The organism is Enterococcus sp. DIV0703 (genome assembly GCF_051711065.1).
In the GTDB taxonomy this organism is placed as follows: domain Bacteria; phylum Bacillota; class Bacilli; order Lactobacillales; family Enterococcaceae; genus Enterococcus_B; species Enterococcus_B hirae.
Genome location: NZ_JBIOLX010000001.1, coordinates 2,028,258 through 2,143,600, shown reverse-complemented (window position 1 = coordinate 2,143,600; position 115,343 = coordinate 2,028,258). Strand labels below are relative to the sequence as shown.

Genomic DNA, 115,343 nt, shown 5'->3' with positions numbered 1-115,343 from the left:
AATTATCTTGCTATGTTAGTAATAGGGGCGGTATTTGGTCTTGCTATATTATCAGGGGTCACTCTAGCTACAATAGTTAGTGTACTAGCTACAGCATTTGGGTACATCTTAGAAGTGATGAGTATTTAAGAAATAAGATGAAAATCTTTACAATAGTAACTTGATGTTATTACTGTAAAGATTTTCTTTAATAGCTGTAAAAGATGCCGTTATTAATTGGACTTAATAAACAAAAAAGAAAAAATTATTATAGATTAATGTTTACATAGTTAATATTTGTTATAATTATTTTTTATAAGAATATTGAGGTGAACAAATGGCATTCATTAAATTAATTTTTTCTATTTTTTCTCTGGCTATGTTAATTACTATGATTGTTAGTTTTATTATGATAATGAAATTTACTATAGTACAGCATAGATTGAACTTTAGGAAAAAACAATATATAAAGAAGAGTTTTCCAAAACTCACAAAGAAAGATCTCAAATATCGTCAAATAAAAATATTTAACTACCAACAGCTATACCTTAATAGTGGTTTGAAACATAACCTTCAAATGACTGCTCTAATCGGTTCATTTATAGGGATGATAGCGATGTTTATAATTGCATTTTTTACAAAAGATGTAAATCTATCGTTTGTGTTATTGTCTCTTACTTTCTGTTTAATTTCTATTTTTATATTGACACAACCTAGTTTGAAAGAACGGAATAGTTTTTGGAATGATTATTTAGAAGAACATCCAGATAATCCATTGAACGTTTGTTCATTCCCTTTAGACTTAGATGAAAAAGCGTATGAGAATGAAAGAAAATTAGGTGTTTATAGTCTTATTTTTGCTGTCTCTCTTTTTGTTGTTTCTTTTATAGGAAATTAGGAATTACTTGTTTTTATTAAGTTTAAAAGCTTCTGTTTTTTTATGAGGGTAGAAGTTTTTTATTTTTATCCTTTATATATAATCTATATTAGGTATAGAAGGAGTAAGTTATGCTAAATATATAGTATTAATTACATATTCATTGGGGGAAATACTGTTGGAAAATATTAAAACAAAAAAGGTGTTTATATCGTATAGTTGGTCAAATGAAGAACACAAGGAAAAGGTAATACGATTAGCTGAAGAGTTAGTGAATCTAGGTATAGACGTAATATTAGATGAATGGGATTTAAAGCCTGGACAAGATAAATATGAATTTATGGAACAAATAGTTACTGATTCTTCTTTGGACAAAGTGCTAATTATAACAGATAGAGTTTATGCTGAAAAAGCAAATAAAAGACAAGGGGGTGTAGGTGCGGAAACTCAAATTATTACCCCCTCTTTATACGAAGATTTAGGGGAAATAAATTTATACCGATTATTTTTGAGAAAGATGAGAATACTGGGAAAGCTTTTTTACCTACTTATGTTAAGTCACGTATATATATTGATTTATCTAGTGATCAAGTATATCAGCAAGGACTCGAACAGCTTGTTAGAGATATATATGAAAAACCTTTACGTACAAAACCAAAATTAGGTAAGGCACCTTCTTATATTGTTGAAGATAGAATCAACACTTTTAAGATTGAAAGAAAAGCTGATGATGTAGAGTATGCGCTAAGTAAAGGTACAAAAAGAGTTGTTTTTGCACTTAAAGATTATTTTGATATTTTTATTGAAGAACTAGATAAGCTTGAAGTAAAAGAAAATTCTGGTGAATCTTATGATGCTGCTGCTTTACGAATGGTAGATGAGTCACTTCCATTTCGTCAATCATTCGTAAAAGTATTGAATGTTTTTGTACAGGAAGAGAGTGTTGACTCGGAATTTATTAGTGAATTTTTTGAAGACTTTTACAATAAAATTATGCAAATGGAAACACAAGATATGTTGGCTCCAGAAGCAGCAAAATTCTTATTGACAGAATTGTTCATATATACAACGTCAGTATTTATTAAGTTTAAAAGATGGGATAATTTATCAAGTATATTAAACCATATATTTTATAGTAAATCTGAGCGCAATAATTTTTATTTTGTTGCTTTGAGGATACCACCTCGGATTATATTGGGTGGAGAAATTCAAAGAGGCAGTGGCAGAGTTTCAATAATAGCTGAAAAAATGGAGAAAAGAACTACTGAAAAAGAATTTAATTCGATGATTGAGGCTGATATGTTTTTATATTATGTGAGTAAGATAAATCCACTTATAGATACGTATACCTGGTTTCCGATATTGTATATTTTTCTAGACAGATTAAACGGAAACATAAAAGTACTTACTCTGCTAAAAAATAAATCGAATTTAAGAAGTTTATTGCCAATATTTGGCGTATCCCAAGTAGACTTAACAATGAAAATATCCAGTATAAATGCTAGTCCAGGTTATCCAAGAGCTTTTAAGCAAATTCCGGCATTCCAAAGTTTTATAAAATCAGATGAAATTGGAGTTCAACCTTAAAATAATAATTGAAATTAAAAATTTCCTAGATCTGAGGAACTAAAGTGGTAATAGTTTATAGTATTGATTGTTTATAATATGTTATATGCTAACATAAAAGTAGAAGATAAATTATTCTTCAAAAACATCGTTTCTTCCAAAAAAATAATACACAAATCAGGAAAAGCAGATCTCTCACTAGTAGGATCTGCTTTTTTATTTGCTAAATATGTTATTGTCTTCAGATCAATAATTTGAGTATATCTAAATAGTTTTGAATACTTATGTGTCATTTTTCTAGATAAATGACATAAATATTCAGCGCTAAGTGACAAAAGAAACTAATTTTCCATGATTGATTTTTAAATATCTCAATCTATCTTCAAAATTAGTTGCTTTTGTGGCTATTGTTGTCTATGAATATGACAAATAATTAGAAAAAACTATGGCAATTAAACATAAAAATGACAGAACACGAAATGAATTGATTTTCTAAAAAATAAAGTATCCAGAAATGGAGGGATTTCTGGACACTTTTGTTGTAATCGAATATGAAGTGTATCCTATTCTTTTTGTGTCTATAAACACTCAAACAAAGTTCATTAAATGTTTAGATGTGCTGCAAGTTTTTTAATTGCTTTATTTTTAGTCGCTTGGCTAAGGTTAACCATCGGTGTCCTTTTTTTGTTAACAGCCAACTGATGAATGTATGTCATCTAATACAATAGAAGAATAGAGTTATAACAGGTATTTAAATATGTGTTTCTTCTGAAAAATAAAATACTCCAAGCAAGAGAGAAATTCTCAATTGCTTAGAGTATTCGCAAGCCCTTATTTTGATGAACTTTTCCAATTCTCATATTGTTCTTTTAATTTCTTGATATACCAAGGGATTCGTTCAGGATTGTTGCTCAGAAAAGTCAAAGCATTTTCTTCAGATTCAACAATTTTTTTATCAATCACATAGGCAAATTTTTGTATGTCCATTTCTAACTTATCAATATCACTTATGAAAAATAGTTGACCGTTAGTTTTGGCGGTCTTATTTAATGAACTCCATTTTATTTGTTTATTTTCATATGAACTATCATTAGACTGATTGTTTTCAAAACGAAATTTTATTTTTTTATTCATAAGCTTCCTCACCCTTTATATTCATCCTAATTTTTTGGTTTCAAGAAATATTTCATTAAGATAGATTGGTTAGACTCATCTTTTTAAGGTATTTTAATCCTTTTTGGTAGTTGGAATTTTCTTTATTTGATAACATATTCATTTTTGCTCAATTTTTTTAAAAAGGTTTTAATTTTTGAATTTAGATAGTATCGGTATATTTCCGCTATAATTTTCGGATAGCGATAGGTGCATGCTATTTCTACCAAATGAGTATAGATATCATAGAGTACAAGCCTAATCTTATCTTCTTGACTAAACGTAAAATGATCATTTATCACTTTACTGTAACCTGAGATGAAATTTGGATCTTTTTCTAATCTATCTAACATGAATGAAGGGAATGTGGCTAATGGATCTCCGAAAAAGAATCGTTCAAAATCAATGATACCAGAGATAGTCAACTTTTCTTTTTTGGGCGCTAAATATATATTTCCAGTCCACATATCATAATTAACAAGCTTAGGTGTTTGAATTTCATCCAGCAGTTCTTTTCTTTGTTCTATAGCAGATAAGATTTCAGTATACGGAATTTTGTACCCGTGCTTTCGAGCATCCTCTAACAAATCGCTAACCATAGCTGTGAATGCTTCACTCCAAGATGTGTAACGATAATGACGTTCTTCTTTGATATAGCCAAACCATTTGCCTTCAATCCCATGTAATTTAGCATTGATTTTCCCGAGTTTTTTCATCAATTCAGGTCTTGATTTATTTAAAAGCAAGTAATTAGAAAAATAGTTGGACCAAGTTTTTCCTTTAACACACTCTAATAGAATGTAATTATAAGGAATCACTTTTCTTGAAAAATCATATGCATACATTTTGGGTACAGGGACATGATGATCTTGGAGCAACTGATAAACATAAACTTCTGTGTAAAGTCCGCCTTTTTCTAACAAAGGTAAACCAGCACTTTCGTCAGGTGCAGTCTTTAATACTACTCCGTTGCGTAATTCTTGGGTGCCTTTTATTAGGTAGACTGTATTCAGCGTTCCTTCCTTAAATTGCTTGATACTCGTAACTTCAGAATATTTAAATTGTTTGTATATAACCGTTTTGATTTGTTCATTTGTTAGCGCATTTTTTGTTGAAATCTTCATACCTTCCTCCATACGTTACTTGCAATAATTTAGTTTCTTCATTCGTCGAAAGAGCATTGATACCAAGCACTTAGATTAGGCTGCAAATTGGCTATTATATAAATCAGCATAGAACCCATTTTGAAGAATCAATTCTTCGTGATTCCCTTGTTCAATAATCGTTCCTTTGTCCATGACCAGAATATGATCAGCATCTTGAATCGTTGAAAGGCGATGAGCGATGATAAAACTAGTACGGTTTTTCATCAGGGCATCCATTGCTTTTTGAATTTCAGCTTCCGTACGTGTATCTACGCTAGACGTTGCTTCATCTAAAATTAGAATTGCTGGATCTGCAAGAATAGCTCTAGCTATAGTTAGTAATTGCTTTTGTCCAACAGAAATATTTGATGTTTCATCATCCAAGATAGTTTGATAACCATCAGGAAGGGTACGTATAAAATGATCGATTCGTGCAGCTTTAGCGGCTTTGATAATCTCAGTTTCTGGAGCATCTCTTTTTCCATAAGCAATATTTTCAGCAATAGTACCCGAGGATAGCCAAGTATCTTGGAGAACCATCCCAATGATCGAACGCAATTCTTGACGAGTCATTTCCGTTATATTGACATTATCGATAGAAATCTTACCTCCATTTAATTCATAAAACCTCATGATTAAGTTAACTAATGTTGTTTTGCCAGCGCCTGTAGGACCAACGATGGCTACTTTACTTCCCGCTTTAACATCAATATTAATGTTATCCATCAACATCATGTCTTCTTTGTAGCCGAAACGAACATTTTCAAAACGCATTTGTCCTTTGACTTTAGGTAAGCTAATGCGTTTGTTCGTTTCAGGAATTTCTTCTATTTCATCTTCTATTTGATAGATCCGCTCAGCAGCGGCAATAGCTCCTTGAAGTGAATTAGAGATATAGGCAAATGTAGACACTGATTCAGATACTTTTTCAATATATTGTAAAAACGCTTGAATATACCCAATTGAAATACTTCCATTTAAAACAAGAATTGCCCCGCCAATTGCGATTACAACATAGCCTAAATGGTTCATAAATTGGATGATTGGATTGATGACGTAAGTAATGAACTTTGCTTTTTTTTCTTTCTGACACAGATCTTCATTTAAAGACGCAGTATTCTGAATCATTTCATCTTGGATATTAAATGCCTTAATAATTATATTTCCTGTGAATGCTTCTTCGATCTGAGCATTCATGTTTCCCAAAGCTTTCTGGTTCTCAGCATGAGCAACCTGTGTTTTTTTCGTGAACATTGAAGCAATTACCAGACTCAAGAACACAGTGCCTAGTACAATCAAAGACAGCAAAGGACTAATCATAAACATGATGAACAAGGCACCAATCATTGCTACAAATGAAGAAAGCAGTTGAGAAATTCCATCTTGTAAGGTTGTCGAAACTTTTTCAAGGTCGCTAGTGATACGACTGGATATATCTCCTTTTTTATGTGTATCATAAAATCGAAGTGGCACTCTATTCAGTTTTTCACTAATTCGTTTTCTCATTGAAAGCGTGACATTTTCTGCAACACTTGCCAAGACATATTGTTGCAGATAACTAAACAAAGCTCTGGCGGAAAAAATACCAACTAGCAATAGCAGCAACGTATTCATTGAGTGTATGCCTATTGTAAATGCGTTACTTGTTTGTACAGGTAATTGAACTTCTTGGGCAATAAGATTGATAGCCTGAGCTAATAACAAAGGATAAATTATACTCAGTAACGAACTAATCCCTACACCTATAAGAGTTAATAGTAGTTTCCATTTTTGTCCCATGAGATCAGTGTACAGACGAGAAGTTGTTTTTTTCACACTCTTTATTTTTGATGGATTTCCATTTACGGTCGTGTTACTCATGCGATATCCTCCTTGCTAAACTGAGAATCAACGATTTGTTTATAAGGTAAGCAAGTCTCTAATAAAGTCTGATGGGTGCCAATACCTGCTACTTTACCTTCGTCCAAAACAATGATTTGGTCGGCATCGATAATTGTATTGATTCTCTGAGCTACAATAATCATAGCGGCTTCTCTTGTTTCCTTTTTCAAGAGTGACCGAAGTTTCGCATCCGTCTTATAATCTAGGGCTGAAAAGCTATCATCAAATACATATAACTCAGGCTTTTTAATTAATGCACGTGCAATGGCTAGTCTTTGTTTTTGTCCACCAGAAAAATTATTTCCTCCTTGTGCTACTGATGTTTCAAATCTATCATTTAAGCTGTTAATGTAATCATTGACCTGAGCAATTTTACAAGCATGAGTGATTTCCTCATCTGTTGCATCTTTCTTACCATGTTTAAGATTATCTAAAATCGTGCCACTGAATAAAAAAGCTTTTTGAGGCACATAGCCAATTTCCTCTCGGAGGGCTGCACTAGATAAATTTTTGATATTTTTCCCTTTATAGGAAATAGTTCCTGTATAAGAGTGATAAAACCCCATAAGTAAACTTGCGATTGTTGATTTTCCAGAACCTGTACTTCCAACGATAGCTGTAGTTTGACCTTTCTTTACACTAAAACTAATGTCTTCCAACACTGGTTCTTCAGCATTTGCATAACGGAAAGACACTTTATCAAATTTGATTACTTCCGTTACTTCAGCAGTGTCATTGATAGAAGTCTCTGAGGAATCATCTTCCTCAGCATTTAAAACAGCTAGTATCCTATCAGCACTTATTTTTGCTTTCGGAAGGCTAGTGATTCCTGCAAGTCCCATGATCAATGACATAAGAATGATAGAAGAGTATCCGATGACGGCGATGATATCTCCTAATTGCATTGATCCATTGGTTACCCTGATATTTCCTAGATAGACAATCAACAATGTAGAAAAATTCATGATAAGCGTAATGATCGGCATGAGGATGGCAAATAGTTTATTTATACTAACTGCTGTTTTATTGTAGTCAAAAAAGGATTTATCCATACGGCTCTTTTCATAGTCCATACGATTAAAGGCACGAATGACTCTGACACCAGTAATTTTTTCCCTAATATTCTTATTCATCTTGTCAAAAAGCGTTTGCTGTTTTGCTAGAAGAGGAATCGCTTTTTTGCTAATTAAAAAAGCTAAGAAAAGAATGACCACCATGATTCCCATGATGCTGATTGCTAAACCAGTATCTTTTGAAAAAGTGAGAACTAATCCAGCAATTGCCATGAAAGGAGCGGGTAAGAGCATTTCAACTGATGAAGAAAAAGCTTCTTGGATTTTTGTTACATCGCTGGTATTTCTACTGATCATTGAAGCTGGTCCGAAATCATTGAATTTATCTATTGATAGATTTTGTGCTTTTTGAAATAACGCATTTCGAAGGTCACGGCCTAGATAGGCAGAAATTTTTGAAGAAAGATAAGTACCAAAGATGGAAAAACTCATGATAGTAAGTGCTACCAAAATCATCAGTGTACCAATTTTCCAGATATAATCTAAATCCCCTTGAAGAATACCATTATCCACAATATCTGCAGTGAGGGTAGGGATATATAATGTTCCAAATCCTTGTATGAAAACACATAAGATCATTACTATAGTTTCTTTATAATATGACTTTAAGAAGGAAAATAATTTTTTCATGATTCATTTCTCCTTTTTAAGTAATCTTCTAAAGAGAAAAAGAGTTCATTGGAAAATCTCTCAAAATCATCAATAAAAGTTGGTGCAATTTTCATAGTTTCTTGAAGGGCTTTATTTTCAATCTCATATACCGGTTTTAATACTTCTTGGGCATAGAGGAGACCTTTTTCAGTTAAACAGATTTGTAATTCACGTTTTTTCCCAGGAATATTTTTAAGAGTAATGTATCCATCTGATTCACATTCTTTGATCAGCGTATTGATTGTTGTTTTGGGAAATGACCAATCCTCGCAGATTTGTTTCTGTGAATGGAATTCTCCATCGTCTAAAACATATAAGAGCCAAAATAAATTTTCTTTGACACCAGATAATTTTGAAATTTTCCAATAAACACCATCAAGTGTAGAAGTTATTTTTCCAATTCGTTGATTCGTGTGTTTTTCAGCCATTTATGAACCTCTCCTTTATAATCCTAATTCGTACTTATGATAATAATACGAATTCGTACTAATGTCAATGATAGAATTTAGTCTTTTGATAGGGTTCTTTGTTTTTATTATTAGAGAATAATAGTTGGTCGAAAAAAATAAGAAGTGACTAGTATAACGACTGGATTCATAAGAATGGAGGACACATTTCTAGTAGGGGAAATTTGAATGCTAAAACAACTGAATTAGGACTTAGTAGATGTGAGGAATGGAATAGGATATTTATTGAGGACACATTTGATTGTTTTTCTTTACTGGAGGGATCAAATGAGGGAAATGAAGGGGGAAAAATGAAAAGATGTTGGTGAACTTCACCAACATCAAAACGTATAAAGCCATTCTATATAGAGCATTCCTTAACTGAAAAACTGTTTTATTTCTAGTGATACTTTGGAGTGACAGCTTTCAATATTTAGTCAGTTGGCAAACATAGTAATCAAATGTACTTTTCTTTTCAAAGCCCATGTTTACATATAAATCATATGCAATTTGATTGGTTGCATCGACTTCTAAATAAATTTCTTTTTCTTCTTTGATTAATAATTCTTGGATCAAACGGTTCAAGCAAAGTTTACCTAACCCTTGACCACGAAAAACCGGTGCTACGACTAAGCCGTAGATACCATAGGAAGATAGATCCTCTTCGATTCGGGCACAAGCAATCAGTTGATTTTCTTTATGAAAAACAACTGTTTTCTCTAAATCTTCAGATGACAATGGAGGAACCGTTGCCCCAATTTCTCCTAATTGGAGTTGGGCAATTAAGGAAGATTCCTTTAGAGTAGCTTTTTGTGGTCGATAAGGAGAATCTAGCTGTTTAAATTTGTTTGGCTGAAGAATCAACCGATACTCAGTAAACTGTTTGTTCAATTCTTTTTTCGACTCAATGTAATTTTTCAAAAAAAGGTCATGTGGATCAGTGATGTAAAGAATCGTTGTTCGGCCGATGGTTTGAGCAAATCCCATCATTTCGTCAAGTAGTTGTTGTAAACAAGCCAAATTTTCATGCACGATCATTGTCACTTCTAGTTCGCTCTCATCATAAAAACTTAAAAAAGCATAGGCAATAAGTGTCTCTTCTTTAAAACAAAGGACATGGCGGATCTGGTCGTTCGTTTGTTCAGCAAAATCAGGAGCTAGTTTAAACTGGCAGTGACGCTGCTGTTCGATCTGTTCTTTCAATTCACGGATCGTTTGCTTGGTATCAGGTTGTAGCTGTCTTGTGATAAATACTTTCATTTATTTTCCCCAATCAAAAGATTTTTCTCATCTTATCTTATTTTTTTAACCAACACAATAAGAAAGTGAATCGCGGTAGTTGGTCGTTCCTTCATTTGGTCATGGAGCCAGAAAGCGAGTCATTGTATTCAACGAGAGTGTCATACAAATGCAATGCTCATAAAAATATAGTTTATAAGGAAAAGTGACATATAAATAAAATTTATGGTAGGTATTAGTTTTGACTATATTCTTTTCTCACGCCTATACTTCCCTTGTTACTAAAACCTAGGAGGAATTAGCTATGTTGACAGGATTAAACTTATTAAATAATCCATTTTTAAATAAAGGAACAGCTTTTACGAAAGAAGAACGTGCGAAATATGGGATTACAGGTATGTTGCCAAGCACAGTCCAAACGTTAGAGGAACAATCGATTCAAGCATACGGACAATATTTGAGTAAACAAAGTGATCTTGAAAAACGGATCTTTTTAATGAATTTATTCAATACAAATCGGACACTCTTCTATAAATTAATGGGACAACATTTAGTTGAGTTTATGCCAGTTGTTTATGATCCAGTCGTTGCGGATTCAATCGAACAATACAATGAAATTTTCTTAAAACCGCAAGATGCTGCGTTTCTTTCAATTGATGAACCAGAAAATATCAAAGCAAGTTTACAAAATGCTGCGGACGGTCGAGACATTCGCTTGATTGTGGTGACTGATGCAGAAGGAATCTTAGGTATGGGTGACTGGGGAGTCAATGGTGTAGATATTGCGATCGGTAAATTGATGGTTTATACAGCAGCTGCTGGAATCAACCCTGCCCAAGTATTACCTGTATCGATTGATGCAGGAACAAATAATGAAGAATTACTAAATAATCCATTGTATTTAGGAAATCGCCATCGTCGTGTGACAGGACAAAAATATTATGAATTTATCGATCAATTCGTTGATGCAGCAACGGATCTTTTCCCAGAACTATTACTACATTGGGAAGATTTTGGACGAGGAAATGCTGCAACGATCTTAGAAAAATATGAAGATAAAATCACTACTTTCAATGATGATATCCAAGGAACAGGGATTGTTGTTCTTGCTGGTGTACTAGGTGGACTGAATATTTCTGGAGAATCATTGAAAGACCAAACTATTTTGACTTTTGGAGCCGGTACTGCGGGCGTAGGTATTGCCAATATTCTATTAGACGAAATGATTCGTCAAGGTGTATCAGAAGAAGAAGCTCGAAAACACTTTTATCAAGTAGACAAACAAGGGTTATTATTTGAAGATACAGAAGGTTTGACTCCAGGACAAATTCCTTTTGCTCGAAAACGATCTGAATTTACTAATTCTGCTGAACTAACAACTTTAGAAGCGGTCGTAAAAGAAATTCATCCAACAATCATGATTGGGACATCGACTCAACCAGGTGCGTTTACGGAAGAAATCGTTAAGGAAATGGCAAGCCATACACCACGTCCAATCATCATGCCATTGTCTAATCCAACGAAATTAGCGGAAGCGAAAGCCAAAGATTTAATTGAATGGACTGATGGGAAAGCATTAGTAGGAACTGGGATTCCGGCAGCAGACGTGGAATACCAAGGAGTAACTTATCAAATCGGACAAGCAAACAATGCGTTGATGTATCCAGGGTTAGGACTTGGTTTGATTGCTTCAACGGCTACACGTGTGAATGCTGAGATCATTTCTCAAGCAAGTCGTGCATTAGGTGGAATCGTTGATGTTACAAAACCAGGCGCAGCAATTTTACCTCCAGTTGCGAAGATCACTGAATTTTCTCAAACAATTGCAGAAACAGTAGCGAAATCTGTTGTTTCTCAAAAATTGAATCGTGAAGAAATCACTGATATCAAAGCAGCAGTGGAATCTGCTAAATGGGTACCAGAATACCAAGAGTTAGACAAATAAGCTTGACCAAATTTTTAAAACAAAGTGAATGAAGGATTAGTTGAGCACAATCATACACAGAGTACGTTAATCGGTGAAAGGAAAGCAGCTGATTAGATGCAACGAGGTGAAAAATGGGAATCACCTGATGAAGAAGCTATAAAAATCAGATATTGAACTATTTTTCAACGTACCTCAGCCTTTCACCGTGCTTTTTTATTCAGAAAGGATCTGTATGAATGACACAAAGAGAAGAATCAACTACAAAAGTTGAAGAAAAAACAAAAGAAGGATTTTGGACAACTAAGATTACTGGAGTAAGTCTTCCTATCTATTTTATTATGGTATTAGTCCTGATCGTTGCAATGGCACTTGGGAAATTACCAACGAATATGATTGGTCCGATCGCTGTTCTAGTGATATTCGGGAATTTATTTCATTTTATTGGTACAAAAATCCCAATCGTTAGAAGTTATCTAGGTGGAGGTTCCGTATTTGCGATCTTTGCCTCAGCTGCAATTGCGACTTTTGGTATATTACCAGAATACGTGGTGAAAGCTACTGAAAATTTTGTAAGTAACATGGGTTTCTTAGATTTTTATATCGCAGCTTTAATCACTGGGAGTATTTTAGGGATGAACCGTAATTTACTAATGAAAGCATCGGTACGTTTCATTCCAGTAGCACTTATTTCAATGATTGTCTCGTTTTTTGCTGTTGGTCTAGTTGGAATGTTAATTGGTAATGGGTTTGGACGTTCCGTACTGTATATCTCTTTACCAGCAATGGCTGGAGGAGTTGGAGCTGGCGCAGTTCCATTATCTACGATTTATGCGAACGTCTTAGGAACGAATGCTTCCTCTATTATTTCTCAATTACTCCCAGCTACAGCAATGACTAATGTCTTAGCCATCATTGGAGCAGCTTTGGTTGCTCGTGCAGGAAAATCAATGCCTAAATTGAATGGTGAAGGCAAACTTATGGCAAAAGGCGATCTTGGTGACGGTAAACCACGGAATGTGAAACCATCGATCCCCCAATTAGGTGTAGGTCTAATGGTGTCATTGACATTCTTTATTTTAGGACAAATCGGCAACTACTTTGTGCCAAAAATCCATGCGTATGCATTCATGATTATCATTGTCGTGATTTGTAAAATTACAAATCTCTTACCTGATTATTATGAGGATGCAGCAATTATGTTCAATAATCTGATCGTTAAGAATTTAACAGCAGCTGTCCTTGCAGGAATAGGGATTGCGCTATTGAATCTAAATGTCTTAGCTTCAGCGTTAACTTGGCAATTCGTTGTTTTATGTTTGACAAGTGTTGTAGCAATCTCGCTCACTTCAGGATTCGTGGGACGTTTGTTCGGTTTGTACCCAGTTGAATCAACCATTACAGCTGGATTGTGTAACAACTCAATGGGTGGTACAGGGAACGTAGCAGTATTATCTGCGGCTAATCGAATGGAACTAATTGCTTTTGCGCAAATGGGAAATCGTTTAGGCGGTGCAATCGTCTTGATCATTTCAGGATTTTTGATGCAACTATTTTCTTAAGGAACGAAGACAATAATTTTTTCCTTACTTTAATCGATAAGAAAAACATAGATCTGGAACAACGTTTGTTCCAAATCTATGTTTTTTTGTTTACATTCTTCTAATTGAGCAGGAACTACCCATGATGAAAGTCACGAGTGTACTCGGCTAATTCATCAAACCAAAAGCATGAATCGTAAAAGAAACCAGATCAACAAAAAAATTGGGTTTATCTGACAAAAATCTTCAAGTACTTGCGTATCTCTATTATGAAAAGACAATGACGAACGTGTTGGTCAAATAGATAGAAAACAGGAAGAGGATTTATGAAAAAACAAAAAATGTTGTATCGTTTAATGAAAATTTTAGGGATAGCAGTAATCATAATCGGAGGGATTGTGTACATGAAACAAAAGCAGCTTAATGAAGAAATGGTCAATATGATTAAGAGTGACCGAGTAGCGCAACTGATCGAATCTGAGTTAAAACGGTTAGATCCCAAAGCATTAGCAGCTGAAGGAATCGTCCATTCGTATGAAATTGATTACGAAAGTATTGAACCTAATCGTTTAGGAGGAATCAACGTTGAATTGATCATTAATCAAGATAAAGAGTTAACATTAGGATTGGTAGTCAATGAGCGCAGGAACCAATTAGTGAATGATGGATTAGTTCTCTCAGAAAAACTAGATAGGCTGATTGAGAGAGCGGATCAGTCATGAGGATGACTGATGAAGAGAGAATAAGAATGATAAGCCAAAGCTATATGAATCTCGAAGTGAACAAAAAAATTTCAGTGAATCGTCAAACATATGGTTATGTATCAAAGATAATAGATAACAAAAAAAGTGGAGAAAAAAGTTTTATCATTACCGACGGAAATCCAAAAGTGCAAAAGCCAAAAGAAGTGAAACAGATAACTATCCTTTATCAAGGCTCGATAGGGATCAATAAAATACTGGTAAATCCTGGAGATGTATGGCGAGATTGGGGAGTAAATAATCTTCCTACGGCTGTCCAAGTGATCAATGCAGGAGGAGCAACTGCGATGCCGCAACTAAAGTCTGCTGCCCATACATTACAAGAAACCATGCAAATGTATCCCAATGCCAAAGTTTCAGTATACGGCCATTCTTTAGGTTCAATGAACGGCCAATATGCTATTTCAGATTTGCCGACTGCTTTTCATGATCGGCTAGAGGGAGTATATCTCTACCAAGGCCCCAACATTTACAGTATTTTAAATCCCAGACAACAAGCAGCGGCAGATAAACTAACGAATGAAAGGAAGATTTTCAATTTTATTGATACAAGAGATTTAGTACCGATCGGGTATTCACTGACAAAAAAACAAGTGGGCACAGTAATTGAAGTAACATCTAAAAAAGTGAAGTTGGGCAAACAGCATATGTTGGGCGGCTATTTATTTGATCAAGATGGGAATCTAGTGACACAGTCTAAAGGGATTATCCAATTAGCAAAACATCAGACAAGCAAAGAGTTGGATCGGCTCGCTGAGATTCATCATCATTTTCGTCACAGCGGTAAAGGAATTTCTTCTTCACAAGAGATTTTTTTAGATGCGATGCAAGCGAAAACGATTACCTTGGGATACAAACAAGCGATTCAATCTGAGATAGACACAGTGGTCAAGTGGCTAAACAAGGAGATTGAACAGGCTAATCTTCTTTGGAGCCAGACGAAACGGGATACGAACCGCTGGGGTGAACATTTGAATGATACCGAAAAAATGGCTATTCTGGCAGAAAACCAGGTGACAGAGTACACACTAGTCCGTCAGCCAGTGGCTACCTATGAACAACAACTAACCCTATTGCAAAAGGTCCAACATGAATTAGATGCGCTGCTGAAACAGATAGTTACCACCATTGAAGAACAGGTGATGACAGATAAAACATTGTCCCAATATCTTTCATAAAATGGAGGGGTTATGGATGAAAAAAGGTGAAGCACAGTCTCAACCTATGGAAAAACAGTTATATTCAGAAAAAAAACAATTAGAAAATCAACTCGACCAACTAAAGAACGAGAAAAGTAAATTTGATCATTACTTAAATCACTTAGCAAACCAGTTCCATGATTTTTCATTTTTTGATGTTTCCCCCCACAGAAAACAGTTCTATCGTCTGTTAAATGATAGCAAAGAAGAGGCGGAAGGGATTTTTCGCAGAGATAAAAGAATAATCGAATGTCGCATTAAATGTCCATTAGTAGAGAAGTATTCCACTTTAGAGAAAGAATTTAACAACTAATAAAAACGAAATGGGAGAAAAACATGTTTGAAGAATTACAAAAAACATTGGAAAAACAACTCATTCGGCTTATTGTTGCAACACCAAGTCATGCCACATCACAAAATAGAAAAAAGTTGACCAAACAAACACTTCAACAGAAGAAACAAACGTTGAAACAGCTGACTACAAGTTATGCAAGTCATTTAAGTCACGTTTCTAAAGGAACATGGGTCAAGACAGCTATCCAAGTGATCGAAAGAACGGCGAATCAATTCGAATGGCTTACTTAAGGAAGTAAAAAAGTTGAGCATGAAGTTGTGCTAAACTTTTTTACTACGAGTAAATGATCGATTCAATGATGAACCGCAATAACAAGAGAAGACGTTCTAAACCAAGGGAGTGATGGATCTTCTCTTGTTTGCCAGTGATTGAATGATTTTTTTAGTATACCTAAAAATAGAAACTAAAAAATCATAAATAAGCATCGATTTCTTCTTTAATGATCCGTAATCCTTTCTTTAAAATCTCCAAATGATTGGATGATAAGGCGATTCGGATAAAAGGATCAGCTTGTTGTTGACTAGTGAAGCGATTCGAGTGATAAATTCTTATCCCTTTGTTCAAAAAATGTTGTTCTACATCTAAGGGAGAAATATCGGCTCGGATCGGAATATTTCGATAATAAGGATAAGGATTCGAAGGGCGGGGTAAATCAAAATACGCATCAAAGCAGTCATTTGCTTCGGCTGTTCGCTTTAATTTTGTTGTTAAAATTTTCTGGACTGTTTCTGGTGAGTGCAAGATTTGAGTGATGATTTCTGCATCTAAACCAGATGTTTTGACGTTTATATTAAAGATTGCACGTTCAATTCGTTCTCTTAAACGTTCTGGGAATACAAGATAGGCTACACGAAGACCTGAACAAATGAATTTGGTCATTCCTGACAAGTAAATAGTTTGATCAGGTAGCAGCTGTTGAAACGGTGGCAAAACTTGTTGTTGAAAATGGGTCGTTAAAAAAGAATGAATATCGTCTTCAATAACTAATAACTTTTCTTTGGAAATAATAGCTTTCAATTCATTACGCCGTTGGAGAGACAGTTGAAAACCAATGGGGTTATTACAAGAAGGCATCAGATAAATCCCTTTTATTTTCTTTTTATGACACTCTTGTAGCAATAATTCAGGTTTCATTCCTTCTTGGTCAAAATCGATCGGAACTACTTCTAAGTGATACAAATGCGCTAACTCAATAAAATTGGAATAGGTATATCGATCAATAGCGATTCGATCTCCAGGAGAAAAAAAGGCGGCAAGTGTCACAGCAAGACCATTTTGAACACCAGAAACGATTGCGGTATGATGAATCGTTGTTTGGACCCCTTGAGTTTGTAACCACTCGACTGCTGTCTTTAATTGAAAATTGGTTCCCATAGGGTCACGGTAATTCAATAAACCAACGATATTGGGGTTGAGACTGACTGAATGGATAAAAGGCAGGACAAGATGGTTGCAGTCTTCAAAAGAACTAACTAATCCAAAATCAATCACATGCTCAGCTACTTGATTGGTTGAAATCGTGATTGAAGTAAAAGCATTAGGGGAAACGAACGTACCACTTCCAATATTGGTGTATAAGAGACCTTTCTCAATACCATATTTATAGGCCTGACCGACAGTTGTAAAATTGATATCTAAATAGTCGGCTAATTCTCTCTGAGAAGGAAGTTGGGTATTTTTTTGTAACTTACTTGTAAGAATATCTTCTTCTAACTGTTGGATCAGAGATTTATAGATGGGGCGGGTTAATTTTGTTTTATCAGGTCGCCAAGTGATCGGATAATCTTCATAAGAATTTATGGGCATTTTATTCACCTCTAAAATTGTATTCCATACAATTATACTATTGAATGTATATAATTCAATGATAATATATGGATGTGAAGGGGAGATTTTTATGAGAAAAATCGATTTTGAAGAAGCAGTATCACGATTAGATTTTCAAGAGGCAATTGAAGTAATGCGTCAGTGTTTTAGCGATTATGGCGAAGGAAAAATTAGTCAAAATACACGTATGGTAGAGATTTTGCCAGATGGTAAAAACAAAAATGTTTTTGCGATGATGCCTGCTTATCTTGGTAAAGATCGTTGTTTTGGTGCAAAAATCATTACTGCATTTCCTGATAATCATTTACAAGGACTATCTTCACATTTGGGGGAAATTCTATTATTTGATTCTAAAAACGGTGTACCTGTAGCGCTAATCAACGCGAATGCAGTCACTTGGATTCGTACCGCTGCAGTTTCCGCTTTAGCCACTGATATATTGGCGAAAAAAGAAGCGGCATCATTAGCTTTAATCGGGGCTGGACAACAAGCAAGCTCGCATTTGAATGCGATCTGTGCTATACGTTCAATCAATAAAGTATCTGTCTATGACTTGAGTAAAGAAAGAAGTCAACAATTTATTGAGGAAATGCAAACAGCATACCCGGAAATTGAATTTTCAAGTGGAGAAACACTCGCAGAAACAGTGGAACAAGCTGAGATCATTTGTACGCTAACACCTAGTAAAGAGGCGTTTTTGAAAAAAGAATGGCTAACTCCTGGTACGCATATCAATGCTATTGGTACGTTTACACCAGATACACGTGAAATTACTAGTGAGTTGATGAAAAGCAGTGCCATCTATGTCGATGATTATGAAGCTGCAATGAAAGAAAGTGGGGATCTACTGATTCCGATTGCTGAAGGAGAATTATCAGAATCAGCGATCTCAGGCTCGTTAAGTGAATTGGTTTCAGGAAAAAGATTATTAAAAGACCAAGAAGAAACAATCACGATTTTTGATGCCGTTGGCTTAGCGATTGAAGATCTATGTTGTGCAGAATATATTTATCAAAAAGTTAAGGAGTCTGAATAAAATGAAGTTAAGTTATTATGTTGTTGATGCATTCACACAAGAAGTGTTTAAAGGGAATCCAGCAGCAGTCTACGTTTTAGAGAAGTGGTTACCAGATACAGTGATGCAAAAAATTGCTATTGAGAATAACTTATCTGAAACAGCATTTACTGTCAAAAAGGAGGAACACTATGAGTTACGTTGGTTTACTCCGGATCGTGAAATCGACTTATGTGGACATGCTACTTTAGCAACAGCGTTTGTTTTGTTCAATTATTATGGGGTAGAGGAAGAAATAATCAAATTTACTAGTCAAAGTGGCGAACTTCTTGTGACAAAACAACAAGAAACTTACTATATGGATTTTCCAAGTATCATGCCTAAAAAAGTAGCAATTTTACCTGAATACGAAAAAGCGATCGGTGCAAAAATCAAAGCTGCTTATTTAGCGCGAGATTTATTTTTGGAACTGACAGATGAAGAAACCGTAAAACAGTTGCAACCAAACTTTTCAGCTATTAAAAATTTTGATTTGGGCGTTGGCGTGATCGTAACCGCACGTGGTCAGAAGGAAGATTTTGTTTCTCGTACATTTTTCCCGAAATTAACGATCAATGAAGATCCCGTTTGCGGTTCTGCTCATTCCAATCTTATTCCTTATTGGGCAAATAAATTAAGTAAGAAAAAAATGATTGCCCATCAGCTTTCACCAAGAGGTGGCTACCTTGATTGTGAGTTACGAGGGGAGCGGATCATGATTGGTGGAGAAGCAGTGCTATTCGCTCAAGGAGAAGCTTATATTCCAGAAAAATAAGCATCGCAAATGAAGCAGGAGTTCCCTCTGACAATCTATACCTTTTTCTTCTAGGGCGTTTTCCAGAGGATAGAAGTAAGCCTGTTTTTAGAGATACTAGAAGAGGCTGAGGCAGGTTTTGGCTTAGTCTCTTCTTTTCAACCATAATATTGAAGCTTTCCTAGAAAATCTCTCTATTATTTTACTACTACTTTACTGCTAGAGTTCAAACAGATTATTTGCCTGTATCATTTTTGAGAGGTACGATAATAATGCAAACGCTATCATAAAATTCATGGTTCTTAATTCGAGAGAAAGAAGGCTTTATTATGGAAAAAGTTTATCAAGCTGGTACACATGAAGGGATGATTGATTTCATCAATATGGAAGATCTGGAATTAGCAGCTACTCAAGTAATCCCTAGTGGTGGATATGGCTATATCAGTAGTGGTGCAGGGGATTTGTTTACTTATCGAGAAAATCAAAAAGCCTTTAATCATCAATTGGTTATCCCTCATGTTTTGAAAGATGTGGAATTACCTGATACAACGACCTATTTTTCTGATGAAACATTAGCCGCACCAATCATTATGGCACCAGTAGCAGCGCATGGATTAGCCCATGAACAAGCTGAAAAAGCTTCGGCTAAAGGAGTATCAGAATTTGGAACGATCTATACAGCTAGTTCTTACGCTTCTTGTACCTTGGAAGAAATTAGAGCAGCTGGTGGTCCTGAAGCTCCTCAGTGGTTTCAGTTTTATATGAGTAAGGACGATGGGATCAACTTGGATATCTTGGAAATGGCAAAAAGAAACGGAGCAAAGGCGGTTGTTTTAACAGCTGATGCAACAGTTGGCGGAAATCGTGAAACAGATCGGCGAAATGGTTTTACTTTTCCGTTGCCTATGCCAATCGTTCAAGCTTACCAATCGGGAGTCGGTCAAACGATGGATGCAGTCTATAAATCGTCTAAACAAAAATTAAGTCCAAAAGATATCGAATTTATTACGACCCATTCAGAGTTGCCAGTTTATGTCAAAGGGGTGCAATCAGAAGATGATGTGTATCGTTCTCTTGATGCTGGTGCACAAGGGATTTGGGTCTCCAATCATGGTGGTAGACAGTTAGATGGGGGTCCAGCTTCTTTTGATTCATTACGCTATGTAGCTGAAGCTGTGGATAAACGTGTACCGATCGTATTTGATAGCGGTGTTAGACGAGGGCAACATGTCTTTAAAGCGATTGCTTCAGGAGCTGATTTAGTTGCCATTGGTAGACCAGCCATTTATGGACTCTCTTTAGGTGGAAGTACAGGAATCAAACAAGTATTTGATTTTTTCAAAACAGAACTTGAAATGGTCATGCAATTAGCTGGAACTCAAACTGTTGAAGACATCAAAAACGCAAAATTGAGAGAAAATCGTTTCATGTGTTAAGACAAAAAATCGGTTTATCAATAGGGATTAAGTAGCAAAACAGCAGGAACAGATAGTGATTTTGGATAGCATTTTTGAACGACTGTGCTTGTTTTAGGAAAGAATATTTCAACAAGATATTAACCAGTTTTATAGCGATAATCAAACGGTAAGGCAAACTTATTTAGCCTTACCGTTTTTTTGTGAGCAGATTATTCCTCTAAAAATTTATCAAGTGATAAACTTGTATTATTGTTTGATAAACTTTTAAAGGAGGAGTTAGATGTTTTTAGCATTAAATGAAATCATACATTCAAAATTACGCTATGCGTTGGTTGCTGGGGTGATGTTTTTAATTGCATATTTGGTCTTTTTTTTAACCGGTTTAGCGTATGGACTGGCACAAGATAACCGAACGGCTGTCGATAAGTGGGAGGCAGACTATATTGTACTGTCAAAAGATGCCAATACGAACCTAGGGATGTCAATGATCACGAAAAAGACAGCGCAAGAAGTAAAAGGGGATAAGGTGGCTTACTTAGCACAAACACCAGGGGTCGTAACCAGTAAAGACAACGATGAGGCAGGAAAAATCAATGTGAGTTTTTTTGGTATTGATCCAGATCAATTTATCATGCCTAATATTGTTGAAGGTAAGGCCTTTGTTGGGAACGATGAAGCAGTGGGTGATATTAGCTTAAAAGAAGAGTATGGTCTAGGAATTGGCGATACAGTTAAACTTTCTGGTAGTGACAAAACCTTTCGATTAACTGGATTTACCGAAAATGCGAAGTTCAATGTATCGCCAGTTTTATATACAACACTTGATGCTTACCAAGAAATTCGTTTTGAAAAAACAGATACAAGTGAGAATGCTCGAATCAACGCGGTGGTTGTTAGAGGGCAGATAGATGATTTACCAAATGATCTTGAAAAAATCAGCATTTCTAAATTTATCAATGAATTACCTGGCTATAGTGCGCAAGTACTCACTTTTGGTTTTATGATCGGCTTTTTGATCGTGATTGCAGCGATTGTAATCGGAATTTTCATTTATGTGTTGACCATGCAAAAAATCAATATTTTTGGTGTTTTGAAGGCGCAAGGAATGACAGGAGGGTTCATCGCTCGCTCAGTAGTGGCCCAAACCTTCTTACTCTCATTCTTTGGGATCGGTCTTGGCTTGTTGGGAACAGTGGGGACCTCGTTCCTTTTACCAGATACCGTACCTTTTCAAAGTAATTGGCTATTTTTCGGGGTTATTAGTGTCTTGATGTTAGTGGTAGCGATTTTAGGTGCGCTGTTTTCGGTACGAGCAATTGTAAAAATCGATCCGTTGAAGGCAATTGGTTAGGAGATGAAAAAAATGAAAGCAATCGAATTTAAAGATGTCGAAAAGAATTTCAAAGATGGTGATCAAATCGTCCACGCACTGAAAAAAACCAATGTCAGTGTAGATAAAGGCGAATTTGTTGCGATCATCGGTCCTTCTGGTTCAGGAAAAAGTACTTTCTTGACCATTGCAGGTGGCTTACAAACGCCTAGTAAAGGGTCTGTTTTGATCAATGGGCAAGAATTTAGTGCTCAACCTGAGAATCAGCGGGTAAAATTACGTTTTAAGGAAATCGGATTTATTTTACAAGCGTCTAATTTGGTTCCATTTTTATCGGTCAAAAAGCAATTGATATTAGTGGATAAAGTCAAACATGAGAATCGTCAGAAAGAAGCGAATGAACTATTTGAACAGTTAGGTGTTGCCGAATTGGTCAACAAATATCCAGAAGAATTATCAGGAGGAGAACGGCAAAGAGTCGCCATTGCTAGAGCGCTTTACAACGATCCGTCCATTATTTTAGCAGATGAACCAACAGCCAGTTTAGATTCAGAAAAAGCAAGAGAAGTCGTAGATATTTTAGCGAAAGAATCGAAAGAAAAAAATAAAGCCATCATTATGGTCACTCATGATACACGCCTGATTGACAAATGTGATAAAGTGTTTATGATGGAAGACGGTGTTTTTCAAGAAAAAACAGAATAAGCATAAAAAGAAGGTGTGTATGTGGTTCATCGCTATAACAAAGACACGCAAAAAAAGATTTTACATGAAGCCAATCATTTGTTTATGTCAAAAGGCTATCTCGGCACGTCTACTCGTGAAATTGCTAAGAACGCCGGGATTACCCAACCCAATCTTTATCATTACTTTAGTGACAAAGAAAAACTTTACCAGGCAGTTCTGGAACAACATTTGAAAACAGTAGGGGACGATTTGAGGAAGATCGCCGCAACGGGTGCCGATGATTTTCAACAAACGTTGACTAAGATGGCTGAATATCTTATCGAAACCCATCTCATTGATTTGTTTATGATGCTGCATGATTTGAAGCTCAATCTTTCAGCTGAAACAAGAAATCATTTGTTTTGTTTATGGAAAAAGAATTATCGGGAACCTTTTGAAAAGATTTTTGCCAATCATCAACAACTATTACGAAAAAACGTCACACAGGAACTGGCAGCGAAACATTTTTTCCTTTTGCTAGCCCCTTATATTACTGAATCTGGTCATTCAGAGGAACAGCCTTTTGATGTGGCGACTTTGATCGATCTATACTTAAATGGGGTTATTGTTTAGCTTGAGACGAATAACGGTTGTGTAAGCTCCGTTCGATTGGATGGATCTGATGCTTTGGAGACACTATTTGCTGTCTCCAAAACATCAGATCCATTTCAAAGAACGAACACTTGCACACCGTTTTTTTGTGTTGATGTTGCGGATGGGATTCATTCGTTAGTTGAAGCGGCTTTTCTATTAGGGGATTTCAATAAATTTTTTTTTTTGAAAAAAAAGGAACATTTCTCCCTATTTTCCACTTTATACTTAAGCTCAATGAATAAACGAGAAGGGAAAGAGAAATGAAAAGAACTTTGTTCTATTTGGATAGGGATAGTTATGTTTACTATTTATTAGAGAAAATCAAAGAGATAGATGAAAAACGAAGTATCGAACACCATTTATTAGTGGAAGGGGCAAATCGAAAGTCTATAGAGACAGTCAGTCAAATCAAGAAGGTGGATTTCTTACCAATAGTTAAGAATAAAACCCAGCAAGAGATAGTTAACGAAGCCACTCAATACTGTCAATCGCTACTAAATGTTTTTAATAGTGCGATAGGAAAAAAAGCTATTACAAATTATCTTGTGTTACATGACCTGAGTCCAGAATTGACTAAAGAAATTGTTGAAGGACTAGTTTTTAAGGGAACTGTGAACAAACATGGATTTTTTAAAAAGATAGAAAAGAAAAAACAATTACATAAAAAGTTCAATGAAACATTGGTCAAATATGGCACAAATGAAGGGATAAAAGCAATTGAAAATCAACTCATTTTAAATGAACTTCCTCGATCTGAATACAACAAAATAAGTGCAACAATTGGAGAATTTTTGTTTCCTACATGGGAGAATTCCAGATACTCTAAACAAATTACTTTGACGGCCAAAAGATGTAATGTATTTTTAGAGGATTTCGGTGAGACAGAAGGATTACTAGCTGTTCAATATTATTTATTGTTGCAAAATACATCAGCAGACAGAGCAAAGGATATACTTAATGAAGTTCAATTACCCAAGACAATCAATCAAAAAGAGTATAAAGATCTTCTCGTTGAAACGCTCTATTGTAATAATATGGGGGCAACAGAAGTAGAAAATCGGCTAGTTCTACAAGGAGTAGATCGTAAATTTTTCAATCGGATAGGAGAAATTTTAAACATCAATTTATTGCCTTCCTTGAAAGATGAACCTTTATCAAAGGAGGAGAAAATAACTAAAGCAGTCAAATATTGCCAAAGTTTTTTAAATTACTGGTATCCAAACAAAGTAAATGGAGTTAAATCAGTCAATAATTACCTTATGTTGGAAGATTTCCCTCCTGCAATCAATATCGAAGTCATAGAGCGAATAAAAGATTCTATGAATGATGAGGATCGAAAAAATTTCCATTTTTGTTTAACTAGATATAGAAAATATAGCCAATTTGTTCGAGAATCGGGATCAGAAATGGGCAGAAAAAAATTCGAGAATTATTTTATTTTAACTTATCCTAGTTTACAACAGCTTCATCAAATGAATGAATACATCGATCAATCAATATTCCCAATGATAGATATGACTAAAAGAGGGGCAATTAGCACATTAGTTGATCGGTGCAATTCTTTTTTAGAAGACTTAGGACCAAAAAGAGGCTTTGTAGCGATTCAAAAATACTTATTGTTACAAAATACAGCGCCCAAGTATGTTGATAAAATTTTTAGAGATCTAAGGTTTCCTAAAACTATCAATAAATTTTATTTACAGAAACAATTCGAGAAAGTGTACAAGTGCCAATCGATGTTGATAGGATCTGAGGGAACTGTTGGAAAGAAAGAATGTGAGGAATATCTTGTTTTACGAGGAATGAATCGAACGCAGATCGATCAATTGAGTAAGATACTAAATGTCACCTTGCTTCCTTCTTTGAAGATGAAGTCGTCTCAAAAACTCATTGACGAAGTAGTCCAACGTTGTGAACGTTTTGAGCCATTGGCAACACGGAATTATCTCGTGCTTCAAGAGCTGCCTCCAGATATTCTTGAGGAAATTTTTACAAAAATCCCTTCAAAAGTAAATGTTGTTCTTGATAATAGTTATTTGACTATCAAAGAAGAAGTAAGACTTGTTAAGGAGTGCCAAGCATCTTTTAATAAATTAGGGCTCATTGAGTGGAAAAAATCAAGTGAAAATGCCCTTGCCTTAAGGGGGGCGAATCAAGAATTAGTTACATTGATCAATAACCATGTAAATGAAGAGTTATTCCCCAAAACTGGACGTTTATCTGGACAGTTGAATCGTTGTCACTCGTTTTTAAAGGATTTAGGTAATGAAAAAGGAATGAAGGCTATTGTTCATTTTCTATTATTTACAGAGAGACCACTAAAGGAAACACTTCATGTGATTGATGCGTTTGATTTTTCTTTGCCGGTTTCTTCAGATGCATTAAAGGTGAGCATCATTGAGAAGTATTGTGATCATATCGTACAAAAAAAGGATGATTGGCTCTGGCAAAGGAAAGAAATAGAAAATACATTGATTTCCATAGGTGCAAGTAGAAGAATCAGTAATCGATTAAGTGATCGTTATGAGATTCCATTATTTCCACCGATTTTTGATGGTAAACTCTCAGCAGATGAGATCAACAAAGGGAAAAGGGACATAAGGAAACGTTGTGATGAGTTAATCAAAGAGAACCGATCCAAGGGGGGACATATACATGCGCTGGTCAATTACTTTTTCTTACAAAAAATGCCAGTTAAAATTGCAAAAGAAACCATCAAAAAGCTAAAATTAGAGACCATCACTAAAGACGAGGTAAAAAGAGTCGTGTTAGCTAATTATTATACTTATCTTGGAGAAAAAAAACCACTAGCTGAATATTTAAAATCGGCTAAACGATACTTGCGTACATTAAATTGTTTTAGAGAGCAGGAATCGCAGATTAAATATGATCGTCAATTTCGTTGAAAAAGTTTTCAGTTAAATGTTAATGATGAAACGAAAAGAATCAGGAAGATCGAACTCTAAGAGGATACATTCAAAAATGAACAAATCATACATAAAAAGATTCGCAGCATTTTGTCCAATTTATTTTGGCGGAATGCTTTTTTTGTTCTTTTATAAATATAAAAATAAAAAATAAAAGTTATTTTAAATAAAGTAGCAAAAACAGATGAAAAAGAGAAAAGAGAATAGGGATATTTATTAGTTATTTTAGATAACTATAAATATATAAATGTTAATATGCAATACAAAAATATCAAATCATTTGATGCTTTGATAAGATAATGTTAACCTTGTTTTGTAAGGGTTATCATTTTTTGTTTTTTTAGGAGGTTGGTTTATTAAAAAATAACTGATTTATTTTATGGGTAATAAGTTTTATTAGGGGAGTTCGTATAGAAAAAGAGGGGAAGGGTTAAAAATGAAAAAGTTGAAAAAAATTAGTTTGGCAGCGATGTTATTTTCTTCTGTTATTTCTCTGACAACGCCATTATTCAGCCACAAAGAACATGTGCATGCTGAAGAAGCTCAGGAAATTACAAAAAAAGCGTCTTATCGTAATGTGATGTATTATGGTGATTGGTCGATTTGGGGAGGAGAACAAGAATTTTATCCTAAAGATATTGCCGCAGACCAATTGACGCATTTAAATTATGCCTTTTTAGATTTTGATAGTAATGGTGAGTTGAAATTTACAGATAAAGAAGCCGCTGTAGGCGTGCCAGCAGGTGAAGCAGAAGTCGGATGGGGAAATGCTGCTTCTGGTTTGTTGAATGCGCTTCAAAATTTGCGTGGACAAAATAAAAACTTAAAAATTGGCGTGTCATTAGGTGGATGGTCAAAATCGGGTGATTTTTCTGAAGTTGCAGCTAGTCCTGCGAAACGAAAAAAATTAGTGGAAAACATTACTAAATTCTTAAAATATACCAACATGGATTTTGTTGATATTGATTGGGAATATCCAGCAGATGTTCGTGAGCCTGATCGTGTCGACAACAAAAATGATGAAGGAACACCTAACGCAAAACCAGAGGATAAAGAAAATTATATTTTACTATTAAAAGATATTCGAGCGGCGATCGATAAACAAGGAGTGGAATTAGGTAAGACTTATGAACTTTCCGTAGCATTACCTGCGTCCCAAGGAATGTTGGACAAGGGAATTGACATCAAACAACTATTTGAAGTAGTTGACTTTGCGAATATGATGACTTATGACATGAATGGTGCTTGGAGTGCAACAAGTGGTCATCATACTGCACTTTATGGTAATCCTAACGACCCGAACTATGCAAATGGGTTGTCCGTTGATCAGACCGTTCGCTTTTTGAAAGAACAAGGGGCTCCTTCAGAAAAAATCGTTATTGGTGCAGCTTTCTATACTCGTGGGTGGAATGAAGTAGCTAAAGGGACAGACCCAAATACTCCTGGATTATTCCAACCTGCTGAAAAAAGCAATAAAGATGCAGACCAAACGCCGACATATGGTGCGGACAATGAACATTCTCTGGCGCTTGGGGATGGTGGCCGAGCAGGTGGAGTTTGGTCCTACCGAAACATTGATGAATTAAAAACTAAAATCCCGACTCTAAAAGAATATTGGGATGATACAGCCAAAGCACCATTTTTATACAGCGAAGTTTCAAAAGAGTTCTTTACCTATGACAATGTAAAATCAATTAATTACAAAACGAAATATGTGAAAGAGCATGAATTAGGCGGTGTAATCTCTTGGATGCAGTCGCAAGATAAGCCAACAACGAGCACGAAAAGAGATGAACTGACCAAAGCAATCAAAAATGGGTTGTTTGGTACAGAAAAACTTCCAGAGCATAAAATTGTATCAAGTGATCTAAATGTCGAGGTAGGGATTTCTACTTATTCTGAAAACAGTTCAAAAGGGTATGAAGTAGTCATCAAAAATAAAGAAACACTAAATGAAAATTCGGACGTTTTATCAGCTATTGAATCTTCTCACAAGACAATTAAATTACCACGATACACTTTAGCGTTGAATTCAAATGAAATTCTTAGTAGTGGTGATTACAAAGCAGGCGAGGTTTCAACCTCAAATGGAACGGTGACGATCGATTTAAGTGGGGTTTATGAAGGAAAAGAGCTTAAACCAGGGGAGACATATACGTTTAGATTAAAATCAAATGCAACTGATGTATCCGTTGATCATATTGCTTCTATAAATCTAGCACAAAGAATTACAAAAGCCGGTATAGATATCTCGCAACAAACGATTTATGGAGAGGATTCAACTAATCCAACACCAACGCCAACACCAGATCCAGAAGATAAAGAAGCACCATCTATTCCGACTGATCTGACAGCTTCAAATGTGACAGAGACAAGCGTGACGTTGAACTGGACCGCTTCGACGGATAATAAAGGAGTAGCAGGTTATTATGTTTATCGTGACGGACAACAAGTTGGTCAAACAGCTACTACCAATTATATTGACAAATATTTAATGGCTGGTTCAACGTACATTTATACTGTAAAAGCGTTTGATCATTCTGGTAATGTTTCAGAACACAGTCAACCTTTGAGTGTAACAACACTAGATAGCACATCTTCATCAAAATATGAAGCATGGAGTTCTACAAATATTTACAAAGCTGGTGATAAGGTGTCTCATAAAGGGCAAAACTATCAAGCGAAATGGTGGACAAGCGGGGAAGAACCAGGTACTGAACAATGGGGACCTTGGGAGTTGATTGATTAAATTGCTGGTTATTAATGGGTAAAACATACTAAGTTTTAACGTTTGGGACTAATTAATTGGCTCCCATCGCAGTGGAAAAAAGTTCTATTCTACTGTGATGGGAGTTTTTATGCTATCTAAAAGATCAGGCTATGCTCTTAAGGTCAAATGACCAATTGGATAGCCTGTTTTAAGAGGTCTTATGACCGTTGCTTCAACGCTTCATTCCCATAGAATGATTTCTGAAACAACGTTTATTATTTTTAGAATAAAGCGTTAAAGGGATATCATAAACTCATTTTTTTTGCTTTTTCAGTATTCGCAAAATGTAATTTTGCATAATTTGCTAACAAATCAACGCCACCTTGTTCAATGATTTTTGCAGCTATTCGATCCGACTTTGTTCCAGCGCCAGAAGGTAACTCTAGACCGATCTCTGCTGATTCTTTAGCTAATTCTTCTAGAAAACTTGCTCGGCTGATGATCGATGCCGCAGCTACCGCTAAGTGGTATTGTTCTCCTTTAGTCACAAAATAGAGTTTTTCTTGCACTTGATTTTTTTCTAAATGGACATACTTTTTATAATTGCTTTCTGGTGTAAACTGATCGATCAAGATTGCCTCTGGTTTGACAGGAGCAATTTTTTTCAGCAGTAGATGGATCGCTTGATTATGCAAAGCAACTTTCATACGCACAGCATTGTATTTCGGTTGGATCTCGTTATATTTTTTAGGCTCGAGTATTAAAAGTTGATAAGGGATCGTCTTCTTCAAGATACGAGCCAATTGAATGATTTGAGGATCTTTTAATTCTTTTGAATCACGAACGCCTAGTTTTTTTAGTTGTGTTAGTTGTTCCTTGGCCACGTAAGCAGCACAAACTGTCAATGGACCGAAGTAACTCCCATTTCCCACTTCATCACTTCCTAATACAGATAAAGATTCGATGTTCTTAGGCAAAGATGCAGCTGTTTTTCCAGCTTTGGGTTTTGCTGAAGCTGCTTCGCCCCATTGACTTGCTTCTTTTTCGGCATTTGCACCTTGGAACATGACTTTTCCTGAGGTGTAGGCAGTGATGGTCGTGCCATTTTTTTTAGCGGCAAATACGGTATAAGGAATTTTTTTAGGTAAAAGATAAGAAAGATAAGCTTGTTTCATTTTTTCCATTTGGGCAGTCGTTACTTTGATGATAATATTACTCATTATGTACCTCCAGTTTAGTTAAATTAATAAATTTAGATGCTTGTTAGATGAAAGATCCCTCAATAGTTCCTTGTCGTTCAGTTGGGGACGAGACATAGCATTTTTTCAAAGTTTATCATATAATGATAAGGTAAATATAAGAAAATTTGTGTACAACTGTTAAATCATTAATTTCATGGTACACTAGATAATAATTTTATCAATAGGGGGAAATGATTCGGATGGCGCACGAAAAAACACGCTATAAAGCAGTGATTGCCGACCAAACTTACACGATTATTGGACGTGAAACAAAGCACCATATGGATATCGTGACAAATTTGATCAATGAACAACTAAAAGAATTGAAGGATTTGTCTCCGCAAATCGATAATGAACAAGCAGCGATCTTAATGGCTGTCAATGCGCTCTCGGATCAATTGAAGAAGCAAGAAAGAAATCTCGAACTTGAAAAAGAAGTAGCAGATTTAAAGAAAAAAATGATCAAATTTGTGGAAATGGAAAATCGAATCAAAAGAATTGAAGCGATTGAAAACGAAGCACGAGAAGTGTTGAAAGAAAACGGACAGGCAGATCGAGAAATCAAGAATCATGTGGAAGCCCAACAAATTTTAAATGAAAAAAGAAAAGGTCAAATCAAACAAAAATCTTCAAATTGATGAAAGAGAAAGGAACAAGACATGTTAAGTCTTTTGATTTTATTTATCTTGCTGCTTGCATTTTTTTCAGGTGCGCGACGAGGATTTTCTATGCAGGTCGTTTATACGATCGGTTATATCTTGTCTTTTATGGCAGCACAGCACTTTTATAAGGATCTAGCAAGTCGTCTGGAATTATATATTCCTTATCCTGCGGTAACATCTAATTCCCAAATGGTCTTTTTTGATCAGACATTTTCTTTCAGATTAGATGAAGCTTTTTATGCAGGAGTCGCCTTTTTGCTGATTTTATTTATTGGAGGATTGCTTACTCGTTTTATCGGGATTTTTGTTCATAGCTTGACCTATATTCCGATCCTAAAACAAGTCGATTGGCTTGCGGGAGGCATCTTATCTTTAATCGTTGCCTATGTCACGATATTTTTGCTCTTGAGTTTATTGACTTTTGTGCCAGTAGATATCGTTCAAAAACAATTTAGTGGAAATAGTCTTGCACGCTTTATCGTAGAGCAGACACCATTTCTAACCAATAAAATCCATGATTTATGGATAACGAATGTGATAAACTAATCAAAAATTTTTTGTAAAAGTGTAACAGTAAGTAGTGAAAGAAAAAAAACGAAGTTGTGACAGGACAGCAAAGACCAATGAGTCAATGCGAAATGTGACAACTTCTTTTAGTGAAAGTTAGGGTGATAACGTGAATAATCGAATCCTAGAAACATTAGAATTTGAAAAAGTGAAACAGCTTGTTCGTCAGTTTGTGGTAACCGCGCAAGGAACAGAAGAACTCGCAAAGTTAGTGCCGATCAACCAACAAGAGAAATTAACAGATTGGTTAGCAGAAACAGAAGATGGCTTAAAAGTTCAAAGGTTACGTGGGGGAATCCCTATTCCTAAGTTAGAGAACATTCGACCTCATATGAAACGAATTGAGATCGGTGCTGATTTGAATGGACTCGAATTAGCGCAAGTTGCACGTGTTTTATCGACTACAAGTGAATTAAAACGATTCTTTGCTGATTTAGCAGATAGCGAAATTGAATTTTTACGTCTTTATTTCTGGGCAGAACAATTGGTGACGATCCCCGAATTGAATCGACGTTTAAAAGAGTCGATCGATGAAGATGGGCGAGTAACAGATGATGCTTCCCCTGAATTAAAAATCATTCGTCAAAATATTCGTCGAAGTGAACAAACGGTAAGAGAACAACTAGATGGCATTGTTCGGGGGAAAAACGCCAAATACTTAAGTGATACGATCATTACCATGCGAAATGATCGCTATGTGATTCCTGTCAAGCAAGAATACCGGGGTGTCTTTGGTGGGGTAGTCCATGATCAAAGTGCTTCTGGGCAAACATTATTTGTTGAACCAAAGCAGATCGTTGAATTAAATAATCGCTTGAGACAGTATCAAATTGCAGAGCGTAATGAGATCCAACGTATTTTAAGTGAACTTTCTGCTGAACTGGTTCCTCATCGACATGAAATCATTCATAACGCATACGTGATCGGTAAACTAGATTTGATGAACGCCAAAGCACGTTTTGGGAAAGAACTAAAAGCCATCGTTCCTGCAATCAGTGTAGAAAATCATGTCATTTTAAAACAAGCAAGACATCCGTTGATTGATCAAGAAAAAGTGGTGGCTAATGATATCAGTATTGGGAAAGAGTACCAAGCGATCGTGATTACTGGTCCAAATACTGGAGGAAAGACGATCACTTTAAAAACTTTAGGATTGTTACAATTGATGGGGCAATCGGGTTTACCGATCCCTGTAGATGAAGAAAGTCAAATCGGTATTTTTGAGGAAGTATTTGCTGACATCGGTGATGAACAATCCATCGAGCAAAGTCTCTCAACATTTTCTTCCCATATGACAAACACCGTTGATATCTTAGCACATGTGAATGAAAAAAGTTTAGTCTTGTTTGATGAATTAGGTGCAGGAACAGATCCCCAAGAAGGGGCAGCTTTAGCGATTGCTATTTTAGACGATCTTGGGAAAAAATCGGCTTATGTGATGGCTACGACACACTATCCAGAACTAAAAGTTTATGGATACAATCGGGCGAATACAATCAATGCAAGTATGGAATTTGACGTTGATACACTTAGTCCAACGTATCGTCTGTTGATTGGTGTACCAGGGCGAAGTAACGCATTTGAAATCTCTAGCCGCTTAGGATTAGATCAATCAGTCATCAATGAAGCCAAACAATTGATGAATGACGAAAGCCAAGATTTAAATGAAATGATCGCTGATTTAGAAAATCGACGAAAAATGGCTGAAACGGAGTATTTAGAAATGCGCCACTACGTTGATGAAGCACAAGAGTTATATGAAAACTTAAAAGAGGCGTATCGCTATTTCTTTGAAGAACGAGAAAAAGAAATCGAAAAAGCCAAGAAAAAAGCCAATGAATTAGTTTCTGAAGCACAAGAAAATGCGGAAAAAATCATTGCAGATATTCGTAAAATGCAACAACAAGTAGGACAAGGAAATGTAAAAGAGCACCAATTGATTGATGCGAAAACCAAATTGGCAAACTTACATCAAGAAGAACAACTGAAAAAAAATAAAGTGTTGAAAAAAGCCAAAGAACAAAAAACATTGAAACCAGGCGACGAAGTTTTAGTGACAACTTATGGTCAAAGAGGAACCTTGTTACGTAAAAACGGGGAGCAATGGCAAGTGGAAATCGGGATTTTAAAAATGAATGTTTCTGAAAGTGAATTAACGCCCGTTGCTCCACAAAAGGAACCAAAACAGCGGGTCATTCATGCTGTACGTTCTGAATCAGCTAGTCACGTGTCGAACCAACTAGATCTTCGTGGCAAACGCTATGAAGAAGCGTTGAGTGAGGTTGACCAATACCTTGATTCAGCGATCCTTGCTGGCTATCCCCAAGTAACGATCGTACATGGAAAAGGGACCGGAGCTTTGCGTCAAGGAATCACTGACTACCTGAAAAATCATCGAAGTGTCAAAAGTTTTGAATTTGCTCCTGCTAACCAAGGCGGTAATGGGGCGACGATCGTTAAATTTAAATAAAACTTACTAAATGTAAGCAGAAGGCTCGTCTCGAATCAAGAAAGGTGCTATAATGACTCTAGACTAAAAAATGGAGGTCTTTGATATGTCACAAGTAGTTACAGATACGACATTTAACGAAGAAACAGATAAAGGCTTAGTATTAATCGACTTTTGGGCAACTTGGTGTGGACCTTGTCGCATGCAAGCACCAATTTTAGATCAGCTGTCAGAAGAATACGATGAAGATGAATTCCGAATCGTAAAAATGGATGTAGATGAAAACCCACAAACACCTCAACAATTTGGGATTATGAGTATTCCAACATTATTGTTGAAAAAAGATGGGCAAGTCGTTGAAAAAGCGGTTGGTGTACACTCGAAAGAGCAATTACGTCAAATGATCGATCAATATTTATAAACATCTGGAATGTTACTGAGATATCAATCAATGGATTGATATCTCGGTTTTTTTGTCCTTAGCACAAATTTCAGTAAAACCTTTCTCTAGTTTATCTAAACCCTCAAACAAGTCTAGGAAACAAATGAGCCGATTACGATTCTTTTTGACAGACATGTTATAATTAATTCAATGAAATTTGAAAGGAAGTATTTCATGAACGAACGTATCAAAAATAAATTAGCCTTACTTCCTGATCAACCTGGCTGCTACTTGATGAAAGATAAAAATGGCACCATCATCTATGTTGGGAAAGCAAAGATTCTCAAAAATAGAGTCCGTTCCTACTTTACAGGTAGTCATAATACCAAAACCGAACGATTAGTTAGTGAGATCGAAGACTTTGAATATATCGTTACAGAATCCAATATCGAAGCTTTACTTTTAGAAATCAATTTAATCAAGAAAAATGATCCTAAATACAATATCATGTTGAAAGATGATAAAACGTATCCTTTTTTGAAAATCACAAATGAAAAGTACCCACGCTTAGTCATTACACGTAAAGTGTTAAAAGACAAAGCAGTTTATTTCGGCCCATATCCAGATGTTGGCGCAGCCAACGAGACCAAAAAAATCCTTGATCGGTTGTTTCCGTTACGCAAGTGTAAACCTAGCCAAACGAAAGAACCGTGTTTGTATTATCACTTAGGCCAATGCCTTTGTCCTTATTATTTTGATGTTGATCCACAAGTTTACACGAAAATCGTTGATGAAGTTAAAAGCTTTTTAAATGGTGGCTATGAAAAAGTTGAATCAGAAATCCACCAAAAAATGGTCCAAGCTGCTGAAAAGATGGAATTTGAAAAAGCGGCAGAATACCGCGATCAGATACGAGCCATTGAAACGATTATGACTCGTCAAAAAATGACCAATACAGATCTGGTGGATCGAGATGTTTTTGGTTATGCCATTGACAAAGGCTGGATGTGTGTCCAAGTATTCTTTGTCAGACAGGGGAAATTGATTGAACGGGATGTGTCGATGTTTCCTTTTTATAATGAAGCAGAAGAGGATTTTCTGACTTATATCGGGCAGTTTTATCAAGAAAATGAACATTTTATTCCTAAAGAAGTCTTGATTCCTGACACGATCGATCAACCGAGTGTGGAGGCATTGTTGTCCACAAAAGTTTTACAACCTAAACGTGGTGAAAAGAAAAAATTAGTAGAACTTGCGAATAAAAATGCTACGGTTGCATTGAATGAACGATTTGATTTGATTGCTAGAAAGCAAGAACGAACGATTGGGGCAGTGGAACGTTTAGGGAATGCCATGAATATTCCTACACCTGTTCGGATTGAATCCTTCGATAATTCGAATATCATGGGAACCAATCCAGTAGCGGCAATGGTGGTATTCATCGATGGAAAGCCAGCAAAAAAAGAATACCGCAAATATAAAATCAAAACAGTCACAGGACCAGATGATTATGCTTCGATGCGAGAAGTGATTTATCGAAGATATTCTCGTGTCATTCGAGAAGGGCTTCCTTTACCTGATTTGATTTTGATCGATGGTGGGAAAGGGCAAGTGGATGTCGCCAAAGATGTTTTAGAAAATCAACTTGGGATCGACATACCAGTGGCTGGTATGGCTAAAAATGATAAGCATAAAACGAATGAACTCCTTTTTGGAAATGAACTTTCGGTGGTTCCATTGGAAAGAAATTCGCCCGAGTTCTTTTTACTTCAACGGGTCCAAGATGAGGTCCATCGGTTTGCGATCACATTCCATAGACAACTACGAAGTAAAAATAGTTTTGCTTCTAAGCTGGATGAAATTGAAGGATTAGGACCGAAAAGAAAAAAATTACTTCTAAAAGAATTTAAATCGTTGAAAAATGTCACGGCAGCGACGATGGAAGAACTCCAACAAATTGGGCTACCAAAAAATGTTGCTCAAAATGTTTTTGATAAATTGCATGAGAACTAGCATAGGACACTTTACAAACTACGTAAAGTGTCCTATGATTTTTTGTATAACAAATGATGTAGAATTCGTTTTAGTTCGACGAGGCGGGAAGCGCTATGATGACTATTGGAAATGATTATAGCCAACCTAGATTGAATAAATGTCAAAATGGTCGTTGTTTCAATGAAAAAGTGGGAAAGAATGGTTTTCTTTTTAAACTATTCATTTTTCAATAGACTTTGGACCTTTAATTGATAAAGAATCTCTGGACTATTTCATTTTTTGCATTTGTATGCGATTTAAGTTGTCTGAACTATCTGAATATGGTAGAAGAAATGGAGACGAAGGAGTGAGACGATGTTAGAAGTGAAAGATTTGGTTAAGACGTTTGGAGACTATACCGCTGTTGATCATGTGTCTTTTCAAATACCTGATGGAAAGATTATGGGGCTGATCGGACAAAACGGGGCAGGAAAAACCACAACTTTTCGGTTGATCTTAGATTTTTTGACACAGGATCAAGGGGAAGTTTTATGGAATGGACAACCTTTGGGAGAAAAAGACTATGACATTATTGGCTATCTTCCTGAAGAACGTGGGTTGTATCCGAAAGTAACGATTCAAGAGCAATTGTTGTATTTTGCTGAATTGAGAGGCAAAAAAAGAAAAGAGATCGAACCAAAAATCGATTTTTGGATGGAAAAGTTCCAAGTAAAAGGAAAGAAAACCGATAAAGTAAAATCATTGTCTAAAGGAAATCAACAAAAAGTCCAATTGATTGCTACGTTGATCCATGAACCTAAATTAATCATATTGGATGAGCCGTTTAGTGGGCTTGACCCAGTCAATGCAGAATTGCTGAAAGACGGGATCATTGAGTTAAAAGAACATGGCTCATGTGTTATTTTCTCCAGTCACAATATGGATAATGTTGAAAAAATCTGTGATCATTTAATTATGTTACGTAATGGAAAAATGGTGTTAAGCGGGAAAGTCCATGAAATCAGAAATTCTTTTGGACGTACAAAGCTATTCTTAGAATCTGGCTTGTCCCAGCAGGAAGTTGCAATGATCGAAGGAGTCGAAAAAGTCGTCACTCATGAAGATCAAACGCTTGAAATCACTTTAAACGATCCTGATATAGGAAAAGAAATCTTTACCCGAGCAACACAATTTGGCTATATTCCAATGTTCAATCAACAACCGCCTACCTTAGAAGAGATATTTAAAATGAAAGCAGGTGAGATTGATGCGTAAATTTTGGATCATTACAAAAGATGTCTATTTAAAAAATGTCAAATCTATCTCTTTCTTGATTATGATCTTAGTGCCATTCATTATGATAGGAATCGTTTATTTAGCAGGCAATTTTGCTCAGCAAAACAGTGAGATCAATAAAATTGGTGTATTGTCCGAAAATCAACAAGTAACGCAACAGCTTGAACAAGTAAAAACCGATGAGTTCAGCTTTCAAGCGGTTGATTCGCAAACACAAGCTCAAAAAGAATTAGCCGATGAAAAAATTGATGCCTATTTAGTCGTCACGGTCGAAAACGATCAGCTAAAAGGTCAACTTTACAGTGAAAATTCGTTAGGACAAAGTACACAATTGTTGATCCAACAGCAATTAACTGGGTTGCAATCACTATTGCGAGCTAGCCAACTGGGACTTTCGCCTGAAGAAGTAGCTAGTCTTAGTCAACCTGCAAGTTTGACTAGACAAAAAGTAAGTTTTGATAGTAATAACAAAATGAAAGTTGGAGAAGATAATTCTGGCGTACAATATGCGATTAGTTATGCAGCAACCATTATCTTATTTATCATTATCCTGACTTATTCACAAATCATCGCGCAAGAAATTGCTTCTGAAAAGGGAACTCGAATCATGGAAGTCATTTTATCAAGTACGACAGCTCAAAAACATTTTTATGGTAAATTGACTGGTGTCTTGTTAGTTGCTTTAACGCAGATGGCTCTATACGGTGTGATTTTGACTGTGGGATTCCAACAATTTAAACATATGGATTTTGTAAAAAGTATCATAGAGAATATTTCACTAGATAAGATCATCGGTCCATTTTTATGGTACGCATTGTTGTTTATGTTCTTTGGTATCTTGATCTTCTCCGTTTTAGCGGCATTATGTGGATCATTAGTCAACAAAGCAGAAGATACAGCAAAAGCGATTTTACCAGTTACTTATCTTTCTTTAGGTGGCTATATGCTTGGGTTGATCTTAGGCGCATCTGATCCCAACAATATCGTGATTCGGATCACGTCCTATATTCCGTTCCTTTCTTCTTATATTATGCCGATTCGATTGGCGAATGAGACAGTGGGAATGACTAGTGTATTGATTTCACTTGTAGTGTTAATCATTGTCACATTCCTGCTAATGTTCTTCTCGGCGAATATGTATAAATCAAATGTTCTTGTTTATAGTGAAGGTGGCTTATGGAGTTCGTTGAAACAGTCACTTTCAATTATGAGAAATGAACGTAAAAAATCCTAACCGACTGACTATTAAAAGCAGTATCGGCACAAGAAAACGGTAAATGAAAAACTAAATGCTGGCGTTATTTCGGTTGATCTACGAAGTAACGCCAGCATTTTTTAGGATATTCTAAAGGAAAAAATCGTTGTTCAATCCCTTAAGGACTAAAATTCTTGAACAAAAAAATCAAATAATCCTTGATCAGTGGGATTGCTTGAATGTGTCAGCTCTGGATGCCATTGTACACCAAATAATCGAACATCCTTATCGAGACTTTCAATCCCTTCCACTAGACCATCAGGTGAAAAGGCTGTGGCTTTTAATGAAGGTGCCAGCTCTTTCAACGCCTGATGATGATAAGAGTTTACCAAATAAGTATCAGGTAGTAGCTGATGTAATAGAGTGTCGGGTAAAATCTCTACTTCATGAGTAGCAAATTTTGGGGCGGTTGGATGCTGTTCATGTTTGACTGACCACTTAGGATAAGTGGTTAAATCTTGATACAAACTACCCCCAAGCACGACATTTAAGAGTTGCATTCCACGACAGACAGCAAAAATTGGTTTGTTTTGCTTGAGTGCCTCGCTGATAAGTGCTGCTTCAAAGAGATCTCTTTGAAGGTTGGTTTCTAAAAGTTTTGGATGGGGAGGTTCATGATACAGTTGTGGGGAAATATCCTGTCCACCGGCTAAGATCAGTTTATCGATTTGGTCAATATAAGCAGAAGCAGTCTTAGGGGATGAGATCGGTAAAACGATCGGTAAACCATTCGCCTGCTGCACAGCATTGACAAAGCCTTGGGGAGTATAGGTTACTTGATTTCCTTGAAAAGTATCTGTCGCTCGGATCAACTGATTTCCAGCAATTCCAATAATGGGTAACATAAACATTCCTCCAAATCGTCTATTCGTTCTATTCTATCAAGAATAAAAAAAATTTAAAACTATTTGAAATAGATCTAGTTTGGGAATACATATGAAGAAAAAATTTTTTTCATGAGAATTTCTTATAAAAAAACAGAGTTACCGAGGAAAAATATGGTGTTCTTATTGAATTTTTTCGTCATTTTGGTACAATAGAATTAAATCACGAATAAAATGGTTGGGCATAATGCTTCAAGGATCGCGTTCTTCAAGGGGTGAGAAGAACATATTGAAGGGCTCAGCATCATTAGTCAACTAAAGGGCACATACTTTCAATGTAACGAGAGCATGTGTCCTTTTTTAATCGAAAGGGGGAAGTGATTGTGACAGAAATGGCACGAATTTTGACAAGAATCAAAGAAGCAGAAGAGAATAATCAGAAAAAAGAAGAGCAGGTCAAAGCTGAACTTGCTCAATATGAACAATTAAAAAATAACGAATTAATCGATTTGAATAAAGAATTCCAAGAACGATTAACCAAGCTGATGAAAGAAAAAAGAAAAAATGAAGAGGAAGTAACTGAAGACGAACAGCACAAACTGGAATTGATTTTAGAACAATTTCGTCAAAAAGTTCTTGAAATAGAAAAAACATATTTAGAAAAAGAAGAAGAGGAAATAGCGAAGAAAAAGAACTTAACGAATGAGATCATTGAAAGGATGAAACAAAAAAATGGCTGTCACTAAAATGGAAAAAGTGACTCTCATTTCAGATAAGAAAAATCGTGAAATCTTGTTGCAAGCAGTTCAAGGACTTCATGCAGTAGAAATCCGTGATCTGTTCCAAGAATCTGAAAACAATCAATGGGTAGAGACGTTTTTTCCTGAGCCAGAGATGATCGATAAGGACAAGGAACTTGCGAAATTATCCTATAAATTAACGGATATTCGTACAGCTATCCAATTTATCGAACATCATGGCGAAAAAAGTCAGAAAAAACAACACTTAAAAAGGCGTGAACTTTCGTTAGATACCTTGGAAAAAAATTATTCAGAAGAAGCTTTTTCGAAAAAGCTGGAAGAAGTCTTACTTTTGAAAGAAGAATGGGAGCAACTGGTAGACGAACGCCAACAATTGGAAGACCAAGAGAATTGGTTGCTCAATTGGCAAAATCTGGATTTGGCGCCTAAAGCATTTGATAGTCAAATGACCAAGCTAGTCATTGGAACGGTCAATGCTAAAAATGCTGAATCTTTTAAAGCTGAAGTTGCTGAGATAAACGAAGCCTATTTAGAAGAAATCAACTCTTCACCAACAACGACTTACTTTGCCTACATTGTTTTACGAGCTGACGAGTCACGCATGGAAGAAATCGCCAGTCGTTATGGATTTGTTAAAGAAGACTATCTGTATGAGGGGACACCACAGCAACAGTTAGTTGCTGCAAAACAAAGTTTACAGGAAATCAAGGACCAACAAAAGAAACTCTCTTCAGCCATTGGAGCTTGTAGTGGGTATATCAAAGATTTCGAATGGACGGAAGAAATCTTCTTGGCTCGCTCTGAACGAGAAGCAATCAAGGACCGGATCATTCATACTCCTTATCTGATTCTGATTCAAGGCTGGGTGGATCATGAAGAAAAACAAGAATTGATCCACATGCTACAAAATGTCTTAGCAAGTGAAGAAGTCTATTTGACCTTTGACGAGCCAACGGACAATGAAATTGCTGAAGAAGTACCGACCAAACTAAAGAATCATCCGATCGTTGCTCCTTTTGAGATGTTAACGGAGATGTATAGTTTACCAAAGTATGAAGAAGTTGATCCAACGCCGTGGATGATGCCGTTTTACCTCGTCTTTTTTGGCATGATGGTGGCGGATATCGGGTATGGGTTACTGATGTTTTTAGGGGCATTTTTACTCCAAAAATTAGTGGTATTGCCACGGGGAATGCAACGTTTTGCAAAATTCTTTGAGATTCTAGCAATCCCTTCGATCATCTGGGGATTTATCTACAGCTCATTTTTTGGGGCGGCATTGCCTAAAGAAATTTTTGGTATTCATTTACCATTTCCGATTTTGTCTACTACAGATGATGTCAACACGATCTTGATTTTATCCGTAATTTTTGGTTTGATCCAAATTTTAGTCGGACTATTTATTGCTGCTAAGGAACATATCAAACGAAAAGCATATGTCGATGCCGTGAATGATGGGTTTGCTTGGCAAGGGATCTTGCTTGGTATCATTCTGATTTTATTGGGAACGATGATCCTTAAAAACAACGCCTTTGTTTATTTAGGCGGTGCATTAGCTGTTCTTTCAGCCGTATGTATTTTGATCATTCCTGTTTTCCAATCTTCTTCAAAAGCCAAGGGGATCGCCAAAGGTGCGTATAATTTATATGGTCTAACTGGCTATATCGGAGACTTAGTCAGCTATACACGACTAATGGCACTGGGAATCTCTGGAGGAAGTATTGCCGCAGCTTTCAACATGTTAGTTGCTTTTATGCCTCCAGCTGCTCGTTTTAGTGTCGGAATTTTATTGATCATTGTCCTACAGGCTTTGAATATGTTCTTAACACTTTTGAGTGCCTATGTACATGGCGCAAGATTACAATATGTGGAATTTTTTGGAAAGTTTTACACTGGAGGAGGGCGTTCCTTCAAACCACTAAAAACGGTGGAGAAATACGTCAACATCAATCATAAGAAAAAATAGAAATATTGGAGGAATTTGATACAATGATGGATTATTTGATTACTCAAAATGGTGGAATGGTATTTGCAGTATTAGCGATGGCAACAGCAACGATTTTTTCAGGAATCGGGTCTGCTAAAGGCGTTGGAATGACTGGGGAAGCGGCAGCTGCATTGACGACCAGTCAACCAGAAAAATTTGGACAAGCGTTAATTTTACAATTACTTCCAGGTACCCAAGGATTATACGGTTTCGTTATCGCCTTCTTGATTTTTATCAACTTAGGCAGTGATATGTCTGTCGTTCAAGGATTGAACTTCTTAGGAGCTTCCTTACCGATTGCCTTTACTGGGTTATTCTCAGGGATCGCTCAAGGGAAGGTTGCAGCAGCTGGTATTCAAATTCTAGCGAAAAAACCTGAGCATGCAACGAAAGGGATCATTTTTGCTGCGATGGTTGAAACATATGCCATCTTAGGTTTCGTTATTTCTTTCTTACTGGTCTTAAATGCGTAATAGCCTAGCTTATAAGGAGGAATGACGGTGGATGCGATTGATAAAATCATCACTCAAATAAATGAAACAGCACAACTCGAACGTGCATCATTCGAAGAAATGAAGCGCAAAGAAATCGATCAAAAATTCGAAGTGAAAAAGTGGCAGATCGAAGCAGATTTTCAGAAAGAAAAAGCAAGTAAACTGGAAGAAATTGAACGAAGTTATCGCCAGTTGAGAAACAAGCAAAAAATGCAAGTGAAACAAGAAATCTTAAATGTGAAACAAGAAGTTTTACAGCGTTTATTCACGGAAGCAACGCTTCAGTTAGAAAATGAACCAAAAGAAGAACAACTTGCATTGATGAAGCAAATGATCCAAACATTACCGATCAATGGCACAGCACGCTTGATCCCAGGAGAAAAATCAGCGGATATCTTAACACCTGCGGTCATCGCTGAATGGAATGAAGAATTTCCTTTTGAATTAATCCGGGAAGACTTTACTGAAAAAGCACAAGCAGGGTTGATCATTGATGATGCTGGTATCCAATATAACTTTTTGTTTAGTCACTTGATCAAGGAAATTCAAGAGACGATGAGTGCTGAAATTGCCAAAGAATTATTTGACTAAGGAGGGATTGTTAAATGGAGTATCATGAATTAAATCCCTTGATACGTGGTAGAGAATTAGAGTTGATTTCAAAAGACACGTTTGAGCAAATGATCCAAACCGATTCGATCGATTCACTTGGAGAAATCTTACAATCCACGATCTATCAGCCATATATCTATGAGGGCTTTGACAAGGATTTTGAAGCCAATCTCTCTCAGGAACGCAGCAAATTATTCCAGTGGTTGAAAGAATCTGCACCAGAACCGGAAATCGTTTGGATCTATACGATGCGTTACACTTTCCATAATTTAAAAGTATTGACAAAGGCTGAGATCACAGGGCAAAACCTTGATCACCTTTACATCCATGATGGATTTTATTCGCTGGAAGTATTGAAAGATGCGATTCACACGCAAGTGTCGGTGGAATTGCCAGACAGTCTCATGGATTATATTCGAGAAGTTCATGAATACTGCGAAGAATCGACTATTTTACAAGGGATCGATGTGATTTATGACCGTTGTTTTCTAACCGAGCAACGTCGCTTAGGGGAACAGCTTGGTTACCCTGAACTATTAGAAGAGATCATTGCTTTTATCGATTTAACGAATATCACCACGACAGCAAGAGGGATCTTGCAGCATCGTTCTGCAGGTTTTATGACAACAGTTATTTCAAGTTCAGGAAGTATTCCGAAAGACACATTGCTTTCCTTTGTTCGTGGAGAAATGGCAACTTTTACTCAGTTTTTACTGACAACAGATTACAGTGAGCTATTAAAGCAAGTCATCCATGAAGAACAGATTGATCTAGTCAGTTTGGAACAATTGAAAGATGATTATTTAAGTTCTTTTTATCAAGTAGCACAGACACAAGCGTTTGGCCCGTTACCATTACTAGCTTTTTTGAACGCAAAAGAAGTCGAAAGTAAAAATCTGCGCCTTTTGATCATTGGCAAACGAAATCACTTTTCACTAGAACAACTAAAAGAAAGGATGAGACAGGTCTATGACTTATAAAATCGGAGTAGTAGGTGACAAGGATTCTGTCTCGCCTTTTCGATTATTTGGCTTTGATGTACAGCATGGTACGACAAAGACTGAAATAAGAAAAACAATCGATGAGATGGCTAAGAATGAATATGGTGTGATCTATATCACCGAACAATGTGCAAATCTGGTCCCTGAAACGATTGAGCGCTATAAAGGACAATTGACACCTGCGATCATTTTGATTCCTAGTCATCAAGGAACCCTTGGTATCGGTTTAGAAGAGATCCAAAATAGTGTGGAAAAAGCTGTTGGACAAAATATTTTATAATAGGAAAAGGAGATAGTCATTTGCAAATTGGAAAAATCATAAAAGTCTCCGGTCCTCTCGTTATGGCAGAAAATATGTCAGAAGCAAGTATTCAAGACATGTGTTTAGTGGGAGATTTAGGAGTCATCGGCGAAATCATTGAGATGCGTCAAGATGTGGCGTCTATTCAAGTATATGAAGAAACTTCAGGAATTGGTCCCGGAGAACCTGTTCGTTCCACTGGGGAAGCACTATCTGTTGAGCTAGGACCAGGAATCATTTCACAAATGTTTGATGGGATTCAAAGGCCACTGGATACATTTATGGAAGTGACTCAAAGTAACTTCTTAGGACGTGGGGTCCAATTACCAGCTTTAGATCATGAGAAACAATGGTGGTTTGAAGCGACAATCGAAGAAGGAACAGAAGTAAGTGCTGGAGACATCATTGGGTACGTGGATGAAACGAAGATCATTCAGCACAAAATCATGGTCCCTAATGGTATCAAAGGAACTGTACAAAAAATTGAATCTGGATCATTTACGATCGATGATCCGATTTGTGTGATCGAAACGGAACAAGGCTTAAAAGAGCTGACGATGATGCAAAAATGGCCAGTACGTCGTGGTCGACCAATCAAACAAAAATTAAATCCAGATGTACCGATGATCACCGGTCAAAGGGTCATTGACACGTTTTTCCCAGTAACTAAAGGAGGAGCGGCAGCCGTTCCAGGTCCGTTTGGTGCAGGGAAGACAGTTGTGCAACACCAGATTGCTAAGTGGTCGGACGTAGATCTAGTGGTTTACGTTGGTTGTGGGGAACGAGGAAATGAAATGACGGATGTCGTCAATGAATTTCCTGAACTGATCGATCCAAATACGGGCGAGTCTTTGATGGAACGAACTGTGTTGATCGCTAATACATCGAACATGCCAGTAGCTGCTCGAGAAGCTTCTATTTATACGGGAATCACGATTGCCGAGTACTTCCGTGACATGGGGTATGATGTAGCAATCATGGCAGATTCCACTTCTCGTTGGGCAGAAGCACTGCGTGAAATGAGCGGACGTTTAGAAGAAATGCCTGGTGATGAAGGTTATCCCGCTTATCTGGGCTCTCGTCTAGCTGAATACTATGAACGTTCAGGACGTGTCATTGCTCTAGGCTCTGACCAACGTGAGGGCAGTATCACTGCCATCAGTGCGGTTTCTCCTTCTGGTGGAGATATCTCTGAACCAGTGACTCAAAATACCTTACGAGTGGTGAAGGTTTTCTGGGGATTAGATTCTAGTCTTGCTCAAAAAAGACATTTTCCATCGATTAACTGGATCCAAAGTTACTCATTATATTCAACAGAAGTTGGCAGATATATGGATCAAATCTTACAACAGGATTGGTCTGATATGGTAACTGAAGGCATGCGGATCTTGCAAGAAGAAGAACAATTAAATGAAATCGTGCGCTTGGTAGGGATCGATTCGCTTTCTGATAACGATCGCTTGACCCTTGAAGTAGCAAAATCGATTCGAGAAGACTATTTACAACAAAATGCTTTTGATGATGTAGATACGTTTACTTCAAGAGAAAAACAATTCAACATGTTGAAAGTTATTTTGACTTTTGGGAAAGAGGCACGAAAAGCTTTATCGCTGGGAGCGTACTTCAATGAAATCATGGAAGGTACGGTAGCGGTCAGAGAACGCATTAGTCGGAGCAAGTATATTCCAGAAGAAGAGTTGGCCAAAATTAGTAGTATAAATGAAGAAATCAAAGAAACGATCCAATTGATTGTTTCAGAAGGAGGGATGACCGATGATTAAAGAATATCGTACAATCAAAGAAGTGGTCGGCCCTTTGATGGCAGTCGAAAAAGTTTCGGGAGTCAAATATGAAGAATTGATTGAAGTTCGGATGCAAAACGGCGAGATTCGTCGTGGACAAGTACTAGAAGTCCAAGAAGACAAAGCGATGGTTCAGATCTTTGAAGGAACCAGTGGAATCAATCTAAAAAATTCTTCCGTACGCTTTTTAGGACACCCTTTACAATTAGGGGTATCAGAAGACATGATCGGTCGGGTTTTTGATGGTCTTGGTCGACCAAAAGACAATGGACCTGAAATCTTGCCAGAAAAATATTTAGATATCAATGGCGAAGTAATCAATCCAATTGCCAGAGATTATCCCGATGAATTTATCCAAACAGGGATTTCAGCAATCGATCATTTGAATACATTAGTCCGTGGGCAAAAATTGCCGGTTTTTTCTGGCTCAGGTTTACCACACAAAGAGTTGGCTGCCCAAATTGCTCGCCAAGCAACTGTTTTGGATTCTTCCGATGATTTTGCTGTGGTTTTTGCTGCCATCGGTATTACTTTTGAAGAAGCCGAATTTTTTATGGAAGACTTTAGACAAACAGGTGCGATTGATCGCTCCGTTATGTTTATGAATTTAGCTAATGATCCAGCAATCGAACGAATCGCCACACCAAGAATGGCATTGACGGCTGCTGAATATTTAGCTTATGAAAAAGGCATGCACGTCTTAGTCATCATGACCGATATGACCAACTATGCAGAAGCGCTCAGAGAAATTTCGGCCGCACGTCGAGAAGTTCCTGGCCGTCGTGGTTATCCAGGCTATCTTTACACAAACTTAGCCACCTTATTTGAACGAGCTGGACGGATTAGAGGATTGAAAGGTTCTGTAACTCAAATTCCGATTTTGACGATGCCAGAAGATGATAAGACTCATCCGATTCCCGATTTGACGGGTTATATTACAGAAGGTCAGATCATTTTAACGAGAGAGCTTTATAAGAGTGGGATTCAACCACCGATCGATGTCTTGCCTTCTCTTTCACGGTTGAAGGACAAAGGAACAGGTGCCGGTAAAACGAGAGAAGACCACGCAGCAACGATGAACCAATTGTTTGCCGCCTATGCGCAAGGAAAACAAGCGAAGGAATTAGCTGTCGTTTTAGGTGAATCTGCCTTGTCAGATATTGATAAAATCTATGCAAAATTTGCGGAACGATTTGAAAACGAATATGTCAACCAAGGATTTTACACCAATCGGACGATCACAGAAACGCTTGACTTAGGTTGGGAACTGTTGGCGATGCTTCCAAGAACCGAGTTAAAACGAATCAAGGATGATTTACTGGATAAGTATTTGCCAGAAGGGAAGTGAGTTCCTTATGCGATTAAACGTCAATCCTACGAGAATGGAGCTAACTCGTTTAAAGAAACAATTAACGACAGCGACAAGGGGACATAAACTTTTAAAGGATAAACAAGATGAATTGATGCGTCAATTTATTTTACTGATCCGTAAAAATAATGAGTTACGCCAAGCAATAGAAAAAGAAACCCAAACAGCAATGAAAGATTTTGTCTTAGCAAAGTCAACAGTCGAAGAAGCCTTCATTGACGAACTTTTAGCATTACCAGCGGAAAACGTCTCACTTTCTGTAGTTGAGAAAAATATTATGAGTGTCAAAGTTCCCCTCATGAATTTTCAATACGATGAAACATTGAATGAGACACCATTAGAGTATGGCTATCTTCATTCTAATGCAGAGTTGGATCGTTCGATCGATGGTTTTACGCAGCTCTTACCAAAGCTTTTGAAGCTGGCAGAAGTTGAAAAAACATGTCAACTCATGGCTGAAGAGATCGAGAAAACCAGAAGAAGGGTCAATGCGTTGGAATATATGACGATTCCTCAATTGGAAGAAACGATTTATTATATTAAAATGAAGCTGGAAGAAAACGAACGAGCAGAAGTAACTCGCCTGATCAAAGTGAAAAATATGGGAACAGAAGAGTAAGGCTGATCCAATTCCGCATTCTAATGGCTTTTTTCAGGATCGAAACAAATCGAATTTAGCGTAAGAAGAAAAAGTAGTCATTTATTTTTCTTCTTGCGCTCGTTTGCTTATAATGGAAAGAGGTCGTGAAAGAAGCGGTCAGCTCCGAGCGAATAAGCGATGATTTTTTTAAATAGCTTCTCCTATTTTAGAAAATCATCGCTTATTGTTGAGTAATTGCTTCACGCCAATGATTCATTTTGTACCTATTTATGATTGCAGAACAAAATGTCGTTCTGAGATCTTAGATAAAAATTAAGCATAAGGAATGACTATCATGAAAAAAAGAGTAAGAAAACGATTATCACCTGTCCAGCTAATTGCTGCTGGTTTTTTTATCTTGATCCTGTTTGGAGGTAGCTTACTGACGTTACCATTTTTTAGCCGCAGCGGAGAAAGCACCCATTTTATTGATGCCTTATTCACTGCAACCTCAGCTGTTTGTGTGACTGGTTTGACGACACTGAATACTGCGGAGCATTGGAATAGTGCAGGACAGTTTTTGATCATGACCTTGATTGAAATCGGTGGGTTAGGCTTTATGATGATCCCGATCCTCTTTTTTGCTATTGCGAAGAAAAAAATCAGTTTTAGTATGCGGATTGTGCTAAAGGAAGCCTTAAACCTTGAAGAGATGTCGGGTGTAATTAAGTTAATGATCTATATCTTAAAATTTGCGGTGGTAATCCAAGTAATCGGGGCGGTTGCTTTGAGTGTAGTTTTTATTCCTGAATTTGGTTGGGCTAAAGGAATCTGGTTTAGTATCTTTCATGCCGTCTCTAGTTTTTGTAATGCAGGATTTGATTTATTAGGAGACAGTTTACTCGCGGATCAAACAAATGTTTACCTGATCATGGTCGTTTCAGCGTTGATCATTGCAGGTGGATTAGGTTTTATTGTCTGGCGTGATATTCTAAGTTATCATCGGGTCAAAAAAATCACACTACATTCAAAAGTCGCCTTATCTGTAACTGCACTCTTATTAATTGGTGGATTTATTTTATTTTTCATCACTGAAAGAAATGGACTGACTTTAGTTAAAGGTACGTTTACAGAAAGATTAGCGAATACATTTTTTATGAGTGTGACACCAAGAACAGCAGGCTATTACTCTATTGATTATTTACAGATGAGTCATGCAGGATTGATTTTAACGATGTTTTTGATGTACATCGGAGGAACTTCTGGTTCGACAGCTGGAGGACTGAAAACTACGACATTAGGAATTTTATTGATCCAAATGCATGCCATGTTTAAAGGAAAGACACGAGCAGAAGCCTTCGGTCGAACCATTCGCCAAGCAGCCGTGCTACGTGCATTGACTCTTTTCTTTGTAACTCTCTCTTTATGTGTTGTTGCGATCATGGTCCTATCGGTGACGGAGACGATTCCCAAAACGTCAGGAATCGAATATATTGCGTTTGAAGTCTTTTCCGCTTTTGGGACAGTTGGTTTGACGATGGGGTTGACCCCGGATTTGACATTGATCGGAAAACTAGTCATTATTTCTTTGATGTATATCGGTCGAGTAGGAATCATGACAGTCGTTTTTTCACTACTAGTAAAAGCGAACAAGGCAGAAGCCAATTACAAATACCCAGAAGAAAGCATTATGATTGGGTAGTTGTGAAGGTATCGGGGAGTTCCGATGATAATAAAAAAGAAACGCTCAAAACAAGAGAAGCTGTTTTGAGCGTTTTTTTCACAACCTTATCCCCGAATAACTTCGATTTTATATCCGTCAGGGTCAACAACGAAATAATAAGAAGGAGCTGTTCCTGGAAGTCCTTTTAGGTCTGTCACATTGAATCCTTCTGCTTGGTGTTTTTCGTGAAGTGCTTCTAAATCATCCGCAGCAATAGCAATGTGTCCATAGCCATTCCCTAGATCATAGCCTTCATGATCATAGTTATAAGTTAATTCTAGTTCGTAGTCATCTCCTGGTAAAGTTAAATAAACAAGGGTGAATTTGTTTTCCGGAAAATCACGGCGACGACTTTCTTCAAAGCCAAACGCTTTTTGGTAAAATTCTAATGAAGCGTCAAGATCTTTCACTCGAACGCAAGTATGAGCCATTTTCATAAATAACTACTTCCTTTCCTTTTTTTTCATCATAACAAAAAAAGAAAGAGCAATAGAAGATTTGCGCTTGTTTATGAGAAAACTCTCATGTAAAATAAAAAGTAAATAAGCTTAAGGTGGACAAAATGATGGATAAACCAGTATTTGGTGAAAAAGAAGCAGGGGTCCAGTATTCCCCACGATATGCTGCCTATATCATCGTGGAAGAAAAGAACAAACTAGCTTTGATTGAAGCTCCAAATGGTGCTTATTTTTTACCTGGTGGAGAGATTGAAGCGATGGAAACAAAAGAAGCAGCTCTTAAGAGAGAACTCCTTGAGGAAATGGGGATCGTCGCAGAAATTGCGACTTATTTAGGGGAAGCGGATGAGTATTTTTATTCCAATTACCGTCAGACCTATTACTATAACCCAGGCTACTTTTATGTGGCAAACGGCTGGCAACAAGTGGCAGAACCAACTGAAAAGACGAATACTATTTGGTGGGTCACACCACAAGAAGCCATTGAAAAATTAAAACGAGGTAGCCACAAGTGGGCGGTTGAAAAATGGTTATTGAACAATTAAAACAATTAAATCAAGAAAAAATCCAAAACCAGCGTACAGTCAGTGACGAACTGGTTTTGGATTTTTATTTAGTAGCAAATGTTATTTTTATTATGATAAAACATACGTTTTGATCGCTTCTGCCACACCATGTTCTTCATTTGTTTTAGTGACCACGTTGGCAGCTTCTTTAACTAGCGGAACTGCATTTCCCATCGCAACGCCTAAGCCAGCATATTCAATCATCGATAAGTCATTTTCGTTGTCACCAATCGCCATGATCTCATCCTGATCGATTCCAAGATGTTGCGCTAAGTTCGCAACGGCTGCGCCTTTACTTGCTTCTTTGTTTAATACTTCAAAGTAATAAGGCGCACTTTTCACTGTCGTGTATTTTTCACGGAATGTTTGTGGCAAACGAGCAATCGCAGCATCTAAGATATCAGGTTCGTCGATCATCATCATTTTAACCAAATTGATATCTGGTGTCATTTCTTCAGGTGTGCGATATTTCAACGGCATATGAACTAAGCTGGCTTCATGGATCGTATACGCACTGATATCACGATTAGAGGTGTAAATCGCCTGATCATCAATGGAATGTAGATGACTGCCAACTCGACGAGCCATCACTTCGATTTCTAAATAATCTTCATGTGTCAAACCATGACGTGCGATGATTTTTCCTGATTTTGTTTGTTGGACAAGTGCGCCATTGTAGGTAATCACGTAGTCATTTTCTTGGAATAAATCGAGTTCATTCAACTGTTCCTGTACACCAGGCAACGGTCTGCCGGTACACAAGACGATGGCTACTCCTTTAGCAACAGCCTGAGCAATCGCTTCTTTGACGTCTGCTGTAATTTCTCTTTTCTCATTTAATAAGGTTCCATCGATGTCGATGGCGACTAACTTGATAGACATAATTTCCTCCAGTGATCGTGTGTTTTAGTTTGTTTGGGTAATCAGTGAACCATTGCGGATATGGCTTGCAAATTCTTGATAGGTTTCGTCAAATAGATCGTAGTGATTTCTTAAAGACGGATCAACCATTTCTTTTGGAAAGAAAAATCGTTCATCTCCTTGTTCTTGTCCAGCAAGAGCAGCCACAAGTTGGCTCACCTCTGATAATTCTACCAAAGTTCCATCATTTCGCAAGATTTCGATTTGTGTTCGATGGCGTCCTTCTTCGGGGCGATAAAAATCATAAGGCAAATCATAACTGGAATTGATGGCAGTATAGTAGACAGGATTATAGCCAACTTTTTCCACAAGAGCAGTCATTTCCTTGATCAAGGAAGAAGAGCGATCCCCAGAAAAAGTTGCCGATTTTAACGGTTTACGGTATAAGAAACGTTTAGCTAAATCACTTAAGATTGGATCAGAAAATTCCGTCCATTGGGTAAAATAAGTTCCTAAAACGCCATCGTCTAATTTTAAATACTCATCCAGTGTAAAGTTTTCGTCAAGAAACGGTAAGAGTAGTTGAGAATGGGATTCAAACACATTGGGATCTTCTCGATACAGCTCATGCGCCCGATGTAACAAGTGTTCTAAAATTACTTCCATGCCACGAGACACAGGGTGGAAATAAACTTGAACGTACATTTGATAGCGACTCACAATATAATCTTCGACTGCGTGCATCCCATTCATCGAAAAAGCGATCCCGCCTTTATAGGGACGAATGACACGTAAAATTCGTGTTAAATCAAACGTACCGTATTCTGTCCCAGTGTAATAGGCATCTCGCAACAAGTAATCCATTCGATCAGCATCGATCTGGCTAGAAATCATTTGGACGACTTGGGGATTAGGATATGTTTTTTGGATCACACTGGCAACTTTTTCTGGAAATCCTTCTTCCACACGATTCAAAATTTGATAAACTTCCGTTTCGGGAGAAGTAATGATCTCTACAGTGATCGCTTCATGATTCGTATGGAAAATATGCTCAAATGTATGAGAATAAGGACCATGACCAACATCGTGAAGCAATGCTGCGCACAACGTAACCAAACGTTCTCGATCATCCCAGCCGTCAGCGCCAATTTTATCTTGAGGGAAATTGCGGGAAAAGATATCACAGATCCGTCTTGAAATTTCATAGACCCCTAAGGAATGAGTGAACCGACTATGTTCAGCGCCGTGAAAAGTAAAGGAAGAAGTACCTAACTGTTTGATACGGCGCAATCGTTGGACTTCTTTTGAATTGATCAAGTCTAAAATGACTTGGTGTTGGACATGGATATAGTTATGGACCGGGTCACGAAAGACCTTTTCGATCGGTAATAATTGATATTTATAAGGAATAGTCATCAGCAAGCTCCTTTAATTTATTTCGTTCTTCCATTCGATTGATTTGATCCGTCCACTGTTCAGAAGTGACATGTGCCTCTTTCCAACATAGCGCATCAACGGAACGACTCTCTCCATAGAGTTGTGTGAGTGCCAATTGGAATTGTTGTTTTACATCCTCAATGGTTAAAGGCGTTTCAAGTAAATCAGCTAAGGTTGCCATACTTTCAGGAACGACCGCCGGGTAACCATTCGTGCCGAAATCCTCTTTCAGCGCTTCTTGATAGAATCGTTTCATCGCTTGACCTCTGGTTTGTTGTGCGCCATTGACACTAACATACATCATCACAGAAATCCCATTTTTTATGCGACGTTGGGCGATCCCCGCAAACTTTTTACCGTTGATACTCAGGTCATACGTACCAGGACAATAAGAATGGGTCACTTCAAAAGCTTCGATTGATACGGTTGGAAAAGCCAGACGAGTCAATGTGAGCATTTTTTCATAGGCAGCATCAATCGATATCTTCTCCTGTTCGTTTTGAGGGAAAATCAATGAGAGATTTAAAACCCCTTGATCAGAAATGATCCCTAATCCACCAGCGTTACGAACGATTGGCTGATAGCCTGCTTTTCTTAGCTCCTGAATGCCTTCATGGAAGTAGGGCGTTCGAGTATCTTTCATTCCTAAGATCACCGTTTGTTCATATTGCCAAAAATGGAGAAAGTTTTGGTTGTTTTTTTTTGAATACTCGGTTAAGATATCCGTCAGAGCAAAAGGGGTAAAATCATTTTTTTGATAAATTTTTTGATCCAAAATAATTGTTGGATGCATTACATTCGCTCCTTTATATAATTAATCATCGATTGACATTCCAATGATTCACGTTTGTCATCGTTTCAAGGGAGTTTCTCTCATTATTATACTATACTCTAACATACTCTAAAAAAAGAATTTATTGAGTCTGGGACAAAACTTGGCTCAGTCTCTTCTGGTAGCTCTAAAAACGAATAAACGGTGTTCAAGCATCAGCTCCTTGAAATAAGCCTGAATTTTTCAAAATATGAGAAGCTATTTTAAAAAATTCTTTCTTATTGTCATCGGAGCTCCCCGATGCTTTCACAACCTCTTCGATGACGAGTTGTTTGACAAATAGACGAAAACTAGGAACAATGTACCTATATGAAGTAAAGGAGAAGGTAAAATGGCACAATCGCAAGGAACACCCATTTCAATCAAATTACGGACGAAAGTCATGCAAAATGGGGAACATCAAGACTTTTTCTTTGATCTGAAAGGTCAAATGGTCAAAATTGGGGATACGTTATACATACGATACCAGGAAATTCAGGAAAATACAGCAGAAGAAATCCCTGTAACGATCAAATTGATGCCCGATGGACAGGTTCAATTGATTCGTGCGGGAGAAACACGGATGCGACTAAAATTCGGGTATCGTGAACGTTTGGAAACAACGTATCGGACACCTTATGGCATGCTTCAAATTGAAACGTATACCAAAGAATTACATGTTAGTTTGAAAGACCGACCAACCGCTGGGAAAGTAATGATTGAATACGACTTGCTAATGGGACCAGAAAAATTAGGGGAATATTATTTAACTTTAGATTTTACTGCTTAAATCGCAAAGAAACGTTTGATTTTTTACGTATGATTTTGTATGATAAGGAGTAGACTGTGAAAGGACGTGTCCTGATTGGAAATTAGTGTATTTGAAGGTGCAAACAAAAACGAATTATCAATGATCGAAGTAGCACATGCGATCTTAGAACAACGTGGCGATGTGATGGATTTTTCTGATTTAGCCAACCAAATCCAAACCTATCTTGGAAAATCAGACAGTGAGATTCGTGATTCACTGGCACAATTTTATACTGACTTAAATATTGATGGTAGCTTTATTTCATTAGGTGACAATCGTTGGGGCTTACGTTCATGGTATGCAATCGATTCGATCGATGAAGAAGTAAACCATGGAATTGACGAAGAAGATGAAGATACACCTCGTCGACGCAAACGTAAAAAAGTCAATGCCTTTATCAACGATGATGAAGATGCGATCGATTATAATGATGATGACCCAGAAGATACTGACTTGTCTGACGAAGATGACGATGATCTTTTTGAAGATGATGATGACGATGATGAAGAAATCGCTGCTTATAACTCTGATCTGCAAGAAATCGGTGCAGACGACACAAGTGACGATGAAGAAGAATTACCAGGCAACATCGAAGAAGATCTAAGCATCATTGAAGATGACGATGAAGACGAAGACTACGAGGACGAAGAGTTCACCGAAGAATAGACTTTCGGCTTCATAGCTGCAGATCCCCCAATAAGGGATCTGCAGTTTTTTTGTATTGATTTTTTACATAAATTAAAAAATAATTGAAACTTTTTGATTTGTTTGATCGTCATAGTAAGTGAGAGGGAAAGGAGATGGGTCCGATTTTTAATCGTTACAAGAAAAAGAAGCAAATCGAAAAATCAAAGAATTTATTAAGTGAATTGATCCAAGAGGAATATGAGAAAATGTTTCGGATCACAATGAATTATGTTCATAACAAAGAAGAAGCATTGGACGTAATGCAAGACAGTTTTCATAAAGCGTTAGCTGCTATTGAACAAGGGAAAGAGATTGAACGATTTTCAGCTTGGTTTTATCGTATTTTGATACGAACAGCGATCGATGCTTGGCGTAAGCAAAAACGAAATCAATCGGAAACATTGGAAGAAGAAACGATTCAACTCGCTCATACAATGGACGATTCATTGACTGATTTACATGGAATCATTGAAGGAATTGATAGCCCCGAAAAGGAAATTTTGATTTTACATTTTTTTGAAGGCTTTCGTTTAAAAGAAATTGCAGAGATTCTTGATTTGAATGAAAACACCGTCAAAACCAAAATGTATCGTACGTTAAATCAGCTAAGAAAAATCTTACAGTAAAAATCACAATAAAGGAGAGAAAGACGGATGTATTCAGCTCAGAAGGAACTAGAACAACTGAAACAAGTCTACCAACAACAAGAAATCCCTCATGGTATCAAAAATGAGATGATCAAGCGCTACTCACTGGAAGAACAAAGGTTTAATCAGCGAGTGAAACGAAAAAAACAAGTGAAAGGACTTATTCTATCTTTTGCTATTATTGCGATGATGTTCAGCAGTATTTTTTTTAACAATCAAATTCGTAGTTTTGCTGAAGATTTACCCTTGATTGGCCCAGTCGTGAAATTAATTTTAGGGAAAACACTGTCTGATGAAGCAATCGAGATCCGAGTGCCGCAAATCAGTACAAAAGATAAAGAAAATAGTCAGACGATTGCTGGACTGAACAAAAAGTACTTTCGTGAAGGACAAGAAAACTTTGAAAAAGCAAAAGTACAGTACCAAGACTTTAAAACAAATCATTTTCAAGTTACGGGAGATTATCAGAAACTGTTGGATGATCCGCGTTTTTTAGTGATTGAACGAAAGATGACACAAACTGCCGCAGACAGCTATACGGAAAAGCGTTATGATACGATTGATAAAAAAAGCGGAGTAGTCCTATCTTTACCACTTTTATTCAAAGATGATCAGTATCTTTCCGTTTTGACAAATGAAGTCAAAGAGCAAATGCAAAAAAATAGCAAAGAAAACCCTGATCAGTATTATTGGACAGATGATGATTTTAAAGATGGACTAATCAAAAAAACGCCATTAGTTACTAAAGACACATCTTTTTATATCAATAAAAATCACGAGCTAGTCTTAGTTTACGATCAATTTTCGATCGCACCTGGCTATATGGGCACACCAACCTTTGTGATACCTAAAGAAGTGACACGTTCACTTTTAGCTTCTCCAGATTACTTAAATGAGTAAGCTCAACCTAAAAAATAAATAACTGATCCTTTGCGCTATCATAAGAGTTGATTTGATTTTGGAAAAATACTTCAAATAGTTCAATTATACATGGTTATAATATATACAAAATGTCTAGGACAGCCATTGTTGGATAAATAGCTGTTTAAAAGAGATTGAGACAAAAGTATTTCGCATCAAGAAATAAGAAGGAATTTCCGAAAATTGACAAGAAACGCAAACACTGGTTTTTGCTGTTGATTGTTACCTACTTGGTGCTTCACAAATTTTTTGAAGATGCTACTTTTTTCTCACCGTGAACAAGAGGTCAGCTCTTTGAACATCATTTATTCGTTTTTAGAGATACTAGAAGAGACTGAAGCAAGTTTTGTTTCAGTCCCTTTTATTTTAGAGAACTATCCAAATTTCGTCCTAGAATTTTTTGTGCAAATATCGTAAATGATGTGAAAGTATATACTTTTTAGTATATACTTATTGTTGGATAAAAATATTTTCTCATTATTGTTGGTTCTGCTAATAAATAAAGCTAGCAGAAAGTTTGGAGAATATTTTAGGAGGAATCTCGTGAAAAAACAACCAAAATTTCAAGAAATTGCGAATGAGATTGAGAAGCGAATCATGGAAGGAATTTACGTTTCTAGTCAAAAATTACCTTCAGAATATGATTTAGCAGACGAGTTTCAATGTAGTCGTTTAACTGTTCGTAAAGCAATCGAATTATTGATCAGCCAAAATAAGTTGATCAAAGAAAAAAGTAAAGGCACGTATGTCATGAAACAACCTAAGATCCAAAGTGGCTCTGGAGGATTGCAAAGCTTTACCGAAACTGCTCGAATCCAAGGGAAAAAGACAAAAACGCAAGTCTTAGAATGCGAAGTTACTGAACAACTACCAACGAATGTTAAACAAGCTTTTGGTGAATCGATTTCTGAGCCAATCGTTCATTTGAGACGATTACGTTATTTTGATGACGAACCAATGACGGTTGAAAATCTTTATATTTTAAAACGTTATCTGGGAGAAGTCTCTCAAGAAGAATTAAGTGGGTCACTCTATCAAGTGATCGAAAAAAACGTGGAGATCGCTTATTCTCACCAAGAAATCGAAGCAGTGAAAGCGACGGCTGACGTGGCAAAACTCTTGCAAGTAGCTGTGGATGAACCGATGTTGTTTGTCCATTCAATGACATATTCGCCAGCAGCCAAACCAATCTTATATGACTGCTCGTTTTATCGTGCAGATAAATATACATTTAAAAATACGTTGATTCGTCAAAAAAGGAGTGAATAAATTGAAAAAAAGCAAGTCGATGATTGATGAACATTGGGAGGAATTTCTTGAATTTCTTCAAACAGTTATGAAAGTACCAAGTGTGAAAGGGGAGCCGGAAGATCATGCTCCGTTTGGGAAAGCACCTCGAGAAGTGTTGGACCTTGTACTCAAAAAAGGAAAAGAAGTAGGGTTTAAGACTAAAGTGATTGATGATGCGATCGGGTACGTCCAATGGGGAGAAGATGATGAGGACTATATTGGGATCATTGGTCATTTAGATGTGGTTCCAGCAGGATCGGGATGGGATTTCCCACCCTTTGATTTAAGCGAAAAAGATGGACGTTTTTATGGACGAGGGATTCTAGATAATAAAGGGCCGATCATTAGTTGTTTTTATGCTCTGATCCTGTTGAAAAAAATGGGAGCGGTTCCTAAAAAAACGATCCGCATTATTTTTGGGACTGACGAAGAAAGTGGGATGTCTGATGTGGCTCATTATTTACAGGCTGAAGTTCCACCATCATTTGGTTTTACGCCAGATTGTAAATATCCAGTTGTTTACGGAGAAAGAGGAGTAGTCAACCTAACGATTCATTTCCCATTAGTTAAAGAAGAAGTTATTCAAATCAGTGATTTTGCAGGGGATCAATATCGAAATCATGTGCCAGACCAGCTGAGTGTTTCGATTAATGCGAAAAAATTTGATGTGGAAGGAAAACGTTCTCCAAGTAATGCCCCAGAATTAGGGGAGAATGCGATTACGCTGCTTGCCGAAAAAATCAAAGCAGATTCAGCTGTTCCAGAACAAATACGAGCTTATTTTGATTGGATCTGGCAAGCTTTCCACAATAAACATTATGGAGAAGGAATCGATCTTGCTTTGTCTGATGAAGATTCAGGCAGGTTGATTCTTACACCTGTGAATTTGCAAAAAAACACTAACGGGTTAGATTTAGAAGTTGCTTTTCGTTACCCTGTTTCAGTCACAGAAGAGGAAGTCGTGAGTGGGTTGGCTAAACAGTTGCCCAAGAAAGCGACTTTTACAATCAATCGCAGTATTCCAGGGATCTGTCAGAAAAAAGATTCGCCTGAAATCAAAAAACTATCTCAAATTTATGGCGAGATTACTGGGAACGACCCTACACCAGTGACGACAACGGGTGCTACTTATGCCAGAAAGATTCCTAATGTATTAGCGTTTGGTCCCTCTTTTCCTGGACAGAAAGGGATTGCACATAACAAAAACGAGTATATGAAAGTAACAGATCTGCGTATGAATTTAGAGATATACCTGCGAAGCATTCAAGCATTGATCGAATAAACAGTTATATATTTTTTAAAAAAAAGATTATCAGAGACTTCTCTTATAAATCAATTAGATTTTAAGAAAAGTCTCTTTTTAGTATAGACATAATAGTATATACTAAATAAAATAGATGTAAGCGCTATATATAGGAGGAGTAAACATGTGGGGAATTATCGCAACGTGGCGTATGGCACATGATGGTGTGTTAGCTGCAAAAGAATTATTAGAACAGGAAGGAACATGCGGAGATGCCGTGGAAACGTCAATCAAATGTGTAGAAGACTATCCATTTTATAAATCAGTTGGCTATGGTGGCTTGCCAAACGAACGAGGCATTGTAGAAATGGATGCGGCTTTTATGGATGGGGATACGTTCAAAATTGGGGCAGTGGCTGGGATCGTAGATATTGCGAATCCAATATCAGTTGCCAGAAAATTAAGTAATGAAAAATTCAATAGTTTTCGCGTAGGACAAGGAGCCACTGAATATGCAATGCTAGCAGGATTCGAACGGAAAAACATGCTAACGCCAAGAGCTAAAAAAATTTGGCAAAAACGAGTGGCAGAAGTGGCGAAAACGAATCTAAGCCCCTATGACGGACATGATACGGTGGGCGTGGTTTCTTTGGATCAACACACTGGCATGGCTGCAGGAACGTCTAGTTCTGGATTATTTATGAAAAAGCAAGGTCGTGTGGGAGATTCCCCTTTATCAGGTTCTGGTTTTTACGTCGACAGTCAAATCGGTGGTGCGACAGCAACTGGTCTAGGAGAAGATCTAATGAAAGGCTGTCTAGCTTATGAAATTGTTCGCTTGATGGGAGAAGGAGTCACTCCACAAAAAGCCTGTGATCAAGCTGTGTATTCTTTTACTGATTTATTAAAAGAACGGTATGGCAAAGCAGGTGCTTTTTCATTAGTTGCTATGAATAAAGCAGGTGAATGGGGAGTTGCGACCAATGTCGAATTTACGTTTACTGTTGCAACTGAAAAGGAGCAACCAGCTATCTACTTAGCTAATCCAGGAGTTGATCAGACAACGATCATTGAACCAATCACCAAAGAATGGCTGGATGCTTATGAAAAACGCATCAAAGCCCCAGTTTGATCCCAGTATCGAAGTCATTTAGCTGATAATCAGCATATGTATATATAAGGAGGAGAAAAAAATGGCAACAAAAAAAATCTATTTATTCTGTGAAGCAGGTATGTCAACGAGTATTATGGTCAATAAAATGATGGAAGTAGTCACAAAACATCAGATGCCACTAGAAATCCATGCGTTCCCAGCAATCCATGCAGAGGAAAAAGTTGAACAAGAGAAACCGGTAGCCATCTTATTAGGACCACAAGTTCGTCATTTAAGTGACAAAATGAAAAAAACGTTTGAGCCGTTAGGCATTCCTGTAGGCACAATTGCCACAGAAGCATATGGCATGATGGATGGCGAACGTGCGATGAAAGATGTCCTGAAAATGATCAAAGAAAGTAGAAAATGAGTTTTTGTAAACGGAAACAGTTGGAGTCAACAAAAAGATCGGGGGAAAAAAGATGCAAAAATTTTTGAATTGGTTAGAAAAAGTTTTGACACCAATGGCAAAAACGGTTGGAGAAAATAAATATTTGATTGCTATACGAGATGGCTTTTTACTTTCTACACCGTTATTGATCGTGGGGTCATTGTTTCTAGTATTGACCAACTTTCCAATACCAAATTGGAATGAATGGATGGCTGGATTTTTAGGGGAAAATTGGGCAGTCATGTTGAATAAGCCTGCTACCGCCAGTTTTGATATCATGACGATTTTAGCAGTTGGGGGCATCGGTTATAGTTTAGCAAAGCAATTTAAAGTGGATGCGATGCAAGCGGCAATTATTTCTTTAGTTTCATTCTTTATCGTAACGCCTTTTACCACATTATTTACGCCAGAAGGTTCGACTGAAGTATTTGAAGTCGGAAGTCTTCCTTTACGTTGGATGGGATCAAGTGGTTTATTTTTAGGGATGGTAGTTGCTTTAGTAGCGACTCGTATGTTCGTTGCCTTGATTCGTACAGGGTGGACAATCAAAATGCCAGATGGCGTGCCGCCTACTGTTGTTAAATCGTTTGAAGCATTGATTCCAAGTTTCGTCATCTTAACGTTCTTTATGGTGGCGAATTGGGTAGCGAGTTTAACCACATATGGGAATTTACAAGAAATCCTGTTTAAATTCTTACAAACACCATTGTTAAGTTTAGGGAATACCTTAGGTGCTATGATCATTGCGTACTTATTTTTACATTTTTTCTGGTTTTTCGGAATCAACGGTTCAAGTGTCGTAGGTGCAGTTTTCAATCCAGTTCTTCGTGCTTTATCGATTGAAAATCTAAATGCGTTTAAAGACGGACATGAAATTCCTAATATCATTACAGGTCAATTTCAAGATATGTTTGCAACATTTGGTGGGGGCGGTTCTACCTTATCATTGATTTTGATTATGATTCTTGTATGTAAAAGTCAGCGAGTGAAAAAACTTTCACAATTATCGCTTGTACCGGGAATTTTCGGGATCAATGAACCGATCATCTTTGGTTTACCGATCGTATTAAATCCAATCATTTTGATCCCATTTGCTTTAGTACCGACAATCAATATCATTATTGCTTATTTTTGTATGGACCTAGGGCTAGTTGCTTACACCAATGGGATTCAACTTCCATGGACAACGCCACCGATCATTTCAGGCTTTTTAGTCAGTGGTTGGCAAGCTTCTGTCCTTCAGGGATTACTTATTTTATTAGGAATGGCAGTTTATTATCCATTCATCAAAGTGTTAGACAATCAATATCTGAAAGAAGAGCTTGAGGCAGAAGAATCAACAGCAGAAGAAATCAATTTTGATGACTTTGATTTTGATACCTTATAAAAAGGAGTAGGAGCATGAAAAAAATCATTTTGATCCTCAACCATGTGACCGCAGGTATGGGAAGTGACGAACAAGCACAATTACCTCCAGGTGGAAAAAAAACAGCTCTAGGACCGGGAGAAACATTAGCGCCATTGTTTAAAGAAAAAAAGGCAGAGATTATTGCTACTTTATACTGCGGTGATCGTTATTATTCAAGTCATCCAGAAGAAGTCAAACAAAAATTTATCGGATTCGCCAAAAAGTTTGGAGCAGATGCGATATTATGTGGACCAGCTATGCATTATCCTAATTTTGGAGAGATGGCAGGCGGGTTAGTCGAAGCTTTTAACAAAGAAGGCATTCCTGCTGCCGCTGCAATGTCTGTTGAAAATCCTGCTGTAGCAAAATATCAGCAAGTGATCCCCATCGTTAAAATGCCAAAAAAAGGTGGGATCGGACTAAATCAATCCTATAAAAATATGGCAACAATCGTGACACAGTTAGCGAAAGGGGAAGAACGAACTTCCTCAGAACAAGAAATGATCTTTTGAATCAAAAGTGAATAAACGGAGCATAATGTCTTTTCTTAAGTTGAAAAGCTGTTTCGATAGATGACGGAAAAAAGCCAATCATTACGTATGTTTTGATTGGCTTTTTGTGTGAAGAAGGTTGCAAAGAATGGTTTGCCGCAAGCTGGATCAGGGGAGATGAGGAACACGTAAGGCTTTGATCAATGTTTGGGTAGAAAGATTCGATCAATTAGCTAACTGAATTTCACCGTTTGCCAACTTGCTCCTTCTCTTTATTGATTTGTTCTTTCTCTTTATTAAAAAGTAGAGTGAAAAAATAGACTTGAATCTCAATGGATCGTCCAATAAACTATTTATTGTAAGCGTTTTATTCTTAATTGAAGAAAAGTGGTGATGTATGAACAAAGTAAAGATACTCATGACGTTGTTTGTTAGCTCTATACTTCTATTGTTGGTTTCTCATCCCCAAGAAATAGCGGCAACTACAAGCAAGTCTAATGTAGGAACACATGCAACATTTTCCAAAGTAATGACTTATGATCAAATGATTGAGCAACTCACAAACGATCTTCAGCTTTCATCAACAAAAGCAAGGCAAAAACTCGAATCTTCGGACAAGATTGTTCACACAGTTACTCGAAATAGAGCAACCTTTCGAGTACTGTCGCATACTGTGACGGTGAATAAGACGTACAAGCCAACGATGCGGTTTTATTGTGAAACGAGTGAAAGTGGTCATTTTAGAGCGATTAAACGAATAATAGCAATAAATTTGGTTAGAGAAGACCAGGAAGTGGCAAAAGCCTTTTCCGGAACTGTCTATGTCAACTTAGAAGAAGCCAATCGTATCTATTATATCGTGAATGGTGACTTCTTTAATCAAGGCACGACTTCATGGCAAAACGGATCAACGAGTGGTGTAGACAGTGCGCTAGATCTAAGGTTTACTACAAAGGATGCCGGGAGCCATTACCAATACAGTTATAGTGAACACCGAATCACTTTTTGATTTGCAGGCGGGTAAGGAAGTGGACAGCGATCGCTAACCATTGTTGAATAATAGTGAATGGTCAAAGAAAAGTGATGGGAGAGATATGGGTGGCTCGTAAAACTTAGTTTACACAAAAAATAACGAAAAAAGCTGATCCATACATGCGGATCAGCTTTTTATCTTTTAAATTTAGAAAGCAAAACATTCCCAAATATGCTAAGATAGCAATAGACGCGTCCTGAGGGAATCGAACCCCCGTCTCAAGAACCGGAATCTTACGTGATATCCACTACACTAAGGACGCAAGTACAGACACAATTGTAACGAAACTAAAAAAAAATTACAAGGGGAATGGACAAAAAAATGAAATTTCAACAAAACTTTTCACAAAAACAACAGCAAACACAAAAATTAGCCATGACACAACATCTGCAACAGTCCATCCAGGTATTGCAATATAACAGTGAAGAGCTCTTGGCATTTGTTGAAAATCAAGCATTAGAAAATCCATTGATAGAAGTAGTGGAACCAGAATGGCAATCTGACTATCAGAAGATCAGATCAGCCAATGATAATGAAGAAACCAACTACTTAAATCAAATTCCCGATACCAGTGTTTCCTTATTTGAATCATTGATCGAACAGATCCATTTGAACTATCGGCAGACCTTCTTACGTCAGTTAGTTCTTTATTTAGTCGAGTACATTGATTTAAATGGATTTTTGACGATTGATTTAAAAGAGGCACAAGAACAAACAAATGCAACTTCGATTGAGATCCTTGATGCACTGACGCTGGTCCAACAACTTGAACCAGCAGGTGTGGGGGCACGAAGTTTACAAGAGTGTTTGATGTTACAAACGGAAAGAGATGACTTTGCACCAGAGTTAGCGTATATCGTTTTGGAAGAGTGTTTTGAGTTGCTGGTTGATCGCAAATGGAAAGAGATCGCTCAACGCTTTTCAATCGAACTTAGTGAAGTACAACGAATCTTTGATTACATCCAAACACTTAGCCCAAGCCCTGGACGGATTTTTGATCGAAGCAGTGAATTATATATCATCCCTGATGTCAAAGTGATGGTTGATAAGGACCAAAAAGTGTCTGTCCTCTCTAGACGAGGAAATCAACCAGACGTTCGTTTCCAGGAACATTATTTTAATCAGATGCTAAAAAAAGCAGACAAAGAAACGCAAGCGTATTTGAAAGAACGGAAACAAGAGTTTGACTGGTTGAAAAAAACGATTCTACAACGTGGGGATACGATTTTACGGGTGGCTCAAATCATTGTTTCCCATCAACAAGCCTTTTTCACAAATAAAGAACGACCAATTAAACCGCTGACATTAAAAGAAGTGGCAAAAGAGTTGGAAGTACATGAATCCACTGTCAGCCGTGCCGTCAATGGAAAATACCTGGAAACTGAATTTGGGGTTTTCGAGCTTAAGAAATTCTTTACAACTAGACTACAGCAAAGTGGGACAGATACTGAGACCGATCTCTCAGCTGATACTGCACAAAAGAAAATCCAAGAACTTGTAGATCAAGAAGACAAAATCAAACCACTTTCTGATCAAAAGATCGTAGAATTATTAAAAAAAGATGAAATATTGATTTCAAGAAGGACGGTTGCAAAATATCGTGACCTGCTGGGAATCCCAAGTTCATCGAAAAGAAAACGTTATGATAGATAATGTGAATCTCGACTAGAAAAAAATGAAAAGTTTTTTCTAGTCTTTTTTTATTGAAAAAAACGGGTAAAACTGTTAGACTTACATTCGTGAGGTTGAGATTTTCCTTTTAAATACTTAGTAGTAGGAAAGTCGCTTTTCTTTTTTTATCGTACATGGGTCGTTTTGAGTCTACATTGGACAAATATCGTCCAACTAAGGAGATCGCTATGCTTGATGAATTGAAAATGATTGAATCTGTTGCACCGGATATTATCGAGGTTTTACAGGAAAGATATAAAATTTTACGTAATATTTATTGGATGCAGCCAATAGGTCGTCGTAGTTTATCAGAGAGTATGGGCATCACAGAACGCGTATTACGAACAGAAACAGATCTATTGAAACAGTTAGATTTGATCAACACCTCTAAAAGCGGTATGACTTTGACCAAAAAAGGAGAAGAAGTTTATCAAAGCCTTGAGAACTTCATGGATCAACTTTTAGGAATGCATCAGACAGAAAAAAAACTGGCTGAGTATTTTGGGAATCAACGTTGTATCGTGGTATCAGGAAACAGTGAAGAACAGCCTAAAGTGGCGGATGCTTTTGGTGAAGCATTAAATGAAGCTTTAGATTTGTTACTACCGGAGGGCAATAATATCATTGCTGTAATGGGCGGAACAACGATGGCTGTAGTAGCTGAACAACTGACAAATTTGGAAAACAATCAGCGACATAATCTATTTGTGCCAGCTCGTGGTGGTATCGGAGAGGCTGTGACTGTACAAGCAAATTCCGTAAGTGCTAGAATGGCTACAAAAGCAAGTGGAAATCATCGTGCATTGTATGTTCCAGAACAATTAAGTTTAGCAACGTACAATTCCTTGCTCAATGAACCCTCTATTCAAGAAGTGTTAAACTTGATTAGTCAGGCAAATTGTGTTATTCATAGTATTGGACGCGCACTCCATATGGCAGCACGTCGAAAAATGACTGAAAAGGAATTAGTCATGCTGAAACAGGCGAATGCGGTGGCGGAATCTTTCGGCTATTTTTTCAATGAAAATGGCGAAGTCGTATATAAAGTTCCTCGCATCGGAATCGAATTGAAAGATTTGGCAAATGTACCCATCATTCTTGCGATTGCTGGGGGAAAGTCAAAAGCAAAAGCGATTCGCGCCTATATGAAAAATGCACCAAAACAAACGTGGCTCATCACTGATGAAGCTGCAGCAAAAGAGATTTTAAAAGGGGTATCCCTTTAAAATAAATATTTTTTTGATTTTCATAAGGAGGAAATCTTAAATGACAGTTAAAGTAGGTATTAATGGTTTTGGACGTATCGGACGTCTAGCATTCCGTCGTATCCAAGATGTAGATGGAATCGAAGTAGTAGCAATCAACGACTTAACAGATGCTAAAATGTTAGCACACTTGTTAAAATATGACACAACTCAAGGACGTTTCAACGGAACAGTTGAAGTTCACGAAGGTTCATTCAACGTTAACGGAAAAGAAGTTAAAGTTTTAGCTAACCGTAACCCTGAAGAATTACCTTGGGGCGAACTAGGTGTTGACATCGTTCTAGAATGTACTGGTTTCTTCACTTCAAAAGCAGCTGCTGAAAAACATTTAACAGCTGGTGCTAAACGTGTTGTTATCTCAGCTCCTGGTGGAAATGACGTTCCAACAATCGTTTATAACACAAACCACGAAACATTAACTGGTAAAGAAACAGTTATCTCAGGTGCTTCATGTACTACTAACTGTTTAGCTCCTATGGCTAAAACATTAAACGACAAATTTGGTGTTGTTGAAGGATTAATGACAACTATCCACGCTTACACAGGTGACCAAATGACTCTAGACGGACCTCATCCTAAAGGTGACTTCCGCCGTGCACGCGCTGCTGCTGCAAACATCGTTCCTAACTCAACAGGTGCTGCTAAAGCTATCGGTTTAGTAATCCCTGAATTGAACGGTAAATTAGACGGAGCTGCTCAACGTGTTCCTGTACCAACAGGTTCATTAACTGAATTAGTTACAGTTCTTGAAAAAGAAGTAACTGTTGACGAAATCAACGCAGCAATGAAAGAAGCTTCAAACGAATCTTACGGATACAACACAGACGAAATCGTTTCTTCTGATATCGTTGGTATGACTTTCGGTTCATTATTTGACGCTACACAAACTAAAGTAATGACTGTTGGCGACAAACAATTAGTTAAAACTGTTGCTTGGTATGACAACGAAATGTCTTACACTGCACAATTAGTACGTACTTTAGAATACTTCGCTAACTTATAAGATAGACCAAACGTACAAGTGTAATTTATAAGCATGTACACTTAAAAGCGGGGAAGCAATCGCGCTTCTTCCGCTTTTTTTGATAGTAAGTTTATTTAGGAGGAAATAAAATGGCTAAGAAAACAGTGAAAGATATTGATTTAAAAGATAAAAAAGTTCTTGTCCGTGTTGACTTTAATGTTCCTTTGAAAGATGGCGTGATCACAGATGACACACGTATCAAAGCAGCATTACCTACAATCAACTACGTATTAGAACAAGGCGGAAAAGCAATTCTTTTCTCTCACTTAGGACGTGTAAAAACGGAAGAAGATAAAGAAGGTAAATCTTTAGCTCCAGTTGCAAAACGTTTAGGCGAATTATTAGGAAAAGAAGTAACTTTCGTTCCTGAAACTCGTGGTGCAGAATTAGAAGCAGCAATCAATGGCATGAAAGATGGCGACGTGGTTGTTTTTGAAAACACTCGTTTTGAAGACATTGATGGCAAAAAAGAAAGCAAAAATGATGCAGACCTAGGTAAATACTGGGCTTCATTAGGTGATGTATTTGTCAATGATGCTTTCGGTACAGCTCACCGTGCGCATGCTTCAAACGTCGGAATTGCTTCAACTGGTATCCCAACAGTTGCTGGATTCTTGATGGAAAAAGAAATCAAATTTATCGGTGAAGCCGTTGAAGAACCAAAACGCCCTATGATCGCAATCTTAGGTGGTGCAAAAGTTTCTGATAAAATCGGTGTAATCGAAAACTTGATTCCTAAAGCAGACAAAATCTTGATCGGTGGCGGAATGACTTACACATTCTACGAAGCTAAAGGAATCAAAATCGGTAACTCTTTAGTAGAAGCTGATAAAGTTGAATTAGCAAAAGAATTGATCGAAAAAGCTGGCGACAAATTAGTCTTGCCAATCGATAACGTTTGTGCTCCAGAGTTCTCAAACGATGTTGAAACACAAGTAATCGAAGGCGATATCCCTGAAGGATTGATGGCTTTAGACATCGGCCCTGCATCAGTGAAATTATTTGCTGATACATTACAAGGTGCAAAAACAGTTGTTTGGAACGGACCAATGGGTGTGTTCGAAATGAGTAACTTTGCTAAAGGTACAATCGGTGTTTGTGAAGCAATCGCTAACCTTGAAGATGCAACAACAATCATCGGTGGTGGTGACTCAGCAGCTGCTGCAGAACAATTAGGTTTTGCTGACAAATTCACACATATCTCAACAGGTGGCGGCGCAAGCTTAGAATTACTAGAAGGTAAAGAACTACCTGGTTTAGCTGCAATCAACGATAAATAAGCATCGTTCGTTGTATCTGATTTAGATGAAGACAGCTGCTTTTTGCAACGGTGAATTGATTCAAACTCAAATAAACTTAACCAAAAAGCAGCTTTTTCTTTTTATACGTGGAGGAGAGTTCCACGACTCATAATTTTAAAGGAGTGCATACTGTCATGCGTAAACCAATTATCGCTGGTAACTGGAAAATGAACAAAACTGCATCTGAAGCAAAAGAATTTGCTGAAGCAGTAAAAAACAACATCCCTTCAAATGAAAAAGTTGATTCTGTTATCGGATCACCTGCTTTGTTCTTACAAGAACTAATGGCTTCAGCTGAAGGAACAGAATTAAAAATCTCAGCACAAAACTGCTACTGGGAAAACTCAGGTGCATTCACAGGTGAAACTTCACCAGCTGCTTTAGCAGACTTAGGTGTGGACTATGTGATCATCGGACATTCAGAACGTCGTGAATACTTCCATGAAACAGATGAAGACATCAACAAAAAAGCGAAAGCTATCTTTGCAAACGGCATGATCCCAATTCTTTGCTGTGGTGAATCTTTAGAAACTTACGAAGCTGGAAAAACAGCTGAATGGATCGAAGGACAAATCACTGCTGGTCTTGAAGGATTAACAGATGGCCAAGTAAGCAACATGGTTATTGCTTACGAACCAATCTGGGCAATCGGTACTGGTAAATCAGCTGATGCACAAATTGCTGACGAAATCTGTGGCGTTGTACGTCAAACAGTTGAAAAATTATACGGCAAAGAAGTATCTGATGCAGTACGTATCCAATACGGTGGTTCTGTAAAACCAGAAAACATTGCTGAATATATGGCGAAAGAAAATGTTGACGGAGCATTAGTTGGTGGCGCAAGCTTACAAGCTGATTCATTCTTAGCATTATTAGACGCTGTAAAATAATTAGTGAAAATTTGCGAAAAATGCAAGAAATGTTTGCACTAACGCCTAAAATTAACTAAAATCGTATATGAGGGAAATCCCTTAGGAAAAAACAAACTCAAAGGAGAGACAAAACATGTCAATTATTACTGATGTTTACGCTCGCGAGATCTTAGACTCACGCGGTAACCCAACAATCGAAGTAGAAGTATACACAGAAAGCGGAGCTTTTGGCCGTGGAATGGTTCCTTCAGGTGCTTCAACTGGTGAATACGAAGCCGTTGAATTACGTGATGGAGACAAAGCTCGTTATGGCGGTAAAGGTGTAACTAAAGCTGTTGACAACGTAAACAACATCATTGCTGAAGCAATCATTGGCTACGATGTACGTGACCAAATGGCAATCGATAAAGCTATGATCGCTTTAGACGGAACTCCTAACAAAGGTAAATTAGGTGCGAACGCAATTTTAGGTGTATCTATCGCTGTTGCTCGTGCAGCTGCTGACTACCTAGAAGTACCTTTATACCACTACCTAGGCGGATTCAATACAAAAGTTTTACCAACTCCAATGATGAACATCATCAACGGTGGATCACATGCGGATAACTCAATCGACTTCCAAGAATTCATGATCATGCCTGTTGGCGCTCCAACATTCAAAGAAGCTCTACGTATGGGTGCTGAAGTATTCCACGCATTAGCAGCAATCTTGAAATCTCGTGGATTAGCTACTTCTGTTGGTGACGAAGGTGGATTCGCTCCTAACCTTGGTTCAAACGAAGAAGGTTTTGAAGTAATCATCGAAGCAATCGAAAAAGCTGGCTATGTACCTGGTAAAGACGTTGTTCTTGCTATGGATGCTGCTTCTTCAGAATTCTACGACAAAGAAAAAGGTGTTTACGTATTAGCTGATTCAGGCGAAGGCGAAAAAACAACTGACGAAATGATCAAATTCTACGAAGAATTAGTTTCTAAATATCCAATCATCTCAATCGAAGACGGATTAGACGAAAACGACTGGGACGGATTCAAGAAATTAACTGACGTATTAGGCGACAAAGTTCAATTAGTTGGTGACGACTTGTTCGTAACAAACACTCAAAAATTATCTGAAGGTATTGAAAAAGGAATCGCTAACTCAATCCTAATCAAAGTTAACCAAATCGGTACTTTGACAGAAACTTTTGAAGCAATCGAAATGGCTAAAGAAGCTGGCTACACAGCAGTTGTTTCTCACCGTTCAGGTGAAACAGAAGATTCAACAATCTCTGATATTGCTGTTGCAACAAACGCTGGTCAAATCAAAACTGGTTCTCTATCACGTACTGACCGTATTGCTAAATACAACCAATTACTACGTATCGAAGACCAATTAGGCGAAGTTGCTGAATACAAAGGTTTGAAATCTTTCTACAACTTAAAAAACAAATAATTTTAGGACGATCAAATAAGTACGATGATAGCAGAGCGTCGATTATATAGCTGTGCTGGTCTACTTCATTCTAAAGTTATTAAAAAGTACCTTTCTCTTATCTTGAAGATAGGAGAAAGGTCTTTTTTTGCAGAAAAAATTTAGAGATTATCCTAACAAAAACTGAATTACATAATCGTTTTTTGTCACGTTTACAAACGATTTAATTATTGCTAAGATATTATGATAAAAGGAAAAAAAAGAATAATGGGGAAAGTGTATGAAAGCAAAAATTTTAAAGGGGTTCAAATGGTTCGGTATTTTGCTTCTCAGTACCATTTTATTGGTCGTGATTGCTTTTCAAGTTTCACCGAGACCGGGTGCTTATGTGATCCGACATCTGTTTAGCGATGCTGTAACGATCACAGATAAAGAAACGTATGAACAAGCAAAAGATTCCACTAGTTCGCTCACTGATCGTTCTTATCAATCACAATTCAAAAAAAACAACTACGATATCTATTATCCTAAAGGCAGTGAGGGACCTTTACCCACGTTGATCTGGGTTCACGGTGGAGGCTATGTGAGCGGGGATAAAGCAGGTGTAAAAGAATTTGCAACAAGATTAGCTTCAGATACGCACATCGCAGTTGTTGCTATGAACTATGAACCGGCACCTAGCTCTCAGTATCCCAATCAAGTAGTACAAGTCAATGAATTAGTCCAACAATTAAAAAAAGAGAACAATCAGAAGTTGGATCTTTCAAAGCTGATTTTTGGTGGCGATAGTGCAGGCGCTCAGATTGCCTTACAGTATGTTACTATCCAAACAAATCAACAGTATGCAAAAGAAATGAAGATGAAACAAATGATTGATCCAACAGCGATCAAAGGAGCCATTTCTTACTGTGGGCCAGTTGACTTGCAACAAACAGCAAAACAGCAATCGAGTGATCGATTGATGCATTTCTTCGTTAAAACGGTAGCTTGGTCTTTGATTGGAACGAAAGATTGGCAAACAGACGAACGCTTATATCAAGCTAGTTTAGTTGATCAAGTGTCAAAAGACTTCCCGCCTACGTATATCACAGATGGAAATGCGTATTCTTTCCAAGATCAAGGGATTGCTTTCGCAAATAAATTAAAAGAGTTAGACGTTCCTGTAGACGAACTATTTTATAAAGACCAGAAAAAAGAAATCAGTCATGAATATCAATTTAATTATACATTGCCAGAATCAAAAACTTGTTATGAGCAAACGGAGCGGTTCATTGAAAACTGTTTTCGATCTACAACAGCTCAATAACGAATTGCCGAAGCATCCCGAAATAGCTCCTTCTATTTTGGGGTGCTTCGGTGTCTTTAGACATAGGAGTGTCAATGGCTGCTGCTAGCTAATCGACTGAGAATGGATGAATGATTGAAAATGATACACTGTTTCAGTAAAATAGAAAGAAACAGCAGGAGTGTGGGACAGGATGGGAAATGAAGAAAAAATAGCTATTTTACAAGAACTGATCCGAATCAAGTCAGTGAATGGGAACGAAGGGGAAGTAGCCGCCTACTTAAATCAATTATTGAATCAACATGGAATCCAAGGAGAAATCATTTCTCACACTGAGGGGCGTGATAACTTGGTGGCGACGTATCACAATGGTCAAGGAAGAGTATTAGGTTTGTCTGGTCACATGGATGTTGTGTCTGCAGGAGACGAATCGAATTGGACCTATCCGCCTTTTGCAGCAGAAATAAAAGGTAATCGTTTGTATGGACGTGGTGCTACCGATATGAAAAGTGGGCTAGCCGCTATGGTGATTGCGATGATTGAATTGAAAGAGTCCGGGAAACCGTTTAACGGGACAATCAAATTATTAGCGACAGTAGGGGAAGAAGTCGGAGAATTAGGTAGTGAACAACTGACAAAAGCAGGTTATGTCGACGATTTAGACGGATTGATCATTGGTGAACCAACCAATTACAATTTGATGTATACTCACATGGGTTCAATAAACTATACCGTTGTTTCTCATGGTAAAGAAGCCCACAGCTCAATGCCTCAAGAAGGCTACAATGCGATCAACCATTTAAATGAATTTATCACGCGTGCAAACGAGCAAATGAATGCTTTAGCGAATGATTTCCAAAATTCCGCGTTAGGAAAAACGATTCATAACGTTACAGTGATCAACGGAGGAAATCAAGTCAACAGTATTCCAAGTCAGGCGCAATTACAAGGAAATATCCGCTCAATCCCTGAATTTCCAAACGATCAAATCATTGATTTATTGCAAAAGATCGTGGATGAATTGAATGAAGGAACGAACTATCACTTAGAATTGACGATCGACTACAATAAGATTCCTGTGAAAGCAAATCCTGATTCTTCGTTGATCCACCATATTCAAAAACAGTTCAAGCAACCATTGCCCCTAGTAGGTGCAGCAGCAACGACAGATGCAGCTGAATTTACTAAATCCGCTCACTCCTTCGATTTTGTGGTATTCGGTCCCGGAGTCGTAAACTTGCCTCATCAAATAGACGAGTATGTAGAAATCGATAATTACTTGGATATGATTGACACATATCAAGCAATCATCTTGTCTTATTTAGCATAACAGCCTATTTTGGTTCAAAATACAAAAAAGTACAAAGTAGATCCTTCAATTAAATCAAAAAAACGCAAAACAAATTTTCATGTTTTGCGTTTTTTTTGATTTACTAATTGAAGTAACCGACTTCTATTCGCACGTGTATTTACTCCAACTCATCACAACTACGCAGCTCAAATCGCTCTGTTCACAACCCTTTTCGGCAATGCCAAGACGACAAGGGTGACGACGACTACTGAGAGCAGGCGGTCGAGGTAATCGGTACCCGCTTGAACGAGAATCACGCTCATTGTTTGATTGAACCCAATTCCATGGAGGAACTGAACAATCATGCTTGAACCAGAAGAAGTGACTCCCCCAAAGAGTTTTACAGTGATTAGGGAAGAAAGGATGGTTCCAGGCAGTGATAAGACAAGCGCCCAGAAAACTAAGGTCCAGCGGTTCTTACTTCGAGTGAATCGTTGATGGAAAATCACTCCAGCAAGTAAACCTGTTACCATTTGAACAGGTGAATAATACAACGAGAAGATATCGGTGGTAACACCACTTAATACCCCGCTGGCTAAGCCAGTGAGTAACCCAAATACCGGACCTAACAAAGTCCCAGCGAATATGGTACCGATCGAATCAAGATAGATCGGTAATCGTAGCCATAATGCAATGGTTCCGCCGATATAATTGATTCCGATACATAAAGCGACGATCGTAATCGTCTGTGTGGTGATTCTTTTTTTGCGCATGTTTTTCATCCCATCTTTAATCTTTCCAGATCTTTTTTAATCGTTTCTTCTTGTGCATTTAAAAGAACGGTCAAAAACTTCCGAAAAAATAGATGAGTATCAACTTCTGTCATAATGGTGCTGTTTGGTGCTTTTTGCCAAAAATCAAAGCGATCGACTAGTGTTTGCCCACGGCTGATTCCTTGCGTTTCAACAGCGGTATAACTAGTAAATCCCTGACAAATGCTTTCGTCGATAAAGTAGGCAACGGCCAGAGGATCATTGATGACGCACCCTAGGATTCTTTCTTGTTGCCAGTGAAAATCAAAATAAAAACGAGTGATCGCTTTTAGAAATTCTCCTTCCTCAGGATTGAGCTGACAACAATATTCTAATAAGGTAGGTGTCAAAACGATTTCTCTCGTAACATCTAACCCGACCATTTCAATCGTGTTCCCTAAATTTTCAAACACAAAGGCAGCTGCATCAGGATCGCACCAATAATTGTACTCAGCAACTGGTGAACAGTTTCCGTGGCTTTTGTAGGTGCCACCCATTGAAATAAATCGCTCGAAATGTTTTCCTAAATGTGGATTTTTCATCAAAGCACGAGCAATATTGGTCAAAGGGCCAAGTGCAATGATCGAGGTGTTTGTTTCTTTAGAAAAGTATTCCGCCAAAAAATCGACTGCTGATTTTTCTTCTATTTGTTTTTCTTGTACTTGAGCAAAGTTTGTCTCGCCTAATCCGTCCATCCCATGAGTGTCTTGTGCGCTAATAAACGGCTGTTTCAACGGTTGTGTTTCCCCTTGATAGACGGGGATGTCTAAGCGTCCGCATCGTTTCAAACATTTGAAAACATTTTGGCTACCGATCGTCACAGGTACATTGCCGCAGACCGTCGTGATCGCAACTACCTCGATTTCGGGGGACTTGATGGCTAACATCAATGCTAAAGTGTCATCGATTCCAGGATCGCAGTCAATAATTACTTTTCGCATTATTTCCAATCTCCTTTCTGTAGAGATACTTAGTTTTTTATTCTGGGAAGTTTCCGAACCAGTCCAAGGATACTCCTTGATTAAAATGCACGGAATCAGTATACTGGCTTTTAAATAAAATGTAAATGTTATCTTATTTTTTATTCCTATTTGAATGGTTTTAAATTTCAATGAAGCCTAGGGTGAAAACTTGAGCAGTTTTTTTAGAAAATGGTACAATGGAATAGAAGGATATACGGATTGATAATAGAAAAAATATTTATGGAAAGCGGGGAAGATAAGTGATTGTCATGTATCTTATTCTTATAGTTCTCATTTTAGGCGCAGTCATTTATCGTGGACTTTCTTCTTACTATGCGCAAAAATTAATTCAATCGGGTTTACAAAGAGGGTATGATTGGTATGAGAAAACAGGTCATCAGTTGATGGACCCATCGGCTTTTACGATCGTGGAAAAGCAACGGCAACTTGCGGAAACAGAAGCTGAGGGCTTTTGGAATAAAGGCAAAGAAATCGAAGTCAAAAGTCATGATGGGTTAAAACTGTTAGGACGAATCTTTCAAAGTTCCTCTCCCAACAAAAAATGGGTTGTTTGTGTCCATGACTATCGAAGTGATGGGAAAACAGATATGTCTTATATTGGAAAGAAATATGCAGAAGCAGGGTTTAACGTCTTGATTCCTGATTTGCGTGCTCACGGCAAGAGTGAAGGAGAAATCATCGGGATGGGGTGGTTGGATCGTTTAGACTTGATTATCTGGATCAACTATATTTTACAGATGCAGCCAGATGCTAACATTATTTTACATGGGAGTTCAATGGGTGCCTCTGCTATCATGATGGCTAGTGGGGAAAAACTACCTCCTGCAGTTCGAGGGTTTATCCTGGATAGCGGGTTTGTTTCCGTCTATGCGGAGTTTCGCTACATGTTGAGCAAACTAACCTTTCTTCCTAAAAAAATGATCATGCGCCATGCGAATCGCTATGCAAAGAAATATGCTGGTTATTCTTTGAAACAGGCGTCAGCAACTCGTCAGTTGGGCAGTAACCATCTGCCAGTATTGATCATTCATGGGGAAGAGGATCAGTTCGTTCCAGTCAGTGCCGCTTATACGATCCAAAATGCAACAGCTGGTGAAAATGATCTTTTTCTGATCCCAGAAGCTCAACATTTAGAAGCAGCCGTGAAAGATCCCACCAAATATTGGACGGTTGTTTTCTCATTTATCGAACAGCGAATCGATTGGAGAGAATCAGGTTATTCCGAGTATAAATAATTGTTTGCTGAGAACTAGACTGTTAGAATCAAGGAGAACAAATTATTTGGTCAATACGGGGAGTGGCGAAAATGGAAATCAAAGAAGAAAAAAATCGTTTCGTATTATTGAATGATGAAGCAAAAGAAATCGGGGAAATGACTTGGTCTGATGCAGGACCAGACATCATGATCATTGATCATACATTTGTAGAACCAGAGTATCGTGGACAAAAATTAGCAGAAAAATTAGTGCTTAATGGCGTAGAACTAGCTCGAAGAGAAGGTAAAAAAATTATTCCATTGTGTCCATATGCGAAGAAAGAATTTGAAAGAAAACCTGAATATCAAGATGTGCTTCGTAAATAATCGACTCGTTTTCGTACGATCGTCAATGAATGAAATGACAAAAAGTGGATCTGTCCGCTAAATGAACTTTTTTAAAATAAGAGAAACCGAAATTGTAGCAACCGGCTATTAACGTTGTTATTCTTTCGGTTTTTTCATCTTTTCAGTCTTTGCCCATGAATAAGTGCTAATACTAAATGTTATCTAAAATTGAAGCCCCATTCGCAAGAGAAGGTTGTCAGAGTTTTTTTTATATGATAAAGTAAAATAGATGATATTTTACGGAAAGGAGGCTGCTTAATGTATAATGTAATTTTAGGAATCGTGATCGTGTTATCGATTGTAATGGTCATTGCAATCATGATGCAACCAAGTAAACAAAACAGTGCAGCAAGTGCATTTACTGGCGGAGCGGATCAATTATTCGGTAAACAAAAAGCACGTGGTTTTGAAGCAGTCATGCAACGTTCGACAGCGGTAATGGGTGCCATTTGGATGATTTTATTATTTGTACTAGCCTTTTTATCTTCTAAATAAAAAGTTGATTTAACGATTAGTCGAAATAATTATGAATCGTTTTTTCGTTCAAAAAATTTTGGCTTAATTTTTTAAGTAGTTGATTTGAATGAGCGAAAAAAGAATTCCTTTCATGCAGAGCAGTGATTGACGTCGCGGCTCTTTTTTATTTGCCAAAAGAGCGGTTTTGTCCTAAGGGATCGCCAATCTATGTTAAAATGAGAAGAACGAGGTGAACCTAATGAAAAGTCTACCAAAACCCCTTTATGCAAAACATAGCAAGAGAGCTGTGCTACTCTTACATGCCTATTCTGGAAGTCCGAATGATGTGCGCATGCTGGCTCGATATTTGGAAAAGTCAGAATATACTGTCTATGCTCCATTGTTTACTGGACATGGAACGCTAGCTCCACAAGACATTTTAGCGCAAAAAACGGAAACATGGTGGGAAGATACGAAACAAGCCATCCACTTTTTAAAAGCAGAAGGTTTTTCCCAAGTTGCTGTTTTTGGATTATCAATGGGAGGAATCTTCGCTGTTCGAGCATTAGCAGAACAGCCAGAGATCATTGGTGGCGGATGTTTCTGCTCGCCGATTTCACCAGTTGAAAATCATGTGCCAGAAAATTTTGAGCGATATGAACGTTATGTGCTAAAACTTGCAGGGGAATCTGAACAGGAAATCGAAGAAACTGTCGCTGCGCTTCGACCAAATGTTTATCAGCAATTAGCAGAGATACAAAACCAAGCAGCAATTACAGAAGGAAAACTTAGTGACATCCAAGCACCTGTTTTTTTAGCCCAAGCCGGTCAAGATGAAATGATTGATCCAGCTGGAGTCTACGAAACAGCAAAAAAATTAGCCGATAAAAGAGTGACCCTTCAATGGTATCCCAACAGCAAACATGTGATCACCGTTGGAGAGTCTAGAAAATTACTGGAAAAAGATGTGTTGGAGTTTCTAGAGAATTTACCTTGGAATGAGGAATGAAAATGACAAAAGAAACATTGAAAGAAAAAATTATTTTTTTTATTGAGAGCGAGCGCAAAAAAAGCTTTTCAATGGAAGAAATCGCCCAAGGATTGGGCTTGCAAAAAAGTGAAGATTTCAAGCTACTCGTTCAGACGATCGCTCAAATGGAACGAGAACAAAGTGTGGTCTTTACCAAAAAAGGAAAAGTGAAGCTACCATTAAAACCAGTATTGATCGAAGGAACGTTTCGGGCCAATGAAAGAGGATTCGGCTTTGTGACGATTGATCCAGAAGAAGATGATATCTATATTCCTAAAGAAGCAACTGGGTATGCCATGGATGGCGATACGGTAGCGATCGATATCATAAAAACGGCCGATACTGCGATGGATCGTGGAGCAGAAGGTAAAGTAGTTGAGATCCGCAAACGAGCAACTACGCAGTTAGCTGGAGAATTCGTGGCTTACACAGAGGAAGAGATAAGTGAAACGGATCTTTATGGGGTGGTTATCCCAAAAGACAAAAAATTGAATCAGTTTAAAGTTTATGCAGCAGCTGAAGGGATTCGACCAGTTGATGGGAGTATCGTAATGGTTGAGCTGACCCATTATCCTGAGAAAAACTATGCGACCAGTTTAGAAGGTATTGTCAAACAAGTCATCGGCCATAAAAATGATCCTGGAATGGATATCCTATCGATTGTTGTCTCAAACGGGATTCCGACAAAATTTCCAGATGATGTCTTGGCAGAAGCTGATCAAGTGCCAGATACGATCAATGAAAAAGACCTAGTTGGCCGGAGAGACTTACGTGAACAATTGATCGTGACGATTGACGGAGAAGATGCCAAAGATTTGGATGATGCTGTTACTGTGAAAAAATTGGCCAACGGTAATTATTTCTTAGGTGTACACATTGCAGATGTTTCCAATTATGTGACCGAAGGAAGCCAGTTAGATCGTGAAGCTTACGAACGAGGAACGAGTGTGTATTTAACCGACCGTGTCATTCCAATGATCCCACAAAGATTATCAAACGGGATTTGTTCATTGAATCCTCACGTACCAAGACTAACAATGAGTTGTGAGATGGAGATTGATCCAAATGGTCAGGTGGTATCTCATGATATTTTCCCAAGTGTCATCCAAACGACGGAACGAATGACCTATACAGCGGTCAATCAGATTTTAGAAGAACAAGATGAGCAGGTAATGGAACGGTATAAGCAATTAGTGCCGATGTTTCAAGAGATGCAAGAGCTACATCAGATTTTAGAAGAAATGCGGATTCGTCGAGGAGCGATTTCTTTTGAAGACCGTGAAGCAAAAATACTCGTAGAACCAGATGGACAACCAACTGATATCTTATTGCGAAGCCGTGGCGTAGGCGAACGGTTGATCGAATCTTTCATGTTGGCGGCAAATGAAACGGTGGCGGAACATTTTAATAAACGCAACTTTCCATTCATTTATCGGATTCACGAGCAACCTAAAGAAGAAAAGATGCAACGTTTCTTTGATTTTGCTTCTGCACTAGGAATCGTCGTTCGTGGAACAAAAGGAACGATCACACCTAAAGATCTTCAAAAAGTCATTGAAAACGTTGAAGACAAGCCGGAATCAGCTGTTATCAATACGATGCTGTTGAGAAGTATGCAACAAGCACGTTATTCAGAAGATAATTTTGGGCACTATGGATTAGCTGCGGAATATTATACGCATTTCACTTCGCCTATCAGACGTTATCCAGATTTGATCGTCCATCGCTTAATTCGCTCGTATGGACAAGACCCAAGTGAAGCAAATCAAACTTATTGGGAAAATGAACTACCCGAAATTGCGGAGCATAGTTCGAAGATGGAACGTCGTGCAGTCGAGGCAGAGCGTGAAGTAGATGCAATGAAGAAAGCTGAATACATGATGGATAAAGTAGGAGAGGAATTTGAAGGGATCATCAGTTCAGTTGTTAAATTTGGGTTGTTTATCGAATTACCCAATACGATTGAAGGGTTGATCCATATCAATGAGTTGAAACAAGACTATTTCCACTTTATTGAGAATCATTTAGCATTAGTAGGCGAACGAACAGGGTTAACTTTTAAAATCGGTCAAAAAGTGCGGGTAAAAGTCATCAAAGCAGATCCGGAAGAACGTGCAATCGACTTTGAATTGATTGATGCAGAAGAAATCGTTCCATTAGAACGTCCAAAAACGTCAAACAAAAATCGTCCTTCTAATCGTCATCAAAAGCGTTCATCAAAATCTCATACTGAACGGAATGGAAAGAAAAATTCCTATTCAAATGAGCGGAAAAAAGGAAAAGGACCATCTAATAAAAAAGGGAAAAAACCTTTTTATAAAGGAATTAAGAAGAAAAAGAAAAAATAACCAATAACCACTATGAATACCAGTTTGGAGGAATGTCATATGCCAAAAGGCGACGGAAAGTTAATCGCCCAAAATAAAAAGGCTCGCCATGATTATTCGATTATCGATACGATGGAAGCAGGAATGGTGCTGCAAGGAACAGAAATCAAATCGATCCGAAACAGCCGGATCAATTTGAAAGATGGATTTGTCCGTATTCGAAACGGTGAAGCATTTTTGCATAATGTTCATATCAGTCCCTATGAACAAGGCAATATTTTTAACCATGATCCGTTACGAACAAGAAAGTTACTATTACACAAAAAACAGATTTCACGGCTAGAGACTGAAACAAAAAATACCGGGGTCACGATCGTACCCTTAAAAGTATATATTCGTGATGGGTATGCCAAAGTTTTTATTGGTCTTGCGAAAGGGAAGAAATCTTATGACAAGCGAGAAGATCTAAAACGAAAAGATGTAGATCGTCAAATTGATCGAACATTAAAAAATTTCTCTAGATAATTTCATTATCCTTTTTCGCATATTCGGTGCTTTTAGGTTTACTTAATGATAAAATTTGTTAGCATTTAATCTGATAAAGCATGATATCACAGGTTTTTTCTTGTAAAACGCCACGATGATTTTTTGGAAAAAGCAAACTTTTTTGACTGAAATAAAAAATTGTCTGATTTTCATGAAAATGTTTTGAATTTTCTGTTTCATGGTGGTATGATACCGTTTGGTTAGAAAACGATTTAGAAAAACCAGATGTACACATGAATTTGATTTTATGTGAAATTCAGGGAAAAGAGGTGAAATGGATTGGATGAACGCTCGCTAACGTTCCATATTGGACCGGTTTGGTTTGATGGTACTGTTTGTATGATGGTGTTATTGACCTGTTTGATTGTCTTCTTCTTAGTTTACTTCTTTACAAGAAATCTTAAGATGAAACCAACGGGGAAACAAAATGCGCTGGAATGGGTCATTGACTTTACCCGAGGGATCGTAACAGATAATCTGCCTAGAAAAGAATTGAATAATTTTCATTTGTTGGCTTTTACATTGTTCTTATTTGTCTTCGTGGCAAATAATATAGGTTTAATAACGAAAATCGTCTTACCTAGCGAAACAACACTTTGGAAAAGTCCGACAGCAGACCCGTTTGTTACTTTAACTTTGGCATTTATAATGATCACACTTACTCATTTATTCGGGGTGAAAAAGCTTGGATTTAAAGGGTATTTTGTAAATTCGTTCTTGAAACCATATAGTTTCATGTTTCCAATGAAGCTGATCGAAGAATTTACGAACCTATTAACACTTGCTTTGCGTCTTTACGGGAATATCTACGCGGGGGAAGTTTTACTTACCTTGATTGCCAATATGATGAATAATTTAGGTTGGTTCTCATTACCGTTAGCAATTCCTTTAGAGATGGTCTGGATCGCATTCTCATTGTTTATCGGAAGCATCCAAGCATTTGTCTTTGTCACTTTATCGATGGTATATATGAGCCATAAGATTGAAGTAGAAGAGTAACATCGTTTTTAACAAACTACTATTTATCTATATTTAGGAGGAAATAAATTATGAATTATATCGCAGCAGCAATCGCAATCATGGGAGCAGCTATCGGAGCTGGTTATGGTAATGGTCAAGTAATCTCTAAAACAATCGAATCAATGGCACGCCAACCTGAAATGTCTGGTCAATTACGTACAACAATGTTCATCGGGGTAGCCTTAGTTGAAGCTGTTCCTATTCTAGGTGTGGTTATTGCCTTGATTCTAGTCTTTGCTGTTTAATCAATTAACTGTTTGAGGATAGGACTACTGTCACTAATCCTCTTTTAATTGTCAAAAACTGAAAAAAAACAACCTGATTATTTTCAAAATAATTGAGTTGTTTCATCATAATACTAGAACAAAAGGCGTTGAGGAGGCTGTTTCAATCATTGAAGTCAGGATTCCTTCATCATCCATGAGATACACCTTAAAGAAAGGAAGGCTAGCCTATGCTGAATCAATTGGCAATTGCAGAAGTTGGTAATCCGATGTTAGGTAATATCATCGTTGTCAGCGGCTCATTTTTGATACTAATGTTTCTATTGAAACATTTTGCTTGGGGACCAATCAGCGATATTTTGAAAAAACGTGAAGATAAGATCGCCAATGATTTAGATTCTGCCGAAAAATCTCGCATCAATTCAGCAAAAATGGAACAAGAACGCGAACAACAATTGTTAGCGTCTCGCTCTGATGCAGCTGATATCATTAAAAATGCGAAAGAAAGTGGAGAATTAAGCCGTCAAAATATTTTGAAGGAAACGCAAGAAGAAGTTGCACGTCTAAAAAGCAAAGCGCAAACTGATATCATGTTAGAACGTGATACAGCTTTAAACTCTGTAAAAGATGATGTAGCAGATCTTTCTCTTCAAATCGCGGCTAAAATCTTGAACAAAGAATTGTCTCCAGAAATGCATGAATCTTTAATCAATCAATATATCGAAGGTCTAGGTTCTTCAAATGAAACTAGATAAATATACTGTCGGCAGACGCTACGGTAAAGCACTATTTGAACTGGCGATCGATTCAAATAGCGCAGAAGAAATTTACCAAGAATTACTAAGCTTACGCCAAATCTATAGTGAAGTACCTGGATTAGGCAACGTACTTAGTGACGTCCGCTTAGAACCTCACGAAAAACGAATCATTATGGATAAACTTGTCAGTGGGTTTGACGGTATCGTGAAAAACTTTTTAGAAGTGGTCTATAGTTATAATCGGATGTCTGAATTATCGTTTATGATCGATGAATACGAACACCGTTACAACGATTACAAAGGACTACTTTTAGGTAGTGTAAAAACAGCAGTACCACTTTCTGATGAACAATTACAAAAACTAGAAATGAATGTTGCAAAAACAATGGACTATCAAACAGTTGAATTGAAGCAAATCGTTGATTCTTCTATTATTGGTGGGGCAATTGTTGAAGCCAACCATCGAGTGATCGACGGAAGCATTCGCACGCAATTAGAAAAAATGCGTAATCAATTAAATAGATAGTACAAAGAGGTAGGTGAATCGAATGGCTATCAAAGCAGAAGAAATTAGTGCCTTGATCAAAGAACAAATTGAAAATTATCAAAACGTGCTTTCAGTCGAAGAAATCGGTACCGTGACTTATGTCGGTGACGGGATTGCTCGTGCACACGGTTTAGAAAATGCGATGAGTGGTGAGTTGCTTGAATTTTCAAACGGCTCATACGGAATGGCGCAAAACTTAGAATCAAATGATGTAGGTATCATTATCCTTGGTGATTTCGAATCCATTCGTGAAGGAGACAAAGTAAAACGAACAGGTAAAATCATGGAAGTTCCAGTTGGGGACGCCTTGATCGGACGTGTCGTTAATCCGCTAGGTCAACCAATCGATGGGTTAGGAGAAATCGTTACAGATAAAGCTCGTCCAGTCGAAGCAATGGCACCAGGCGTTATGCAACGTAAATCTGTCAATGAACCAATGCAAACAGGTCTAAAAGCCATCGATGCTTTAGTTCCAATCGGACGTGGCCAACGTGAATTAGTTATTGGTGACCGTAAAACGGGTAAAACATCTATCGCAATCGATACGATCCTTAACCAAAAAGGTCAAGATATGATCTGTATCTATGTGGCGATCGGTCAAAAGGACTCTACTGTGCGTACACAAGTAGAAACTTTGAAAAAATATGGAGCAATGGATTACACGATCGTAGTCAATGCGGGTGCATCACAACCTGCGCCATTACTTTATATTGCGCCTTATGCAGGAACTGCAATGGGTGAAGAATTCATGTACAACGGCAAACATGTATTGATTATCTTTGATGACTTATCAAAACAAGCTGTTGCTTATCGTGAACTTTCATTGCTATTACGCCGTCCTCCAGGTCGTGAAGCTTATCCAGGGGATGTTTTCTACTTGCACTCACGTTTATTAGAACGTGCGGCAAAACTAAGTGATGATTTAGGTGGCGGTTCAATGACTGCTTTACCATTTGTTGAAACACAAGCTGGAGATATCTCTGCTTATATTCCAACAAACGTTATTTCAATCACTGACGGACAAATCTTCTTAGAAAGTGACTTGTTCTACGCCGGAACTCGTCCAGCGGTTGATGCTGGGTTATCCGTTTCCCGTGTAGGTGGTTCTGCTCAAATCAAAGCAATGAAAAAAGTGGCAGGAACATTACGTCTTGACTTAGCAAGTTACCGTGAATTAGAAGCATTTACCCAATTTGGTTCTGATTTAGATGCTGCGACTCAAGCGAAATTGAATCGTGGACGTCGTACAGTTGAGATCTTGAAACAAAAACTTCATGCACCACTAGCTGTTGAAAAACAAGTAGTTATCTTATATGCTTTGACACATGGATTCTTAGATAGTATTCCAGTTGACAGCATTTTAGATTTTGAACATGAATTATTTGAATATCTAGATACGAATCATGCAGATATCTTTGAAACGATCCGTACAACGAAAGATCTTCCAGAAGAAGAACGATTGAATCAAGCGATCCAAGAATACAAAGATATTTTCTTAGCGACAAAAGGAAACACTTCTTCAACAGAAGACAAATTGAAATCCATTCAAAATGCATAGTGAGGTGAGATGAATGGGCGCTTCATTAAATGAAATCAAGACTCGGATTGCTTCAACGAAGAAAACGAGTCAAATCACTCGAGCAATGCAAATGGTGTCCGCTTCTAAACTGACAAAATCTGAAGCTTCTTCTCAGAAGTTTCAGATTTATGCAAATAAAGTCAGAGAAATCGTCACTCATTTGACAGCTACTCAACTAAATGATATTGCTTCTGATAATCCTCGTGGAGATATCAATTACAATAGTATGTTAATCAGCCGTCCGGTAAAGAAAACGGGGTACATCGTGATTACCGCTGATGGTGGTTTAGTTGGTGGCTATAACAGTTCGATTTTAAAGCAAACAATGTCTATTTTAGAAGAAGACCATAAATCTCCTGACGATTATGTGATGATCGCAATCGGAGGTACAGGTGCAGATTTCTTCAAAGCTAGAGGAATTAATTTGGCTTACGAATTACGTAATTTATCGGACCAACCAAGTTTTGATGAAGTGCGTAAAATCGTAGGTATGGCAACAACGATGTATCAAAATGAAGTATTTGATGAATTGTACGTATGCTACAATCATCATATCAATTCACTAACTAGCCAATTTCGTGTAGAAAAAATGCTGCCAATTTCAGATTTAGATCCAGAAGAAGCAACTACTTTTGACCAAGAATACATTTTTGAACCTTCAAAAGAAGAAATCTTGGCGCAGTTATTGCCTCAATATGCGGAAAGCTTAATCTATGGTGCAATCGTTGATGCGAAGACAGCAGAACACGCTGCCGGCATGACTGCCATGAAGACAGCAACGGATAATGCTGCAACGATCATTGATGATTTGACGGTATCTTATAACCGTGCAAGACAAGGGGCTATTACCCAAGAAATTACCGAAATTGTTGCCGGAGCTTCGGCGCTAGAATAGTATTGAGATTGGAGGAAAAAAGATGAGTTCAGGCAAGATTGTTCAAGTAATCGGTCCCGTTGTCGACGTGGAATTTTCTTTAGACCAATCCTTACCAGATATCAACAACGCATTAGTTGTTTATAAAAATGATGAGAAAAAATCAAAAGTTGTTCTTGAAACAGCATTAGAATTAGGGGACGGAGTAATCCGTACCATTGCCATGGAATCAACAGATGGTTTACAACGTGGTATGGAAGTTATCGATACTGGTAAAGCCATTTCTGTTCCAGTAGGGAAAGATACACTAGGACGTGTATTCAACGTTTTAGGAGATACGATCGATTTAGGATCATCTTTCCCAGAAGATGCAGAACGTAGTGAGATTCATAAAAAAGCACCAAGCTTTGATGAATTAAGTACTAGTACGGAGATCCTTGAAACTGGGATCAAAGTTATCGATTTGTTAGCACCTTACTTAAAAGGTGGGAAAGTTGGATTATTCGGTGGTGCCGGTGTAGGTAAAACGGTATTGATCCAAGAATTGATCCATAATATTGCCCAAGAACATGGTGGTATTTCTGTATTTACCGGTGTTGGGGAACGTACTCGTGAAGGAAATGACCTTTACTATGAAATGAAAGATTCAGGCGTTATCGAAAAAACAGCGATGGTGTTCGGACAAATGAACGAACCACCAGGTGCTCGGATGCGGGTAGCTTTGACTGGTCTGACGATCGCTGAATACTTCCGTGATGTAGAAGGTCAAGACGTGCTATTGTTTATTGATAATATTTTCCGTTTCACTCAAGCTGGTTCAGAAGTATCTGCCCTTTTAGGTCGTATGCCTTCTGCCGTTGGTTACCAACCAACGTTAGCAACTGAAATGGGTCAATTACAAGAACGTATCACATCAACGAAAAAAGGTTCGATCACTTCGATCCAAGCAATCTATGTACCAGCCGATGACTATACTGACCCAGCGCCAGCAACAGCATTTGCCCACTTAGATGCTACAACAAACTTAGAGCGTAAATTGACAGAACAAGGGATCTATCCAGCCGTGGACCCATTGGCTTCATCTTCAAGTGCTTTGGCACCTGAAATCGTTGGTGAAGAACATTATAAAGTAGCGACTGAAGTCCAACATGTCTTACAACGTTACCGTGAATTACAAGATATCATTGCGATCTTAGGGATGGATGAATTATCTGATCAAGAAAAAGTTTTAGTTTCACGTGCACGTAGAGTTCAATTCTTCTTGTCACAAAACTTTAACGTAGCGGAACAATTTACAGGTCTTCCTGGTTCTTATGTACCAGTTGAAGAAACAGTCAAAGGTTTCCGTGAAATCTTAGAAGGTAAATACGATGATCTTCCTGAAGAAGCATTCCGAAGTGTTGGTAGAATAGAAGACGTCGTAGAAAAAGCGAAAAAACTAGGCTACTAGAAAGGGGTGCCCCATGGATCAATATTTAACTGTGAATGTGGTGACTCCTGACGGTTTGGTCTATGATCACCATGCAGCGATCGTAGTAGCACGTACTACAGCGGGGGAACTTGGTATTTTACCTAAACATGCGCCGATCATTGTTCCATTAACAATTGATGAAGTCCGTGTGAAGAGAACAGACTCTGATACCCACGTCGATTGGATTGCTGTCAATGGCGGAATCATGGAAGTTCGTGACAATGTTGTTTCAATCGTTGCCGATAGTGCAGAACGTGAAAGAGATATTGACGTTTCTCGGGCAGAAAGAGCCAAACAACGTGCTGAGCGACAAATCGCAGAAGCAAAAGAAAAAGAAGATACGAATGAATTGAAACGTGCGACAGTTGCTTTGCATCGTGCGATCAACCGAATCAAGGTTTCAAAACATTCTTAAAAGCAACGAATGAGGACCTAACAAGTAGGCCTTAAAAAATCCAAGATTCTTAAGGAGATTCCTTAGAATTTTGGATTTTTTTATCGTTTTTTTTATTGGTAGTTATATTCTAAACATAAAAAGTAAAGAACAATTACTTCTTTGTTACATAAAAATATGGAACTTTCATCATTATGATACTATGGTAAACTAATTGCAGTAAAAAAGGAGGTATCATAATGCCGAAAAAGGTTCAACGGTTTTCCACAGAAGACACAAAAGAAGAAACACATACGCAACAAAAATCGCTATCTTACTCAGAAATAGTAGGCAATCTTACGGATGATCAAACAGTTTCGTTACATAAACAATTACAAGAATTTAGGGACTATCTTTTAAAGAAGAGCCTTGAATCAGAAAAACAAGAAAAAGAGGAGTTTCCATCTAACAGACATCATTTTGGTCCACCTCTATCGGAAAATAACACAGGTAATCTTGCTGAGCAACAACACTCGCGATCGGAAACAATTCAAAGAAAGAGAACGTTGCAAAACATTATTAACGAAAATGAACTGAAAATGACACAAAACCAAGATAGTCATGCAGTGTCAGAACAGAATAACAAAGTACAAGTTCCCCCGTATAAGAAACAAAAAGTTGCTCCAGAGAACGAACTGGAAAATCATTTGGAGTACTCATTAGATGTCGAACGGTTACTAGAAATAGAAGAAATGTTGGGGATCAGAAACACTTCCCAATCAACAACGCTGTCTACCAAAGCCCAAGAGTCTTTATATGAAACTAAGGAATTTGTACAAGATACAAACGTGCCAATAGAAAGGAATAGCGAGTTCAGCTGTTCAACACAACAACCATTGGAGAATGGGCAGACAAGCACTCAAAGTAAGAAGGAACAAGCGCTTGTTGAATCAGTGAAGTGTTTGTTGGAGCAAAGACATAAACTATTTTTTTTGCGATTAGCTAAAAAACATGAGATGAGTTGTCAAACTGTAAAAAACATTTTAATTGAGAATAATATAGATGTAACTGCTGAGAATAATAAAATAAAAGTAGAGTCTGAAGAAAAAGCACGGCAATTATTAACGGAAGTATTTCACGGAAGGAAAAATTTATCATTTGAAAATATTAAACAAATGGTACGATTGAACAACAATGATATTACAATTTTAGCTAAGAATCACTTAAAAGTTCTCCTAGAACAAGCACACGCATCTCATCTGAATGGTTCTCAGAAGGAAACTTCAATAGATAGGATTCTTTTGACATATTCTGGATGGACTATGCCAATGCAATATAAATTGTCAAGGCTGGATACTGAATTAAAAGAACAGATAGATAAACACGGCGTAATAAACATAAATGAAATATTAAAGAAAATACCATGTAGCCAAATTGATGTCATCAAGCGAATAGGACAGTTAAATTATCAGCAATATCTCCCACCAATTTATATGTTTCACCCGCAACTAAATGAGAAAATCCAAAAGCCATTTTATGATGCAATAATACAAGATAAATCGATTCCTACTGATCAAACAAATCAATTTTTTAATCCTAGTACTGATCAAAACATTGCTTATTTGAAGGAACGAATAAAATTAAATATCGCTAGAAAAGCTGAGTTTGAAACAGCAGAACAAAAAAACAAGACAATTATGGATCAGAGAACTCAGTTAAAAAACCAACCGATTAGAAACAATCAATCTCCCGCTATGGAAGAACGTTGAGTGTTTTAATTTTCGTAGTATGACTATTTTTTTTGTTAAATCGGACTAGGACAAAAGAAAAAAGTTCAAAGGAGGACGATTATTGCTGCTATTATTTACCTTGAAAACTAAAATTAAATAAACTTATGGGAAGGAAAATGAACGATGAAACAGGAAATAATTCTATTTTATGGCTTATCACCAAAAGCGGAAAACTTACAGAAACAGATTGAAAAAATTAGAAAAAAAGGATTCCATTCAAGTGTTACTGAAGGACAAGGTCCCTGTGATATCAGAGAGTACAATAATCATTTTTCATCTATTACATATGATCACCCAAAAAATCCGATGAATCTTGAATACTTAAAAGATTTTTCAATAAATTGGAAAAAATATATTTCACCATTTAAAGATTGGTGGCCTTTATGGTCTTACTATTTTCAACGCACACAAGATACTGAAAAAAATAAAGTAATCAATTTTAATCCTGGGCTACATAAAGCTACGAAAAAAAATATAGGACACTTATGTGAGAAAAATCGCAAATATACAGGACAGCTGATTGTTAGAGGTTGTAAAATTGGATTAGACAGTGCAAGAGATAATGAAAATGTAACCATTTATTATTGTATTGATGATTTAGATATGAAACGTATTATAGAAAAAAAAGATAAAAAGGCTTTCACTCCTAAAGAACTTCGCTATCTCTTTCGCAATTGGAAAGATTTTGAAGGAAAAGTACATTTTTTTGAAGATGGATATGAAGTGCCTGCACCTTGGAAAACATCTCCAAATGAATGGGAAAGTTATAAACCAAAAAGTTGGCAAGCGTTGAATGAACAACCACCCTTTCAAGAGAATCAAGTGAAACCAGAAACAATCAACCAACGAATATGTAGACAAAAGTATCTAAGTGAAATAAAAAATAATTTATTTGAGCTAAAAGTAGCAGAACAACCATCCTTTAAAGAAAATCAAGTGAAACCAGAAACAATCAACCAACGAATATGTAGATAAAAGAATTTAAATGAAACAATAACAAATAACTTAGCTGACCTTAAAGTACAAGCAAAGAAGATGGCAAAAAAAAGAAATAGACTTGATTGTACGATCATCAAGAAATTAAACAAAGGATTTTTTGTTCCTACACTATAAGAGAGGGCATATATTTATATTAAATAATCGTTTAATTATCAATGGTAAATTCTATTATAATGATATGAGTACATAAGCAAATAAGGAACAACTTTCATCAAAAAAGCATGTGAAATAGTTGTTAAAATAGTTTATAAAAATAAGGTATTAAAACAGAGTCATCATTTGAATGTAAAGTTCTTGAAAATTCTCGTCTCGTTTAGCCAACAAATTCCATCTTTTTACAACCAATAATTTCTCTATTTTTCCAATTTATGGTATCATCATTTTGTTAGTTATTAAAAAAAGTATAATTTTGAAGGGACGTCACTATGCAAGTATACGGAATTGATGCAATTATTCGAATCGTGAGTCATTTAGCTTTTATTTATCTGGCTTTCTGGTCGTTGCGGTCACTGCGAATTGAGATGTTTTTTAAAAAAATGCATGATACGCAAATTCGAATGGCGATTGTATTCTTCTCTATTTTTTTAGGATATACTGCCAGTAATTTCTTCTTAGAAATTATTGCATTGTGTCGAAATCTTTTCGTTAGCCTGCAGTAAAAAAAAGGTACTATAAAAAAAGGTACTATTTTAATAAAAGAAATGATATAATAGAAAAGATTTTGAGTCTTTATAGCTCATTGGAATTTTTTGGGGGGAACAACATGGAAGAGATCATCGTCAAAGGTGGCAAACAATTGAATGGAACAGTAAAAATCGAAGGAGCTAAAAATGCTGTTCTACCTATTTTAGCTGCTAGTTTGTTGGCTGAAGAAGGAACAACCGTTTTAGACAACGTTCCAATTCTTTCTGACGTCTTCACTATGAATCAAGTGATTCGTCATTTAAACGTAGATGTAGTGTTTGATGAAGACAATAATCAAGTAACGCTTGATGCGTCAAGACAATTAGAAATCGAAGCGCCATATGAATATGTGAGTCAAATGCGTGCTTCTATCGTTGTAATGGGACCATTACTTGCTAGAAATGGTCATGCAAAAGTTGCCATGCCAGGGGGATGTGCGATTGGGAAACGTCCAATTGATTTACATCTTAAAGGATTCCAAGCATTGGGTGCGAAAATCATTCAAAAAAATGGCTACATCGAAGCTATTGCGGATGAATTGATCGGTAACACGATCTATTTAGATTTTCCAAGTGTTGGAGCCACTCAAAATATCATGATGGCAGCAGTAAAAGCTAAAGGAACAACGATCATCGAAAACGTCGCTCGAGAACCTGAAATTGTAGATCTTGCAAATATTTTAAATAAAATGGGCGCAAATATCTATGGTGCTGGTACGGAAACGATGCGTATCGAAGGAGTCGATCATCTGCATGCAGTGAAACACGCAATTGTTCAAGACCGGATCGAAGCAGGTACCTTTATGGTAGCAGCAGCGATGACTGAAGGAAATGTCTTGATCGCAGATGCAATCTCAGAACATAATCGTCCGTTGATTTCTAAATTAATTGAAATGGGTGCAACGATCACTGAAGAAGAAGGCGGCATTCGAGTTGTTGGTCCAAAACATATTTTACCAACTGACGTCAAAACAATGCCTCATCCTGGTTTTCCGACAGACATGCAAGCCCAAATGACTGCTATTCAGTTAGTCGCTGAGGGAACGAGCATGGTGACTGAAACAGTTTTTGAGAATCGCTTCCAACATTTGGAAGAAATGCGCCGTATGAACGCCCATGTGAAGATTGATGGAAACGTAGCGATTATGGACGGGAATCATGAATTACAAGGTGCTGAAGTTTATGCAACAGATTTACGAGCTGCTGCAGCATTAGTACTTGCTGGTTTAAAAGCAAATGGCATAACACGCGTTCGCAATCTTAAATACTTAGATCGTGGTTATTATCAATTCCATATTAAATTGCAAAACTTAGGTGCAGATGTGGAACGTGTGGCAATCGATCAAACGCCCGCTGATAAAACAGCTCAAGTCACTGTTTAAGGACGTGATAAAATGAGTAGCCAACGGTATATTTTAATCACATTGGTGAAGATTTTAGTTGTCATACTATTACTGATTCTTTTATTTATAGCTGGAACAATGATTGGATACGGGGTTATCGGTGGTGGAAATCCGTTTAAGGTTTTTCAACCAAGTTTGTGGCTGCACATCCAAGATTTTTTCAGATAAAGAGTTGTGTGAAAATGATAGTGTAAGCAAACAAAGGATTTCTTAAAACGAATTTTCGCTTTTGAGAAGTCCTTTTTTATTGTGAGTCATTCCACTGTTTGGCAGATTATTGCTCCTTTGAACAGTCGTTTGTCATGAATAGGAGAATGAGGAGCAAAGCTTTAATAATGAGGTGATGAGATGAAAAAAATCTTAGTGGCTATTGTCCGTTTTTATCAACGGTTTATTTCTCCTGCTTTTCCACCTAGCTGTCGGTACTATCCTACTTGTTCAAACTATATGATACGTGCGATTCAAGTACACGGTGCATTTAAAGGAACGCTGATGGGGACAGCACGCATTTTGCGTTGCCATCCATTCGTAAAGGGCGGAATCGATTACGTGCCTTTAAATTGCCAATTGACACGTAATAAGAAAGATAAAGAGATGCCTAATTATGATGAAAAATAAACAGTCAGGTAAGACCGAGCATTCTGAAGAAAAAAGAATTGTCAAACTAGAGCAATCAACTTTACCTTGGTTATTATTGTTGGATGCAGATCCTGAAGAGGAAAACGTCCAACGATACATTGATCAAGGGTCTGGTTTTATATGGAAAGCAGAAAACGACATTCAGGGAGTGATCGTTTTTCTCACAAATAAATTAGTGTTTGAAATAATGAATTTAGCTGTAGCTCCAAAAGTTCAAGGTCAAGGAATCGGCTACGCGTTGCTTACCCATACACTAAAAGAAATGAAAAAGTTAAAAACCACCCAACAACAAGTCATTATTCGGACGGGGAGTACGTCATCAGCAGCTTTACAACTGTATAAAAAAATCGGCTTCCTGGAAATTTCTAGAGAAAAAGATTATTTTGTCAAAAATTATAAACAGCCAATCTATGAAAATGGCCAACGTTTACGAGATCAAGTAACTCTAGCAAAGAAAATTTGAACTCATCCATAAAAAGGCTTTCAAAATACTGTGGCTTGACTTAAAATAAAAACAGTATGAGAAAAGGAGACAAATAAATGATGGGTATTTTAGTTTTTGATTTTGGTGGTTCCGCAGTAAAATATGGCTATTGGAATGGACAAGCGCTTGAAGACACCAGCCAATTTCCGACTCCTAAGACATGGGAAGAAATGAAAGCGCATTTAAAACAGGTATTCCAAACGTTTGTAAAACAGAAGGCGATTGAAGGCATAGCAATCAGCGCACCTGGAGTAGTGAATCAGGAGAAACAGCTGATTGAAGGGATTAGTGCCATTCCTTATATCCACGGATTCAATATTTTTCATGAACTGGAGGAACTCTTCCATTTACCAGTGACGATCGAAAATGATGCTAATTGTGCTGGAATGGCTGAGTATTATGAAGGCGCAGCGAAAGAATATCAACATGTAGCATTTGTTGTACTTGGGACTGGAGTAGGTGGAGCAATCTTTACCCAAGGACAACTAAATAAAGGCGCTCATTTGTACGGGGGAGAATTTGGCTTGATGTTCTTAGAAGGCAATCAAACATTTAGTAAGCTTGGTACAGCAGTTCAAATGGCTTGGCGTTACTGTGACCGTTTGGGAGTTTCACGTACGACTTATAGCGGAAAAGAAGTCTTTGAACGAGCAGAACAAGGGGATGAACTAGCAAAAGAAGAGGTAGATAATTTTTATAATTATTTAACAAAAGGTTTGTTTAGTATCCAATTTTCGATTGATCCTGAAGTCATCGTGATTGGTGGGGGGATCTCTGCAAAAGCAGGGTTATTAACAGAAATCAATCAACGAATGAAACAATTAACTACTGATTTAGAACTAAATGACTTTGATCCTAAAATTTTATTATGTGATTATCGAAATGATGCAAACTTGATTGGAGCAGCTGCCAATTTCACCGCTCAACGTGAAGGTTTAGTTCAATGATGCATAGCGTTGAACAAAACTTTTAGACATATGGTAGGCATTCCATGAATGAATATGATAAACTATCATGGAGGTGGAAAAAGATGTCAAAAAAAAATAAAGATATTGAAGTACGTATCGAAGAAGTCAAAAAACAAATCAAAGGAACAACTTATGATGTGACTCAGTTATTTATTGGTAAAAAAATGATTGGGGAAATTTTGGCTTATGGACCAAAAGAATTTGAAATTTTTTTTGGTGAAGAAGATTTTGGGAAAGAAAAGAGTCTTGAAAACGCGATAGAAACAGTTATTCGTCACTGGAATCTACACGAATAAAAAAATATCAAAAAAATTTTCAATAAGGGGTTGCAAAAATCTGGAAAATTAGGTATTATAACTAAGTCAGGTTGATACAAACCTTTCGGAGGAGTAGCGAAGTGGCTAAACGCGACGGACTGTAAATCCGTTCCTTAGGGTTCAGTGGTTCGAATCCACTCTCCTCCATTTCATTGGGGTATAGCCAAGCGGTAAGGCAAGGGACTTTGACTCCCTCATGCGTTGGTTCGAATCCAGCTACCCCAGTAGTACGGAGTGATCTATTAAGATCACTCTTTTTTTGTGTGAAAACAGCTTGTTTCTTGAAGATTATCATGAAATAGGCTAGAGTGAATAGTAGATAGATCAAAAAAAGGGGGCAGTAAAATGAAGTGGAAAGAAAAAGTAGATGAGACCGCAGAGAAAATCTATGATTTGATTAAGTCGGAAAAGTATCAGGTAGAAGTCCGGTTACCGAAAAAATCAGAAAAAGCGATACAAGTGAAATCAAAGCGTCCAACCAATCACACAAAAAAATGGCTTTCAAAAAACCGTTAAGAATAACACAATCTCTAAAAAACAGTGATTTTGCTGTCTTTTGGAGATTTTGTTATTTTAAAAAATGATTTTCAATCCTTCCACTTGGATTAAAGAGGAAGGACACACATTTACTTACATAAACTTTTGGATAAAATAATCGGGTTGGCAAATGATTGATCGACAATTAGTCGAGCAAAAGAAACTTTTTCCTTTTCAGTTGTGAACCAGGTATATACCAGTTATAATAAAGGAAATGAAAGGGCGGATATACGTTATGTCGAATCAACTACCAGTCTATATACAAATCCATGATCAGATCAAAAGTGAAATCGAACAAGGTATTTGGAAAATCGGTGATCGCCTTCCTTCTGAAAGAGAATTGGCAGTGAAATTCAATGTTAGTCGAATGACTTTACGTCAAGCCATTCAAAACCTGGCTGATGAAGGGATTTTGGAAAGAAAAATTGGCTCAGGTACATATGTAGCAAGAGAAAAAGTCCAAGAAAAGATGTCGGGTGCGACCAGTTTTACTGAAATTATGGAATCACAGAATCGAGTACCCTCTAGTCGGACAATCTCTTATTTTTTAACTTCCCCAAGTTCTAGTGAAATGGAGAAGCTGCAACTGGAAAAAGACGAAACGATTCTTCGTATGGAACGAATTCGTTATGCTGATGATATACCAATCTGTTTTGAAGTAGCCAGTATCCCGCAAAAGATTATTGCAGACTATAGTAAATCTGAAATTACCAATTCTCTTTATCGGGTACTCGAAGAGAAAAGTGGGCATAAGATCGGGGCAGCTAATCAAACAATCACAGCCATTCTTGCTTCAGAAAAAATTGCAGAATATTTAGAAGTAAAAAAAGGAGATGCTGTGTTACGTTTACGCCAAACTTCTTATTTTGATGACGGTACCCCATTTGAATATGTTCGTACGCAATATGTAGGGAATCGTTTTGAATTTTATTTAGAGAAATAAAAGAGGGACACGAAACAGTCCAAATAAAGAAGAGCCTGAGACAAGTTTTGTCCTAGGCTCTTCTTTTTTGATTTCGAGATCAGCGGATAGAGTGATTACTGGTCAGCTTCTACCAGTTGTTCATGATAGGAAATTGGACCATCTGTAAATTCCACCTGTCCATTCAATAATTCAACGACTGCTGTTTTAAATGCAGTAACTTCTTTTTCTACAATCAAACAGTGAACCGTGACTTTGTCTGTGTAGATCGTTTCTTTTATAGGAATATGTTTCAACTCAAGCATATTTTCTAATTTACCTAATTGCGGATAGGTGATATGGACAGCTATTTCTTGCTGTTGTGTTCCTTCAACGATCCCGATTTCAATTAGTGCGTGAGAAACAGCCTGTGTATAGGCACGAATCAAACCACCGGTACCCAATTTTGTCCCACCAAAATAGCGTGTGACGACAGCGACCACATTGATCAATTCATTTTTTTTTAGTACTTCCAGCATTGGGACACCTGCCGTACCACTAGGCTCACCGTCATCACTACTGCGTTGAATTTCATTTTTTTCACCGAGAACGAAAGCACTACAGTTATGGTTTGCTTTCCAATGCTCTTTTTTCATTGCCTGAATAAACGCTTTAGCTTCTGCTTCCGTTTCAATTCGTTTCATAGAGCAAATAAAACGAGATTTTTTGACTTCGATTTCTGCTTGACCGTCTGCTTGGATGGTTCTATAACTATTCAGCGTGATGCTTCCTCCTTACAAGTAGTTGATAATAGTCAAAGTATAATGAATTATTCCTTTAGTTTCAACACTTATAATACTTGAGTAATGAAGAGAGTCTATGGGATAATAGAAGAAAGAAAGGTGAGATGGGGATGAAAGAACGCATAAAAAAATATGACGCCATCACCCAATATTTAAAAAATAACGGGGGATCACAGGTTACTTTAACATTTACACAGATCGACGAACTTCTTTTTCCAAGTTATGGGCTCCCTAAATCAGCTAGACAAAGCACTGATTGGTGGGCAAATGATTATAAGCACCCAGAAAAAGGAGCATATGGCTGGATCAATGCTGGCTACGAGGTTGTGGTGATCAATTTAAAAAAAGAATATGTTGTGTTCAATCAATTAGTTAAATCGAGTTGGCTATTCGACTGATAAGAAAACGTTGACATTATCTTGCTTTTTTGTATAATAATCACACAAGCAAAAAAGAAATCGTTTGCAAAAGTTAAAAGAATGGAGAGAGTAAAATGACTAAAAAAACAATCATGCTCGTATGTTCTGCTGGGATGAGTACCAGTTTACTTGTAACAAAAATGCAAAAAGCTGCTGAAGAACAAGGAATTGATACGGATATTTTTGCCGTATCAGCTTCTGATGCCGATAATCAGCTAGCTTCTAAAGAAGTTGATGTTTTGCTGTTGGGACCACAAGTCCGCTTCATGAAAGCTGATTTTGAAAAACGTCTAGAGCCAAAAGGAATCCCATTAGATATTATCAATATGGCAGATTATGGGTTGATGAATGGCGAAAAAGTATTACAACAAGCCATCCATTTAATTGAAAACAAATAAAGGACAGAGCATACTAAGATGTTCATATCGGAAATAAGCCGAAAAATCCAGCGAATAGGGCGCCTATTCAAGGATTTTTTGGCTTATTTTTTATACCAACCGTTTCAAATAACCATTTATTCTCAAATTTTTTGAAGAATGGACTGATGTAGCGTATCTTCTTTTAGGGGATTAGATGAAAAAAAGTAGTTTATGCAGTTTATATGGTAGACGATTACTTACGAGAGACTTGAGAGAATGGACAGAGAGTTTTGAACAGATTCGCTATCAGAAACTAGCCGCCATTCATTTACAAGGGAATTGGCTAAAATGTAATCGGTGCAACAAGCGAACAAAAATAGGTAAATCAGAGCAAAAGCAACCAATCCTCTTTTGTCCTGTTTGTCTTTTTTTAGGTCGTTGTGACAACACACAAGAATTATTTTTATTTGAACAACCTGAGTTGCCGAAAAGAAATGTCTGTTTTGCTTGGACAGGAAAGTTAACGCCAACTCAACAAGCGATTTCTACGAACTTGGTCACTGATGTCTCGGGAAAACAGCACATGATTTGGGCTGTGACAGGAGCGGGAAAGACTGAGATGCTTTATGAAAAGGTCATAAAAACGTTAGAAAAAGGTGGACGAGTCGCATTAGTTTCACCTAGGGTTGATGTGTGTAACGAACTTTACCTGCGTTTTTGTGGCGTTTTTCCAGAAGAAGACATTGTCCTGCTTCATGGAAAAAAGAAAGAAGCCTATCGCTTTAGTCCATTCGTGATTGCGACTACGCATCAGCTGTATCGTTTTTATCAGGCGTTTGATCTGTTAGTCGTCGATGAGGTGGATGCGTTCCCTTTTGCAGGAGATCCTGGATTAGCTTATGCTGTTGAAACTGCAATTAAACCAAAAGGAACATTTATCTATTTAAGTGCGACACCTAATGAGCAGCTACTGAAAAAAATCCGTTCAACCTTTTTGATCCATCAATTGCCACTTCGCTTCCATCAACAGTTATTGCCTGAACCACATTTGTTTTTTTGGAATGACTGGCCGAATAAATGTTTGAAAGAAAAAAAACTTCGACCACTTTTGAAGTGTCTAAACATGCTGCTCCAACAAAATCATGTCTTATTATTTTGTCCGTCGATTGCCTTGATGAATCGATTAGCCTCACTGTTAAAGCGTTGTTTACCCATGTACCGTATTACCGATGCATCCGCAAAAGATCCAAACCGTTCAGAAAAAGTTCAGCAAATGAGAAAGCAACAATATGATGTGTTACTTACTACAATGATTTTGGAACGTGGGGTAACATTTGCAAATGTGTCAGTGATCGTCTTAGGCGCTGATCACCGTGTTTTTACTAAATCTTCCCTTGTACAAATCGCTGGTCGAGCCGATCGAAAGGGAGATTTTACCAATAGCCAAGTCTATTTTTTCTATGAAGAACTGACAAAAGCTATCAAATTAGCCTGTCGTGAGATCAAAGAAATGAATCGTCAGGGAAAAAAGCAGCTTGCTATGAAAAATAGTGAGCCTAGAGGAGAAAAAACACATGAATCGTTGTAGTTATTGTCAAAAACAAGTCATCCGAAATTTGAAAATCAGCGAGATTGTTGGGTTGGGAAAGATTCTTCCTCAAATTTGTGAGGACTGTTCAAATTTGTTTCGTCCGATAAATAAACAGCAAAGCTGTCGAACTTGCCAGAAAGAACTGCCTGGTGATATTACGTATTGTGAAGATTGTATTGCCTGGAAAAACGACTATCCCAATTATGATTTCAGTCATCATGCTTGTTTTTACTATGATTCAGCCTTCAAAGAATGGTTAAATCGCTATAAATTTATGGGAGATGTCCGACTGGCAGGTACATTTGCTAAACAGTTGCAAATAATACAACAAGAATTTAGCGATTATCAAATCTGTCCAATCCCACTAGCCACTGCACGTTTAAAAGAACGTGGGTTTAATCAGGTCATTGAAATGTTGAGAGTAGCTAAAATACCTTATAGTCAACTGCTGACTCGCTCTGATCATTCACTTCCACAATCCCAAAAAAAACGTCAGGAACGTTTAAAAACTACCCAACCTTTCAAATTAGCTGTTGTTCCAACGATCATCAAAGGGAAAAAAGTATTGTTGGTAGACGATGTCTATACGACGGGGCAAACTCTTTTCCATGCGGCTTCTTGTTTATTGCCACATGCTCCTGAAAAAATCCGCACCTTTTCGCTAGCTCGATAAATAAATGAAAAACGAATGTCCTTGATAGCGATTTAGTTTGCAAATGGATTAGAGTTCGATATAATGGTAGTAAGAAGAGGGAAAGAGTGGTCCTTCTCCTTCTTGATTGTGGTAGACGAAAGGGGTAATTTTTATGTTTAGATACAATGTACGCGGTGAAAATATCGAAGTAACTGAAGCGATTCGTGACTACGTTGAGAAAAAAGTAGGAAAACTTGAACGCTATTTCAGTGATGCACCCGATGCTACAGCACATGTAAATTTAAAAGTTTATACTGAAAAAACAGCGAAAGTGGAAGTAACTATTCCATTACCTTATCTTGTATTGCGTGCCGAAGAAACATCACCTGATCTTTATGCAAGTATTGATTTGGTAGTTGACAAATTGGAACGACAAATCCGCAAATTCAAAACAAAAATTAACCGTAAATCTCGCGAAACCGGTATGAACACAGCCGATGCAGCGGTATTATTCAATAACGAAGCTGACGATGCCGATCATGAAAATGATTCTGAATTAGACATTGTCCGCACGAAACGTTTATCACTGAAACCAATGGACAGTGAAGAGGCTGTTCTACAAATGAACATGCTTGGTCATAATTTCTTTATTTTTGAAGATGCAGAAACCAATGGTACAAGTATCGTTTACCGTCGTAAAGATGGCAAATACGGTTTGATTGAAACCGACTGATAAATAACAATTAGAAAAAGCAGTAAAAAGCTTGTGGCAAACCCTTCACGGTTTGCCACAGCTTCTTTTTTGTCTACGTCAGAAATTGTGAATTAATTGTGAATATATTACATTAATTGTGTTAAGATATTTCAATTATCTAGAACTAATGATAAAATAGAAACTAGAATCTACATAATCTGGATAATATATGTAAAAAGGAGATTATACAACGCATGGCCAATTTTATTCGTTCGATTATCGAAAATGATAAAAAAGAACTAAAACGTTTAGATCGTATTGCTAAAAAAGTAGAAGATCATGCTGACGAAATGGCAGCATTAACAGATGAACAATTACAAGCAAAAACAGCTGAGTTTAAAGCTCGCTATCAAAATGGGGAAACTTTAGATCAATTATTACCGGAAGCCTTTGCGGTAGTTCGTGAAGCTGCCAAACGAGTGTTGGGACTTTATCCTTACCATGTACAATTGATGGGGGGGATCGTTCTTCACGATGGAAATATCCCAGAGATGCGTACTGGTGAAGGGAAAACTTTAACAGCAACAATGCCGGTTTATTTGAATGCATTGACGGGAGAAGGCGTTCACGTCGTTACTGTCAATGAATACCTGGCTACTCGTGACTCCTCTGAAATGGGCGAATTATACAACTTTTTAGGTTTAACAGTTGGCTTGAATATCAATTCAAAATCAGCGGACGAAAAACGAGATGCTTACAATTGTGATATTACCTATAGTACCAATAATGAATTAGGTTTCGACTATCTAAGAGACAACATGGTCGTTTATCGTCATCAAATGGTTCAAAGACCATTGAATTATGCGATTGTCGATGAAGTCGATTCGATCTTGATCGATGAAGCAAGAACACCGTTGATTATTTCAGGTCAAGCTGAAAAATCAACAGCTTTATATACAAGAACAGATAATTTTGTGAAACGTTTGAAAGAAGAAGAAGATTATAAAATCGATGTGCAATCGAAAACAATCAGCTTGACTGAAGCGGGGATCGAGAAAGCCGAAGAAACATTTGGCTTAGAAAATCTATATGATATTGAAAATACTGCCTTAACCCACCATCTGGATCAAGCATTGCGTGCCAACTATATCATGATCTTGGATATTGATTATGTGGTCCAAGATGGAAAAGTCTTGATCGTTGACCAATTTACTGGTCGTATCATGGATGGACGCCGCTATTCTGATGGATTACATCAGGCGATTGAAGCAAAAGAAGGCGTAGAGATCGAAGACGAAACGAAAACGATGGCGACAATCACGTTCCAGAACTATTTCCGAATGTATAAGAAACTGTCAGGTATGACTGGTACAGCAAAAACAGAAGAAGAAGAGTTTCGGGAAATCTATAATATTCAAGTTTGTCAAATCCCAACAAATCGTCCAGTCATTCGTGACGACCGACCTGATTTGTTATATCCAACATTGACTAGCAAGTTCCAAGCGGTGGTGCAAGACATCAAAGAACGTTACCGCAAAGGACAACCTGTTCTTGTCGGAACGGTAGCAGTAGAAACTTCAGAATTATTGTCTGATATGTTGAATCGTGAACGTATCCCACATGAAGTATTGAATGCAAAAAACCACTTCAAAGAAGCGGAAATCATCATGAATGCTGGTCAAAAAGGTGCGGTGACGATTGCAACGAATATGGCTGGACGTGGTACAGATATCAAGTTGGGACTTGGTGTCAGAGAACTAGGCGGACTAGCTGTTATCGGGACAGAACGTCATGAATCACGTCGTATCGATAACCAATTACGTGGTAGGGCTGGACGTCAAGGAGACCCAGGGATGTCTCAATTCTATCTTTCATTGGAAGATGATCTGATGAAACGATTTGGTTCTGAACGGATCAAAGCATTCTTAGATCGCATGAAAATCGGTGAAGAGGATGCAGTGATCCAAAGTAAGATGCTGACAAAACAAGTGGAATCAGCACAAAAACGTGTCGAAGGAAATAACTACGATACTCGTAAAAATGTCTTACAATACGATGATGTAATGCGAGAACAACGCGAAGTTATCTACAAACAACGTCAAGAAGTCATCATGGAAGAAACAAGTTTGTCTAAACCAATGATGAATATGATCAAACGTACGATCAGTCGGGTAGTAGATGCGCACACACAACTAGAAAAAGACAACTGGAACCTTGAAGGAATCGTTGATTTTGCGGGTAGTACATTAGTCCATGAAGACAGTATCTCGATCGATGATCTTAAAGGGAAAGAACCGCAACAGATCAAAGAATATTTAAATGAGTTAGCACAAGAAGTATTTAATACGAAAGCTAACCAGCTCAACGGACCTGAACAATTACTAGAATTTGAAAAAGTAGTCATTCTACGAGTAGTGGATTCGAAATGGACCGATCATATCGATGCTATGGATCAATTACGCCAATCAATCGGTCTTAGAGCATATGGACAAAACAATCCATTGGTTGAGTATCAAACAGAAGGATACAAGATGTTTGAAGAGATGGTTGGAGCGATTGAATATGAAGTGACTCGTCTCTTTATGAAAGCTGAGATTCGTCAAAATGTTCAACGGGAGCAAGTGTCAACCGGCGAAGCAGTTCAACCAACTACCGGTGATGCAAAAGAAAATAGCAACACAAGTGCCAAAAAACAACCGGTTCACGTGAACAAAGTAGGCAGAAATGATCCTTGTCCATGTGGTAGCGGGAAAAAATATAAAAACTGTCATGGAAAAGATGAGAACTAATTTTTGACAGCTAGCAGATAAGATTGGTGAGATCGGTTCTTTTTGATTAAGAATCGACTCACCTTCTTTCTGTTATGAAGCGTTTCTGTTAAACTAAAGTGGTTGAATAAAACATAAAATAATGTAGATAGAAAGAGGGAAGTTTATGGAGATTTCAGAAATCCGTAACTTATTAGCTGAGATGGAAGAAAAGGTCACAAGTTTCAGGAGGTCTCTTTGACTTAGATCGGTTGGAAGAAGACATCGCTGAAGCTGAAGCCAAAATGGCAGAGCCTGGTTTTTGGGATGATAGCGAAGCAGCACAAAAAGTGATCAATGAAAACAACACAAATAAAGAAACGTATGATCAATTCAATGCGTTAGCTGAAGAATTAGAAGAGTTAGCCCTAATGGTAGAAATGTTGCAAGAGGAACCAGATGCACAAATGCAACAAGAAGCTGAAGACAGAATCCAACTATTAGACGAAAAAATGAAGACTTATGAATTAGCCATGCTTTTAGATGGTCCATATGATCGCAACCATGCAATCGTCGAACTTCATCCTGGAGCAGGGGGTACAGAATCCCAAGACTGGGGAAGTATGTTGTTACGCATGTATACACGTTGGGCAGAACAACATGGCTACCAAGTGGAAACATTGGATTACCAAGCAGGGGATGAAGCAGGAATAAAAAGTGTGACTTTACTGATCAAAGGGCATAATGCATATGGCTATTTAAAATCGGAAAAAGGTGTCCACCGTCTTGTTCGGATCTCCCCATTTGATTCAGCCAAACGGCGCCACACTTCGTTTTGTTCGGTCGATGTGATGCCAGAACTAGATGAAACGATTGATGTTGCGATCAACCCAGATGACTTGAAGATCGATACGTACCGAGCAAGCGGTGCCGGAGGACAACATATCAATAAAACAGAGTCTGCCGTTCGGATCACTCATCTTCCAACAGGAACGGTCGTAGCTAGTCAAGCGCAGCGTTCACAATTAAAAAACCGAGAACAAGCAATGAGCATGTTGAAAGCGAAATTGTATCAACTTGAGGTTGAAAAGAAAGAACAAGAAGCTGCAGCATTGCGTGGGGAGCAAAAAGAAATTGGTTGGGGTTCACAAATTCGTTCCTATGTCTTCCATCCATATTCAATGGTAAAAGATCACCGGACAAACGTAGAAACTGGTAATGTTCAAGCTGTAATGGATGGCGATTTAGACTTATTTATTGACGGATATTTAAAAATGCACCTCTAAATAGTTGACTTTAATTGAAATAAAATTGTAAGATTTTGAAAGCAAGATGAAACATTACCATGCTATAATGGTGAGAGACTGAGAAAAGATATGGAGAGAACGCCATGATTGAAATGAAGGATGTCATGAAAAAGTACTCAAATGGTACGACTGCAATCCGAAATTTATCGGTTGTTATCGATCAAGGAGAGTTCGTTTATGTAGTTGGTCCATCAGGGGCTGGGAAATCTACATTCATCAAATTGATGTATCGAGAAGAAAAAGCGTCAAAAGGAACCTTAAATGTTGCTGGTCATGATTTAATGGCAATCAAAAACAAAGATGTTCCTTACTTACGCAGAGAAATCGGGGTAGTTTTCCAAGACTACAAACTATTGCCGAGAAAAACAGTTTACGAAAATGTCGCTTATGCGATGCAAGTAATCGGTAGAAAACCACGAGATATCAAAAAACGTGTGATGGAAGTGTTAGATCTTGTTGGATTGAAACATAAAGTGCGTGTTTTTCCAAGTGAGCTATCTGGTGGGGAACAGCAACGGGTATCGATTGCCCGTGCAATCGTAAATACGCCGAAAGTATTGATTGCTGACGAACCTACAGGAAATCTAGATCCGGAGAATTCTTGGGAGATCATGAAGTTATTGGACCGAATCAATGCTCAAGGGACAACGGTCGTTATGGCAACCCATAACAGTACGATCGTGAATACAATTCGTCATCGAGTGATCGCCATCGAAAATGGACGAATCATACGTGACCAAGCGGAAGGGGAATATGGATACGATGATTAGAACCTTTTTCCGACATTTATTAGAGAGTATCAAGAGTTTAAAGCGTAACGGCTGGATGACTGTCGCTTCAGTGAGTGCCGTGACGATCACATTAACATTAGTTGGGGTGTTCATGGCTGTGATCATGAATGCAACGAAACTAGCCGAAGATATCGAAGGCAACGTAGATGTTTCTGTTTTCGTTGATATTGGCACGAATGAAAAAGATATGAAGACTCTTGAAAAACAATTAAAAGAGATTGATCACGTCAAAAGTGTCAAATTCTCAAGTAAAGACCAAGAGTTGAAAAAGATCCAGGATGCTATGGGGAATTCATGGAGTTTATTTGAAGGAGATAACAACCCGTTATATGATGTTTATGTCGTTCAAACGTCAGAACCTTCTTATACGAAACAAGTATCTCAAGAAGCCGGAAAATTAGCGAATGTTTCTCGCGCGGATTACGGTGGAACGTCTTCAGATAAAATTCTTAAGCTTGCAGGAACTGTTCGAACATGGGGCTTAGCTGCAGCAGCATTATTATTGTTTATTGCAATGTTTTTGATTTCAAATACAATCAGAATCACGATCTTATCTCGCCAAAAAGAAATTCAAATCATGCGATTAGTTGGTGCCAAAAACGGCTACATTCGTTGGCCATTCTTTTTAGAAGGTGGCTGGATTGGTTTGATCGGTGCAATTATTCCGGTATTGCTGATTACATTTGGGTACCAAGAAGTATTCCGAATGCTTAACCCTTCATTATTGCGCTCCCACTATTCCTTGATCCAACCACAGGATATCGTGTGGAAAATCAACGCTTTGATGGCTGGGATCGGAATCATTATCGGTTCATTAGGATCAATTATTTCGATGAGAAGATTCTTGAAGTTTTAATTCATTTCCATCGTTTCACCATATGAAAGGATGGGACGAGTTGTTTCAAGAAGATCCAACAACTTTAAAGTTTAAATGGATGATTCAATGAATCAGCAGACAGAAATTCATTTTTCTGTCTGCTTTTTTAGTTGAGATTGGGACAAAACTCGTCTCAGTCTCTTCTAGTATCTCTAAAAACGAATAAACGGCGTTCAAGAAGCAACTCCTCAACAATAAGCGATGATTTTCTAAAATATGAGGAGCTATTTTAAAAAATCCTCTCTTATTTGCTCGGAGCTAAACGCTTCTTTCACGACCTCTTGCTAAACGGTGTTCAAACATCAGCTCCTTGAAATAAGCCTGAATTTTTCAAAACATGAGAAGCTGTTTCAAAAAATTCTTTCTTATTGTCATCAGAGCTGCCCGATGTTTTCACGACCTCTGATTCATGGTGAGACAAAAGCAGCATCTTCGGAAAATTTGCCGAAATTTACCAAAAATTTGAGAAGCACCAAGTAGGTAACAATCAACATCAAAAACTAGTTTTTGTGTTTCTTGTCAATTTTCGGAAATTCCTTCTTATTTCTTGATGCTAAACACTTTTGTCTCAATCTCTTTGTAAAACGCTATCATTTTTTGTCTCATAATATAAAATAAAAAAATAATATCAAGTAATGATCAATAGGGGGTCATATTGGTTCAGCAGTAGGTATTTTAATTCATTGAGATCATTATCTGTCTGATACTTTCACTTTACTTTAAAAAACATCTCGGCTATTCTTAAGTAGGTGTAAAAGTGAAGAGGTGAGCCATGAGAGTAGTTGTTGATAATTTTTTTACGATCATCTTAATTGCGAATATCTTATTATCAATTGTCATTGTTTTTCGTGAACGAAAAGAAACCGCTCAGACATGGGCATGGTTGTTAGTATTAATGTTTATTCCGATTGTCGGTTTTCTTTTATATATCTTTTTTGGCAGAGGTATTTCACAAGACAAGATCTTTGATTTGAAGATTCAAGGGAAAATCGGGAAGAACTTGGAAATTGAAGAAGACAAACAAGCCTTGATGCGAGGACTTTATCCGCATCCACCAACAGGACAAGTTGATGTCAAGCAACTAATCTATATGCTGACAGTGTTTGAAAGTACATTGTACACAACTGGAAATGAAGTGACTTTATTTACGGATGGACGAGAAAAATTTGATGCATTGATTGAAGACATTAAGCAGGCAAAAGATCATATCCATCTACAATATTATATTTATCGGGGCGATGCTCTGGGTAAGGAAGTGCGTGACGCGCTGACTGAAGCAGCTCAAAGAGGGGTCAAAGTCCGAGTATTATTAGATGCTTGGGGGTCTACCCAAGTAAATGCAAAATTTTTCCACGAATTACAGGTAGCTGGTGGTGAAGTCGCTTTTTTCTTTCCACTATTTGTCCCTTATATCAATCCACGAATCAATTATCGAAACCATCGTAAAATCGTTGTCATTGATGGGAAAATTGGTTATACTGGTGGATTCAATGTAGGAAACGAATATTTAGGAGAAGTTTCAAAGTTTGGTTATTGGCGAGACAATCATTTGCGAATCTATGGGGAAGCAGTTTATACGCTACAAAATCGTTTTTTGATGGATTGGAACTCGCAGCACGTGAAAGAAGTCAGCTATGCACCAAAATTTTTCCCAAAAATTGATTCTGTAGGCACTTTAGCACTTCAAATCGTCACAAGTGGCCCAGATTCTGAGCATGAACAAATCAAATTGACTTATTTAAAAATGATTTCATTAGCAAAAAAAGAAATATTGATTCAAACGCCTTACTATATCCCAGATGAATCCATTCATGAAGCATTGAAATTAGCCTTGCTTTCTGGTGTCAAAGTTCAGATTCAGATTCCCAATAAACCTGATCATCCGTTAGTCTATTGGGCAACTTATTCTTTTGCAGCAGAACTAATCGAATATGGTGCAGTGATCAAAACCTATGAAAATGGGTTTATCCATGCTAAGACCATGATCATTGACAGTGGAATAGTTTCAATTGGTTCAGCAAATATTGATGTCCGTTCATTCAAATTAGACTTTGAAGTGAATGCGTTGATCTATGATGAAGGAATGGCGACTCACGTAAGAAAAGCTTTCTTTGCTGATTCAAGAAAGTCACAACTGTTAACCAAAGAACGCTATGAAAATCGAGGATTTATCATCAAATTAAAAGAAGGTTTGGCACGATTGATCTCGCCATTATTATAATTGCTACTTCCAGCTAATCAAAAAGGACATGAGGGAGGCGTCTAAGACGTCAGCTCATGTCCTTTTTCTGTCGGGGCCATTTCTGTAAACTGTCAGAAATGGAGAAAGCGTCTCACAGGAACAAAACTAACTTTGGGGTACTTCTTGTTTTTGGGGAAAGCAAGAAATAAGTTAGATAATGTTTGATAAAGAGACACATTTCAAAGCCAGTATAGCATAGAATAACCTAATGAGATAGTGTTTTTTTATTAATAATCATTATTTTTGTTATTTTATAATTTTAATTCGTTTTCAAGTATTTTGTTAAATGTTAAAATGAACTTACTTTAGGACTGAAGGAGATTTCTAAATGAAAAAATTAAAATTACTTTTACCAATAATAGGATTAACTATTCTTTTATCAGGTTGTTCAAAATGGATCGATCGAGGAGAATCCATTACAGCTGTCGGGTCTTCCGCATTGCAACCATTAGTTGAAACAGTCGCTGAATCTTTTCAGGCTGCAAACCCTGGGAAATTCATCAATGTCCAAGGTGGAGGAAGTGGAACTGGATTATCTCAAGTCCAATCTGGAGCAGTAGATATCGGGAATTCTGATTTATTTGCGGAGGAAAAATCTGGAATCGATGCATCTGCTTTAGTTGATCATCGAGTGGCTGTAGTTGGGATCACACCGATCGTTAACAAGGAAGTGGGCGTTAAAGACATCTCAATGGAAAACTTACGGAAGTTATTTACGGGTGAAATCACCAACTGGAAAGAACTTGGCGGGAAAGACCAACCAGTGGTTATTTTAAATCGTGCATCAGGAAGTGGGACACGTAGTACTTTTGAAAAATGGGTCCTTGATGGAGAAACGGCGATTCGTGCGCAAGAACAAGATTCAAGCGGAATGGTGCGACAAATCGTTGCAGATACTCCAGGAGCAATTAGTTATGTCGCTTTCTCATATGTAACCAACGATGTGGCTACTTTGAGTATTGATGGTGTAGAGCCAACCGATGACAACGTTACGACCAATAAATGGATCATTTGGGCTTATGAACATATGTATACAAAAAATCAACCAAAACAGTTAACGAAAGAGTTTTTAAACTACATGCTATCAGAAGAAGTTCAAAATAATATCGTAGGTGAATTAGGTTATATTCCGGTTTCACGTATGCAAGTAGAACGTGATTGGGAAGGAAATATTGTAAAATAATCATCTTTACACAATCTTTACAAACTTCGCATAAATTTTACATGTTATTAAACTCAAATTGATGTTCGCTTTGTACACTGTATAAGTATGTTAAACCTTACTGGGGGGGAATCATCTGTGGAAGATGTGAAAAAAGTATTATTAACAAAATCAAAACGTTCAAAAATGGAGCAGCGTGGTAAATTCATCAGCTTCTTATGTATCGCCTTGATCGTTCTAGTAGTAGTAGCCATTTTTTATTTTGTTGCAAGTAAAGGATTAGCGACCTTTTTCGTTGATAAGATCAACGTATTTGATTTCTTGTTTGGAACGAATTGGAATCCTGGACAAATTGGTGCAGATGGTAAACCGATGGTCGGGGCATTACCAATGATCGCTGGTTCGTTTATCGTTACTTTTTTATCTGCGATCATCGCGACACCTTTTGCCATCGGTGCAGCGGTCTTCATGACAGAGATATCTCCAAAAAATGGCACAAAAATCTTGCAACCAGTCATTGAACTATTAGTTGGCATTCCATCTGTTGTTTATGGTTTTATTGGATTATCAGTCATCGTACCATTTATCCGAAACATTTTTGGCGGAACTGGTTTTGGTATTTTAGCTGGGACATTTGTTTTGTTTGTCATGATCTTACCAACTGTGACGACTATGACAGTCGATGCCTTAAAAGCTGTGCCGCGTCATTATCGTGAAGCATCATTAGCTTTAGGAGCTACACGTTGGCAAACGATCTATAAAGTCGTTTTACGAGCTGCTGTACCGGGAATCTTGACAGCCGTTGTATTTGGTATGGCACGTGCATTTGGTGAAGCATTAGCGATCCAAATGGTCATCGGGAATGCTGCCTTGATGCCAACAGGATTAACAACTCCTGCTTCAACATTGACGTCGATTTTAACAATGGGGATCGGAAATACGATCATGGGAACAATTGAAAACAACGTGTTATGGTCATTAGCTTTGATCTTGCTATTGATGTCATTAATCTTTAATATCGTGATCCGAATGATTGGTAAGAAAGGGGCATTGAAATAATGAACGCAAAACGCTCTGATAAAATCGCAACAGGAGTCCTTTATGCAATATCGGGAATTATTGTATTGATCTTAGCTGCGTTACTTTTATATATTTTAGTTCGAGGAATTCCTCATATCTCTTGGTCATTTTTAACTGAACCATCAAAAGCCTATCAAGTAGGTGGCGGAATCGGTATCCAATTATTTAACTCGATTTATTTATTATTGATCACGATGATCATTAGTTTTCCGCTTTCTTTAGGAGCCGGTATTTACCTTTCTGAATATGCTGGTAAAAACTGGTTGACGGGTGTTATCCGTACTTCAATTGAAATATTAAGCTCATTACCATCTGTAGTTGTTGGTTTGTTTGGCTTTTTAGTTTTTGTTATCCAATTCCAGTATGGCTTCTCCATTATCTCTGGGGCACTAGCTTTAACAGTTTTTAACTTACCTCTATTGACGAGAACGGTAGAAGAATCTTTACAAGCGGTGCATTACACACAGCGTGAGGCAGGGCTTGCATTAGGTTTGTCACGTTGGGAAACAGTGATTCGTGTAGTTGTACCTGAGGCAACTCCAGGGATTTTAACAGGAGTCATTTTAAGCTCAGGGAGAATTTTTGGGGAAGCAGCAGCTTTGATCTATACAGCTGGGCAAAGCGCGCCTGCACTTGATTTCTCAAACTGGAATCCATTGAGTGTCTCTAGTCCAATCAGTATTTTCCGTCAAGCTGAAACACTAGCTGTTCATATTTGGAAAATCAATACGGAAGGAACGATGCCAGATGGTGTATCAGTATCTGCTGGAGCATCAGCGGTCTTAATTATCGCAGTATTACTATTCAATTTTGGTGCTCGTGCGATTGGTAAACGTTTATACCGGAAAATGACTTCAGCTTAAGGAGAAGAAGTAAGATGAAAGAATATAATTGGAATGAAAGAAATATCATCACAATGGGTCAAGAAAAAGAAATTGCCCTTTATACAGATGATCTTCATGTTTGGTACGGTGACAACGAAGCAATCAAAGGTGTTGATCTGGAATTTGAAAAGAATAAGATCACAGCTTTAATCGGTCCTTCTGGCTGTGGTAAGTCAACTTATTTACGTTCGTTGAATCGGATGAATGATGGGATCGCAAATACTAAGGTGACTGGTAAAATCATGTACAAAGATGTCGATATCAATGCGCCACAAATTGATGTCTATGAAATGCGTAAGCGAATCGGAATGGTTTTCCAACGACCAAATCCATTTAGTAAATCAATCTATGAAAATATCACGTTTGCATTGAAGCAACATGGCGAAAAGAACAAGAAGAAATTAGATGAGATCGTTGAGACCAGCTTGAAACAAGCAGCATTATGGGATCAAGTAAAAGATAGCCTGGATAAAAGTGCTTTAGCCTTGTCAGGTGGTCAACAACAACGTTTATGTATTGCACGTGCGATTGCGATGAAACCGGATATCTTGTTATTAGATGAACCAGCCAGCGCACTTGATCCGATTTCTACTGGGACAGTGGAAGAAACATTAGTGAATCTAAAAGATGATTACACGATCATCATAGTGACCCATAACATGCAACAAGCAGCTCGTATCAGTGACTACACTGCCTTTTTCTACTTAGGAAAAGCGATCGAATACGATAAAACGAATAAGATATTTACTAGACCAAAAATTAAAGCGACCGAAGATTATGTATCGGGTCATTTTGGGTAAGACGGAGGATTCGTTATGACAAAAGAAATTATCTCATCAAAAGATCTTCACTTATATTATGGAAAAAAAGAAGCGTTAAAAGGAATCGATCTAAGCTTCAATCAAGGCGAAATCACAGCGATGATTGGTCCTTCTGGCTGTGGTAAATCAACTTATCTACGCTCATTGAATCGAATGAATGATTTGATACCGAGTGTGACGATCACTGGAAGTGTCCTGTATAAAGGAAAAGATATCTATGGCCCTAAAACGGACATTGTTGAATTGCGTAAAGAAATCGGAATGGTCTTCCAACAACCAAATCCTTTTCCCTTTTCGATTTACGAAAATGTGATCTATGGGTTAAAACTAAAAGGCGAAAAAGATAAAAAAGTCCTTGATCAAGTAGTCGAAGAAAGTTTAAAGGCTGCATCTGTGTGGGATGATGTCAAAGACAAACTGCATAAAAGTGCCTTATCCTTATCAGGTGGTCAACAACAACGGGTATGCATTGCAAGAGTGTTAGCCGTCAATCCAGAAATTATTTTGTTAGATGAGCCAACTAGTGCGCTTGATCCTGTTTCTACTGGGAAAATTGAAAGCATGCTCTTGGAATTAAAGGAAAGATATACTATGATTATAGTTACGCATAATATGTCACAAGCTTCACGGATTTCTGATAAAACAGCCTTTTTCTTAGATGGGAATTTAATTGAGTTCAATGATACGAAAAAAATCTTTATGACTCCAGAAAAACAAGAAACGGAAGACTATATCTCAGGGCGATTTGGATAAGGAGGAAACGAAATGTTACGTACACAGTTTGAAGAAGAACTACTTAACCTTCATAATCAATTTTATGAGATGGGGATGATGGTAAGTAGTGCAGTGCACAAATCAGTTCGTTCTTATA

112 protein-coding genes, 3 tRNA genes, 1 riboswitch and 1 other annotated feature (2 of these 117 cut by a window edge) are annotated in these 115,343 nt (G+C 37.4%); of the genes, 98 read left to right on the top strand and 17 right to left on the bottom strand.

Translation table 11 applies throughout. The annotated features are described in order from the left end of the window. The 4 genes from IGK81_RS09815 to IGK81_RS09800 form a co-directional block, all read left to right on the top strand. Positions 1 to 129, top strand: the 3' end of a protein-coding gene (locus IGK81_RS09815; protein WP_051641766.1) for a glycoside hydrolase domain-containing protein. Its footprint begins 2,028 nt before the window's first position; 129 of the gene's 2,157 nt are visible here — the last part of the coding sequence; the start codon falls outside the window, past its left edge; its stop codon occupies positions 127 to 129. A gap of 187 nt (positions 130 to 316) precedes the next feature. After that, positions 317 to 877 (top strand): hypothetical protein, encoded by a 561-nt coding sequence (locus IGK81_RS09810; protein WP_034699039.1) that lies wholly within the window; start codon positions 317 to 319, stop codon positions 875 to 877. A 157-nt stretch (positions 878 to 1,034) separates the two neighbouring features. Further along, positions 1,035 to 1,520 carry an SEFIR domain-containing protein gene (locus tag IGK81_RS09805; RefSeq protein WP_412003927.1) on the top strand — a complete coding sequence of 162 codons (486 nt, stop codon included), beginning with the start codon at positions 1,035 to 1,037 and terminating at the stop codon, positions 1,518 to 1,520. Between the two features lie 206 nt (positions 1,521 to 1,726). After that, a complete protein-coding gene (locus tag IGK81_RS09800; RefSeq protein WP_412003926.1) occupies positions 1,727 to 2,443 on the top strand; it encodes a hypothetical protein in 717 nt (238 codons plus the stop codon). Positions 2,444 to 3,253: 810 nt separating this feature from the next. Here the strand turns inward: IGK81_RS09800 and IGK81_RS09795 are convergent. The 6 genes from IGK81_RS09795 to IGK81_RS09770 all read right to left on the bottom strand — a co-directional run bounded on the left by IGK81_RS09795 (position 3,254) and on the right by IGK81_RS09770 (position 10,030). Next, positions 3,254 to 3,556, bottom strand: a complete 303-nt coding sequence (locus IGK81_RS09795) for a hypothetical protein (RefSeq protein WP_010718673.1) — start codon at positions 3,554 to 3,556, stop codon at positions 3,254 to 3,256. Positions 3,557 to 3,678: 122 nt separating this feature from the next. Continuing rightward, positions 3,679 to 4,698, bottom strand: coding sequence for a phosphotransferase family protein (locus tag IGK81_RS09790; protein WP_034699044.1), 1,020 nt, complete (start codon positions 4,696 to 4,698; stop codon positions 3,679 to 3,681). Positions 4,699 to 4,773: 75 nt separating this feature from the next. Continuing rightward, a complete protein-coding gene (locus tag IGK81_RS09785) occupies positions 4,774 to 6,579 on the bottom strand; it encodes an ABC transporter ATP-binding protein (RefSeq protein WP_034699046.1) in 1,806 nt (601 codons plus the stop codon). After that, positions 6,576 to 8,303: an ABC transporter ATP-binding protein gene (locus IGK81_RS09780; protein ID WP_034699049.1), complete on the bottom strand. Its 1,728-nt coding sequence runs from the start codon at positions 8,301 to 8,303 to the stop codon at positions 6,576 to 6,578. The genes IGK81_RS09785 and IGK81_RS09780 overlap by 4 nt, the downstream gene beginning before the upstream one ends. After that, a complete protein-coding gene (locus IGK81_RS09775) occupies positions 8,300 to 8,752 on the bottom strand; it encodes a MarR family winged helix-turn-helix transcriptional regulator (RefSeq protein WP_010718669.1) in 453 nt (150 codons plus the stop codon). Before IGK81_RS09775 ends, IGK81_RS09780 begins: the two co-directional genes overlap by 4 nt. 444 nt (positions 8,753 to 9,196) lie before the next feature. Then, entirely contained in the window at positions 9,197 to 10,030 is an 834-nt protein-coding gene (locus IGK81_RS09770; protein WP_034699051.1) for a GNAT family N-acetyltransferase, read from the bottom strand. A 283-nt stretch (positions 10,031 to 10,313) separates the two neighbouring features. Here IGK81_RS09770 and IGK81_RS09765 point away from each other — a divergent pair, with 283 nt between their 5' ends. The 6 genes from IGK81_RS09765 to IGK81_RS09740 all read left to right on the top strand — a co-directional run bounded on the left by IGK81_RS09765 (position 10,314) and on the right by IGK81_RS09740 (position 16,019). Beyond that, complete coding sequence (locus tag IGK81_RS09765) at positions 10,314 to 11,954, top strand: malolactic enzyme (protein WP_034699054.1); 1,641 nt, start codon at positions 10,314 to 10,316, stop codon at positions 11,952 to 11,954. Positions 11,955 to 12,172: 218 nt separating this feature from the next. Next, a complete protein-coding gene (locus IGK81_RS09760; protein WP_034699057.1) occupies positions 12,173 to 13,495 on the top strand; it encodes a 2-hydroxycarboxylate transporter family protein in 1,323 nt (440 codons plus the stop codon). A gap of 305 nt (positions 13,496 to 13,800) precedes the next feature. Continuing rightward, positions 13,801 to 14,196, top strand: a complete 396-nt coding sequence (locus IGK81_RS09755; RefSeq protein WP_010718664.1) for a DUF1310 family protein — start codon at positions 13,801 to 13,803, stop codon at positions 14,194 to 14,196. Positions 14,197 to 14,222: 26 nt separating this feature from the next. Beyond that, on the top strand, positions 14,223 to 15,413 hold the full coding sequence (locus IGK81_RS09750) for an Mbeg1-like protein (protein WP_225792582.1): 1,191 nt from the start codon (positions 14,223 to 14,225) through the stop codon (positions 15,411 to 15,413). 16 nt (positions 15,414 to 15,429) lie between these two features. Next, positions 15,430 to 15,747, top strand: a complete 318-nt coding sequence (locus IGK81_RS09745; protein WP_034699062.1) for a hypothetical protein — start codon at positions 15,430 to 15,432, stop codon at positions 15,745 to 15,747. Between the two features lie 23 nt (positions 15,748 to 15,770). Beyond that, on the top strand, positions 15,771 to 16,019 hold the full coding sequence (locus IGK81_RS09740) for a hypothetical protein (RefSeq protein ID WP_034699064.1): 249 nt from the start codon (positions 15,771 to 15,773) through the stop codon (positions 16,017 to 16,019). A gap of 181 nt (positions 16,020 to 16,200) precedes the next feature. On the opposite strand, the gene IGK81_RS09735 is transcribed toward IGK81_RS09740, so the two are convergent. Further along, positions 16,201 to 17,595, bottom strand: coding sequence for a PLP-dependent aminotransferase family protein (locus IGK81_RS09735; RefSeq protein ID WP_010738030.1), 1,395 nt, complete (start codon positions 17,593 to 17,595; stop codon positions 16,201 to 16,203). 91 nt (positions 17,596 to 17,686) lie between these two features. Between IGK81_RS09735 and IGK81_RS09730 the strand changes: the two genes are divergently transcribed. The 8 genes from IGK81_RS09730 to IGK81_RS09695 all read left to right on the top strand — a co-directional run bounded on the left by IGK81_RS09730 (position 17,687) and on the right by IGK81_RS09695 (position 29,168). After that, positions 17,687 to 18,652 (top strand): ornithine cyclodeaminase family protein, encoded by a 966-nt coding sequence (locus IGK81_RS09730; RefSeq protein WP_034699067.1) that lies wholly within the window; start codon positions 17,687 to 17,689, stop codon positions 18,650 to 18,652. A gap of 1 nt (position 18,653) precedes the next feature. Continuing rightward, entirely contained in the window at positions 18,654 to 19,445 is a 792-nt protein-coding gene (locus tag IGK81_RS09725; protein ID WP_431393394.1) for a PhzF family phenazine biosynthesis protein, read from the top strand. 308 nt (positions 19,446 to 19,753) lie between these two features. After that, entirely contained in the window at positions 19,754 to 20,860 is a 1,107-nt protein-coding gene (locus tag IGK81_RS09720; RefSeq protein WP_034699072.1) for an alpha-hydroxy-acid oxidizing protein, read from the top strand. 262 nt (positions 20,861 to 21,122) lie between these two features. Continuing rightward, the gene (locus IGK81_RS09715) at positions 21,123 to 22,193 is read left to right on the top strand and encodes an ABC transporter permease (protein ID WP_010738026.1); all 1,071 of its coding nucleotides are present in this window, start codon (positions 21,123 to 21,125) and stop codon (positions 22,191 to 22,193) included. 12 nt (positions 22,194 to 22,205) lie between these two features. After that, positions 22,206 to 22,877, top strand: coding sequence for an ABC transporter ATP-binding protein (locus IGK81_RS09710; RefSeq protein WP_010718656.1), 672 nt, complete (start codon positions 22,206 to 22,208; stop codon positions 22,875 to 22,877). A 21-nt stretch (positions 22,878 to 22,898) separates the two neighbouring features. Then, complete coding sequence (locus tag IGK81_RS09705; RefSeq protein ID WP_010738025.1) at positions 22,899 to 23,471, top strand: TetR/AcrR family transcriptional regulator; 573 nt, start codon at positions 22,899 to 22,901, stop codon at positions 23,469 to 23,471. A 281-nt stretch (positions 23,472 to 23,752) separates the two neighbouring features. Beyond that, complete coding sequence (locus IGK81_RS09700; RefSeq protein ID WP_232622381.1) at positions 23,753 to 26,398, top strand: hypothetical protein; 2,646 nt, start codon at positions 23,753 to 23,755, stop codon at positions 26,396 to 26,398. Between the two features lie 457 nt (positions 26,399 to 26,855). Then, a complete protein-coding gene (locus IGK81_RS09695; protein ID WP_431393392.1) occupies positions 26,856 to 29,168 on the top strand; it encodes a glycosyl hydrolase family 18 protein in 2,313 nt (770 codons plus the stop codon). A 266-nt stretch (positions 29,169 to 29,434) separates the two neighbouring features. Here IGK81_RS09695 and rnhC read toward each other — a convergent pair whose 3' ends face one another. Further along, complete coding sequence (gene rnhC, locus IGK81_RS09690) at positions 29,435 to 30,349, bottom strand: ribonuclease HIII (RefSeq protein ID WP_034699081.1); 915 nt, start codon at positions 30,347 to 30,349, stop codon at positions 29,435 to 29,437. A gap of 221 nt (positions 30,350 to 30,570) precedes the next feature. On the opposite strand from rnhC, the gene zapA reads away from it, so the two are divergent. The 7 genes from zapA (at position 30,571) to IGK81_RS09655 (ending at position 38,934) form a co-directional block, all read left to right on the top strand. Continuing rightward, positions 30,571 to 31,008 carry a cell division protein ZapA gene (gene zapA, locus IGK81_RS09685; RefSeq protein ID WP_010718651.1) on the top strand — a complete coding sequence of 146 codons (438 nt, stop codon included), beginning with the start codon at positions 30,571 to 30,573 and terminating at the stop codon, positions 31,006 to 31,008. Positions 31,009 to 31,029: 21 nt separating this feature from the next. Continuing rightward, entirely contained in the window at positions 31,030 to 31,578 is a 549-nt protein-coding gene (locus IGK81_RS09680) for a CvpA family protein (protein WP_010718650.1), read from the top strand. 130 nt (positions 31,579 to 31,708) lie between these two features. Beyond that, positions 31,709 to 34,069 (top strand): endonuclease MutS2, encoded by a 2,361-nt coding sequence (locus IGK81_RS09675; RefSeq protein WP_010718649.1) that lies wholly within the window; start codon positions 31,709 to 31,711, stop codon positions 34,067 to 34,069. A gap of 85 nt (positions 34,070 to 34,154) precedes the next feature. Next, positions 34,155 to 34,469, top strand: a complete 315-nt coding sequence (gene trxA / locus IGK81_RS09670; RefSeq protein WP_010718648.1) for a thioredoxin — start codon at positions 34,155 to 34,157, stop codon at positions 34,467 to 34,469. Positions 34,470 to 34,664: 195 nt separating this feature from the next. Next, on the top strand, positions 34,665 to 36,443 hold the full coding sequence (gene uvrC / locus IGK81_RS09665) for an excinuclease ABC subunit UvrC (protein ID WP_010738020.1): 1,779 nt from the start codon (positions 34,665 to 34,667) through the stop codon (positions 36,441 to 36,443). Between the two features lie 336 nt (positions 36,444 to 36,779). Further along, on the top strand, positions 36,780 to 37,679 hold the full coding sequence (locus tag IGK81_RS09660; protein WP_034699084.1) for an ABC transporter ATP-binding protein: 900 nt from the start codon (positions 36,780 to 36,782) through the stop codon (positions 37,677 to 37,679). Continuing rightward, the gene (locus tag IGK81_RS09655) at positions 37,672 to 38,934 is read left to right on the top strand and encodes an ABC transporter permease (RefSeq protein WP_010738019.1); all 1,263 of its coding nucleotides are present in this window, start codon (positions 37,672 to 37,674) and stop codon (positions 38,932 to 38,934) included. Before IGK81_RS09660 ends, IGK81_RS09655 begins: the two co-directional genes overlap by 8 nt. Before the next feature lie 146 nt (positions 38,935 to 39,080). Here IGK81_RS09655 and IGK81_RS09650 read toward each other — a convergent pair whose 3' ends face one another. Continuing rightward, positions 39,081 to 39,800 carry a gamma-glutamyl-gamma-aminobutyrate hydrolase family protein gene (locus IGK81_RS09650; RefSeq protein ID WP_431393390.1) on the bottom strand — a complete coding sequence of 240 codons (720 nt, stop codon included), beginning with the start codon at positions 39,798 to 39,800 and terminating at the stop codon, positions 39,081 to 39,083. A gap of 215 nt (positions 39,801 to 40,015) precedes the next feature. Continuing rightward, positions 40,016 to 40,064: a sequence feature (sodium ion sensor (DUF1646 type); this cis-regulatory element may regulate processes involved in with the transportation of sodium ions), on the top strand. 107 nt (positions 40,065 to 40,171) lie between these two features. On the opposite strand from IGK81_RS09650, the gene IGK81_RS09645 reads away from it, so the two are divergent. The 10 genes from IGK81_RS09645 (at position 40,172) to IGK81_RS09600 (ending at position 50,388) form a co-directional block, all read left to right on the top strand. Further along, on the top strand, positions 40,172 to 40,525 hold the full coding sequence (locus tag IGK81_RS09645) for an ATPase V (protein ID WP_192924300.1): 354 nt from the start codon (positions 40,172 to 40,174) through the stop codon (positions 40,523 to 40,525). Further along, on the top strand, positions 40,512 to 42,506 hold the full coding sequence (locus tag IGK81_RS09640; protein ID WP_034699091.1) for a V-type ATP synthase subunit I: 1,995 nt from the start codon (positions 40,512 to 40,514) through the stop codon (positions 42,504 to 42,506). Before IGK81_RS09645 ends, IGK81_RS09640 begins: the two co-directional genes overlap by 14 nt. Before the next feature lie 23 nt (positions 42,507 to 42,529). Further along, entirely contained in the window at positions 42,530 to 43,000 is a 471-nt protein-coding gene (locus tag IGK81_RS09635) for a V-type ATP synthase subunit K (protein WP_010738015.1), read from the top strand. A 27-nt stretch (positions 43,001 to 43,027) separates the two neighbouring features. Beyond that, positions 43,028 to 43,612, top strand: coding sequence for a V-type sodium ATPase subunit E (ntpE, locus tag IGK81_RS09630; protein WP_034699095.1), 585 nt, complete (start codon positions 43,028 to 43,030; stop codon positions 43,610 to 43,612). Between the two features lie 14 nt (positions 43,613 to 43,626). Beyond that, positions 43,627 to 44,613 carry a V-type ATPase subunit gene (locus IGK81_RS09625; RefSeq protein WP_034699097.1) on the top strand — a complete coding sequence of 329 codons (987 nt, stop codon included), beginning with the start codon at positions 43,627 to 43,629 and terminating at the stop codon, positions 44,611 to 44,613. Continuing rightward, positions 44,603 to 44,914, top strand: a complete 312-nt coding sequence (locus tag IGK81_RS09620) for a V-type ATP synthase subunit F (protein ID WP_010718638.1) — start codon at positions 44,603 to 44,605, stop codon at positions 44,912 to 44,914. The genes IGK81_RS09625 and IGK81_RS09620 overlap by 11 nt, the downstream gene beginning before the upstream one ends. 20 nt (positions 44,915 to 44,934) lie before the next feature. Further along, on the top strand, positions 44,935 to 46,716 hold the full coding sequence (locus IGK81_RS09615) for a V-type ATP synthase subunit A (protein ID WP_010718637.1): 1,782 nt from the start codon (positions 44,935 to 44,937) through the stop codon (positions 46,714 to 46,716). Further along, positions 46,709 to 48,085: a V-type ATP synthase subunit B gene (locus IGK81_RS09610; RefSeq protein WP_010718636.1), complete on the top strand. Its 1,377-nt coding sequence runs from the start codon at positions 46,709 to 46,711 to the stop codon at positions 48,083 to 48,085. The genes IGK81_RS09615 and IGK81_RS09610 overlap by 8 nt, the downstream gene beginning before the upstream one ends. A gap of 7 nt (positions 48,086 to 48,092) precedes the next feature. Continuing rightward, positions 48,093 to 48,725, top strand: a complete 633-nt coding sequence (locus IGK81_RS09605) for a V-type ATP synthase subunit D (RefSeq protein WP_080292479.1) — start codon at positions 48,093 to 48,095, stop codon at positions 48,723 to 48,725. Between the two features lie 316 nt (positions 48,726 to 49,041). Then, positions 49,042 to 50,388, top strand: a complete 1,347-nt coding sequence (locus IGK81_RS09600) for a TrkH family potassium uptake protein (RefSeq protein ID WP_034699099.1) — start codon at positions 49,042 to 49,044, stop codon at positions 50,386 to 50,388. 86 nt (positions 50,389 to 50,474) lie between these two features. On the opposite strand, the gene gloA is transcribed toward IGK81_RS09600, so the two are convergent. Next, a complete protein-coding gene (gene gloA / locus IGK81_RS09595; protein ID WP_010718633.1) occupies positions 50,475 to 50,846 on the bottom strand; it encodes a lactoylglutathione lyase in 372 nt (123 codons plus the stop codon). A 128-nt stretch (positions 50,847 to 50,974) separates the two neighbouring features. Between gloA and IGK81_RS09590 the strand changes: the two genes are divergently transcribed. Next, positions 50,975 to 51,412 (top strand): NUDIX hydrolase, encoded by a 438-nt coding sequence (locus IGK81_RS09590; RefSeq protein WP_034699102.1) that lies wholly within the window; start codon positions 50,975 to 50,977, stop codon positions 51,410 to 51,412. Between the two features lie 90 nt (positions 51,413 to 51,502). On the opposite strand, the gene yidA is transcribed toward IGK81_RS09590, so the two are convergent. Genes yidA through IGK81_RS09575 form a run of 3 tightly spaced genes read right to left on the bottom strand, consistent with a single transcriptional unit; the run spans position 51,503 to position 54,524 of the window. After that, positions 51,503 to 52,315 carry a sugar-phosphatase gene (gene yidA, locus IGK81_RS09585; protein WP_010718630.1) on the bottom strand — a complete coding sequence of 271 codons (813 nt, stop codon included), beginning with the start codon at positions 52,313 to 52,315 and terminating at the stop codon, positions 51,503 to 51,505. Between the two features lie 24 nt (positions 52,316 to 52,339). Next, positions 52,340 to 53,710 (bottom strand): HD domain-containing protein, encoded by a 1,371-nt coding sequence (locus tag IGK81_RS09580; protein ID WP_010718629.1) that lies wholly within the window; start codon positions 53,708 to 53,710, stop codon positions 52,340 to 52,342. Continuing rightward, complete coding sequence (locus IGK81_RS09575) at positions 53,694 to 54,524, bottom strand: lipoate--protein ligase family protein (RefSeq protein ID WP_034699106.1); 831 nt, start codon at positions 54,522 to 54,524, stop codon at positions 53,694 to 53,696. The genes IGK81_RS09580 and IGK81_RS09575 overlap by 17 nt, the downstream gene beginning before the upstream one ends. 370 nt (positions 54,525 to 54,894) lie before the next feature. Here IGK81_RS09575 and IGK81_RS09570 point away from each other — a divergent pair, with 370 nt between their 5' ends. From IGK81_RS09570 to IGK81_RS09520, 11 genes are all read left to right on the top strand, one after another. Beyond that, positions 54,895 to 55,332 (top strand): DUF1934 domain-containing protein, encoded by a 438-nt coding sequence (locus IGK81_RS09570; protein WP_010718627.1) that lies wholly within the window; start codon positions 54,895 to 54,897, stop codon positions 55,330 to 55,332. Positions 55,333 to 55,407: 75 nt separating this feature from the next. Continuing rightward, the gene (gene rpoE, locus IGK81_RS09565) at positions 55,408 to 56,019 is read left to right on the top strand and encodes a DNA-directed RNA polymerase subunit delta (protein ID WP_010718626.1); all 612 of its coding nucleotides are present in this window, start codon (positions 55,408 to 55,410) and stop codon (positions 56,017 to 56,019) included. Positions 56,020 to 56,153: 134 nt separating this feature from the next. Beyond that, a complete protein-coding gene (locus IGK81_RS09560) occupies positions 56,154 to 56,666 on the top strand; it encodes an RNA polymerase sigma factor (RefSeq protein ID WP_034699109.1) in 513 nt (170 codons plus the stop codon). Positions 56,667 to 56,693: 27 nt separating this feature from the next. Further along, positions 56,694 to 57,587 carry an RsiV family protein gene (locus IGK81_RS09555; RefSeq protein WP_034699112.1) on the top strand — a complete coding sequence of 298 codons (894 nt, stop codon included), beginning with the start codon at positions 56,694 to 56,696 and terminating at the stop codon, positions 57,585 to 57,587. Between the two features lie 564 nt (positions 57,588 to 58,151). Next, positions 58,152 to 58,877, top strand: a complete 726-nt coding sequence (locus IGK81_RS09550) for a GntR family transcriptional regulator, LSA1692 subfamily (RefSeq protein ID WP_063627411.1) — start codon at positions 58,152 to 58,154, stop codon at positions 58,875 to 58,877. Positions 58,878 to 58,896: 19 nt separating this feature from the next. Beyond that, positions 58,897 to 60,180 (top strand): Sapep family Mn(2+)-dependent dipeptidase, encoded by a 1,284-nt coding sequence (locus tag IGK81_RS09545; protein WP_438758187.1) that lies wholly within the window; start codon positions 58,897 to 58,899, stop codon positions 60,178 to 60,180. A 145-nt stretch (positions 60,181 to 60,325) separates the two neighbouring features. Then, positions 60,326 to 61,273, top strand: a complete 948-nt coding sequence (locus tag IGK81_RS09540; protein WP_034699124.1) for a N(4)-(beta-N-acetylglucosaminyl)-L-asparaginase — start codon at positions 60,326 to 60,328, stop codon at positions 61,271 to 61,273. A 61-nt stretch (positions 61,274 to 61,334) separates the two neighbouring features. Further along, a complete protein-coding gene (locus IGK81_RS09535; RefSeq protein ID WP_010718620.1) occupies positions 61,335 to 61,664 on the top strand; it encodes a PTS sugar transporter subunit IIB in 330 nt (109 codons plus the stop codon). A 52-nt stretch (positions 61,665 to 61,716) separates the two neighbouring features. After that, positions 61,717 to 63,072, top strand: coding sequence for a PTS cellobiose transporter subunit IIC (celB, locus tag IGK81_RS09530; protein ID WP_010738000.1), 1,356 nt, complete (start codon positions 61,717 to 61,719; stop codon positions 63,070 to 63,072). Positions 63,073 to 63,086: 14 nt separating this feature from the next. Continuing rightward, the gene (locus IGK81_RS09525; protein ID WP_010718618.1) at positions 63,087 to 63,605 is read left to right on the top strand and encodes a GrdB-related putative oxidoreductase; all 519 of its coding nucleotides are present in this window, start codon (positions 63,087 to 63,089) and stop codon (positions 63,603 to 63,605) included. 376 nt (positions 63,606 to 63,981) lie between these two features. Further along, positions 63,982 to 64,593, top strand: coding sequence for a hypothetical protein (locus IGK81_RS09520; protein WP_034699127.1), 612 nt, complete (start codon positions 63,982 to 63,984; stop codon positions 64,591 to 64,593). A gap of 214 nt (positions 64,594 to 64,807) precedes the next feature. Here IGK81_RS09520 and IGK81_RS09515 read toward each other — a convergent pair. Further along, positions 64,808 to 64,879: transfer RNA gene (locus IGK81_RS09515), tRNA-Arg, on the bottom strand. Between the two features lie 59 nt (positions 64,880 to 64,938). Here IGK81_RS09515 and rpoN point away from each other — a divergent pair. The 8 genes from rpoN (at position 64,939) to IGK81_RS09475 (ending at position 74,776) form a co-directional block, all read left to right on the top strand. Further along, positions 64,939 to 66,270, top strand: a complete 1,332-nt coding sequence (gene rpoN, locus IGK81_RS09510; protein WP_034699130.1) for an RNA polymerase factor sigma-54 — start codon at positions 64,939 to 64,941, stop codon at positions 66,268 to 66,270. 152 nt (positions 66,271 to 66,422) lie between these two features. Continuing rightward, on the top strand, positions 66,423 to 67,514 hold the full coding sequence (locus IGK81_RS09505) for a sugar-binding transcriptional regulator (protein WP_172595671.1): 1,092 nt from the start codon (positions 66,423 to 66,425) through the stop codon (positions 67,512 to 67,514). A 40-nt stretch (positions 67,515 to 67,554) separates the two neighbouring features. After that, positions 67,555 to 68,556 (top strand): type I glyceraldehyde-3-phosphate dehydrogenase, encoded by a 1,002-nt coding sequence (gap, locus tag IGK81_RS09500; RefSeq protein WP_010718614.1) that lies wholly within the window; start codon positions 67,555 to 67,557, stop codon positions 68,554 to 68,556. Positions 68,557 to 68,666: 110 nt separating this feature from the next. Beyond that, the gene (locus IGK81_RS09495) at positions 68,667 to 69,857 is read left to right on the top strand and encodes a phosphoglycerate kinase (RefSeq protein ID WP_010718613.1); all 1,191 of its coding nucleotides are present in this window, start codon (positions 68,667 to 68,669) and stop codon (positions 69,855 to 69,857) included. 155 nt (positions 69,858 to 70,012) lie between these two features. Next, positions 70,013 to 70,768, top strand: coding sequence for a triose-phosphate isomerase (tpiA, locus tag IGK81_RS09490; RefSeq protein ID WP_010718612.1), 756 nt, complete (start codon positions 70,013 to 70,015; stop codon positions 70,766 to 70,768). Between the two features lie 115 nt (positions 70,769 to 70,883). Continuing rightward, positions 70,884 to 72,182 (top strand): phosphopyruvate hydratase, encoded by a 1,299-nt coding sequence (gene eno / locus IGK81_RS09485; protein WP_010718611.1) that lies wholly within the window; start codon positions 70,884 to 70,886, stop codon positions 72,180 to 72,182. A 259-nt stretch (positions 72,183 to 72,441) separates the two neighbouring features. Further along, on the top strand, positions 72,442 to 73,467 hold the full coding sequence (locus IGK81_RS09480) for an alpha/beta hydrolase (protein ID WP_034699132.1): 1,026 nt from the start codon (positions 72,442 to 72,444) through the stop codon (positions 73,465 to 73,467). A gap of 172 nt (positions 73,468 to 73,639) precedes the next feature. Beyond that, on the top strand, positions 73,640 to 74,776 hold the full coding sequence (locus IGK81_RS09475) for an ArgE/DapE family deacylase (RefSeq protein ID WP_034699134.1): 1,137 nt from the start codon (positions 73,640 to 73,642) through the stop codon (positions 74,774 to 74,776). A 167-nt stretch (positions 74,777 to 74,943) separates the two neighbouring features. On the opposite strand, the gene IGK81_RS09470 is transcribed toward IGK81_RS09475, so the two are convergent. Continuing rightward, positions 74,944 to 75,510, bottom strand: coding sequence for an ECF transporter S component (locus tag IGK81_RS09470; protein ID WP_010737992.1), 567 nt, complete (start codon positions 75,508 to 75,510; stop codon positions 74,944 to 74,946). Between the two features lie 5 nt (positions 75,511 to 75,515). Continuing rightward, positions 75,516 to 76,490, bottom strand: coding sequence for a nucleoside hydrolase (locus tag IGK81_RS09465; RefSeq protein WP_034699136.1), 975 nt, complete (start codon positions 76,488 to 76,490; stop codon positions 75,516 to 75,518). 23 nt (positions 76,491 to 76,513) lie between these two features. Further along, a riboswitch (PreQ1 riboswitch) is annotated at positions 76,514 to 76,558 on the bottom strand. A gap of 222 nt (positions 76,559 to 76,780) precedes the next feature. On the opposite strand from IGK81_RS09465, the gene IGK81_RS09460 reads away from it, so the two are divergent. The 27 genes from IGK81_RS09460 to IGK81_RS09330 all read left to right on the top strand — a co-directional run bounded on the left by IGK81_RS09460 (position 76,781) and on the right by IGK81_RS09330 (position 98,103). Then, entirely contained in the window at positions 76,781 to 77,767 is a 987-nt protein-coding gene (locus IGK81_RS09460; protein WP_192924302.1) for an alpha/beta hydrolase, read from the top strand. 71 nt (positions 77,768 to 77,838) lie between these two features. Further along, positions 77,839 to 78,114 (top strand): GNAT family N-acetyltransferase, encoded by a 276-nt coding sequence (locus IGK81_RS09455; RefSeq protein WP_010718605.1) that lies wholly within the window; start codon positions 77,839 to 77,841, stop codon positions 78,112 to 78,114. A 279-nt stretch (positions 78,115 to 78,393) separates the two neighbouring features. After that, positions 78,394 to 78,630: a preprotein translocase subunit SecG gene (secG, locus tag IGK81_RS09450; RefSeq protein WP_010718604.1), complete on the top strand. Its 237-nt coding sequence runs from the start codon at positions 78,394 to 78,396 to the stop codon at positions 78,628 to 78,630. Between the two features lie 220 nt (positions 78,631 to 78,850). Continuing rightward, entirely contained in the window at positions 78,851 to 79,600 is a 750-nt protein-coding gene (locus tag IGK81_RS09445) for an alpha/beta hydrolase (RefSeq protein WP_034699138.1), read from the top strand. Positions 79,601 to 79,602: 2 nt separating this feature from the next. Continuing rightward, positions 79,603 to 81,969 (top strand): ribonuclease R, encoded by a 2,367-nt coding sequence (rnr, locus tag IGK81_RS09440; RefSeq protein WP_034699140.1) that lies wholly within the window; start codon positions 79,603 to 79,605, stop codon positions 81,967 to 81,969. A gap of 39 nt (positions 81,970 to 82,008) precedes the next feature. Beyond that, entirely contained in the window at positions 82,009 to 82,473 is a 465-nt protein-coding gene (gene smpB / locus IGK81_RS09435) for an SsrA-binding protein SmpB (protein WP_034699142.1), read from the top strand. 300 nt (positions 82,474 to 82,773) lie between these two features. Beyond that, the gene (atpB, locus tag IGK81_RS09430; protein ID WP_010718600.1) at positions 82,774 to 83,493 is read left to right on the top strand and encodes a F0F1 ATP synthase subunit A; all 720 of its coding nucleotides are present in this window, start codon (positions 82,774 to 82,776) and stop codon (positions 83,491 to 83,493) included. Between the two features lie 50 nt (positions 83,494 to 83,543). Next, positions 83,544 to 83,759: an ATP synthase F0 subunit C gene (atpE, locus tag IGK81_RS09425; RefSeq protein ID WP_010718599.1), complete on the top strand. Its 216-nt coding sequence runs from the start codon at positions 83,544 to 83,546 to the stop codon at positions 83,757 to 83,759. A 209-nt stretch (positions 83,760 to 83,968) separates the two neighbouring features. Further along, positions 83,969 to 84,493, top strand: a complete 525-nt coding sequence (gene atpF / locus IGK81_RS09420) for a F0F1 ATP synthase subunit B (RefSeq protein ID WP_010718598.1) — start codon at positions 83,969 to 83,971, stop codon at positions 84,491 to 84,493. After that, positions 84,480 to 85,022: an ATP synthase F1 subunit delta gene (gene atpH / locus IGK81_RS09415; RefSeq protein ID WP_034699144.1), complete on the top strand. Its 543-nt coding sequence runs from the start codon at positions 84,480 to 84,482 to the stop codon at positions 85,020 to 85,022. The genes atpF and atpH overlap by 14 nt, the downstream gene beginning before the upstream one ends. 22 nt (positions 85,023 to 85,044) lie before the next feature. Then, positions 85,045 to 86,601: a F0F1 ATP synthase subunit alpha gene (gene atpA / locus IGK81_RS09410; RefSeq protein WP_010718596.1), complete on the top strand. Its 1,557-nt coding sequence runs from the start codon at positions 85,045 to 85,047 to the stop codon at positions 86,599 to 86,601. Positions 86,602 to 86,614: 13 nt separating this feature from the next. Next, positions 86,615 to 87,517 (top strand): F0F1 ATP synthase subunit gamma, encoded by a 903-nt coding sequence (locus IGK81_RS09405; protein WP_010737986.1) that lies wholly within the window; start codon positions 86,615 to 86,617, stop codon positions 87,515 to 87,517. A 22-nt stretch (positions 87,518 to 87,539) separates the two neighbouring features. After that, positions 87,540 to 88,946: a F0F1 ATP synthase subunit beta gene (gene atpD / locus IGK81_RS09400; protein ID WP_010718594.1), complete on the top strand. Its 1,407-nt coding sequence runs from the start codon at positions 87,540 to 87,542 to the stop codon at positions 88,944 to 88,946. A 13-nt stretch (positions 88,947 to 88,959) separates the two neighbouring features. Next, positions 88,960 to 89,382, top strand: a complete 423-nt coding sequence (locus IGK81_RS09395; RefSeq protein ID WP_010718593.1) for a F0F1 ATP synthase subunit epsilon — start codon at positions 88,960 to 88,962, stop codon at positions 89,380 to 89,382. Positions 89,383 to 89,600: 218 nt separating this feature from the next. Next, positions 89,601 to 91,109, top strand: coding sequence for a hypothetical protein (locus IGK81_RS09390; RefSeq protein ID WP_232622380.1), 1,509 nt, complete (start codon positions 89,601 to 89,603; stop codon positions 91,107 to 91,109). Positions 91,110 to 91,253: 144 nt separating this feature from the next. Next, on the top strand, positions 91,254 to 92,105 hold the full coding sequence (locus IGK81_RS09385) for a hypothetical protein (protein WP_232622379.1): 852 nt from the start codon (positions 91,254 to 91,256) through the stop codon (positions 92,103 to 92,105). A gap of 449 nt (positions 92,106 to 92,554) precedes the next feature. After that, a complete protein-coding gene (locus IGK81_RS09380) occupies positions 92,555 to 92,788 on the top strand; it encodes a DUF1146 family protein (protein WP_010718588.1) in 234 nt (77 codons plus the stop codon). Between the two features lie 104 nt (positions 92,789 to 92,892). After that, positions 92,893 to 94,194, top strand: a complete 1,302-nt coding sequence (murA, locus tag IGK81_RS09375; RefSeq protein WP_010718587.1) for a UDP-N-acetylglucosamine 1-carboxyvinyltransferase — start codon at positions 92,893 to 92,895, stop codon at positions 94,192 to 94,194. A gap of 12 nt (positions 94,195 to 94,206) precedes the next feature. Beyond that, on the top strand, positions 94,207 to 94,383 hold the full coding sequence (locus IGK81_RS09370) for a DNA-directed RNA polymerase subunit beta (RefSeq protein ID WP_010718586.1): 177 nt from the start codon (positions 94,207 to 94,209) through the stop codon (positions 94,381 to 94,383). 180 nt (positions 94,384 to 94,563) lie between these two features. Continuing rightward, on the top strand, positions 94,564 to 94,833 hold the full coding sequence (gene yidD / locus IGK81_RS09365) for a membrane protein insertion efficiency factor YidD (RefSeq protein ID WP_010718585.1): 270 nt from the start codon (positions 94,564 to 94,566) through the stop codon (positions 94,831 to 94,833). After that, entirely contained in the window at positions 94,820 to 95,317 is a 498-nt protein-coding gene (locus IGK81_RS09360; protein WP_034699149.1) for a GNAT family N-acetyltransferase, read from the top strand. The genes yidD and IGK81_RS09360 overlap by 14 nt, the downstream gene beginning before the upstream one ends. 80 nt (positions 95,318 to 95,397) lie before the next feature. Then, positions 95,398 to 96,285: an ROK family protein gene (locus IGK81_RS09355; protein WP_034699200.1), complete on the top strand. Its 888-nt coding sequence runs from the start codon at positions 95,398 to 95,400 to the stop codon at positions 96,283 to 96,285. 83 nt (positions 96,286 to 96,368) lie between these two features. Then, on the top strand, positions 96,369 to 96,602 hold the full coding sequence (locus tag IGK81_RS09350) for a DUF2969 domain-containing protein (RefSeq protein WP_010718582.1): 234 nt from the start codon (positions 96,369 to 96,371) through the stop codon (positions 96,600 to 96,602). Positions 96,603 to 96,689: 87 nt separating this feature from the next. Then, a tRNA-Tyr gene (locus tag IGK81_RS09345) sits at positions 96,690 to 96,770 on the top strand. 6 nt (positions 96,771 to 96,776) lie between these two features. Beyond that, a tRNA-Gln gene (locus tag IGK81_RS09340) sits at positions 96,777 to 96,848 on the top strand. A 120-nt stretch (positions 96,849 to 96,968) separates the two neighbouring features. Beyond that, complete coding sequence (locus tag IGK81_RS09335; RefSeq protein ID WP_010718581.1) at positions 96,969 to 97,139, top strand: hypothetical protein; 171 nt, start codon at positions 96,969 to 96,971, stop codon at positions 97,137 to 97,139. Positions 97,140 to 97,395: 256 nt separating this feature from the next. Then, positions 97,396 to 98,103 (top strand): GntR family transcriptional regulator, encoded by a 708-nt coding sequence (locus IGK81_RS09330; protein ID WP_010718580.1) that lies wholly within the window; start codon positions 97,396 to 97,398, stop codon positions 98,101 to 98,103. A 95-nt stretch (positions 98,104 to 98,198) separates the two neighbouring features. Here IGK81_RS09330 and IGK81_RS09325 read toward each other — a convergent pair whose 3' ends face one another. Next, the gene (locus IGK81_RS09325; protein WP_053765692.1) at positions 98,199 to 98,846 is read right to left on the bottom strand and encodes a YigZ family protein; all 648 of its coding nucleotides are present in this window, start codon (positions 98,844 to 98,846) and stop codon (positions 98,199 to 98,201) included. Positions 98,847 to 98,974: 128 nt separating this feature from the next. Between IGK81_RS09325 and IGK81_RS09320 the strand changes: the two genes are divergently transcribed. The 16 genes from IGK81_RS09320 to phoU all read left to right on the top strand — a co-directional run. Further along, a complete protein-coding gene (locus tag IGK81_RS09320) occupies positions 98,975 to 99,262 on the top strand; it encodes a DUF7662 domain-containing protein (protein WP_010718578.1) in 288 nt (95 codons plus the stop codon). Positions 99,263 to 99,357: 95 nt separating this feature from the next. Then, positions 99,358 to 99,681 (top strand): PTS sugar transporter subunit IIB, encoded by a 324-nt coding sequence (locus IGK81_RS09315; RefSeq protein ID WP_010718577.1) that lies wholly within the window; start codon positions 99,358 to 99,360, stop codon positions 99,679 to 99,681. Positions 99,682 to 99,856: 175 nt separating this feature from the next. After that, the gene (locus IGK81_RS09310; RefSeq protein WP_409541460.1) at positions 99,857 to 101,230 is read left to right on the top strand and encodes a DEAD/DEAH box helicase; all 1,374 of its coding nucleotides are present in this window, start codon (positions 99,857 to 99,859) and stop codon (positions 101,228 to 101,230) included. Then, complete coding sequence (locus tag IGK81_RS09305; protein WP_431393388.1) at positions 101,217 to 101,906, top strand: ComF family protein; 690 nt, start codon at positions 101,217 to 101,219, stop codon at positions 101,904 to 101,906. The genes IGK81_RS09310 and IGK81_RS09305 overlap by 14 nt, the downstream gene beginning before the upstream one ends. 133 nt (positions 101,907 to 102,039) lie before the next feature. After that, the gene (gene hpf, locus IGK81_RS09300) at positions 102,040 to 102,600 is read left to right on the top strand and encodes a ribosome hibernation-promoting factor, HPF/YfiA family (protein WP_010718572.1); all 561 of its coding nucleotides are present in this window, start codon (positions 102,040 to 102,042) and stop codon (positions 102,598 to 102,600) included. A 215-nt stretch (positions 102,601 to 102,815) separates the two neighbouring features. Then, positions 102,816 to 105,350 carry a preprotein translocase subunit SecA gene (secA, locus tag IGK81_RS09295; protein WP_034699158.1) on the top strand — a complete coding sequence of 845 codons (2,535 nt, stop codon included), beginning with the start codon at positions 102,816 to 102,818 and terminating at the stop codon, positions 105,348 to 105,350. Positions 105,351 to 105,495: 145 nt separating this feature from the next. After that, positions 105,496 to 106,594 (top strand): peptide chain release factor 2 gene (prfB, locus tag IGK81_RS09290; RefSeq protein ID WP_178243920.1). Its coding sequence is split into 2 segments (ribosomal slippage): positions 105,496 to 105,567 and positions 105,569 to 106,594, totalling 1,098 coding nucleotides; the frame shifts between segments, so codons are not numbered across the junction. 104 nt (positions 106,595 to 106,698) lie between these two features. Next, a complete protein-coding gene (gene ftsE, locus IGK81_RS09285) occupies positions 106,699 to 107,385 on the top strand; it encodes a cell division ATP-binding protein FtsE (RefSeq protein ID WP_010718569.1) in 687 nt (228 codons plus the stop codon). Then, on the top strand, positions 107,378 to 108,262 hold the full coding sequence (gene ftsX / locus IGK81_RS09280; protein WP_278250225.1) for a permease-like cell division protein FtsX: 885 nt from the start codon (positions 107,378 to 107,380) through the stop codon (positions 108,260 to 108,262). Before ftsE ends, ftsX begins: the two co-directional genes overlap by 8 nt. A gap of 793 nt (positions 108,263 to 109,055) precedes the next feature. Further along, complete coding sequence (gene cls, locus IGK81_RS09275) at positions 109,056 to 110,504, top strand: cardiolipin synthase (RefSeq protein WP_034699161.1); 1,449 nt, start codon at positions 109,056 to 109,058, stop codon at positions 110,502 to 110,504. Between the two features lie 349 nt (positions 110,505 to 110,853). Continuing rightward, positions 110,854 to 111,708, top strand: coding sequence for a phosphate ABC transporter substrate-binding protein PstS (locus tag IGK81_RS09270; RefSeq protein WP_010718566.1), 855 nt, complete (start codon positions 110,854 to 110,856; stop codon positions 111,706 to 111,708). A 117-nt stretch (positions 111,709 to 111,825) separates the two neighbouring features. Continuing rightward, positions 111,826 to 112,746 (top strand): phosphate ABC transporter permease subunit PstC, encoded by a 921-nt coding sequence (gene pstC, locus IGK81_RS09265; RefSeq protein ID WP_010718565.1) that lies wholly within the window; start codon positions 111,826 to 111,828, stop codon positions 112,744 to 112,746. After that, positions 112,746 to 113,630 (top strand): phosphate ABC transporter permease PstA, encoded by an 885-nt coding sequence (gene pstA / locus IGK81_RS09260; RefSeq protein ID WP_034699163.1) that lies wholly within the window; start codon positions 112,746 to 112,748, stop codon positions 113,628 to 113,630. Before pstC ends, pstA begins: the two co-directional genes overlap by 1 nt. 14 nt (positions 113,631 to 113,644) lie before the next feature. After that, positions 113,645 to 114,451, top strand: coding sequence for a phosphate ABC transporter ATP-binding protein PstB (pstB, locus tag IGK81_RS09255; RefSeq protein WP_010718563.1), 807 nt, complete (start codon positions 113,645 to 113,647; stop codon positions 114,449 to 114,451). A 15-nt stretch (positions 114,452 to 114,466) separates the two neighbouring features. After that, positions 114,467 to 115,225 (top strand): phosphate ABC transporter ATP-binding protein PstB, encoded by a 759-nt coding sequence (gene pstB / locus IGK81_RS09250; protein ID WP_010718562.1) that lies wholly within the window; start codon positions 114,467 to 114,469, stop codon positions 115,223 to 115,225. Positions 115,226 to 115,237: 12 nt separating this feature from the next. Beyond that, positions 115,238 to 115,343 carry the start of a phosphate signaling complex protein PhoU gene (gene phoU / locus IGK81_RS09245; RefSeq protein WP_010718561.1) on the top strand. 572 nt of this gene lie beyond the right edge of the window, so 106 of the gene's 678 nt are visible here — the first part of the coding sequence; it begins with the start codon at positions 115,238 to 115,240; its stop codon lies off the right edge, out of view.

Excerpts from the sequence above, each read along its gene's own strand:
- IGK81_RS09790 (WP_034699044.1), bottom strand. The coding sequence starts at position 4,698 with ATGAAGATTTCAACAAAAAATGCGCTAACAAATGAACAAATCAAAACG.
- IGK81_RS09540 (WP_034699124.1), top strand. The coding sequence starts at position 60,326 with ATGTGGGGAATTATCGCAACGTGGCGTATGGCACATGATGGTGTGTTA.
- IGK81_RS09580 (WP_010718629.1), bottom strand. The coding sequence starts at position 53,710 with ATGACTATTCCTTATAAATATCAATTATTACCGATCGAAAAGGTCTTT.
- IGK81_RS09645 (WP_192924300.1), top strand. The coding sequence starts at position 40,172 with ATGGCACGAATTTTGACAAGAATCAAAGAAGCAGAAGAGAATAATCAG.
- IGK81_RS09730 (WP_034699067.1), top strand. The coding sequence starts at position 17,687 with ATGAGAAAAATCGATTTTGAAGAAGCAGTATCACGATTAGATTTTCAA.
- IGK81_RS09380 (WP_010718588.1), top strand. The coding sequence starts at position 92,555 with ATGCAAGTATACGGAATTGATGCAATTATTCGAATCGTGAGTCATTTA.
- tpiA (WP_010718612.1), top strand. The coding sequence starts at position 70,013 with ATGCGTAAACCAATTATCGCTGGTAACTGGAAAATGAACAAAACTGCA.
- atpH (WP_034699144.1), top strand. The coding sequence starts at position 84,480 with ATGAAACTAGATAAATATACTGTCGGCAGACGCTACGGTAAAGCACTA.
- IGK81_RS09505 (WP_172595671.1), top strand. The coding sequence starts at position 66,423 with ATGGGTCGTTTTGAGTCTACATTGGACAAATATCGTCCAACTAAGGAG.
- IGK81_RS09360 (WP_034699149.1), top strand. The coding sequence starts at position 94,820 with ATGATGAAAAATAAACAGTCAGGTAAGACCGAGCATTCTGAAGAAAAA.
- IGK81_RS09640 (WP_034699091.1), top strand. The coding sequence starts at position 40,512 with ATGGCTGTCACTAAAATGGAAAAAGTGACTCTCATTTCAGATAAGAAA.
- IGK81_RS09355 (WP_034699200.1), top strand. The coding sequence starts at position 95,398 with ATGGGTATTTTAGTTTTTGATTTTGGTGGTTCCGCAGTAAAATATGGC.
- IGK81_RS09315 (WP_010718577.1), top strand. The coding sequence starts at position 99,358 with ATGACTAAAAAAACAATCATGCTCGTATGTTCTGCTGGGATGAGTACC.
- IGK81_RS09680 (WP_010718650.1), top strand. The coding sequence starts at position 31,030 with ATGTTAAGTCTTTTGATTTTATTTATCTTGCTGCTTGCATTTTTTTCA.
- IGK81_RS09480 (WP_034699132.1), top strand. The coding sequence starts at position 72,442 with ATGAAAGCAAAAATTTTAAAGGGGTTCAAATGGTTCGGTATTTTGCTT.
- atpD (WP_010718594.1), top strand. The coding sequence starts at position 87,540 with ATGAGTTCAGGCAAGATTGTTCAAGTAATCGGTCCCGTTGTCGACGTG.
- IGK81_RS09520 (WP_034699127.1), top strand. The coding sequence starts at position 63,982 with ATGAACAAAGTAAAGATACTCATGACGTTGTTTGTTAGCTCTATACTT.
- pstA (WP_034699163.1), top strand. The coding sequence starts at position 112,746 with ATGAACGCAAAACGCTCTGATAAAATCGCAACAGGAGTCCTTTATGCA.
- gap (WP_010718614.1), top strand. The coding sequence starts at position 67,555 with ATGACAGTTAAAGTAGGTATTAATGGTTTTGGACGTATCGGACGTCTA.
- IGK81_RS09740 (WP_034699064.1), top strand. The coding sequence starts at position 15,771 with ATGTTTGAAGAATTACAAAAAACATTGGAAAAACAACTCATTCGGCTT.
- IGK81_RS09660 (WP_034699084.1), top strand. The coding sequence starts at position 36,780 with ATGTTAGAAGTGAAAGATTTGGTTAAGACGTTTGGAGACTATACCGCT.
- atpE (WP_010718599.1), top strand. The coding sequence starts at position 83,544 with ATGAATTATATCGCAGCAGCAATCGCAATCATGGGAGCAGCTATCGGA.
- IGK81_RS09810 (WP_034699039.1), top strand. The coding sequence starts at position 317 with ATGGCATTCATTAAATTAATTTTTTCTATTTTTTCTCTGGCTATGTTA.
- IGK81_RS09535 (WP_010718620.1), top strand. The coding sequence starts at position 61,335 with ATGGCAACAAAAAAAATCTATTTATTCTGTGAAGCAGGTATGTCAACG.
- IGK81_RS09635 (WP_010738015.1), top strand. The coding sequence starts at position 42,530 with ATGATGGATTATTTGATTACTCAAAATGGTGGAATGGTATTTGCAGTA.
- IGK81_RS09760 (WP_034699057.1), top strand. The coding sequence starts at position 12,173 with ATGACACAAAGAGAAGAATCAACTACAAAAGTTGAAGAAAAAACAAAA.
- pstB (WP_010718563.1), top strand. The coding sequence starts at position 113,645 with ATGAAAGAATATAATTGGAATGAAAGAAATATCATCACAATGGGTCAA.
- gloA (WP_010718633.1), bottom strand. The coding sequence starts at position 50,846 with ATGAAAATGGCTCATACTTGCGTTCGAGTGAAAGATCTTGACGCTTCA.
- IGK81_RS09735 (WP_010738030.1), bottom strand. The coding sequence starts at position 17,595 with ATGCCCATAAATTCTTATGAAGATTATCCGATCACTTGGCGACCTGAT.
- IGK81_RS09745 (WP_034699062.1), top strand. The coding sequence starts at position 15,430 with ATGAAAAAAGGTGAAGCACAGTCTCAACCTATGGAAAAACAGTTATAT.
- IGK81_RS09385 (WP_232622379.1), top strand. The coding sequence starts at position 91,254 with ATGAAACAGGAAATAATTCTATTTTATGGCTTATCACCAAAAGCGGAA.
- uvrC (WP_010738020.1), top strand. The coding sequence starts at position 34,665 with ATGAACGAACGTATCAAAAATAAATTAGCCTTACTTCCTGATCAACCT.
- IGK81_RS09710 (WP_010718656.1), top strand. The coding sequence starts at position 22,206 with ATGAAAGCAATCGAATTTAAAGATGTCGAAAAGAATTTCAAAGATGGT.
- IGK81_RS09455 (WP_010718605.1), top strand. The coding sequence starts at position 77,839 with ATGGAAATCAAAGAAGAAAAAAATCGTTTCGTATTATTGAATGATGAA.
- IGK81_RS09575 (WP_034699106.1), bottom strand. The coding sequence starts at position 54,524 with ATGCATCCAACAATTATTTTGGATCAAAAAATTTATCAAAAAAATGAT.
- IGK81_RS09310 (WP_409541460.1), top strand. The coding sequence starts at position 99,857 with ATGAAAAAAAGTAGTTTATGCAGTTTATATGGTAGACGATTACTTACG.
- IGK81_RS09335 (WP_010718581.1), top strand. The coding sequence starts at position 96,969 with ATGAAGTGGAAAGAAAAAGTAGATGAGACCGCAGAGAAAATCTATGAT.
- ftsX (WP_278250225.1), top strand. The coding sequence starts at position 107,378 with ATGATTAGAACCTTTTTCCGACATTTATTAGAGAGTATCAAGAGTTTA.
- IGK81_RS09305 (WP_431393388.1), top strand. The coding sequence starts at position 101,217 with ATGAATCGTTGTAGTTATTGTCAAAAACAAGTCATCCGAAATTTGAAA.
- IGK81_RS09795 (WP_010718673.1), bottom strand. The coding sequence starts at position 3,556 with ATGAATAAAAAAATAAAATTTCGTTTTGAAAACAATCAGTCTAATGAT.
- IGK81_RS09555 (WP_034699112.1), top strand. The coding sequence starts at position 56,694 with ATGTATTCAGCTCAGAAGGAACTAGAACAACTGAAACAAGTCTACCAA.
- IGK81_RS09445 (WP_034699138.1), top strand. The coding sequence starts at position 78,851 with ATGAAAAGTCTACCAAAACCCCTTTATGCAAAACATAGCAAGAGAGCT.
- IGK81_RS09755 (WP_010718664.1), top strand. The coding sequence starts at position 13,801 with ATGAAAAAACAAAAAATGTTGTATCGTTTAATGAAAATTTTAGGGATA.
- IGK81_RS09775 (WP_010718669.1), bottom strand. The coding sequence starts at position 8,752 with ATGGCTGAAAAACACACGAATCAACGAATTGGAAAAATAACTTCTACA.
- IGK81_RS09765 (WP_034699054.1), top strand. The coding sequence starts at position 10,314 with ATGTTGACAGGATTAAACTTATTAAATAATCCATTTTTAAATAAAGGA.
- IGK81_RS09750 (WP_225792582.1), top strand. The coding sequence starts at position 14,223 with ATGATAAGCCAAAGCTATATGAATCTCGAAGTGAACAAAAAAATTTCA.
- atpF (WP_010718598.1), top strand. The coding sequence starts at position 83,969 with ATGCTGAATCAATTGGCAATTGCAGAAGTTGGTAATCCGATGTTAGGT.
- IGK81_RS09405 (WP_010737986.1), top strand. The coding sequence starts at position 86,615 with ATGGGCGCTTCATTAAATGAAATCAAGACTCGGATTGCTTCAACGAAG.
- yidA (WP_010718630.1), bottom strand. The coding sequence starts at position 52,315 with ATGTCTATCAAGTTAGTCGCCATCGACATCGATGGAACCTTATTAAAT.
- secG (WP_010718604.1), top strand. The coding sequence starts at position 78,394 with ATGTATAATGTAATTTTAGGAATCGTGATCGTGTTATCGATTGTAATG.
- IGK81_RS09330 (WP_010718580.1), top strand. The coding sequence starts at position 97,396 with ATGTCGAATCAACTACCAGTCTATATACAAATCCATGATCAGATCAAA.
- IGK81_RS09350 (WP_010718582.1), top strand. The coding sequence starts at position 96,369 with ATGTCAAAAAAAAATAAAGATATTGAAGTACGTATCGAAGAAGTCAAA.
- murA (WP_010718587.1), top strand. The coding sequence starts at position 92,893 with ATGGAAGAGATCATCGTCAAAGGTGGCAAACAATTGAATGGAACAGTA.
- yidD (WP_010718585.1), top strand. The coding sequence starts at position 94,564 with ATGAAAAAAATCTTAGTGGCTATTGTCCGTTTTTATCAACGGTTTATT.
- secA (WP_034699158.1), top strand. The coding sequence starts at position 102,816 with ATGGCCAATTTTATTCGTTCGATTATCGAAAATGATAAAAAAGAACTA.
- IGK81_RS09605 (WP_080292479.1), top strand. The coding sequence starts at position 48,093 with ATGCGATTAAACGTCAATCCTACGAGAATGGAGCTAACTCGTTTAAAG.
- IGK81_RS09725 (WP_431393394.1), top strand. The coding sequence starts at position 18,654 with ATGAAGTTAAGTTATTATGTTGTTGATGCATTCACACAAGAAGTGTTT.
- IGK81_RS09715 (WP_010738026.1), top strand. The coding sequence starts at position 21,123 with ATGTTTTTAGCATTAAATGAAATCATACATTCAAAATTACGCTATGCG.
- IGK81_RS09590 (WP_034699102.1), top strand. The coding sequence starts at position 50,975 with ATGGATAAACCAGTATTTGGTGAAAAAGAAGCAGGGGTCCAGTATTCC.
- IGK81_RS09475 (WP_034699134.1), top strand. The coding sequence starts at position 73,640 with ATGGGAAATGAAGAAAAAATAGCTATTTTACAAGAACTGATCCGAATC.
- IGK81_RS09610 (WP_010718636.1), top strand. The coding sequence starts at position 46,709 with ATGATTAAAGAATATCGTACAATCAAAGAAGTGGTCGGCCCTTTGATG.
- IGK81_RS09785 (WP_034699046.1), bottom strand. The coding sequence starts at position 6,579 with ATGAGTAACACGACCGTAAATGGAAATCCATCAAAAATAAAGAGTGTG.
- IGK81_RS09390 (WP_232622380.1), top strand. The coding sequence starts at position 89,601 with ATGCCGAAAAAGGTTCAACGGTTTTCCACAGAAGACACAAAAGAAGAA.
- IGK81_RS09780 (WP_034699049.1), bottom strand. The coding sequence starts at position 8,303 with ATGAAAAAATTATTTTCCTTCTTAAAGTCATATTATAAAGAAACTATA.
- IGK81_RS09370 (WP_010718586.1), top strand. The coding sequence starts at position 94,207 with ATGAGTAGCCAACGGTATATTTTAATCACATTGGTGAAGATTTTAGTT.
- smpB (WP_034699142.1), top strand. The coding sequence starts at position 82,009 with ATGCCAAAAGGCGACGGAAAGTTAATCGCCCAAAATAAAAAGGCTCGC.
- IGK81_RS09570 (WP_010718627.1), top strand. The coding sequence starts at position 54,895 with ATGGCACAATCGCAAGGAACACCCATTTCAATCAAATTACGGACGAAA.
- eno (WP_010718611.1), top strand. The coding sequence starts at position 70,884 with ATGTCAATTATTACTGATGTTTACGCTCGCGAGATCTTAGACTCACGC.
- IGK81_RS09770 (WP_034699051.1), bottom strand. The coding sequence starts at position 10,030 with ATGAAAGTATTTATCACAAGACAGCTACAACCTGATACCAAGCAAACG.
- IGK81_RS09395 (WP_010718593.1), top strand. The coding sequence starts at position 88,960 with ATGGATCAATATTTAACTGTGAATGTGGTGACTCCTGACGGTTTGGTC.
- IGK81_RS09495 (WP_010718613.1), top strand. The coding sequence starts at position 68,667 with ATGGCTAAGAAAACAGTGAAAGATATTGATTTAAAAGATAAAAAAGTT.
- celB (WP_010738000.1), top strand. The coding sequence starts at position 61,717 with ATGCAAAAATTTTTGAATTGGTTAGAAAAAGTTTTGACACCAATGGCA.
- ftsE (WP_010718569.1), top strand. The coding sequence starts at position 106,699 with ATGATTGAAATGAAGGATGTCATGAAAAAGTACTCAAATGGTACGACT.
- IGK81_RS09720 (WP_034699072.1), top strand. The coding sequence starts at position 19,754 with ATGGAAAAAGTTTATCAAGCTGGTACACATGAAGGGATGATTGATTTC.
- pstB (WP_010718562.1), top strand. The coding sequence starts at position 114,467 with ATGACAAAAGAAATTATCTCATCAAAAGATCTTCACTTATATTATGGA.
- IGK81_RS09470 (WP_010737992.1), bottom strand. The coding sequence starts at position 75,510 with ATGCGCAAAAAAAGAATCACCACACAGACGATTACGATCGTCGCTTTA.
- IGK81_RS09700 (WP_232622381.1), top strand. The coding sequence starts at position 23,753 with ATGAAAAGAACTTTGTTCTATTTGGATAGGGATAGTTATGTTTACTAT.
- cls (WP_034699161.1), top strand. The coding sequence starts at position 109,056 with ATGAGAGTAGTTGTTGATAATTTTTTTACGATCATCTTAATTGCGAAT.
- rnr (WP_034699140.1), top strand. The coding sequence starts at position 79,603 with ATGACAAAAGAAACATTGAAAGAAAAAATTATTTTTTTTATTGAGAGC.
- IGK81_RS09560 (WP_034699109.1), top strand. The coding sequence starts at position 56,154 with ATGGGTCCGATTTTTAATCGTTACAAGAAAAAGAAGCAAATCGAAAAA.
- atpA (WP_010718596.1), top strand. The coding sequence starts at position 85,045 with ATGGCTATCAAAGCAGAAGAAATTAGTGCCTTGATCAAAGAACAAATT.
- IGK81_RS09650 (WP_431393390.1), bottom strand. The coding sequence starts at position 39,800 with ATGTTACCCATTATTGGAATTGCTGGAAATCAGTTGATCCGAGCGACA.
- IGK81_RS09270 (WP_010718566.1), top strand. The coding sequence starts at position 110,854 with ATGAAAAAATTAAAATTACTTTTACCAATAATAGGATTAACTATTCTT.
- rnhC (WP_034699081.1), bottom strand. The coding sequence starts at position 30,349 with ATGAGTAATATTATCATCAAAGTAACGACTGCCCAAATGGAAAAAATG.
- IGK81_RS09545 (WP_438758187.1), top strand. The coding sequence starts at position 58,897 with ATGATTGATGAACATTGGGAGGAATTTCTTGAATTTCTTCAAACAGTT.
- IGK81_RS09525 (WP_010718618.1), top strand. The coding sequence starts at position 63,087 with ATGAAAAAAATCATTTTGATCCTCAACCATGTGACCGCAGGTATGGGA.
- IGK81_RS09320 (WP_010718578.1), top strand. The coding sequence starts at position 98,975 with ATGAAAGAACGCATAAAAAAATATGACGCCATCACCCAATATTTAAAA.
- IGK81_RS09600 (WP_034699099.1), top strand. The coding sequence starts at position 49,042 with ATGAAAAAAAGAGTAAGAAAACGATTATCACCTGTCCAGCTAATTGCT.
- IGK81_RS09625 (WP_034699097.1), top strand. The coding sequence starts at position 43,627 with ATGGAGTATCATGAATTAAATCCCTTGATACGTGGTAGAGAATTAGAG.
- rpoN (WP_034699130.1), top strand. The coding sequence starts at position 64,939 with ATGAAATTTCAACAAAACTTTTCACAAAAACAACAGCAAACACAAAAA.
- IGK81_RS09655 (WP_010738019.1), top strand. The coding sequence starts at position 37,672 with ATGCGTAAATTTTGGATCATTACAAAAGATGTCTATTTAAAAAATGTC.
- zapA (WP_010718651.1), top strand. The coding sequence starts at position 30,571 with ATGGCGCACGAAAAAACACGCTATAAAGCAGTGATTGCCGACCAAACT.
- IGK81_RS09695 (WP_431393392.1), top strand. The coding sequence starts at position 26,856 with ATGAAAAAGTTGAAAAAAATTAGTTTGGCAGCGATGTTATTTTCTTCT.
- IGK81_RS09460 (WP_192924302.1), top strand. The coding sequence starts at position 76,781 with ATGTATCTTATTCTTATAGTTCTCATTTTAGGCGCAGTCATTTATCGT.
- IGK81_RS09620 (WP_010718638.1), top strand. The coding sequence starts at position 44,603 with ATGACTTATAAAATCGGAGTAGTAGGTGACAAGGATTCTGTCTCGCCT.
- hpf (WP_010718572.1), top strand. The coding sequence starts at position 102,040 with ATGTTTAGATACAATGTACGCGGTGAAAATATCGAAGTAACTGAAGCG.
- IGK81_RS09465 (WP_034699136.1), bottom strand. The coding sequence starts at position 76,490 with ATGCGAAAAGTAATTATTGACTGCGATCCTGGAATCGATGACACTTTA.
- IGK81_RS09800 (WP_412003926.1), top strand. The coding sequence starts at position 1,727 with ATGGTAGATGAGTCACTTCCATTTCGTCAATCATTCGTAAAAGTATTG.
- trxA (WP_010718648.1), top strand. The coding sequence starts at position 34,155 with ATGTCACAAGTAGTTACAGATACGACATTTAACGAAGAAACAGATAAA.